Origin of the sequence: Wenyingzhuangia aestuarii (assembly GCF_011927765.1) — a bacterium.
GTDB classification, from domain to species: domain Bacteria; phylum Bacteroidota; class Bacteroidia; order Flavobacteriales; family Flavobacteriaceae; genus Wenyingzhuangia; species Wenyingzhuangia aestuarii.
This window is the reverse complement of record NZ_JAATJG010000011.1, coordinates 1-115,343: the sequence shown is the minus strand read 5'-3', so window position 1 is coordinate 115,343 and position 115,343 is coordinate 1. Positions and strand designations below refer to the sequence as shown.

Below are 115,343 nucleotides of genomic sequence, written 5' to 3'. Positions count from 1 at the left end.
GGAAGATTAAACGAAGACAGAATTGCTTCTATTAGAGAACAATGGAAAGGAAAGTTAGTAATTAAAGGAGTTGTTAGCGAAGAAGATGCACAAAAATCTATAGACTTAGGTGTTGATGGAATTATTGTTTCTAATCACGGAGGTCGTCAATTAGATGCAGGTCAGTCTTCTATTGTGCCTATGACAAACTTAGCTCAAAAATTTGGAGATCAAATAAAAATAATGGTCGATTCAGGTTTACGTGGAGGTCCAGATATTGCACGAGCTATGGCTAGTGGAGCTGAATTTACCTTTATGGGAAGAAGCTTTATGTACGGAGTTGGTGCCTTAGGTAAAGAAGGAGGAGACCATACAATCTCTTTAATGAAAAGAGAATTATTACAAGTTATGGAACAAATTTGTTGTCAAGAAACAGGTTCTTTTAAACCACATTTAATTAAGTAGTTGATACATACCCCCACCCTAGTAAAAAGGCCAAACACAATATTGTGTTTGGCCTTTTTCTTATGTTATACTAATTGAAATACTTTTTCCATTTCAATCCATTTTTCTCCATTCTTAGCCCAAGGTAATCCTTGTTGATATTTCCACATCAACTGTTCCCACTCTTGCACTTTAGGATTCTTAGCATCCATTTCTGCTTTTTTATTAGGATCAAAAGTTTCATCACATTCCATAATCATAAACATTCTGTTTCCTGATAAATAGATTTGCATGTCTACAATTCCAGCATCTTTAATACTTGCTGTAATTTCTGGCCAAGCATTTCCTGCTGCATGATATTCTTTATACTCTGCTATTAACTTGTCATCGTCTTTTAAATCACAAGTCAAACAATATCTCTTAATACTCATAATTTATTTAATTTTTAGATTTTTTATAGGTTACCATTCCATATCTAGCTACAACAACCAAACAAATTAAGGGTAAAATAAAAGAGAAATTAACCTCTGGAATGTATCCTAAAATTTTCATATCAGAAAAACCAGGTCCTCCCCAATCTAAAATACTTCCTTGTAGTACTGGCATTAAAGCACCACCTACAATAGCCATTACCAATCCAGCCGATCCAATTTTAGCTTCATCTCCCATATCTTTTAAAGCAATTCCATAAATAGTTGGAAACATAATAGACATAAATAAAGAAACCAATACTAATGAATACAACCCTAATGTTCCTGGCAATAACACTGCTCCCGCAGCAGAAATAACTCCACCAATACCAAACATCATTAATACTTTAGAAGGATTCATTGTTTTCATTAATCCAGTTCCAATCCATCTACCAGATAAAAAGATAACCATGGCTGCCACGTTAAACCAAGTAGCAGTTAACGCTTCACTTTCTGGTAAACTCTCGTTAATATTATCTACATATTGAAAAATATAAGTCCAACACATAATTTGAGCTCCCACATAAAATGCCTGAGCAATAACTCCTTGAACGTAATTATTATTTGCAAATAATATTTTAAAAGATTCCGATAAACTCATTTTATCTTCTTCTGCTGTTTTAGGAATTTTTGTAAAAATAATTAGCACCGTAATAGCTACAACCACTAATCCTAAAATAATATAAGGTACACTAATTACACTTAAATCATTTTCTCTTACTACTGCTTTAGCAGATTCAGATAAGGTATCATACACTAATTCTCCTGCTTCATTTTTATCATCAGATCTTAATGCAGAAATCACAAACTGTTGGGCAACAATCATTCCCATTAAAGATCCAATAGGATTAAAAGCTTGTGCTAAATTTAAACGTTGTGTAGCTGTTTCTTTATCTCCTAATGCTAAAATTAAAGGATTAGAAGTAGTTTCTAAAAAGGCCAAACCACAAGTAATAATCCATAAAGACACCAAGAAATAATTAAACTCTTGAAAAGCGGCTGCAGGATAAAACAAAAAAGCTCCAATTGCATACAAAGCCAATCCTAAAAGGATTCCAGACTTATAACTAAATTTTCTTATAAATAATGCTGCAGGCAAAGCCATAAAAAAATATCCAAAGTAAAAAGCAAACTGTACTAAAGATGCTTGCATGTTAGATAATTCTGGCATTACTTTTTTAAATGCAGAAACCATTGGATTGGTTAAATCATTAGCAATACCCCATAAGGCAAATAATGAAGTGATAATAATAAAAGGGAATAGCAACTCTTTGCTTACTACCGGTTTTTTAATTGTGTTACTCATACTTTGTTAGTTTTAATCAATTACGAATTAATGACAATATCTACTATCTTCTGAATTCATATGTCTTTGAAAGTATTACAAATGTCTTTAAAAGCTTTATTTCTTAACTTTTACTGTTACTACTCTTATTTAGCAGCTCCATTTTTTATTACAGCTGTAATTTCATCAAAAATTGATTCTTCTAGTTTTCCTTCGTTCCAAGCATTTAACAAATCTACCATTTGCTCTTTTTTACTTGGTCCTACCACAACTCTATCTGCTTCTTTAATAGAGAACACATATCTTAATGCCAATCTTGATAATGGAATATTGTGCTTAATAGCAATCTTATTAATTTCAAGAGCCGTATCTACATCTAAATTGGTTACCCATTCGTTATTAGGTCTTTCTTCGTTGTATTGATCTAATCGTCTTCCTAATAACCCCATGTGTAATGCAGATGCTGCATAGTACGCTATATTTTCTTTTTGAATTTGAGGAATATCTCTTTCAAAACCAGATAAATTACAAGCATCCATTTTTAAGAATCCAGAAAGCACATCAAAATTCTCTTTAATCATATGTGGATAAAATGGTTCGGTTGGATTACCTCCTATTCCTAACCTTCCAACAACTCCTTCTTTTTTAAGATTATTTAAACAATCCATAATTTCGTCCATTCTTTCTACAGGCACTAAGTGTGGCTCATGTAAAAACAATAAATCTATTTTATCTATACCAATTACCTCTAAACTTTGGTATACACTTTTTCTCATGGTTTCTGTAGAATAATCTACAATACAATCATCAGCTCTATCAGCCTGTAAACGACCAACTTTTGTACTAATAAATGGCTTTTCTCCTGTCCATGCTTTTAATGTTTTACCTAAAAACTCTTGAGATCTATTGTAAGAAGGTGCAGTATCAAATACACGAACTCCGTTTTCTAACGCATAAGTTAATGTTTCTACAGCATCTTTTTCTTCTATAGGCCTCCAAACTCCACCAAGTCCAGAACAACCACAAACAAGTCTACTTTGGTTGTTAAAAAATTCACTTTTTGTATAATCTCCTTTTATGTAAGTTGGATTTGTCTTCATTTTTTTATGTTTTATAAATTGTAAAATTTTACTGCATTTAAGCCCATAATTGCCTTTCGATCAGCGATAGGTAAATTTGCTATAAAATCGGTTGTTATTTTTCTTACTTTCTTATAGTTTCCTGCTACCAAACATACTGGCCAATCAGAACCATATAAAATTCTGTCGGCTCCAAAAGCAGACAAAATCAATTCCATATATGGTATTAATTGCTCGTAGGTCCATGTTTTGTAATCTGCTTCTGTAATCATTCCTGATAGCTTACAGTAAACATTTGGGTAAGTTGCAATTTCTTTCATTAGCAATGCCCACCCCTCATAAAACCCATATTTAATGTAAGGTTTTGCTATATGATCTATCACAAATTTGATGTTTGGGAACTTTTTTACAAATTCTAACACCGATCCTAATTGATGTGGAAACACCAAAATATCGTAGGTAAAATTGTATTGTTCTAGCTTAGCAATTCCGTTTAAAAAATCAGGTCTTAACAAAAAATTATGATCTGCTTCTCCTTGAACTACATGACGAAACCCTTTTACTTTATCAAACTGACTGTAATGTTTTAGTACTTCATCAATATTATCTGCTCTAAAATCTACCCAACCAACAATTCCTTTGATAAAATCGTTTTTAGTAGCTAAGTCTAATAAGAAATCTGTTTCTGCTAATGTTTGATCTGCTTGTACGGCTACACATCCGTCTATGTTGTTTTCTTGATAAACTTCTTTTAAATCTGACGGCATAAAATCTTTACGAATAACCGCCATTTCATCGTCTATCCAACTATGTTTTACGGGTTCGTATTTCCAAAAATGTTGATGTGAATCTATATTCATAACTCCGTTTTTATAAATTTTCAAGGCAATATTTCACTCCTTTATTTTCTATTTCTTGAATTTTTTCTGTTACAAAAGCAACCAATCCATTGTAGATAGACAAATCATCACCTACAATTGTTTTATTTGCCAAAGTATGCTGTACCAATGCTTCTAAAGTCTGACTTCCATCATCTACCTTATTCCATTCCGTTTTAAAGAATTCTAATGCTTGTGCATCGTCATTTACATCAATAGTTTCGTTGTTAAAACTTCCTTTGTAAAAACGAATCATACAAGCTAATGAGAAAGCTATACGTTTAGGAAAAGTTCCGTTTAAGGCAGTATATTCTCTAAAAGCAGGTAACAATCTTGCTTGAAATTTAGAGGTGCTATTTAAAGATATAGCTAATAAAAAGTGCTTTAATGTTGGGTTTTTAAAACGATCTATTACCGCATTAATAAACGCATCTACTTCACTTTCTGAAAAATTGGTTAACGTTGGTTTTATTTCTGATGACAATACTTGTAAAACATGGTTGCTTACCAATACATCATCCATACTTTCTTTTACAGTTCTTAATCCTGATAAATATCCTACAGGAACTAAAGAAGTATGTGCTCCGTTTAATACACGAACTTTCATTTCTCTATAATCAGACAAATCGTCTACAAACTGAACGTTTAAATCTGTTTTGGCAAATGGCAATTCATTTTGCACCAATTTAGATCCTTTAATTACCCAACTATGATAATCTTCTCCAGCGACTAATAAATCATCATTAAAACCAATTTGTGTAGCAATCTCTAGTTTTCTAGCTTCTGGAAATCCAGAAACAATTCTATCTACCAAAGTGCTACAGAAATAATTATGATCTACAATCCATGCTGCAAAATCTTGACCTAGGTTCCAAAACTTTATATATTCTAAAATGGTTCTTTGTAATTCTACACCATTATTCTCAATCAATTCACAAGGCAATAATATACAACCTTTGTCTGCAGCTCCATTAAAATGAGTAAATCTATGGTGTAACCACAACGTTAATTTTGCTGGAAATTCATGTGGAGGACAATCAGTTTGTTTGTCTGTATTAGAAAATTTAATTCCAGCTTCTGTTGTGTTAGATACTATAAAACGCATTTCTGGTGCTTCTGCCAAAGCCAAATATTCGTTCCACTCTGTATAAGGCTGAATAACTTTACTTACAGATTCTACCAAAGCAACTTCTGAAACTAATGTTCCATTTCTAACTCCGTCTAAAGCTACATGAAATAAACCTTCTTGTGTTCTTAACTCTGTATAATCACCTCTCTTGGTAGGTTTTACTACAGCAACACTTCCGTTAAAATCAGTTGTTTTGTTCAATACATCAAACATACAATCGCAAAAGGCTCTTAAAAAATTACCTCCTCCAAATTGCATGACACGCACAGGATATTGCACAGGCTTATTAGCTGTTGTTCTATTTAATGAATCCATTTTATTGATATTATTTATTCTTTAAAATTTCTCGAATCAACAATTAGTTAGTTTCAATTACAAACTTTCTTTATTGAAGCAAATTTTTTTATTGCTATAATGTTCTGCTAAAATCTACTTTAGCAGAACATATATGTTTTTTATATTAAATACTAGTTATAAAGACACTCCTCTTTTCCAAGGAATAAAATCGTTATGTCCATGCAATACTGCTTTGGATGGAGTTTCTCCACTAGCCACTCTAATGACATGATCTAATATTTTTTCTCCCATAGTTTGGATGGTATCCTCACCTGTAATAACAGTTCCAGCATTAATGTCGATGATATCATTCATACGTTCGTACAAATTGGTATTGCTAGACATTTTTAATACAGGAGCTACAGGATTTCCTGTTGGAGTTCCTAAACCTGTAGTAAACACCACTACGTTACATCCTGAACCTACTAAACCTGTTGTAGATTCAACATCGTTACCTGGTGTACACAGTAAATTTAATCCTGGTTTGGTTACTTGCTCTGTATAATCTAACACCTCTACCACAGGAGAAGTTCCTCCTTTTTTGGCTGCTCCGGCAGATTTCATAGCATCGGTAATTAAACCATCTTTAATATTTCCTGGAGAAGGGTTGTTTTCAAAACCAGAACCTACAGCTACTGCTGCTGCAGAATAAGCTCTCATAATATTGTAGAACTTTTTTGCATCGTGTTCTGTTACACATCTATTAATAATGTCTTGTTCTACACCATTTAACTCTGGAAATTCAGACAAAACCGGACAACCACCTAGTGCAACTAATAAATCAGAAGCATATCCTAAAGCAGGGTTGGCAGAAATTCCAGAGAATCCATCTGACCCTCCGCACTCTAGTCCTAGCGTTAATTTGCTTAATGGAGCTGGTTGTCTCGTAATTTTGTTAGCTTCTGTTAAACCAATAAAAGTATGCTTTACAGCTTCTTCTATTAACTTACGTTCACTTTCACTTTGTTGTTGTTCTAAGTAATGTACTGGTTTATCGCAATTAGGAGCAATGTCCTTAATTGCATTTTGCAACATTTCTATTTGGGCATTTTGACAACCTAAACTAAAAATAGTGGCTCCAGCTACATTTGGGTTTGAAATATATCCAGCTAGTAATCTACACAAGGTTTCAGAATCTTGACGAATACCTCCACAACCACCATCATGTTTTAAGAATTTAATCCCATCAACATTAGAGAATACTCTGTTTTTAGACATTTCTTCTTTGGTCGTAATAATGGGTGTGTTAAAAAGTTCATCTGCTGTAGCTCCGGCTTTGTATTGATTGATTAAAGCATCGGTATCTACGGCAAAATCTTTTTTAGTTTCGTATCCTAATTTTTCTGAAAGAGCACCTTCTAAAACATCAATATTTCTATTTTCACAAAAAGTTAATGGAATAACTAGCCAGTAGTTAGCAGTTCCTACTTTCCCATCCTTACGATGATAACCATTAAAGGTTCTATCTTTAAAATTAGAAGTATCAGGAGCTGTCCAAGAATATTTTTCTTTGTTTTCTTTATACTCTGAAGATGCGTGTTTTACGTTTTCTATAGTAATAGCACATCCTGCTGAAATTGGCAAAACGGCTTTTCCAATAAGCACACCATACATAAAGATCTCATCACCTACTGCAAAATCATTCAAAGCAAACTTATGCTTTTGTTTGATATTTTCTTTTAATAGTAAACTCTGACCCGCTACTTCTACAAAAGTATCTTTTGCTAAAGGCTGAATAGCCACAATAATATTGTCTTTTGGATCTATTTGTGCGTACTGAACTGACATATTTTTATTTTTAACCTCTTACTTTTTTAATTGTTTCTAAAGCTTTTGCAACTGTTTTTTCTAAACCTGCATAATCTTTATCTGCTAATATTTGTTTGCTAATTAACTGAGACCCCATTCCCACACAAACAACTCCTGCATCAAACCAACCTTTTAAATTGTCTTCTTCTGTAGTAACTCCACCTGTAGGCATAATAGATGTCCAAGGTTGAGGCCCTACAATTCCTTTTACAAAGTTAGGTCCGTATAAGTTTCCAGGGAATAGTTTTACAATTTCGCATCCTAATTCCTCTGCTCTAGCTATTTCTGTTAGCGTTCCACAACCTGGATTCCAAGCTACTTTACGTCTGTTACAAGCAATGGCAATATCTTCTCTAAACACAGGAGTTACAATAAAGTTTGCTCCTAAAGACATGTATAATGAAGCTGCAGCTGCATCTGTAATAGATCCAACTCCCATAATCATTCCAGGTAATTCGGCAATAGCATATTTTGTTAATGCAGCAAAAACTTCGTGAGCAAAATCTCCTCTAGCTGTAAATTCTAACAAACGTGCTCCACCATCGTAACAAGCTTTTAATACTTTTTTACCTAATTCTATATCTGGGTGATAAAATAAAGGAACCATTCCTGTTTCTTTCATCACTTGTGCTACTTCTATTCTTGAAAATTGTGCCATCTTTTTAAAATTTTAATCGTTTAATTATTTGTTTGTTTAATTGTGTTTGTGATTAACTGTTTTTTTTGCTTAAACAGCTAACCATTACCTATCTACCAATGCAGATCCGTCACTTTCCATAAAGTCAACAACTTCTTGCTTAGAAGCTCTATTTACATCTCCAAAAATAGTGTGCTTAATTACACATGCAGATGTAGCAAAAGCTACTGCTTTTTGTAAATCGTCTTTATATTCTATTAAACCATAAAGCAACCCCCCCATAAATGCATCTCCTGTTCCTACTCTATCTACCACAGGTGATATTTCGTTAATTCTTGCTCTATATAATTGATTGTCTTTATATAATAAACCTCCTATCCTTTGATGAGAGGCATTTACAGAGTTTCTAAAGGTCATACCAATAGTATGCACGTTTGGTAACAACTCTATAATTTTATCAAACAACATTTTAACCTCATCGTCTTTGCTATAATCAGGATTGATTTTAGCTTTTCCTAGCATAAACATAGCGGTATCTACATCTGCTAAAATAACATTGCTATACTTTAACAACTCAGGCATAATTTCTTTAGGTTGTTTTCCGTATTTCCACAACTTGCTTCGGTAATTTAAGTCTGTAGAAATAGTTAACCCCCTTTCAGCAGCAGCTTTAACAGCTTCTAAACAAGTATCTGCTGCAGATTGTGACAAAGCTGGTGTTATACCACTCCAATGGAACCAAGTAGCTCCTTTAAAAATAGTATCCCAATCAAATTGACCAGGTTTTACTTCAGACATTGCAGAATTTGCTCTATCGTACACAACAGCACTGTTTCTACCAGAAGCTCCGTGTTCTAGAAAATACAAGCCTAATCTATTTCCTTGTCTTAAAATATATTTAGCTCCTACGTTTCTACTCCTAATACTTTGAAGTACACAATCTCCAATAGCATTGTCTGGAACAGCTGAAATAAACTGAGCTCTAATTCCGTAGTTAGCTAAAGAAGCCGCTACATTAAACTCTCCACCTCCATAGATAACCTCTAAAGAGCTGGCTTGACTAAACCTTAGGTGATTGGGAGGAGATAATCTTCCCAGAATCTCACCAAAGGTGATCACTTTATGTTTTTTTGAAAACATGATTATTATTATTTTTGGTTTGGTTTTGGTTATTTTTTTTTAGCTAAAATCTACAGTTGCCTTAATTACTCCCGTAGCTGGTTTTGTCCAACTATCAAAATTTTCTATCATTTCTGTAAATGGCACATTGTGCGTAATAAATGAACTTGTTGGAAACTGATCTAACACACTAATTACGTGCTCAAAATCTTCGGTAGTTGCGTTTCTACTACACATAATAGTAGTTTCTTTGGCATGGATTTTTGGATGTGCAAAAGTTAAATCTCCTTTAGATAATCCAACTAATACATAACGTCCTCCGTGAGACATGTAATCTGGTCCTACTTCTAATGCTCCTTTAAATCCGGTAGCGTCAAAAACAGCAGTTGCCATATCACCATTAGTTATTTCTGCAATTTTTTCAGCAGGATTATTATTTACGTTAATAACGTAATCTGCTCCTATTTCTTCTTTTGTATATTTTAAACGATCGTCGTTTACATCTAAAACAATTACTGTTGCCCCAGCTATTTGAGCCAACTTAACCATTCCAATTCCAATAGGTCCACAACCTACAACTACAACCGTTTCTCCTTTTTGAACATTGGCTCTACGAATTGCATGTGCTCCAATTGCTAAAGGTTCTACAATTGCCATTTGATCATCAGACAAATCATTAGCAGGTAATAATAAATCTTGACGAACTGTAATATACTCTTGCATACCTCCATCAGAATGTACACCTAATACACTAATGTTTGTACAACAGTTTGTTTTTCCGTTACGACAAGCAATACATTTACCACAACTTACGTAGGGCATAACCACTACCTTGTCTCCAGCTTTTAATCCTCTTTCATTATCTCCAATTTCAACAATTTCAGAAGCTAATTCGTGTCCTAAAATTCTTGGATATGTAAAAAATGCTTGATTTCCAGAATAAGCATGTAAATCTGTTCCACAGATTCCTACTTTTTTCACTCTTAATAAGGCTTCATTTTCTTTACGAACAGGAGCTTCTTTTTCCTTTAATAAAAACTTTCCTGGCTCTTCACAAACTATATATTTCATCTTATTTTTTAGATTTAAATTCGTTGTTCAAACGTTTGAACAAACGGGCTAAAAAAATTAACAATCGAAAAAACATCAATTATTAATTTTACAATTTTAACACATTAAATACCCGATATATTGAATAAAACAATTAGAATATTTACATTTGCTCAAACGATTGAACAAATATAGTAATATTTTGAATATGAAAAAGAAAACCACCATAAAAGATATTGCTAATGTTTTGAAAATTACACCTTCAGCCGTATCTAGAGCTTTGCACAACCATCCTAGAATAAGTGACAAGACCAAAGCAGCTGTAAAAAAAGTAGCTAAAGAACTTGAATATCAACCCAACCAATTAGCCTCTGCTCTACGAAGTGGAAAGAGCAAATTAGTTGGAGTTATTGTACCTAGAACCAATAGTCATTTCTTTTCTTCTGTGGTAGAAAACATGGAAGAAGAATTAAACAAAAAAGGGTACAATGTAATCTTTACACAATCTAACGAATCGTATGATAAAGAGTGTAGAAATATTGAAACGTTATTACAAACTCAAGTAGATGGTATTATAGCATCTTTAACCAACGAAACTGTAGATTTTAGTCATTACGAAAAAATTAAAGCCAAAGAAATTCCTTTAATTCTATATGACAGAGGTGATAATGACATTGGTGTTGACTACATTGGAATTGACGATTATAAAAGCAGTCATATTGTAGTAGACCACATGGTAGAGCAAGGCTGTAAAAGAATTGCACATATTGCTGGATACAGACACACCCGAATATATAACAACCGTATTAAAGGGTATATTGATGCACTTGAAAAACACAATTTGCCTTTGGAAAAAGAATTAATACTAGAAGGTGATCTTACCGTAGAGGGAGGTAGACAAAAAATGGAAGAACTTTTAAAACTTCCTCAAAGACCCGATGGTGTTTATGCTGCTGGTGATTATGCTGCACTTGGTGCCTTACAAGTTCTATTAGAAAACAACATAAAAGTTCCCGAAGAAATTGCCTTGGTTGGTTTTAGTAACGAACCTTTTACATCTTTAGTAACTCCTGCTATTTCTACTATTTACCAACATAATGAACAAATAGGAAAGCTGGTAGCTAAACAATTTTTAAAAAGAGAAAAAGACAAAACTTGGAAACCTCAACTAAACAAAATTATTTTAGATGCCGAACTTATTGTAAGAGCATCCTCTAAAAAAAAGGAATAAAAAAAGGTTTTGTCTTGCGACAAAACCTTTTTACCAAACCAAAAAATTAACATATTACAAGTTCAATTCTAATACGTAAGCATAAGCTCCTGGTTTTTCTGAAGGTAATTCAACCTCCAAACCATCAGATTTTTGCTTCCATTGTAAAGTATTACCGGTACTTAACATTTTAATAGATTTTACTGTAATGTCTTTTGAGTATTCGTTATCCAATCCTAAAGAGTGAATACTTACACTTCCTGTTGTAGGCCATTCCATTAAAATAGCATATAATTTTGTTCCATCTTCACTTTGCGTAAAACGAATATCTTGACCTGTAAAGTCTTTATTCTTTCCTTCTGAGTGATGTCCTTTTTTAACCTCTGTTGGTCCTTCTCCAAAAGTTCTCCAATATTTAGTATTGTAAATAGCATCTCCGTTAACACTTAACCAATCTCCCATTTGCAATAATATTTTTGCTTGATCATCTGGAATAGTTCCATCTGCTTTAGGCCCTACATTTAATAATAAGTTTCCATTTTTAGAAACAATATCAATTAAGTTATCTAACAAGTCATTGGTAGTTTTAGATTTCCAGTTAGAAACATGGCTCCAAGAGTTTTTACCAATAGATGTATCTGTTTGCCATGGTAATTTTCTAATATCAGCCAATTTTCCTCTTTCTAAATCATACACAACAGTTCCTTCGGGAAAAGCTTGTTCGTAAAAGTTTTTGTCTTGCAACACTACTTCTTTACCCCACTCAATTCCTTTGTTGTAATAATATGCTGCTAATTTTGGACGATATTCTCTAAAATCAGGAGTATCCAACATAAAATCAAACCATAAAATATCTGGCTGATAGTTATCTATTAAATCTTTAGTTCTAGCCCACCATCTTTCTTTAAATGCTTCTGAAACTGGTTCGCGTAAATCTTTTCCTTTAGATGAATATAAATCTGCATATTCAGGGTCTGTAGTATCAAAGTGATCTTTTTTGTTAAAGAAAGACCAGTTGAATGCAAAGTGAGAAGATGCTCCCATAATTAACCCTTGCTTACGACCTTCTGTCATTAATTCTCCTAAAACATCTCTTTTAGGTCCCATGTCTACAGAATTCCAACGAGTTGTATTAGACTTATACATTGCAAAACCATCGTGATGATCTGCAACAGGCACTACATATTTAGCTCCCGCTTGTTTAAACAAAGTAATCCATTCTTGTGGATTAAATTTTTCCGCTTTAAACATTGGAATAAAATCTTTATATCCAAATTCTTTAGGATCTCCATACGTTTTAACGTGGTGTGTATAAGCTGGATGAGGCCCTGTTTTTTGATGTTTTAATTGAGCTGTAAAAGTAGCCGTGTCCATATACATGTTTCTTGGATACCATTCCGAAGAAAATGCAGGAACAGCATATGCTCCCCAGTGAATAAAAATCCCAAATTTCTGTTTGTTAAACCACGCTGGATCTTTGTAGTTTTTCTTAATAGATTCCCAATTCGGTTCAAAAACTGTTTTGGCTTCTTCTTTTTTCTGAACAGATCCTTTACATGCTACTAGCAAAAAAGCTCCTGCCACTAAGGCTAAAATTATTTTCTTAAACATTCTCATAATTATTTAATAATCAAAATGGACTCCTCCAACTTTCTGTTACAAAAGTGAGTATTTATACGTCTTTCTTTAGATACAGAGGATTTAATATCTAAAACATATGATTAAGCTTTTAAAAAACAAGCCCTTAATCTAGTCTATATTACGTTGTTTATTACGTACTTAAAAATTTATTAGTATTATATACTAACACCTCTATTTAAAAAAATTACAATCTATACACAATCACCTAACGGTAAAAAGTACTTTTTATTTAGAGGTAAATTCAATTGTTGCCGTTTCTAATCCTATACTTTTTGCAACAAATTTAATCCCTCCAGCTACTTCTAACGTTTTAATAATTGCCAAACATTTTCCGTTAAATGCTTTTCTTTCGGAAGCTTGAAAAGAATCGTGATTCATATTATCTCCATTTCCAACTCCTATTAAAGTTGCAGCTCCTTGCACCTCAAACTGAATTAAATTAGCTGCCTTAGGAACTACATTTCCATCTTTATCTAAAACCGTACACTCTATGTATGATAAATCTTCTCCGTCTGCTTTTAAATTAGCTCTTCTAGCAAACAATTCAATTTTAGCAGCTTTTCCTGCTGTTTTCACTTCTTTTGTAGCAAACTCTTTTCCGTTTTTGTATGATATTGCTTTTAAGGTTCCTGGCTGATAAACAACTTCCCATTGTTGGTATTCTACTCCATTAACATCATTTTTTTGTTTTCCTAAAGATTTTCCATCTTGAAACAATTCTACCTCATCACCATTAGTGTATGCATATACGGTTACTTTTTTCCCTTCTTGCCCCTCTAAATTCCAGTGAGGAAAAATATGAACCATAGGTTTGTTAGACCACTGAGATTGATAAAAATAATAGCCATCTTTAGGAAAACCGCACAAATCTATAGGAGCAAAAGAAGAAGATCTAGCTGGCCAACCATAAGGAATAACCTCTCCTAAATAATCCCAACCTGTCCAAATAAACTGTCCCATAATATCAGGTCTGTTTTTAATATCTTTCCAAGCTTGCACTCCTCTAAAACCAATTAATTCTCTTTGTTCTACCCAATTGTAGGCATCATTGTATTTATACCCTAATTTATCCCACCATTCTTTTTTATCGTCTCCATACAAATAAGTAGATCTTGGATAATACGACTGAGCCGATGCACATTCCGTAACAATTCCCATAGCATTAGGTGCTATTTTGTCTTCTCTATCTAATCCGTTTTCTTTAATATAATTGTATCCTCTAATATCGCTAGTAGATGCTGCTGCTTCGCTTGGCCAAGCATCCCAACCATAACCAATTAATCCGTTAGTTACAGGTCTATCATCTAAACTATGAACAATATCAATTAATCTATTGGCAATAGGTACACCTTCATCGGTTTTCATTTGATCAATTTCGTTTCCAATACTCCACATTACCACCGATGGATGGTTTCTATCTCTCAACACAAAATCTGTCAAATCTTTATCTGCCCATTCTTTAAAAATATCTGCATAATACTTTACAGGAATACGAACTTTTTTACCGTCTTGAACAGTGGTAGGATTTTTTACCACTTCCCATTCATCAAACATTTCGTTCATTACCAAAAACCCCATTTCATCACAGGTATCTAAAAATTCTGTTGAAAAAGGATTGTGTGAAGTTCTTACCGCATTGCACCCCATTTCTCTTAAAATTTCCAATTGTCTCTGGATGGTTCTTTTGTAAACAGCCGACCCTAAAGGCCCACCTGCATGATGTAAACAAACCCCTTTTAATTTAATTTGTTCTCCGTTTATAGAAAACCCAGTGTCTTTACTATATCCTAAACTTCTAATTCCTGTTCTTGTAGTTTCTTTACCTACCAAAACTCCATTATCAAACAATTCAACTTGTACTGTGTATAGTTCTGGAGTTTCTGGAGACCATAATTTTGGATTGTTAATAGCTAAATCTACCTTAACTTCTGTAATTTTTTCTAATGAAACTGTTTGATTTATTTCTGTAGAAGTCACGACACTTCCATTATTAATAGCACTAATTTTAGCGACTATGTTTTTTGTTTTAGCAAATTCTGTTTGAATATTAAAAACAGCGTTTACCGTTGCTTGTTCTTTAGTAATTTCGGGAGTAGTTACATACAAACTCCAATTAGGAATAAAAGTTTTATTTCTAATTTTTAAAGTAACATCTCTATAAATCCCTGTTCCAGAATACCATCTGTGTCCTGGTTGTGCAGAATTATCTAATGTTACAGTTAATACATTTTCACTATCAAAATTAATATACTCTGTTAAATCATACTGAAAACCAATATATCCTAAAGGTCTATATCCTACTTTATTTCCATTAATATATACTACAGAGTTTCTGTAAGCACCATCAAAATAAACAAATACTTTGTTCTCTTTTTCATTAGCATCTACCGTAAAAGATTTTCTGTACGTACATTTTCCTGTTGGCAACCAACCTCCTCTAGAAAAAGAAGGATTGTCTTTAGAAAAAGGACCTTTAATACTCCAATCGTGAGGAACATTTACGGTTTCCCAATCGGCATCATTATAAGCTGGGTTGATTGCTTCTGACACCTCGCCTTTGGTAAACTTCCATCCTTTATTAAAATCAATATCTTGACTGTGGTTTGTGTTTTTTTGATTGCATGCAATGGTTAACAACAGCGCTGCAACTGCTACAAAAACTTGCTTAAAAACGGTGAAACTTTTTTTCATGATTTAGTTGAATAATTTATACACAACAAAGAACATTAAAAAGAAAGATTCTTTAAGATTGGTATGTTTTTTAAACTAGCAGATATGATTTAAACTAAAAAAGAGTTCCTTTAAAAGGAACTCTTTTTTAGACTATTGAGAAATTAACTATTTATATTTTTAGCATTTTTATGTTCTTGTGAATTTCATCTGTTTTAACAGAAACCATATAAACTCCAGAAGGAATAGTAGATGTATCTATGCTTACCATACTGTTTTTTGAATTTACTACAGAAGACAATACTGCCAAACCTGCAACATTATAAACATGAACATTAGCCATTACACTTTGATCATTTCCCAAATGAATTTGAAGAAAATCCTTAAAAGGATTTGGACTTGCCACAACAGAACCGCTATACATTACCACTTCTTTAAAAACACCTTGACAACTTTTATCGGTTTCAATTTCAATTGAATTTATTCCGTTTTTTAAATCTAGTTCGATAAAATTGTCTGTTACCGTAAATTTTTCTTTGTTAAAAACAACAGTATATTGCTCTGCTCCTCCTAAATTATAGGTTAATTTTTTTGAATTTGATTTCTTAGTAACTTCTAAACTTTGTGGTTCTGTAATAGACACCAAATAAGTTTCTTTAATTCCTGATGTTGATGAAATTTCTAAAGTATACGTTCCTGATGCTAAATTTTTAAAAGTAAATTCTTTAACAAACGTTTCTTCTTTATCTACATTATTTCCTTTTAGCTCTGCTATAAAATTTCCAGAATTGATGGCCTTTATATTAATTTCTCCTTTGCTAACATCAGGACAAGCATTATTTATAGTCGCTATTTTTATTGTTTTTTCTGTAGATTGGTAAACACCCTTTGCCCAACCACTTCCTTTTAAAGCAATCCAAAAAACGTTTTCATTTTCCGGATCGGGCTTAAAATCTGTAATGGTGTCTGGCTGTCCTATGTTTTTATTTGCCTTTTCCCATGTAATTCCTCCATCAAAAGAAATATAAGCTCCTGGATTAAAAGTAGTAGCTCCTTTGTTTTCATGTGGCAAAGGAACATTAACTGTAATAATATTAGGATTTATAGGAGAGGTTTCTGTTTGCCAGATATATGGCATGTCGAATATTTTTTCCCAAGAAGTTCCTTTATTTTTACTCCTCCAAACTCCACCTTCTGCAAAAGAACCTTCTTCTCTACCACAAGAAATGTATATATATTCATTATTTCTATCTACAAACACATTGTTTACGGCTTTTATAGCTGATGGAATTGTTATTTTTGACCAACTAGTTCCTTTGTTAATGGTTTTATACAAACCACCATTACTACCATCCGTTCCTTGATTGAGAGCTGCATATAATATTTCTGGATTTTTAGGATCCATTCTAAGTCTACGTACACTTGCTTTTGCTGGTAACCCTGTGTTTTCTATAGACCAAGTAAGTCCTCCATCTTGACTTCTATATACTCCTAACCCTGTAAAATCATCAGGTAACAACTTACCTGAAACTTCTGCAATAGGGTTTGCTATTACACAGAAATAAATATGATCAGGATTCTTATAATCAACAGTTAATGAATATTGAAATAAATTATCTGATGACAAATTCCCTCCATATTGAACAGGATACGAAAGATTAGACCATGTTTTTCCACCATCGGTAGAACGTCTAAACTGACCTCTATGATCTTGTCTAAACATTAAAATGTAAATAATATCAGGATTGTTAGGATGAACAGCTACTGATGAAATAGAAGTTGCTCCTTTGTGATGCACCTGTCCTTCTATTTGTTTTACTGCCACAGCATCTTTATTAGGATAACTACCCAAATCAGCAGATTCCCACAAACCATGTTCTCCACTACAAAATAATTTTCTATTAGGAATTCCTGTTTCTAACAACATAAATCTACCTGGTAAATTACTTGCTCCTCTACCTACCCAAACATCAGAACCGGGAGCTGTTTCATTATCATCAACTTGTTGCCAAGAAACTCCACCATCAGAACTTCTCATTACTTGCTGATCTAAACAAATAAAGACATCGCCTTGACTATTGATGGTTAAAAATCTATTTCCGTAAAATTCTTCTTGTGTTGCCTTTTCGTATTTTAAATGTGCAAATTCTGTATTTATTCCTTTAGGATTATTTCTTGCAGTCCAGTAAGTGCTATTTTTATCTTCTCCCCAATACACACCAGATCTTGCTGTTGCTATCCAATGCTGTCCTCCATCACTTGTTTTCCAAACATCACCAGGACCAAAAGCATAATCGTGCTTTACGTTGTGAGAAATGTATATTTCATCTTTATTTTTAGGATTCACTACAATTCTATTAAAAACAGAAAGTACGCTAGACGGATAATCTGGATAGGTACTTTTAGCTTCTGCTTGAGAAATATCAAACCAATAAGCAATTGCTCTCCAATACTTATTTTGAGTATTGTAATTATTAATTTCTGTTAAATCTATAGCAACATCTCCAGAAATATTTATCCAATTGATACCTCCATCTAAACTTTTATAAATTCCTCCTTTGGAATTTACTGTATTTCCTTGTTTTTCATAAAACGTTTGTTCCACCACATACAAAATAAATTCTCCTGTAGTAGCATCGTAAAAAGAGGTCATATCTCTTGGTGAATTGTTTGGTAAACCTGCTCCGCTTAATTGCCAAGACTCTCCTTTATTGGTGCTTCTATACACTCCTGAATTGGTTGCTATAATAACATTGTTGTTATTTGTAGGATCTACAATAATTCTCCCTACATCTAAAGTGCTAGGCAATCCTGTTTTTTTCTTTTGCCATGTAACTCCTTTGTCTGTGCTTTTATATATATGCCCATAATCGGCATAATTATATACGTAACCTAACAAATTATTTTGTTTTCTATGATTGGCTTTTACGTTCCAAAAATCACCCGCTCCCATGTACCAAATACCATTATCTGTAGCATCTACGGTTAGTTCTGCATGTCTACCTCCCATATTTTTTACAAACGTCCAAGTTCTACCTCTATCCATTGTTTTGTACAACTCTCCACGAACATCAATAGCAAAACCAAAATCTGCATTTTGATGAGAAAACACAATGGATTGAATTCTTCTCATGTCTTTTCCTGTACCATCAACATCTTTTATGGTTTGCCAAGATACTCCATTGTCCCAAGAACCGTAACTATTATACATGTCTGGAGACATAAACAGTACGTTTTTATCGGTAGGATGACACCAAAACTCTTCACAATACCCAGCCATTCCAGGACCAAACTGTTGCCATTCTAACTTATTGCTAGAGGCTACTTTCTCTGATTGTAACTTTTGAAAATATGCTGTATTTAATTGTGAGTACACTGAGGTACTCATAATTAAAAGAATTATGATTTTTAGGTACGATTTCATTCTCTATAGAATTAAAGTGCTGTTGTAAATTGAAACACAGACGAAATAGAAATATTTCCTGTAGCATCTTTGGTGTAAACCTTCCAATAATATTGCGTATTAGATTCTAAAACAATGCTTAACTCCGTAGTTTGAACAGCTGATTGTTTGATTAATGAACTCTCTGAAGTTCCTATATACACTTCATAACTTTCAATATCGTTATCAAGGTCTGACGAATTCCATTGTAATAAAACTGTAGCAGAAGATGTTGTAGATTCATTCACTGGACTAATTAAAGATGCAGGATAAGGTACGTGTGTTTGGGTTCCTTCTGCTGCATTGTAAAATTCCCAAGTACTGCTTTTAGCTGTTTCTGATGAATTTTCTGATTTTGAAGTTACATACCATTCGTAACTTACTCCTCTTGTTAAATCCAACGTTGCAGTGGTACTTGTACTAGGCAATTGTTTAAATGAATTGTCCGTTAAATTTTTTACAATTAAAATATAACTATCTGTATGTTCCGAAGCATTCCAATTAAAAGTTACTTTACTTAAAGTAGTATTTTCTAAAACATTTCCTTGATTACAGGGTTCATCTTTTTCTGGAGAAAGTAAAACTGCAGAAACAGGAGAAAATTCTTCCTCTTTAGTTCCACCTGGTTCATCACTCTTATCGCCACCACAAGCTATTACAAATAGACCAAGCCCACATATTAGAGCTATTTTATAAAATAATTTAGTTTTCATTTTAGTTAGTTGTTTAGTATCTCAAAGTAACAACATCACTATGATATTTTTAGACACTCATGATTTTATGACAAACACAAATGATTATAAATCAATAGTTCATAAAAAAAGAGAGACCTGTTTTACAACAAGTCTCTCTTTTAGAAAAATATATTTTATTTAAAATATTATCTAGCTTCTTTTATATGAATCACTAAATCATCTTGATACATATCACAAACTCCAGCAGGTACTGGTTGGAATCTTACCAAAGCATTTGTGTCTGAAGGCACCGTAAATTCAATTTCAAAATCTGTCCAAGTATCTGTAGCTACAGCTCCCCATTGATCACTACCAATCTGAGTACCTCCAATATATATTTTAGAAAATGTAGTTGTATTGGTAGACTTTAAATATCGTTTATATTTTAAGACGTATGTTACTCCTGTTTTAAACAAGAAGGTTCCTGTAGTTCTTAAATCTGTTTTTTTTCCATCTATAGCTTGATAATAAGCTACCTGAGAACCACTAGGAGCAACAATAGGAGTTGGGTTTACAAAGGTTACAGTTGATTCTCCATTACCATTTGCATCTGTCCAGTCTGGAGCAACAGTACCTTCAAAATCACCTAAAGTTCCAATAACATTATCTTGATTCATTACAACTGTTTGAGCAGTAAATGCAGCAATAGCACCATTACCTATAGATCTAATTACTCCAGTTCCATTATGAGCTATTGTAATTACGTCATTTCTAAACACTCCTTCGGCCAAAGTAATGTCTAAAACTTTAGGATTTGTTGCATTTACAGAAATATTAGAAATAGTTCCTACTCCTCCGTTTAGTGTTACTATAAAAGCAGCTCCTGGATTGGTTACTGGTATAGTTGATGCATCCATTTCTTGATCAAAAGTAACTTGTATTTTATCGGTTGAAGATTCTACAATTGTTCCTGTTTGAATGATTGGTGATGGTACAAAAACTTCTATTGATTCATCTGTAAACGCTTGGAAACTTCTAGCATCTAAAGAAACTAAATCTGCTGCTCCTCCATCATACGATAATGTAGCTTTTGTTGCATCTGCAGGTACTAAAGGACTCTCTAATACTATATTTAATTTTGCTTTACTAGTACTACTTTGAGTTACAGAACTAATTGTTTTAGAAACACCATCTACTTTAACCGTAAAATGAGATGCTATATTGGTTGTAAATTCTTTAAAAGTAGAACTTCCTGTAATTTGAATAACATCATCTGCACCCTCTACAATAGCACCTTTAACTGTAAAATCTTCATCCAAAGGTTCTACTTTAAAAATAACTGGAAAAACGTAGGTATCAGAACTAGCTTGAATCAATTCAGTTCTATCTCTAGTTGCTTTTAATTCTCCTTTAAAACTTCCTATAGATTTGTTAAAAGTTATAGTAGCTTCGGTTGTATTTCCACTAGCTACATTTACTCTATCTTCAACTTGATCTGTGATAGTATAGAATTTCCAACTTGTTGCTGTTGGCCTTGCATTATTATCTGGAAGTGTTGCACTTATATCATTAAAAATTAATTTATCTTCAAATTTTAACCTAATTGTGTCTAAATTTTTATAATCTATAAGGTCTCCTGCTATGGTTTTAATTTCTGCAGCAGCTACTACTGTATCATACACATCTACAGGAAGTGTATATTCATATACCCATTTATCTCCTTTTTGTACGGTTTTGGTCGTATCATAAATAGGTGAGTTTAAAACTGCATCCCACCCTATAGGAATTACAAATTCTGAATACTCATTAAATTCATTATATATTTTTATTTCTGTATTGGTATTTCCTTTTTTAAATAAAACATGTACCGTTTTATCAGTTGAAACAGTATCTCCTGGATTGATAATATATTTATCGTAATTCTTTAATCCATTAGGAATAGGTCCTTTTAAGAAAAAAGCTCCTTTAGGAATTATCCATTCGTGATGAGTTGCTCCTGCAGATAAATCCATAAATGATACAAATTTATTCACTTCTGATACTCTATCCGAAGAAGAACCAAAAGTGGTTGTATACATTAAATCTGTAAATGTATTAGGAATTTCATACTCATCTTCTTTACAACTAACTACAATTAGCATAAAGAATAAACACTTAAGTATATTTTTAAAATTTTTCATCTCTTATATTTTTAGTATTACAATTAGCATTGTTCACTATTATTAGTTTGTTTCATTCCAATTTAAATTAGTATCTACCTCTGCCTGTGGAATAGGATAGTATGAATGTGCAGATTCATCAAAATTTGCTGCACCTAACACAACATCTTGCACCTCTAAAGGTTGATTTGTTAAACTAGAAGTTTTATAGGCATATGTTGTTGGAGTTTCTCCAGACACAGTAATAAAACACTTATATCTAACACCGTGTTTTCCGTTTAAATTTTTCTCATAATGCCAATAATCATATCTAATAGAAGCCAACTCTAATAAATGAGATTTAAACACACCCCATCTTCTTAAATTTGCAGCTCTATCTCCTTCTAAAGCCAACTCTAAAGGTCTTTCTGTAAAACGTAAATGGTCTCTTAAATTTTCTAAAGTAACCTCTTGCTCTCCATTTGTAGGATCAAAATCAATATCATCAACATAAGTAGTTGTTGCGTTTGCATACTCTGCTCCTGTTTCTGTAGATTTTCCTAACAGTTTTAAGTGAGAACGTTTTCTAACTCTGTTAATATATTTTAGAGCTTCTGATAAGTTACTTGTCTCTATCATACATTCTGCATATAATAAATAAACATCTGCTAAACGTATTACAGATAAATTAATATCAGATTTATTGTTAAACTCTGTAGATCTATCTTCTCCTGCTCCACCACCAATAGTATTCCAGTGAGTGAATTTTTTAAATAAATTTGGTTTTATTCTTGCTAAAGGACTTACTCCGTCTGCATTTCCATATTCGGCAGCAGGAACTCCATACATTGGAGAATCTAAATCATCTACAGAAGCTATAGAAGTCCCCATACGAATACTATACATTCTAATAGTATCTTTAGTTTCTATAATATCTCCATTTGCAGGATCGTACACATTACGTGTTACTTGATTTGCAGGATCTACAGGATCTACAGCATCTTTTCTGTATTTTAAAGCTAACCAAGAACTTGGTTGTACATTTCCGTTTGCTAAAAAGTGAGTTATTTTATGAGATAATGTTTTCTCTCCATTCACAACTAAATTTAAATCTGTAGTATAATTAACTTCAAAAATAGATTCTGAACTAAACTCATTTGTACCAGTAATACAATCTGCTAAATCTGGTGTTAAAGCATATCCGTAATTATCTATTACATTTTTTAAATAAGGAATTGCTTCAGTAAATTTATTCTCCATTACATAACTCTTCCCAATCATTGCTTCACAAAACCCTCCTGTTACTCTTCCTAAATTTCCCGAACCAATATCTTCCCATTCAGCATATGTTTTGGGTAAATTTTCTAAACCAAATTGCAAATCTGCTCTGTAAAAATCTTTTACAGCTTGTGATGTTGACATTGCTTGTTGAAAGTCTGCAAAATCTTTAGGTATAAAGTCTAACAAAGGCACGTTACCATTATTAAAGCTTGTATTTAAAACATAGTACAAGTACCCTCTAATTGTTCTTGCTTGTGCTACAATTCTTAAAGCCTGTTCTTGTGTGTCTGTAGTAGAAAAAGTAGGTTTTAATCTTTCATAAGCAACCACCACTTGGTTGGCCCTAAAAATCCCTAAATACAAAGCATTCCATTTGTTCTCTATATCCTTGGTTGTTAAATCAAAATCTTGATCGTAAAATGCATTTTCATTACCATTTTGTCTAAATGAATTGTGTACTGCAAGATCTGTTCTAAAAAACTCAAAAAGAATTCCTGAAATATCTTCATCTTTTAAAGCACTATACACAGAGTTTAATCCTTTATTTAAATCCGAAGTATTTTTCCAAAAACTTGCTGTTGTTAAAGCATTTGGATTTGTTTGTTCTAAAAAATCATCACTACAAGCCTGTACTATAAAGACAAGCAGTAACAACGGTATCAATTTATTAATGATGTTAGTTTTCATTGCTAAAATTGTTTTATGTGTTTTATAAATAATATCCATCTTCGTCAGTTTTAAGATTAAAATTGAAGCTGTAAACCAGCCTTATACTGTGAAGAAATAGGATACGTTCCTTTGTCTATACCTCTTGTACTTAAACCATTATTACCAACTTCTGGATTGAATCCAGAATATTTAGTAATAGTTATTGGGTTTTGTGTTTGTACGTAAAATCTTAACTTACTAATTCCTAATTTTGCTAAGTCTTTTTTAGGAATAGAATATCCAACAGAAACGTTTCTTAATCTTACAAAAGAACCATCTTCTAAAAAATAATCTGAACCTCCTCTGTAAGAAATATTGTCTGCTCCTCCATCGTACCAAGGTATATTTGATGTAGGATTTGTTTCTGTCCAAGAATAATACAAGTCTTTATGTACTCCTGCTTGGTAAGCATATGCTTTACTACCATTCATTACTTTTCCTCCAAAGGCACCATACCACTGCATAGAAAAATCAAAGTTTTTATAATTGGCATTAAAATTTAATCCCATTTCAAAATCTGGAACTCCACTTCCCATATACTTCTTATCATCTTGGTTTATTTGTCCATCTCCATTTTGATCAATATATTTTAATTGTCCTAATTTTGCTGTTGGTACAATTTTTTGATACTCTATTAATTCTTCATTGGTTTTAATAATTCCATCTGTTTCTCGTAAAAAGAATGCTCCAGCTTCGTAACCTTCGGTAATTACCGTTACTAATTCTCTAGTAGATTTGTCTGATATATGACTGTTATCTAGATAAATAATTGGGTTATTTGGACTTGTTTTGGTAACCATGTTGGTATTTTGAGTATAGGTTAAAGAAGTATTCCAAGAGAATCCTTTCTTACTTCTATGTCTATATTTTACAGCATACTCCACACCAACATTAGACATGTTTCCTACATTTAAAACACTATTTCTATTTCCTCCAGACACTCCTGTTGATGGTGGATTTACAACATTAAATAACAAATCTCTTTTTTCACTTCTATAATAATCTGTAGAGATCATTAATTTGTTTCGAAAGAAACTTAAGTCATATCCTAAGTTACGTTCTATTGAAGTTTCCCATTTAACATTTTCGTTAGCGTATTCTTCTTGAGTAGTTCCTAAGGCTACTTCTTCTGATGTAGAACTCAAACTAGTATCTGCACTTCCAAAAACATAATCTTGTCCTAGGTTTACTACTGCTTGATTGCTATAGGGACTAAATCTATCATTACCTGTAGAACCATAACTAGCTCTAATTTTAAATGCATTTACGACCTCTTTAATTGGTTCCCAAAAAATTTCATCAGAAACGTTCCAACCTACAGACATAGATGGAAACCATCCCCATCTATTTTGATCACTAAACTGAGAAGATCCATCTCTACGTAAACTTGCACTTAACATATACTTACCATCGTAATTGTATTGTACTCTTCCTAAATATCCTATTAATGTTTTTGTAAAGTCTCTTCCGTTAGAAACAATTAAATCGCTAGAAGTATATCCATCAAAAACTAAAATATCAACATTTGCATTGTCTTTTTTCTCTGCATAGAAATATTCGTTTGTTGATTTCTGAATAGAGTTAGCAACCATAAACTGAAAATTGTTTTTCCCTATTTTCTTTTTATAATTTGCAATGGCTTCAAAAGTTAATTTAGAAGAATTTTGAACAGTTGTTCTATTAGAGGTTACGTCCCAAGGGTTTGGTGGAATTAATTCTCCAGCTTCATCAAACAAATCAAATTTTGGTATAATTTTTACTCCTTTACTAAAAGAATAAAAAGCTCCACCTCTAGCAGAAATTGTAAAATCTTTATTTACTTGATAATCTATTTGAGTATTTGCTGCTGAATTTACTCCATTAACATCTTCAACCGTTTTTAAAGTTCTTACAACACCTCCTAAATTTTTTATTGTATTTGAAGTATCTCCTTCTTCCACTGCATTCTCTAATTGATCTGCATTTAAATCTACATCTGGTTGATATGGACGATAATCATATACTTTAGTTAATAAATTATAGTTGGGTTTGGTTTGCTGACTTTTCTGAAACGTTAATCCTGTAGTTACTTTCCATTTCCCTTTTGTAAACTTGGTATTTGCTCTAAGGTTTAAACGTTCAAATTCTGAATTAATCATAATCCCTTCTTGCTGAAACATGTTTGCATTAAAGTTATAAGTTAACCCTTGTCTACCTCCCGATAAGTTTAAAGAATGGTTTTGAACAGAAGCTAAATCATTTAAAATAATTTTACCTAAATCTGTATCGTTTGTTAACCAAGTAGAATTTCTATGAATATTTCCATTTATTGATCCTTCTGGCTTATTAGAAGTTAAAGAACCTCTCATAATATCTAAATAAGTAATCTGTTCCGATGACATTAAATCAATTCCTGAAGTAATTTTCTGAACTCCGTATTCTGAATTGATACGAATATCCATCTGTCCTTCTTTACCTTGTTTGGTTGTAATTAAAATAACTCCTCCTGCACCACGTGTACCATAAATAGATGCAGATGCAGCATCTTTTAAAATATCAATAGTTTCAATTTCACTAATACTTAATTGTGGATCGTTATCATATGGGATTCCGTCTACTACATATAATGGACTATTTTGACCATCCATTACAGAACTATATCCTCTAATTACAATATTAGATTGTGAACCTGGCTCTCCAGAACTTGCTGTAACATTAACCCCGGCAACCTGACCTTGTAAAGCCGTACCAATGTCTGATGTAGTTGTTTTTTCTAAAACCTCAGATTTTACACTTACAACTGCTCCAGTTATTTCTTTCTTTTTCTGAGTACCATAACCTACTACTACCACCTCATCTAGTTCCGTAGTATTATCTTCTAAGGTTACATTAATTTGATTGTTGTTAAAAACTTTTTTTTCCGATGTTTTATAACCTAATGATGAAAACACAATTACATCATTCTTTTTTGCCTTAATTGAATAATTCCCATCAAAATCTGAAATAGCAGCTTTGTTTGTTCCTTTTACCAGAACATTAACTCCTAACAAGGGTTCGTTATTTTTATTAAGAACTAGACCTGTAATCGTCTTTTGTTGCGCAAAACCCACTGTAGTTCCCATAAAAAACAGGAGCAGAATTGCTGCAAAAGATTTTAAAACAGATGCTCTGTTTTTCAACAAAAGCTTTTCTTGTATTTCCTTATGCATTTGTATAAAGTTTTAAGTTAGTTTAATACCTCAAAGTTGATGAGATTTAAAGTTCAGCAAAGAACCATATGTGTAAAATGAAGATATATATGTTTCATCTATTACAACAAATCCTCTAATAAACCCTTACAAACCCAATAAAAACAAGATAAAATTATATTTTACTTAAAAAAAACATCTATTCTATTAATATTTATTACCCAAAAACAAAAGTCCCTTAAAACTTACGTCTTAAGGGACTTTTACAACTAGTTATTTTATTAAAAATTATTTACTTAAATAAGCTAATCTTCTTATAACTTGTTTGTCATTAGCTACCTCAACATCTATTTTAGAGGTTTGAATAGTAAATGAATAGTTATATCCGTCTTGCATTAATACAATAGAGTTTAAAATTAATAAAGCTTCTGCACTATCTTTTGTACCATACAATGCATTGGTCATTACATTTACCGGATTTTGTACTTTTATTAAACCTAAAAATTCTGCTGCTCTAACTCTATTGATTTGTTCATTATCGTTGTTTGCTATTTTTTTAGCAACAGCAATCATGTCTTTTGCTTTGTTTTTAAAACTACTACACACTATTAATGCCCAATAACGACCCCAAGGATCTGTAGATTCTAAAGCTTTTTTAAGCTTAGGAGCTGCTTTGCTATAATCTAACAAAGATAGGTTTGCTATTTTTAAATATCTTTTAATGTCTTTTTTATGGTCTTGACCAAACTTTACAGGATTTTTAAACGCATGTTTAATTAAGTAAAACTCTGGATAAAAAGACAAATCTGGCATGCAAAGTTCTCGTTTTATTAAATTCTTACGTAAACTCTTTAACGTTTTTGCATATTCAGGATTATCTGCTAAGTTGTTAGTTTCAAAAGGATCGTTTTCTACATCGTACAAACCTTCTAATGGCTTTGTTTCAAAAAACTGAGATTGGATTTTGTTTAACTTTCCCTGCTTATACAAATCATACCATTCTTGATAAGCTAGTTGCTTGTAACGGTAATCATTCATTAATCCATCAAAATTAAAAGGCTGATAGTTTCTAATGTATTTATATTTTCCTTTTCTAACTGCTCTAACCATGTCATACTTCTCATCAAAACGATCTGCATAACTAAAAGTTTCATCTCTTTTTGCTACTTCTTTAGCTGTAACACCTTTTCCTAAAAATGGTTTTCCATCCATTCCTTTTGGAGTTTTAACACCTGCTAAATTCATAATTGTAGGTCCAAAGTCTATAAAATTCACAAATCCATTTACTTTGCTTCCTTTTTTAGCATCAGCCAAATGCTGATATTTTGAGGGTATATATACAACCAAAGGTACGTGTACTCCAACCTCATTTATATAGCCTTTACTCCCAGGCAACACTCCACCATGATCTCCGTAGTAAAAAATAAATGTATTTTCTAACAGACCATCTTCTTTAAGCTTTGCTACAACATCACCAACTTCTTTATCCATTCTTTGAATATCATCTCTATAAAAAGCATTGGTGTACTTAAACAATTCCGTTTGTGGATGATTGGGTTGTACAAAAACAGTTTCTGGATTATTTTTTGTTTTGTGAGACTCCATATACTCTTTAGAAAAATGCAAATGACCTTCATGCGTTGTTCCTATGTTATGTACGTAAAAAAAGGGTTGTCCTTTTTTTCTATTTCTCCATGTTCCTTTTTTAGAGGACACATCCCACACCCCATCTGGCTTAATAATATTGTAGTCTTCCTTAGCATTGTTAACGGTATAATATCCTGCTTGTTTTAAATAAGCTGGATACATTTGCACACCTTCTGGCAAAGGAACTTCTGCCAATCTTCTATGGTAGTGTGATGCCAGTCTTGGGCCATAAGAACCTGAAATTAGTGTAGATCTTGCTGCACTACAAACAGGAGTGTTAGAGAACGCTCTGGTATACGTAAGTCCATCTTTTGCCAACGCTTCTATGTTAGGTACTGCAACTCCGTGCTCATCAAACAAACTCATATAATGTTTAGAATTGTCTTCTGAAACAACCCATACAATATTAGGTTTGTCTGTAGTTTGTGCATTTATCTTATTCCAAGTTAGTCCTTGAAAAACAAGAATTGTAAAAAGTATTAATCTTTTGTTCATAATATTAAATATAGAAAGTCACTCAAGATATTTATTTTGAGTGACTTTATGATTATTCCATGTGATTTTAATTATTCTACGTGAGCATCTACAGCCCCACCAATTTGATTTTCTACATATCCTTCTAAGGTAATTTTGTATGCCAATGCGTAGTCAGACGGCATTGTTTTTGGTGCTTTAATTACCAAACCATCGTTATTTCTTTCCCAAGTTACTTTTTCTGAGCTTCCTAACAATTCAATTTTTTCAATTTTTGAATTTAAAACTCCTAATTGAGTGCTTAAAGATTTAATAACTGTTTCTCCATCTGGTTGATCCATTACTAAAGCATAGAATATTTTATCAGACTTTTTAGTAAAACGAATATCCTTATTTTTATAAGCAATTTTAATTTTTTCAACCTTATGTCCTCCTTCTGGTAAACGTGTTGGTCCTTCTCCAAAAATAGTCCAAGGTCTAGTTCCATAAATAGCTTCTCCATTTATTTTTAACCATCCTCCCATATCTGTTAGTAAGTTTACCATTACATCTGGAATAGTTCCATCAGGGTTTGGTGGTACGTTTAACAACATACATCCATTTTTAGAAACAATGTCAATTAAAATATCAATTAACTCATTTGGCGATTTAAACTTTACCCCAGGTCTATAAAACCAAGCTCCTGGAGAAGTATCTGTTAACCAAACATCATGTTTTGGTTGGTTAGGTCTACCTCTTTCGTAATCTTTTACTGCTGTATTTTCTGGAAACGTAGTTTCTTTGTAACAAACCACTACATCTTTACCCCATTCTTTTCCTTTATTATAATAGTAAGCCAAAAACTTTTGACGAATTTTTTCGTCCATGTTTTCTAACCACCAGTCAAACCAAACTAAATCTGGCTGATACACATCAATAAATTCTTTTAATTTAGCCCACCATTCTTTGTAAAAACGCTTGTCTGGTGTCATAGAATTTAATTCGTGTGGACTTGTATATAAATCATAATCCTTAGGATCTATTCCTCCATATTTATGAGCAGGTGCAAAATATTGCCAAGTAAATGCATGGTGAAAAGACCCCATAAATTTTAAACCTCTAGCTTCTATTTCTTTTTTTAAGGCTGCCGATGGATCTATCCCTCCATAACTCATAGAATTCCAACGTGTAGATTTTGCGTTCCACATGGCAAAGTTATCGTGATGCATAGCTACAGGTCCAGCAAATTTAGCTCCCGAAGCCGCAAATAAATCGGCCCATTTTTTGGCATCAAATCCTGATGGGTTAAAGTTTTCTATAAATTTCTTATATCCAAACTCTGCAGGGTCTCCAAATTTTTCTACTTGGTGTTTAAAGTTGCTTGTTGGCTTTCCATTTTTTGTAGGAACTTTTTTACCGTCTTCGTACATTTTCATTCCATGCCAACCTGCATAAAATTTATTAGGGTCTGTTCCTTCAAATGCCTGAGAAACGGGTCCCCAGTGTGCATAAATCCCAAACTTAGCATCTTGAAACCAATCTGGAGATTCGTTTACTTTGCTAATGGATTCCCAATTTTCTTTTACTTTTTTCTGTCCTTGCATTGTTCCAACAGCAAATGTACTTACTGCCGTTATTGCTATTAAACACTTGTTGATTTTTTTGCCTAACATATATTTCTCTTTTAAATCTTTATCTTTTATTCTTAACTATGTTTTCCTGTTGGAGTTTTGTGATCTCTAACACTATTATATTTATCAAACAACTCTTTTACTTTGTCTTGATATTTTGGATGATTAATTAAATTTCCAGCTTCTTTTTCTTGGATATTATCTTTTAAGTTGAATAAAGAAACAGGTGTTCTTCTTTTCCATGTTTTATCTTTTTTATCAAAATTGATAATCAACTTCCAATCATCTTCTATAATAATTCCTTGTTTACCAGACCCTCCTTGAACAATTAAGAAAGAATGAATATCATCACTTTTAGGATTCTTTAAAACAGGCAACAAGTTGTAAGAATCTACCGCTTGTCCTTTTTCTATTTTAGTATTGGTAATAGCTGCTAATGTTGCCATAATATCTAAACCTAAAGCAGGTTTGTTTATGGTGTTATTTTTTAAGGTATTTGGCCAAGACACAATAAACGGAACTCTATGTCCTCCTTCGTAAGGTTGATTTTTAGCCCCTCTGTAAATATCGCTTACTCTATGTCCAGATTTTGCTGTGTTTTTATCTACCAACAACCCTCCGTTGTCTGATGTAAATACAAAAACAGTGTTTTCGTAAATCCCTTCTTTTTTTAACTGCTCTATCATCATTCCCACTTGTACATCTAATTCCTTAATCATGTCCATGTGCTTAGAAGGTGTAGTTCCTGCAATTTTAACACCATTTAACTCTTTGGCCGGAGCATGTGGTTTGTGTACTGCTTGCGAACAGTAATACATAAAAAATGGTTGGTCTTTTTTTGCATTTTCTTTAATAAAAGAAACCGCATTATTTGCTAACAAAGGGCCTATTAAATGTGGATCCCAATTAGAATCTCCCAAACCTTCATCTTTATCTAAATGAATATTTAATCTTTCCATTTTTTGATTGGTAATCACATCTATTTTAGAATCTTTTCCTAAAGGTTTCCATTGACTGTTTTCATACACAGCATAAGGAACATCTTGTACTCCCGCAGGTAGGGTTAAACTGTATTCAAAACCATTGTACTTTGGTCCCCCAGCAACAATTTTGGTAATATCTACATCCAACTCCATTGCTTTTCCGTGTCTTTCTTTATATACTTTTGATGGATTTCCTTTTTCTGAAAAACTTGTTCCTAAATGCCATTTTCCAAAAAATGCAGTCTTGTAATTTGCCTGTTGCATTAATTTACCTAAAGTTAACTGGTTGGGTGTAAAAGCAGATTTTGCATAAGCACTCCAAACTCCCCAAGGCAATGGACTTTGATGACAACCATTCCCTGTCATAATTCCGTAACGAGAAGTTGCACACAACGCAGCTGGTGCATGGGCATTGGTAAAAACAACTCCTTGGTTGGCTAACTTGTCAATATTAGGTGTTTCTAAAATAATTTTATTAGAATGCATTTTTCTGTAATAAGAAATATCTCCCGTTCCAATATCATCTGCCAAAACCACAATTACATTAGGTTTGCTAGTTTTTTGAGCACTTACACTCCCTACAACTCCAACTAAACACATTAAAAGTGTTACAACTTTATTCTTCATTTTTACTTTTTGATTATTCTTTTGATATTTTTATTTCCATTGTTTTGAACAGACAACACATAAACTCCATTTTTGAATTCAGACAAATCAATAGATCCTTCTATATTGTTTTTTTGTAGCATTAATTTTCCTTGCATATTATAAACACAAACCACATCTCCTTTTTTTAGCTTATTAATTATTAACAAACCGTTTGTAGGATTTGGGTAAACAGAAAACTTATTTTGTAACACTTCTTTATCTACAAATAATGATGAGGGATTTGGATTAGGATCTATTGCTGTATACCATCCACTACCTCTAGTAGATGCATAGTATTTTCCTGGAACGGTATAATCTATAGCAATATCATTTACTCTATCCGATTGTCCGTTTCCTTTGTTAAATTTAATCCAAGTAGCTCCTCCGTCTTTAGACAAATAGGTTCCCGCATTTTTAAATGCAACTTTGCTATTTGGTAAAGTTGACACCATGATTGTTTTAGCATCGTACTTGGCCACTTCTACACGATTTGTCCAAGGATAATCGAATATTTTTGTCCAAGAAAGCATGTCATCATCACTTACCCACACCCCTCCATTGTCTTCACTTTCATTTTTAAAACCTGCCGTAATATAAATTTTACCATCTACAGCAAAATGGATATCATTAATTCCTGAATTTCCAGAAATTGAAATAGTTGAAGCAACCTCTGACCAAGTTTCTCCTTTGTCTACAGATTTAAACAAACCTCCATCATCACTAATTACGGTAGCGTATAATACGCTTGAATTGTTAGGATCCATAACCAATCTAGATACATCTAAAGAAGCCGGTAAACCTGTATTAGGTTGTGACCATGTAACTCCTCCATCTGTAGATTTGTGAATTCCATAGCCTGTAACACTATCTCCTACCCATTCTAACTTTAAAGTAGAACGTGGTACACAGAAATATATATTATCTGGATTTTCTTTGTCTATTTGTATGCTTAATTGATGAACTGCCTGATCTCCACCTCCCAATACTGGCCATGGAGTTGGAATTGGTGTTCCTATACTAGTCCATGTGGCTCCACTATCTGTAGATTTCAAAAACTGTCCGCTTTTTTCTTGTCTAAAAAAAGTAGCATACCAAATAGAAGGATCTGTAGGATGTACAGCTACAGAACTAACCGAATGCTCTCCTGATGTAATATTTATTACTTGAGCTCCTTGGGCTCCAGCTCTTACACTTTCTCCCTCGTTATTTGTGACCCACAAACTATTTTCTCCTGAAGGACAGAATACTTTATTTGGCAATAACGGACTTTGATAAAACCCGTGTCCTGGAACATTGCTATTTCCTGCTCCTATCCAACTATTGTGTGTAGCGGTAGCTTCATCATCTATATCTAGCCAAGTAGTTCCTTTGTCATAGGATACAAATCCTATTTTAGCCATTTGCGTATACAATACAGAACCATCGGCATTAAACTTTACAAAATTACATCCTTTGCGTTCGTAATCATCTCTATTTACCCAATCGTCTTTGTATTTCATAGTAATGTTAGTTCCCATAGGATTGTTCTTTTGGGTAACCCAATATGCATCATCATTACCATTGTTCCAATTTTTACCGTTTCTTAAGGTAACAAACCAACTAGTACCTCCATTGGTTGTTCTCCATATTTGACCTGGTTTAAAATTGTTTTCTGAAGCATTGGAATAATTATTAACCAAATAAATATTGTTAACATCATTAGGATCTACCGTAATCATATTAAAACGTGTAGTAATATTTGTTGGCAGTGTAGGATAAGTAGCCTGTGCTTCTTCCCAAGAAGTCAATCCAAAGTAGTGTGCTATAGATTGATAATAATCTTTTTCTATATTTTTGTTTCCAGAAAAAAAAGTTAAATCTACTCCTAAATTACCATTAACAGAAACCCAAGTTTCTCCTTTATCTGTACTTTTAAAAACTCCTCCAGACTCATTTCCTACCGTCGTTCCATTTGCTTTCCAAGTAATGTTACTTAACGCATAAATAGTTACAACACCTGTAGAAGTATCGTGATGAATATCCATAGATCGAATCATATCGTGATCTATTCCGTTAGATTTTAAGGCCCAAGTAATTCCTCCATCAGTACTTTTGTAAAAACCATAGTTTGTACCTGCATACACAATAGATGCATCTACAGGATCTACTCTAATAGTTTCTACTTCTGCATTGGCATTAATTCCTGTATTTTCTAGAGTCCAAGTTTGCCCTCTGTTAGTGCTTTTCCAAATTTTCCCTTGACTATTGGCATCAACATAGGTTCCTTTTGGAGCTGATTGAGGGTATAGTATTCGCCCATAATCTCTCATTCTACCTGCTCCTAAAAACCAAATATTATCATTATGAGGATTTACAGCTACACATGCTAAATAAGAATTCCCTATTAAATTCTGAGAAGACGTTTGTCTATCCCAAGTTTTTCCTTTGTCTGATGAAAAGAACAAATCTCCTTTTCTTTTTCCTGTAGAAAAACCATAATTGGCATCTTGTCTAGAAAAATCTAAAGAATACATTTCTATAGTTCCTCTAAACCCTGATGTATAAGAAGCTGCATCTTCGTTTAGAATGGTTTCATAAGTAAAACCTTTGTCGGTAGATCTATAAGCATTTCCCATATTAGGAGCCGAAAAAACAACGTTTGCATCGGTAGGGTGCGTATAAAAACAAGTATTATTCCCACTCATTCCAGGTCCAAACTGCACCCATTTAATCGTTTCATCAGAAGCAATGTCTTTTGTTTTAATATCTACAAAAAAACCTGTTTCTGGTACTACTTCTTTGATGGAATAATCATCAAAATAAAATTCTCCAGAACCGTCATCATTAGGTCTCATAGAAAATAACACATAACCATTTGTACTGTTTTCTTCTGCTGTAAAAGTAGTTGTATACTGCACCCAATTTGTACTAGATAATGTTGTATTTATATGACCAATTTTGGTTCCAGAACTGTTAAATATTTTAATATTAGGTTGGTTATTTGTTCCTGCAACAATGGTTTTGTAATAAAAAGAAATAATGTAAGAAACTCCATTTTTCCATTCAATATTTTTAGGAGTGAATAAATTTCCTTTTTGTCCTGTAGCATTAAATTTCATATGAAACCCAGAGGCACCTTGCCTTTTAGCCTCTGTGTTTATTTCATAAATAGGCATTCCATTTCCAGCGCTAGTTGTATCCCAATCTGTAGCTAAAGAGTTTTCAAAACCGCTTTTAAAAACATCTTGAGCTTGTATTGTAAACACAAATCCAACTAAGAAAAATGCTATAAATTTTACACTACTTTTCATACATTTTGTATTAAAATTGTTTACCTGTCATTACTTTACTATCTCTAGTTTGATTGTATGCTTTAAATAAAGATTGCACCTTTTTTTGATACTTTTTAACCTCTACAAAATTGTACTGCTCATCTTCTGATGGATTTGTTTTTAAATTAAACAAAGCAATAGGAGTTCTTTTTTGATTGGTTTTATCTTTTTTATCTATCTGAATTATTAGCTTCCAAAACCCTTCTACAATAACAACTTGTCTACCGGTTCCTCCTTGAATTAGAATATTCTTTCGCTCCGATTTTTTCTCTTTTCCTGTTAATAAAGGCAATAAGTTGTATGAATCTAAAGCTTCTGTATTTGGAATTTTATACCCTGCAGCAGCGGCTATGGTAGCCATAATATCTAAACCTAAAGTTGGAATTGCTATACTTTTTTTAGCTTGAATTTTATGAGGCCAAACGGCAAAAAACGGAACTCTATGCCCTCCTTCATAAGGATCATTTTTCTTACCTCTGTAAATATCACTTGGTTCATGTCCTACATTCCAAGTATCTCCATCTACATGTAAACCACCATTGTCTGATGTGAATATAAAAACAGTGTTTTCATAAATGCCTTGTTTCTTTAATTCCTGAATCATCATTCCTACTTGAACATCTAATTCTTTAATCATATCCATGTGTCTAGATGGTGTAGTTCCTGCTATTTTTACTCCATTAAGTTCTGCTGAAGCCATATGTGGAGTATGTACTGCTTGTGAACAGTAATACATAAAAAAAGGTTTCTTTTCTTTTGCTTTTTTAGCTATATAAGTAGTAGCTTTTTTTACCAATAAAGGGCCTATTTTACTTGGATTCCAATTAGAATCTCCCAATCCAGCTTTCTTTTCCAAAGTTGCTCCAATACGTTCCATAAACACATTATCTATAAATGCAATTTCTGAATCTTTTTTAAGAGGATACCATTGATCATTTTCATAAGCCGAATAAGGCTCATTTTGAATTCCAGACGGTAAAGTAAACGAATATTCAAAACCATTTTGTGTAGGTCCTCCATCAATAATTTTAGATAGATCTACATTTATATTTGATTTTCTTTGTAATTGATACACTGAGCTAGGATCGCTTTTTTTAGCAAAGCTTGTTCCTAAATGCCACTTTCCAATAAAAGCTGTTTGGTAATTAGCTGCTTGCATTACTCTTCCTAAAGTAGCCTGCTTTTTAGTAATTACAGATGTTGCATACCCAGACCAAACACCCCAAGGCAATGGACTACGATAATTGTTATTTCCCGTCATGATTGCGTAACGAGATGTTGCACACAAAGCTGCAGGAGCATGTGCATTTGTAAATGTTACTCCATAATCTGCAAGCTTATCTATATTGGGAGTTTCCAATACAACTTTTCCTTTATGCATTTTTCTATAATGAGAAATATCTCCCACTCCAATATCATCTGCTAACACAACAATTACATTGGGTTTGTTAGTTTGCTGTGCATTTAACACTCCAAAAAAAAGGAATATTCCTAAAAAGATTTTATAAGACAGTGTATTCATTTTCTAGTAATTACTTTACACTAACAAAAAAATGAAATAACTACATGGAGTTATTGTACGTATGATATTATTTGTAATACATATGTGTTTTAAAATAAACTCCATACAAAAGCCCCCTAATCTATAGTAAATCAGGGGGCTTTGTTCAGACTAAGTATAGTTCTGTTATAATTACTTTTTAGTCACAATACGTACGCTAGCGCTACGTAAAGATTTAGACTTAGCAGTTAATTTTATAGTTCCTGCTTTTTTAGATGATTTAATTACAGCCAAACACATTCCGCTAAAAGCTTTTCTGTGGTTTGCTTGAAAAGATTCCAAACTAATTTGGTTTCCATTATCTACCGCCAATAACTCACCTGCTCCTTTTACAGAAAAGTTAACTAAGTTATCTGCATTAGGACATAAGTTTCCGTTCTTATCTTCTATTCTTACAGTTACATAAGCTAAATCAGAACCATCTGCAGCAATTTCTTTTCTATCTACAGATACAGAAACTTTAGCCGGTTTTCCTGCTGTAAAAATTTGCTCTTCTTTAACAACTTTACCGTTTTTATACCCAACAACTTTAATATTACCTGCTTGGTAAGGAACGTCCCAAGATAATCTGTATTTAGATTTAAAAGTTTTAGGTTCATATCTTAAGAAACCAACTTTTATTTCTGTTAAATCTTTTCCTTTTACCTTTTTCCCCATAGACTTACCGTTCACAAAAAGTTCAGCTTCGTCTAAGTTTGTATAACAATAAACAGGAATTGTTTTTCCTTCCATTCCTTTCCAGTTCCAATGTGGTAACAAGTGAATCATTGGTTTTGTTGACCATTGACTTTGATACAAGTAAAAACGGTCTTTAGGGAATCCACACATATCTACAGCTCCAAAATAAGAAGCGTGAGATGGCCAATCTCCATTCCAATATCCATTGGTAGAGTTATCTTTTCCTCCATACGGAGTAGGCTCTCCTAAATAATCAAATCCTGTCCAAATAAACTCTCCCATTACTCTTGGATTTAACTCCTGAAAGTGAAATTCAATATCTGGTGGATAAGCCCATGGTGGCCCAACAATATCGTAACTAGTTACATGTAAAGATTCATGAGTTTTATATTTTTCAATAGGTAAATGATAAATCCCTCTACTACTGGTACAACTAGATGTTTCTGATCCGTACAAAGGTAATTCTGGATAATTTGATGACAATTCTTTGTACTTAGATGGCTTGTAGTTTGCTCCTGCAATATCTACTTGTTGAGCCATATTGTTATCATAAGGAGCCGAATAATGATTAAACCCTGCTGATGTAGGACGTGTAGGGTCTATTTCTTTACAATAATCATTTAACTGCTTAGCTACCTTCCAACCGTTTTTACGATCTTTTTGTTCTATAATTTCGTTACCAATACTCCACATAATTACAGAAGGATGATTACGATCTCTCTTGATCATATCTTTTAAATCTCGTTCTGCCCATTCATCAAAATAAACATTGTATCCATTTTCTACTTTTTCCATTTTCCAAACGTCAAAAGCTTCATCTAATACTACTAAACCTAATTCATCACACAATTCTAAAAACTCTCTAGAAGGTGGGTTGTGACTTGTACGGATAGCATTTACTCCCATATCTATCATAATTTGTAACTTTCTTTCATCTGCTCTTTTATAAACAGCAGAACCTAAAGCACCATTATCGTGATGTAGACAAACTCCGTTAAAACGAACTTTTTTTCCGTTTAAGAAAAAACCATCAGTAGTGTAAGCAATACTTCTTAAACCAATTTTAGTTTCGTAAACATCTACTACTTTTTTATTTTGAGTTACGGTGGTAACTGTATTGTATAAATTTGGCTGATAAATATCCCAGCGAATAGGATTTTTAACTTTAGCGTATAAGGCAGAAATAGCTGATGTATTTGCCTCAATACTTATGTCTTCTTCTACGGTAGCAACACTTTTACCTTTAGGATCAAAATATTCGTGTTTTACGTTTACTTTTACCGCTTGGTTGCTTTTGTTTACTACTGTAGTTTCGTTTTGAATTACCGCTAATTTTTCTGTAACCGTTGGTGTTGTTACATAAGAACCCCATTGCCCAACGTGCACTTGTTCGTCTATTTTTAACCAAACAGAACGATACAATCCTGCTCCAGGATACCATCTAGAAGAAAAATCTTGTGGTCTTAAGCGTACAGCGATTACATTTTCTACATCTCCGTATTTTAAATATTTAGAAATGTCAAATTCAAAACCAATATATCCATATGGTCTATTTCCTACCAATTGTCCGTTTACCCAAACATGAGCATCGTACATGGCACCTTCAAACTCCACTCTAACTACTTTATTTTTTGCTGTTGCAGGAACTTTAAATGATTTTCTATACCATCCTGTTCCGTGAAAAGGCAATCCTCCTGCACGAGCGTTGTATTTTTTATCAAAAGGACCTTCAATTGCCCAATCGTGAGGTAAATTTAATTTTCTCCATTTGGAATCATCAAAATCAACTTTTTCAGCACCTTCTGCCTCAGCGTTAAAAAAGGTCCATGATTCATTAAAATTAATGTCTTGTGCATTGCTTGTTTGGCTAACAAACAAACTTAAAGACATTAAATAGGTAAGTAAAATGAGTTTCTTCATCTTGTATGTAAATAAATTAATAACAACTAACTATTGCAAAAATGCTACATTAACTACAATGATGAATAGACATATGATTTTGTTTCTATAAGATATGTGTTTTTTAATCTTTTATGTAGGCATTACCTGTATTTCTAAAAGACATTCACTTTTATTCGTTTCCAAATCCTGATCAATAAAACAGTAAAAACAATTACAATTCCACTTGTTAAAAGCGCATTATTATAATCTCCATAAATCCAAAAACCAGTAGCAAATAAACAACTATAAATAACCACACAACCCAATAGCATTGCTAAAATTCCCGTAGGTAAATTCCAGGGCTGTGTATCTGTAACAACTTCCACAGATTGTGCGTTAGCTTTGACTATTATTTGTTTCCATCCGGGACCTCCGGGTTGAGTTTTTCTATAAAAATTAAACAAAACACTGTTAGACTCTGGCTGTGTTATATAAGTTACCAACAACCAAACAAATGTAGTAATTCCAACTATTAAAGGATATTTTGACCAAACAGGAAACACCCCATCATTGACATTAAATAAGAACTGATGAACAGAAGATTGGTTAAAAATTAAAGAAATTACTCCCGAAGAAACCATTGCAGAAATCTCACTCCATGCATTTATTCTCCACCAAAACCATCTTAAAATAAATAACAAACCTGTACCTGCTCCAAACATTAAAATAAGAGAAAATAATTGCATGGCATCTGTAAGTTGTAAAGCCAGTAAAGCACTTATAACCATTAAAACTACTGTTGTTATTCTACCTACTAATACTAATTTCTTTTCAGAAGCATTAGGTTCTATTTGTTGCTTGTATAAATCATTTACCACATAAGAAGCCCCCCAATTTAAATGGGTAGAAATGGTACTCATATAAGCCGCTACTAACGATGCTAAGACCAATCCTAACAAACCACTAGGTAATTTAGTTAACATAGCTGAGTATGCTAAATCGTGTCCTAATTTGTCATCTGCAATATTTGGAAATGCTTGTTTGATACTTTGTAAATCTGGGAAGACCACTAAAGAAGCCAAGGCTACAATAATCCATGGCCAAGGTCTAAGCGCATAATGCATAATATTAAAAAAGAAAGTTGCACCAATGGCATGATTCTCGTTTTTTGCAGCTAACATTCTTTGTGCAATATACCCCCCTCCTCCTGGCTCTGCTCCTGGGTACCAAGAACTCCACCACTGTACCGCTAATGGAATTATTAATAAGGTGATGAGTGAATTTGTATCAGAAAAATCTGGAAAAAAAGACAATTTATCTGCAACATTTTTATGCACTAACAAAGCATCTAAACCTCCAACTTCAGGTAAATTTACAATATAGTAAGCTGCCCCAATTGCTCCAGCCATGGCTACAAAAAACAATAAAAAATCGGTATAAACAACTCCTCTAAACCCTCCAAAAGCACTAAAAACTACCGTAATTAAACCTGCACTTACCACAACTTGCCAAGGATCTAAACCCAACATTACTTGACCTATTTTTATAGCGGCTAAAGTAACCCCGGCCATGGCCAAAATATTAAAAACAACTCCTAAATAAACAGATCTAAATCCTCTAAGAAAACGTGCTGGTTTTCCTCCATATCTTAATTCGTAAAATTCAATATCGGTATCTACATTGGATTTTCGCCAAAGCTTGGCATAAACAAAAACCGTTAGCAAACCTGTTAATAAAAAAGCCCACCAAACCCAGTTACCAGACACTCCGTTTTGACGAACAATATCTGTAACTAAATTAGGAGTATCTGTAGAAAAAGTAGTAGCTACCATAGACAAACCTAACAACCACCAAGGCATATTTTTTCCTGACAAGAAAAACTCTGATGAATTTTTTCCTGATTTTTTGGAAACAAAAATCCCTATTAATAATGTTGAAAGAAAAAACAGACTGATTAAAATATAATCCAACGTGCTTAATGATACCATTTAAAAAAAATAAAAGTTGTTGCGTTTTTAAATGTAAAACAAAATGCCTGTTTTTAACAATAAAAACAGGCATTTTATGCTTTTTATAAGCCTTAGTTATTCAATAACTAATAATTTCTTTTTTGCAGCAGCTTGCTGTTCTTTTTCGTACATTTTTTTATACAAATCCAATCGTTTCTTTTGATATTCTCCAGATTGCAAATACCTATTTGATGTATTTCCTTGATTCCATTCGTTCCAAAGCTTTGCCATTTGAGCTCTTTTTTTAGTGTTTTTGGCCACAATATCTTTAGCTTCAAAAGGATCTTTTTTCATGTCAAACAATTCAGGTTTAACTCCTTTTTTGTTCAGTTTTAAAAACTTTGTTTTTTCTGTTCTAACTGCCCAAGCCATTCCATCTTGCATTCTCCAATACAAAGCATTGTGTGGAGAACCTTTTTGCTTTCCTGTTAAATATGGAATTAAATTTGTTCCTTCTAAAGTTTCGCCAGAAGTATCTCCATTTCCTACAGCAACAGCCGTAGCAGCAATATCTAAAGCAGAAACCAATCCATCAAACTCTCCTACATTTAAATTTCCTTTAGGCCAATGTAAAATAAATGGTACATGACATCCACCCTCATACATACTTCCTTTTCCTTCTCTAAAATTTCCGTTGTTTGCAAAGGTTTCTCCATTTTTTCTTGGCCCTCCATTATCTGACAAGAAAAAAATCAATGTATTGTCATACTTACCAGATTTTTTAAGAGACTCTAAAACCAGCCCTATTCCTTGATCCATTTCATCAATCATAGCGGCATAAGTTCTTCTCTTTTTATCTTTAATATGATTGTATTTTTCTATAGTTTCCTTTGGAGCTTCTAAAGGTAAATGAGGAGCATTGTAAGCCAAATACAAACAAAAGGGCTTGTCTGAACTCTGTATAAATTTAGCAGCATCTTTACTTAGTGCCGTAGTTAAATATTCGTTAAACTCTCCTGCTTTATTGTTTCTAGTTAAAGGCCAATAACTCCCTTCATTAGCACTGTAATGAGGTTTGTTATTTTTTGGATTGATTAATGGCATATGCGTTTTTACATTTTCTGGAAAGTAAGAATGTCCTCCAGATAAAAATCCATAGAAATAATCAAAACCTCTGTTGTTAGGATGAAAGGTGTCCGATCCTCCTAAATGCCATTTTCCTATTGCCCCCGTAGTGTATCCTGTTTTTTGTAATCTTTTTGCAAAAGTTTGTTCTGATAAAGGCAAACCATTATACATGTCAAAAGGAGAATTGGTTAGGTTAATTTCTAATCCAAACCTTGCCTGATAGCGACCTGTTATTAATCCTGCTCTAGAAGGTCCACAGTACGGATGGGTAACGTATCCGTTCTTAAAAACAACTCCGTTATTTGCTAATTTATCTAAGTTGGGTGTAAAAATTTCTTTAGATCCTGTAAAACCTACATCTCCATACCCTAAATCATCCGCTAGAATTACCAACACGTTTGGTTTTTCGTTTTGCGCATTTACTGCTAAACTTGACATTGCTAAGAACAACATCAATCCTATTTTTTTACTAAAAATCATCGTTCATTATTTTTCATCAAAAATAACGTACTTGTAAAAAATTAAATAGCTGTATGATTTACAATGCAACACATATGATTTTTTTAGGTTGCTTAATTGACCTTTGGAAAATACCTCATAGAAGAATAACGTTTGTAGCTATCAAAAACTTCTTTATTTGGCCCCACAACTCTAGGATCTTTTGTTTTGATGAGTTCTTGCATTAATTCTTGTTTTAAAGCTATTTCTACATGCTGATATTCTTTTGTTCCTGATAAATTGGTTAAGCAAGAGCTATCTTTTTCTAGATTGTACAATTCAAACTCTGGACGTTTGTCACAAGAAATATTAAAATAGTAACTCACCTCATCAGCCTCTTTGTTTTTAAGGATATTACTTTTTGTGGGAGAACCATCAATATCTGCAAATACATTTTTAATAAGTTTTTTATCTTCTTTAGATTTGTAGCTAACAGGAGCACCCGAAGGCCATCTTTCTGGACTAATGTTCCAAATCAATAAATACTCATTTTTACGGATACTACGTTGCGGATACCCAAGGTTATTATACCTAGCAGAAGTATGTCTTTCTCTTCCAGAAAACACAGCATTATTTATGTTTAATTCCTTTTCTCCTTTTAAGACCTTTAAAAAACTACTTCCCGTAATAGATTACATTTTAGTAGGTGTTGTTTGGGTCATTTCTAAAATAGTAGGAGCTAAGTCTACAGCTCCTAAAGGAGTTTTTATGGTTTTATTTTTCTGAAATTCTTTAGGATAACTTACTACGAAAGGTACATGTACTCCATAATCGTAACAATTCGCTTTGGCTCTAGGAAAAGGCATTCCGTTGTCTGCTGTTACAATCACAATGGTATTTTCTAATTCTCCTTTACTTTTTAAATAGGTTAGCATTCTTTGTAACTGAGCATCAAACCATTCAATTTCTACAGCATAATCTAATAAATCTCCTCTTACTACTCCATTGTCTGGTAAAAAAGCGGGTACGGTTACATCTTTTAACTGTTTATTAGTTCTTTTCCAAGAATCCTTTTCATATCCTCTATGTGCTTCGTGTGCTCCATACCAAAAAAAGAAAGGTTGATGTTCTTTTTTGCCCTTCATAAAAGTTTTAAAATTCTCAAAGTAATTTTTAGAACTTATTTTAGTTGTAGTTCGTTCATCATGTTCTTTACTGTAATGAATTTTATTGTATTCAGGACCTGCAGCATTTTCTTTTCGCCAAAGAGTTTCTTCTGATTTGTTTTTTGCATAACGAAAAGGAGACACTCCTTTTCCGGTCATTCCTACTTTATATCCATTAGCTTGTAATTCATCAGCCAACGGCACGTATTTTTTCATCCAAGAAGAAACGTGTTGTCCAGATTGTTCGTTTTGCCAAGGATATCTACCCGTAACAATAGAACCTCTAGAAGGTGCACAACCTGGAGATGCCACATAAAAATTAGAAAAACAGATTCCTTCTTGCGCTATTTTATCAAAAGTTGGAGTGTTTACAAAGGGACTTCCTCCATAACCTGTGTGCAGATATGATACATCGTCACAAATAGCAAACAGAATATTGGGTTTTGTTTTTTGGGCAAATACAAATTGACTTGTATATAATCCCAAAAAAACATAGAGTATTACATTAAAATAGCTCTTGATTTTCATAATGCTTTTTTAATTTACATTTATTTTTATGACCTCATCTCTCATCTCCCCAGCACGTACAGTAAAGACAACATTTTTAGTTTCTAAATTCTCAATATGCCTTGCATACAAACCATAAGAAGGTGTAATTCCTAGTTTTGTAAACTCTGGATATTGAGTTTCATTTTCTGGAACTACTGTTTTGGCATGTTCTGTTGTTCCACCTCCAGGTAAATTAATTTTAATATTTTCTAAGCTAATCTTCCCTAATTTATGATTGGGTGTTCCTGAAAAAAACAATCCTGTTGTTGCTTCTAATCTACAATCTTTAAGATCTCTAACCGTAGCATCAATATTTCTAATCACTACATTGGTAATACTTCCTGTAGGTTTTCTATCGGCATTTCTGTACACCAATCTACGTTCGCACAAGCGAATAAAAATAGGCATCTCTACATTTTCCATTTTAATATTCTCTATCAATATATTTTCAGCATTGGCTCCATCAGCACTTAAAATTTTAATTCCACCTCCTCTTGTATCGTGTACAAAACAATCTCTAACAGTAATATTTTTAAAATCTCCCATAGACTCTGTTCCAAATTTTATGGCACCCCACTCACTCTTAATTTTACAGTTGTACACTTCTACATCTGTGGTTGGTTTTGGACTGGTAGATTTAAAGCAAATAGCATCGTCTCCAGAATCAATATCACAATTTTTGATAACTCCGTTTGTACTAGAGTCTATATCAATAGCATCATTATTTCTGTTGGCATGGCTGTAAATAGAAATTCCATCTACCACAAAATTATTACATTCTAAAAAATGTAAGGTCCAAGCTGCAGGTTGACGTAAATGAATGTCTTGTAATTTTACATTCTCTGACCGTACCATTCTCACCAAAAAAGGCCTATTAGACAAGCGAATGTTATTATTTACATAATTATTAGTTTTTGCTACTAATCCTGTTAAATCTGGTTTTACCTGTTCTATTCCTAATCTTTTTAAGGTTTCTTTTACTTTGTTCGGTGCTAACATTTTTCCGTGACCATCAATAGTCCCTTTTCCTGTAATAGATACATTTTTTACATCAATAGCACCAATAAAACATTGACCTCTAAATTGCCCTGTAGCATCTACAAAAGGCTCTACAATTGGATAATCATTAGGATTGATACTTCCTAACAAAGTGGTGTTTTCTGTGACTTTTAAATCTACATTGTCTTTTAACAATAAAGTTCCCGACACGAATACATCTCCATCAATTAATACAGTTCCTCCACCTGCTTTGGCACATTCATCAATGGTTTTTTGAATGGCTATTGTATTTACCGTTGCGTTATCATCTACCGCTCCATAATCTTTTACATTCCAAGTGCTTTGCTTGCTACAAGCAACTAAATTTAACGCTATAAGAACAATAGCTTTGCAAATAGTTTTATACATTTTATTCTTTTTTATTTATTGATATTAAAAAACCAAAACACAACACGTGTACGCACACAAAAATACTTTAAAAAGAAGAATTATAAGTCACACGTATGTTTTTAAATATACTACTAATGGTTTATTTATTTCTACGAATCTCCAATTTATTGAGCTTTTAACTTTGAATACCCAATTAACAACTCTCCCTTGTTTGTTTTTCCTAATAGTTTTCCTACAAAATTACTTTCTGTAATTCCGTTTCCTAAGCCATCAAACTCAACAATTAAATCTTTTCCTTTTTGCTTTGTTTTGATTACTTTACACCCTCTTCCAAAGTCTACTTCTTCCGTTGCTCCAAATCGTAACGTTTTTATATTGATGTCTTTTTGAGCATTGAATCCTTTTTCTGAACGGATTAGAATTTTAATATTTTTAGTCGTGCTATCAACTTGTGTTTTATTTAACATTGTAATTCTTTTTGGAACCACTAACGGGATTACAATGTTTTTAGAATTGTGATTATCTTTTGCCAAATCATCTTCTTTAGGAACATCTATAACAGCTAAAGATAAATGTGTAGCTCTACCAAACTGGTCTTGTAACACATGCGGTCTTTCTAATTTGTACCAATGTGTTCTGGTACCATCTACATAAGAGGTATTATCGGGTGTGTAAGCTGTACCTGAATTAAACTTCCAATGAATTCCATCTGGAGATCTTAAATAAATAGCTCTATAATCTAAAAAAGCATTAATCATCATATGATATTGAACCTCATCTTTCCACAAAACAGGATCTTCATAATTAGAGTTTCTGTATTTTTCTGGAATAATTTTATTTCCTCGTACCCCCACAGTTAAAGCTTTATAAGGTCCTAATGGATTTTTATCCTGACTAACCATCATTCCACCTCCTTTGGTTACAAATAAAAATCGTCCATCATTTAATTGAACTCCTGATAAATTTCTATAATATCGATAATTTAAATTTGGATTTTCTAAAGAAGTTGATAAATCAACCTCCATAACTCCTAATCTTTTCCAAGGACCACTCATAGATTTAGAAGTAAATAAATTAGCTTCCCAATTAATTAAAGAATACATCATATAAGTACCATCATTCAACAAAATAATGTCTGGATTATGCCCTTTTCCATTCGCAAAAGAATACACCAACTCTTTTTGAACTTTATAGGGTCCTGTAGGTTGATCTGCAACTACATGAGCTACTGTAGAATTTGGCCACTCCCAATGTCCTTTAATGGCATTGGCAGGCCAACGTGTAATATTCATATGATATTTTCCATCTTTATCGTACACAGGTCTTCCTCCCCAGTATGTCCAATCTACCTCTTCTATACCATTATCAGGATCTCTAGGCAACACTCCTTTGGCTCCCCATAGATTAGAACTTAAAGATTTATGAATAGGCATTGGTAATATTAAATCGCTAAAAGATGTTCCTAAAACAGTTTTTACACGACACTTAATAACTTTAGATGCTTTACTTCTATTTCCACTATAATCATAAGCGTAAACCTGATAAGTATTGTCTGTTTCTTTTAGCGGAGTAAAGTCTAGATAATGATTCTTTTTTAAGTCATGAGCAATTTCTCTCATGTGATTTCCATTAGCATCTCCTCTAAAAAGGGAATAATAAGCAAGGTCTTTATCCGTGTTTTTATTCCAAAACAAATTAATTTCAGTATCAAAAATTTCTGATTTCAAACCTAGTGGAGCATCAGGAGCAATGGTATCTTTTTTTGCTATTTTAACTTCGTTAGAACCTATTGATTCTACTCCTTTTTGAATATGTGTTACCACATAATTATAAGGCAAACCTGTAATTAAACGGGTATCTACAAAAGAATTATTTTGAGTTTCTCCAATTTGCTGATAAGCTACTTTGTTTATGGGACTTCTATAAATTTTATAAGTAGTATTTTTAAAAGTATTCCACTTTAACGCTACTCCATTTTTTATTAAATTAGCTTTTAATACTAGTACTTTGTCTTTACTATTGGTAATTCTAATATTTACATAGTGTAAATAGACCTTTACACCTTGTTCTGAATAAAATGTTGCTCTTACAAAGGGTAAACCAGCTTTAGCATCTTCTTTGGATACCACATACGTTCCTTTAAAATGTTCAATAGTTTTGTCTGATCCTATTAGTTTTACTTTTTCTGCTAAAATTCTTTCTGTATCGCCAAAAACAAGACTTAAAGAAATAGTTCCTTTGCTTACATATTCTAAATCAGCTCCAAATTCCCATTCAATAATATCTCCTCTTTTAGCTTGTTGATATTTTGGGTTTGTGTTTAAAATTTTAGATTCAGCCACTCCTAGTTCATTCATACTAAACAACGAACCAAGATGTAATCCCATTTTTTCTTTTCCTTTTAAAACTTTTGTTGTCCAAAAAGGAGATTGTTTGGCTTGTCTCCAATACCCTCGTACGGTGGTAAAGTCTCCATCGTTTACATTGGTATAAGGAGCATTGTCTCCAAGTAATACAATTTGTGCATTTACTACGGGAATAAATACTGTACAAAAAAGAACGGCTAAAAATGTTTTGAATTTAATCACAACTATAATTTAAAAAACTTCAGTTTGCTAAAAATTAACAAACTGAAGTTAAATTTGATAGTTCTAAAACTACATAGATACAATTGTTTTTATTGTTCTATATGATTTTAAATGTAGTTGATATGATTAAAAATAAAATATCTGTTTTAAAAGAGGTAATTATCTAACACCTTAACCTATTCTATATAAATATTATATTATTTTTTCTGATAATATTTTACATAATCAACCTTCATACTTTTACCATCCAAATCATCTTTTAATACTCCGTGCCATTTGATAAGAGCTAAGCTTAAAAAAATAGGAGCTTCACTATAACAAAAATCATTTTTAGATCTTCTTAATTCTTTACCATCAAAATAAAACACCAATTCATTTTCATCCCACTCCAATCCATAGGTATGATATTCCTCAGAAAAATCATTCTCTTTACTGGCATCTAAAACAGAAATATCTCTCCATTCTCCATCTTTTAAATATTGAATTTTGTAATTGCTTACTAAGCTGTGCCATGTTTTACTTTGATCTTTCCATCCGTTTGTAAACTGAATACAACCAACAGTGATAGATTGATCCCAAGTAAACTCTACCCATTTGTCTCCCTCTTGCTGTGTCGTCCAAGCAGTAAGAGGGTTTCCATCTATCAATTTATTTTCTGACGAATTTCCTTTATACGAACCGCTTGATGTAATGCTTACATTTTTAGCTCTTGCATAGTTTACCAAACCATCAATATCACTATCTGCTGTTTGTGACAATACCGTTGGATATTCTCCAGACTCGTTTACTCCATACACTCTAAATTCTCCAACATTAAACCTAGAACTATTTTTAGAGGTAAAACGTATTTTCTTAGTTTCAACAGGAATTTCTAATTGAATAGAATAATCTGGTTTAGTTCCAAAAAAGAACATTTCATTATAGCTTGCATGCTTTTTTCTACCGTTAGGCATTATGGTAAAATCTGACCAGTTATGAATGTTAGTACTCACCTCATTAGGATAATGTCCTTCGTTAATATCAATTTCAAATTTTTTCCCTTCTGTAGGTTCTCCTCCTCTTGTCATTAACCAAAAGGAATTATTGGTAGCTTCTCCTCCAGCATATTTATAACGACATTCAAAATACCCATATTTAAACTTTTTACGTGTCCAAATACTTCCAGCAGTCCAATCCTGCCCCCCTCTTTTTTCTTTTTTAATGTTTAAATGCATTACACCATCTACTACATCTACGTTTTCTCGCCATCGGCTACAGTATAAATTTTTACTAGTGTAATTGGCAGAAATCCAATGATCATCTAATTGACTGTTTTTATAATCAAAATTATCTTCCCATTTTAATTCCCACTTGGAATAATCAAACGTGCTTTTTTCTTGAGCATTTGCTTTAACTCCAAAAAGAGCAATTCCTATGCATAGTACTATATACTTGATCTTTGTTATATTTTATGTTGTTTATTTATGATCATTCAAAAATTAATTGATTTACTGTAAAAGTCTTTCTTCCCAATCTTTTACAATTTCTTCGTAATTAGCATCTACACTTAAACCTGGTTTTTGTTTTTGTACTGCTTTTTTATAATAAATTTTAGAACTTTGTTTGGCTTTGGCGATTGTTACATCATCTTCTAAAATCATATTTTTTTCATACTCTTTTAGGCTTGATGATAATTTTTGGAACAACTTGTCTTTTATCTTTTTACACGATTTATCTCCTGCTAAATTTTTAAATTCCATAGGATCTTTTTTCAAATCAAACAATTCAAACTCTGGTTTGGTCTCTGCCATAAACTGATTGTAAGGTGCTTTTAACTCTCCTTTGTTATGTAAGTAATGATACAAAGCAAAAGCAGGATATTGTAGCTTTTTATAACTTGTTAATTGCATCCAAGGTCTGTCATAAGTTCTGTTCCAAATTAGCTTATAACGACCATTGCTAATGCTTCTTAAATTTTCTGCAGCATCTCCGGCTCGTTGTCTAAACCCATAAACATATTTACGTTTGATTTTGTTTTTTCCTAAAAACACTTTTCCGTGAAGCGGGTATGGAGTTTTAATTCCACTAATAGCCAAACTAGTAGCAGCAACATCTACCAAACTCACCAAACGTTTGTCTTTTTTATTGGGCTTTAAATGTGCTGGCCAACGGATAATTAAAGGAATTTGCAATCCTCCTTCATACAAAAACTGCTTGTCTCTTAAATGCGGACGACCGTGGTCTCCAAAAAAGAAAACTATGGTATTGTCTGCCAATCCATCATCTTCTAATTTTTGTAAAATTTTTCCTACAATGTCATCACAATGCTGAACAGATTCTAAATACAAAGCCCAATCTGCTCTTAGCAACGGGTAATCTGGATAACAAGCTGGCAATCTAACCTCATCTGGATTTACAGGATTTTCTTTGTCTCTAGAAAAAGTTCTGTGCGGATATTTTATCTGTACTTGTGCAAAAAATGGCTGTCCCTCTTTACGTTGATCCCAATCTGTTCCGTCGTAATTTACTTTTGTGGTAAAATTGTAATCTCTTTTTCCTCCTCCTTTTAACATGGTTAATCCACTACCGTTACTTACAAAATAACCCGCATCTTTAAAAAATTTGGTAATAGGTTGAATTCCATCAGGCAACTCGGTCATGTTTATGGTACGATGGTCTAAACTATTTACTGCCGTAGGGTACATTCCTGTAATTTGAGAAGATCTACTAGCAGAACAAATAGGAGCATTGGCATAGGCATTGGTATACAAAACTCCTTGCTTTGCCAAAGCATCAATATGTGGTGTTTTTACAACGGGCTCTCCATAACAAGCCAATTCTCTTCCCAAATCGTCTGCGTTGATCCACACAATATTTAAAGGTTTGTCTTTTTGAGCATGTAATGTTCCTATAGTTAACAAGAACAATATTCCTATTTTTTTGAATCTATTCATTATTTTTATTTTTTATAATCGTAAAAATGAAACCAATCTATTTCAAAAGTACATTCGGTAATTTGATCTTCAGTAACAGTTGCTTTTCCTTGTGGCATATATAAATTTCCTATATACCAATACAAAGGTTTTACTGCTTTCTTAGGTACTGTTCTTAGGCTAGGCTTTACATTATTACTGGTAAAGTGAATACGATGTCCTACTTGCACCCACTTATCCTCATCCAACAACCACAATTGCAAATAATTAGGATGATATTCCATTCCTATAGTTTGCCAAGTATCAAAACCATAAGAACCAATTACTCGTTCTTTGTACTTGTCTTTTTTACCATCGGTCATCATGGCTTTTTTCCAACCAAACTTTTTACCTAATTTGTTTACTTTGGCTCGTTTCTTAATTGAATCTACCCAGATATACGCCGGAGCATCGGCATTCCAATCTGTCCCGCTAGATTTCCAAGTAGAAAATTCCATTATATCAATTTCCATCCAACTATCTCCTTCTTCACTTGTATGTGGTACTTTGCCTTTTTGAGTATCATCTAACGATCCCCAAACAGAAGGGTGCCACACATTTTTTCCTTCATCGTGAATTCCTGTAGTTTTCCATCGGAATGCATAAAATCCGTATTGAAAATAATTGTTTGATACTATACCTCCCGCTTTTTTTAAATCTTTTCGACCGTAACAAATTAATTTCCCTTCCTTTTCTTCTACAAATCTAGAACCAGTTGCCAATCCTTTTCTCCAAGGTTTAGGCTGACGATAATGCCATTTTTTAGTATCAAAAGCGTTATATTTTCTCTGAGCATTAAATTCATCAGAATAGTACATATTTGCTTTGCTTTCATATATATTTTCTAAGACCTTAGGTAAATGTTGTGCTTGGGCTACAAAAGAAAACAAGCATAAAAACATATATCTTTTTTTCATTTGTTTAATTTTTATTCCAATACTCATATACTTCTTTTAACTGATAATAGGCTTTCTTTTTAGTTCTACGTTCATCTACAATTCCCCATTCTCTAAAGCCTGATGCTGGTGTTCCTTTGTAATTACTTCTATAATCATTATAACTCCACAATGAGACTCCTGTAATCCAAGGATATTTTTTTAACGTTCTTAAATAACTCACCATCTCCTCCCCTAAAACGGCATTGGGTGCTGGTCCTATCTGTCCTTTTCCTATTTCTGAAATAAAAATGGGTTTTCCAGGAAACTTTTCGTGTGTTTTTTCTGCCAATACTGGAGCATTCCCATAACTGTTCATAGATATAAAATCTACTTTTTCATAAGGTTCTGTCCCTATTTCTCCTTTTCTGTAAGAAGTAATGGTTACGTACGTTTTTAAACGAGTAGTATCTAACTCAGTCACATAATCTAACATACTATCTACATAGCCATATTGATCAGCAGTTAAAGCTTTAGAACTCCAAGCACCGTCGGGATTTCTTAATTCGTTTCCTACACTCCAAGCCACTACAGAAGGATGATTAAAATCTCTTTCAATCATTTTTTTCATCCATTGTTTGGTTAATGGATTGTTGGGAATAGAATTAGGATCTTGATCTCCCCAAACCGGAATTTCTTCCACCAATAAAAATCCGTTTTTATCACAAAACTCTAAGATGTTTTTTGATAAAGGGGCATGCATCAATCTAGAAAAATTACATCCTAAAGATTTAATATCTAACAAATCTTGTGTTATTAAATGGTCTGGTTCTGTATTTCCGTAATCTGGGTGATCGTGTACACGATTCACTCCATTCATACGAACAGGCTGGTTGTTTAAGTAAAATTGTTCTCCTATTACTTCAAATTTTCGAACTCCAAAATGATCTGTAGCTACATCTTGTACTTTCCCCTTTACCAATAACGCACTTGTTAACTGATATAAATTGGGATGATCAAAATGCCACAATTTAATATCCGATAATTTTTTGGTAAAATGAATTACTGTTTCTTTTACCTCACCAGCTTTTATGCTTAGCTCCTTATCTTCTAATTTAACAACATCTTTAATTCTAGAAGCTATGGCTACTTTTGCCAAAGAACTTCCATTATTCTCTATTTTGTATTTGATAGAAAAAGCAACCTCATTGGTTTTAAAATTAGGTACCGAAGCAATGTGTTGGTAAACCATACGAACAGATTCATTAGCTTCTAAAAAAACCTCTCTACTAATTCCTCCCCAAGCCCACCAAGCTCCACGCTTAATAGTATTATCTGCCATTACAACTATAGAGTTCACAGCTTTCTTTTTTACTTTTTGAGTTATATTAAATTCAAAAGGTAAATACCCCCCCACATGCGTTCCTAAAAACTCTCCATTTAACCAAACTTTAGCCGTTTGATAAACAGCACCAAATTTTAATCGGACTTGTTTTCCTTGCCAATTAGTGGGTAGTTTAAAGTTTTTTTGATAATACCCTTTTCCTACATATTCTGCATATCTTTTTCTAGTATCCCAATTCCCAGGAACCTTAAGTGTATCCCATTGTTTGTAGTCTTGAGTTAACACATTGGTTTCATCTACCTCATTAGAAGCTAAAAACTGCCAACTTCCGTTTAATGATATTTTCTTTTTGTAGGAATTTTCAGTTGTTGATGTGTTTACATTTTTACAAGATGTCATCCATAAAACCGACATACAAAACAATAGAAATACATTTTTCATAATTACTTATTTTTCTTTGGTAATTTTTAAAGGAATTTGAATATTAAAAGAATGACGAACATTGTTTGCATCAATTGTATCTGCTGCACATAACAAAGCAATAGGCTCTCCATTTTCTCTATAGACTTGTGGTCTTTCTAAATGGTTAAATTTGGTAGTTGTTCCATCTTCCCAAGTCACAGTTTTGTCAGAAATCTCAAAATTCTTTGCTTTGTCCCATTTAATACCATCTTCAGAATCGTAATGTACTAAAGAAAAAATTCTCTTTTTCCCTTCAAACTTAATACGTTTTACAATAGCTCTGTACTTTCCATCTTGGTACCAGATATATGGATCTTCTGCAGGAAAACGTTCTCCTTCAAAAACAAATACTGGATCTGGAAATTTTTTAAACGGTCCTGTTGGAGTATCTCCAATAGCCACCATATGTACTACAGGCCCACCTGCTGGCAATGGAAATTTTTTACCCACAGCTTTGTATACCATTAGTATTTTTCCATCTTTCATTTCACATACAGACGGATTTGATGTCATTAAAGCATCATATGCGTTTTCATCTTCATAATTAATGTCTAATACAGGTTTGTCTAGTCTTGTCCAAGGTCCATTAGGATTGTCTGCTATCGCAACTCCAATACGCTGATTGTTTCTATGTTGCCAGTTAATTTTAGCTTTTCCAGGTACACTTACAATTTTTTTATTACCCGTATTCCCCATATGATATAAGTAATACTTCCCTTTTATTTTTAAGATTACAGGATTGTGAGTGGTAGTTCCATCCCATTTATCATGACTTCTTTCTCCTAGAGCTACATCATGAAATTTAAATGGCCCAAATGGTGATTTAGAGGTTGCATGTGCTATTTCTGAATAGTTTACCCATTCCCATCCTATGTTTTTTGGCCATCTTGAATAATACATGTGGTACAATCCGTCTTCTCCTTTTACCAAGGTTCCTCCCCAAACACTTTTCCCTTCTTCTTTAAAGACAGACGTTTTAGATACTTTACCGAATTCAATTTTATAATCTACAGGTTTTGCTGTAGCTTTTTCTGTTTTGTTTGTTTTACATGCTGTCATTAAAGACAAGGCAAGCATTGCTGTGTAAATTACTTTCATTTGTTTTGGTTTATTTGTTCTGAGGTACATTGTAGGTAGCTCTTAACTTTATGATTGCTTTTTTTAATTTTTTTATCTCTTTTTTATATGCTTTGTTATTGTATTCATTTTTCATTTCTGACGGGTCTTTTCTTAAATCAAAAAACTCCCATTGATCTATTTTATAAAAATGAATCAGTTTAAAATCTTTAGAAACCACTCCTTCATGTTTCTGAATACTGTGTCCTCTTGGATATTCGTAATAATGATAATACAAGTTTTTTCTATCTTGTTTAAATCGTTTTCCTTGCATTAAAGGTTTTAAACTAACTCCTTGTATATCTTTTGGGGTTTCTGTTTTTGCAAAATCTAAAATAGTAGGAGTATAGTCTATATTCTGAACCAAATTTTGCGACACTTGATTGGCTGGAATTTCGCTAGGACAATAGGCTATAAAAGGTGTTCTAAAGGCTTCTTCGTACATAAAACGCTTGTCGTACCAACCATGCTCTCCCAAAAACAATCCTTGATCTGATGCATAAATAATTAAAGTATCATCCTCTAAATTATTTGCTTTTACATAAGCTAACAATCTACCCACATTATCATCTACCGATTTTACACAGGCTAAATAATTTTTCATGGTACGTTGGTATTTCCACCTCACCAAATCTGCTCCAGCTAAGTTTGCTTTTTTAAAAGCTTCGTTTTCTGCATTAAAAGTAGCATCCATCATTGCTTTTTCTTCAGGGTTTAATCTACCATAGGCTCTTTTCCATAAAGAACCATATTCATCTAAATACCTGTCTTTTTTTCCTTTTTTAGGAGTCCATAACTGACAATACCATCCTAAAGGCATTTCTGCCAATGTCATGTCTGTTTCTTTAGCAGCAGCACTTCTATTTTTATAAGTATCTAACAGGTTGCTAGGCTCTGGAATTTTTACATCTTTAAACGTATTTAAATATTTTACAGGTGGTAACCAATTGGCGTGTGGTGCTTTGTTCCCCACAATCATCATAAATGGTTTTTTAGTATTTCTTTCTTTATCCAGCCACTGAATCGCTTTGTCTGTAATCACATCTGTTACATAGCCATCTGTTCTGTAGACTCCTTTTGAGTTTTTAAAATCGGAATGGTAATAATCTCCTTGCCCAATTAACACGTCCCAATAAGAAAAACCTACCGGTTCTGTTTTTAAGTGCCATTTTCCTACAATAGCAGTTTCGTATCCTGCTTTTTGTAATAGTTTTGGCAAGGTTTGTTGATGACCATTGAACTTGGTAGCCAAATCTATCACTCCATTTTTGTGACTGTGTTTTCCTGTTAAAATGGTAGCTCTTGACGGAGCACAAATGGAATTCCCGACATAACTTCTGTCAAATCGGATTCCTCCGTTGGCCAGTTTATCAATATTTGGGGTAGGTGCTATGTTTGCAAATCTATCTTTATACGCACTAATTGCCTGATAAGCGTGATCATCAGAAAGGATTAAAATCACATTCTTTTGAGCCCATGTTTTTGTAACTCCAAAAACAAAAATCAAAAAAGAAAGCACATAGAATTTAGGGTTCTTTTGAAACATATTTTTCATTTTTTATGGATTTACAGTTTGTACAGGAGACCAGCTACTGCTTTTTCCTTTTACTATTCTTTTTATTTTAAAATATAAAGGTTTGGTAATAAGATTTTTTAAATCAACAGTCATCATTCCTCTAACATTGGTGGTAAATGTTTCTGATAAATTGTTTTTATCAAACCCATAAACTACGGTATACACCTCATCTTCAAAATCACTCGAATACCCTATCACTAATTTTTTATCGTCTATAAAAGATTCCCATACCACAGGTGGTAACTTTTTATCCTTTAGTTCTATAAAAATTTCTTTGGAAAGTACACTTTCTCCTTTCGTGTTAATCGCTATTAAAGCAATTGTATAACGGTTTTTAGACAATCCTTCTACATCTATATAATTTGAAATAGTAGGCTCTGTAAATTGATACGCTCCTCCTTTAGCTTTGTAAGCCACTTTGTATTCTTTTACTCCTTCAGCCTTAGTAAAATATACTCTTGCATTATTTTGTCCAGCAATTACATTGTCTATACTAGGAGTAGTAGGTACTTTAAAAAAGATTTCTTTTTTCCCTCTTTCATACCCTAAAGGATTGATTACTTTTACTTTTAACTGATAAGCATTTAAATGCTTTTTTAAACGCAAACTTCCTTTCCAAGTAGCTCCTATTTTTATCGTTGGTAATTTTATTTTTTGCTCGTGTAACACCTCTCCTTTGGTATTGGTAAAAGTGGCTACTAATTGATAATTATTCAATTGATAACTTGGATAATCCGAAGCTTCTTTAGAAATAATTTCTACTGCAATTGATTTTTTAGAACGATCAATATCTTCTACTTTTAAGATTTTTATGGGGCTGTTTTCTTTTTGAAAACGATCAAACAAACGTCTTTTTTGTCCCCATACATTTACCACTCCCCAAACTCTATTCTCTTCGGCAGAAGTACCTGCATATCCGCTTCGGTAATCGTTAAAAGTCCACATAGAAGAACCAATTACAAACTCATTCTTTCCTCTAAAATGCTGATTCCATTCTGATACAATGGGTTTGTCTCCATCTAAAGAAGCTGTAGGGTAAGGATCAAACCCGTACTCTGAAATAAAAACAGGTTTGTTTGGCCATTTTTCTCTTAAGGTATTTAATATTTCTTGTGGTTTTCCTTGCCAACGATACATGTTGTGCATGATAATATCTACATGTGTATTAGGATCTGTAGTTCTTGTATAAGTTTTCTTTTGTCCTGAATTACTTACGCAAGTTACCAGTCTATGCTCATCTAACTCTGTACGTACATACTCCATCATTTTTTTTGCATAATCATAATGATCCGACAATTCATTCCCTACACTCCAACCAATAATACTTGGGTGATTGCTGTCTCTTTCTATCATTTCCTTTAACCAAGATTTGACCAATGGATATTTTGGAGCTGTAAATTCAGGATTTGTTAAATCACGTACGTTTACTTCTTCAAACAACAAAATTCCTTTTCTATCGCATAATTTAATCAACTCCTCATTTTGCGTTCCGTGCATGATACGCATAAAATTGGCTCCCGATTCTTTCATTAAATCTACATCGCGTTCTAAAATTTCTATGGGTTCTGAAGATCCGTAATAACGATTTTCACTTACTCTATTAAACCCTCCTGTTCTTACTGGCTCTCCGTTTAAAAGTAATTGCGAGTCTGTTACTTCTATTTTTCTAATTCCAAAATCGTTTACTTTAGTATCTAACTCCGATTTGTTTTCTGTAATAGTAGTTTCTAACGTATATAAAGTAGGATTGTCAAAATGCCATAATTGTACATCTTTTGCTTTTAATCTAGCCGTTAACACAATAGTTTTACTACTATTAGGAGCTACTTCTACTCCTTTTTTTGTTAACTTTAAACTTCTAATTTCTTTAATTTTAGACAATACATTTACTTTTCTAACACTGTTAGAATTGTTTTCTATCTTAATTTTTAAACTTACTGCTGCTGTTCCGTTTTCTAAATTTGGTTCTGCGTGTATGTATTGATTTTGTATGCGAACGTTTTTTTGTTTTTTAAGCTGAACTCCTCTAATAATTCCACCCCAATTCCAAGTAGCTCCAACAATAAAAGCATTGTTTACTTCTACAGCAATTACGTTTTTTTCTCCAAACTTTACATCATTAGAAACATCAAACTCAAAAGGAGTTAATCCCCCTTGATGTGTTCCGATGTATGTTCCGTTTAAGTACACCTTAGCTAAATGATAAACTGCCCCAAATTGAATTCTAATCTTTCCATCCTTTTTTGAGGACCAATTAGAAGGCAATTCAAACGATTTACGATACCATCCTATTCCTGTATAATTAGAATAAGAATTGATCATTCCCCAATGCCCTGGTACTTTTAAATTGTGCCAATCTGCATCGTTAAAAGAAGGTAAATAAACCTGACTAGGCATTTTTTTAGCTTTTGTATAAGATGCTTGAGAAATAGGTTTTAACATAACCGCATCTGCAGCAACTTGCCCTTCGGTTATGGCTGTAATTTCTATGTAATTGTCATCGTTTTTATCAAACTGATAAATCCCCACGCTAATCCATTCTCCGCAAAAAATACGCTGACTAACATATTTAGTTGTTATTTCTCCTGCATGTTTTATATTGCACTGAGAGGTTAAATGACTAGAAAAAGGATATCTTACAAAGGCTTCGTAATAACCAGATTTTTCTAAGTTTGGACGAAAACGCACATAATTGTCTTTACTTTCTCCTTTTACAAAGTTTCTAGCTAAATAATCATCCTTATAAAAACTAGTTTCTCTTGCTCCTTGTTTTTTAGATTTCCAGTTTCCTTTTACCTCAACTTTCTGAGTATCTGAATTGTCTATAATTATATCAGCAGAAGTAGCTTTTACATTTAGATAATTGTATCCTTGACCAGAAATAGCATTAAATTTCCAAGTTCCATTTAAAGAAACTACAGCATCATCTTTATGTTGAGCCGATACCTGTAACGCTACTAAAAACAGCAGAACTACAGTAAATACCCTTAAGACACTTGTTATTAGAGTTAATTTAAATTTCATGTTTTTTCATTAAAATTGAATGTTATTTTATCTTAAAAAGAAGTATTATTTTTTATAAGTACATAAAGATACTACTCCCTTAACAATCCTTGTTTAAATTTGAGATTTTAGCATTAAAACCCCCTTTTTTTTCAACGGAAACGTTATCGAAAACCATAGCATTAAACAAACTGTAATCTAAACTAGAACAAAAAAATACCTGCAACAAACGTTACAAGTATTTTGGAGTTTTTATAATTTGCTTATTAGTTCTTCTTCTTTTTTTGTTGTTTGGCTTTTTTTAAAGCCTTCTTCTTTGCTAATTTTGCTTTTTTAGCGGCTTTTAATTGTGCTAATTTCTTTTGATGTTTTTCTGACAAGGGTCCGTGTTGAGCCTCATCAAACATATCAAACCTAGGCAAGACTTTATTCAAAGCATCTCTTTCTGCTCTAAGTTCTGACGGCACCTTGCTCCAATCTTTAATTTCAGGAAAACTTATTAAATCTGACGGATATTCTCTTACATCGTACCATTTGTTCAATCCATCTTTCAGCACTTTCTCTCCTCTAATTATCTGTAAACTGTCTTTATAACCATACACCCAATCTCTATGTGTTTTTTTATTGGTGGTTAAAAACGGCATTAAACTTTCTCCATTAATTTCATAATCTTTAGGAAATTCAAACCCAACAATTTCGGCAAGAGTTGGCAAAATGTCTGACAAATTCATTAATATATCTTGTTCTCCTTTTTTGGTAAATCCAAGTCCTGGCCCATACATCATAAAAGGAACATGCGTTCCCTTTTGAGATTCTGGATTGTTTTTTCCGTACTTGCTAGAACCATTGTCTGCACAAAAAATAATCAATGTGTTGTTGTCTATTTTTAATTCTTTTAATTTTTTTAGATACAACCACATTTGGTAATCTAAATAATTTACATGACTGTGAATTCCGCTTGGCGATAAAGAATTATGCATATCGTAAATCCCATTTGCTCCTGTTACATTGGGTTCTTCTCTTGTATATTTCCCGTTTTTCCAAGTTATTTTTGGAGTTTCAATCCATTTTAAATCTGAACGCTTTGGATTGAAATAATTCATGGCAGCATGACCTAAATGCGTGGCATGATAGACAAAAAAAGGTTTATCTTCTTTTACTTTTCTTTCCATAAAATCAAAAATAAAATCCAATTCTACATCAGGACCATACGTATTTAATCCGTAATCTTTTTTAGATTCTGCTGTGTTTGGCCACCACTCAAATTGTTTTTTAGAGCTTGGATGATTCATTAACATTACATGAGGTTTCCAATACCAACTAGAAGATTCGTAATATGGATAACCTAATGGTTTTCCCGTGTCTTGATTGATTAGTTCTTTTTTTCCATTTACTTTCTTTTGTTCTAATGTAAAATTTGAATACGGGTTTTCCCCCAATTCTGTAATAGATGATTCTCCTGGAGTAAACACTCCTTCATCAAAACCAAACTTTTGTAAATTTCTATTTCGCATCTGACTTTTTCCAGACCACATAGTCGCATATCCTCCTTTTTTAGCTACATGACCTATAGATAAAGGAGAACTAGCAAATAGTGGATAACTTCCTAAGTTTCCGTCTTCATCAGTATACTGTCCTATGGTTTTGTTCCCCCACCACTTGTGTAAATGTGGATACCTACCTGTCATTAACATGGCTCTACTTGGCGAACAAACCACAGAAGCCCATGCTGTTTTCACATATATTCCTTCTTTGGCAATTTTATCTAATACAGGTGTTTTTGCTCTTAAATTTGGATCTTGAGAATCTTTATTTCCTTTATCAGAACTCCAAGTATCTGATTTGTATATAGGAAATTCACGTGCACTGATATCATCGGCCAATATTAAAATAATATTGGGTTTTTGTTTTTTTTGAGCTACTACCGCCATGGTAGCTATCATTATACATGCTATTATTTTTTTCATCATCTTTTAAATTTATAGATTATTTTTTCGGAAACGTTACCGACAGGTATAAACCAAAAGAACCAGTAATTTTCATTACTGGTTCTTGTTAGCGTTGCAAAACTTATTTGTTTTTATTTTTTGCTTTTTGTTTGGCTCTTTTCTTAGCTTTTAGTGCTTTTAACTTTTCCGCTTTTAAAGCCTCTTGTTTTTCTACTTGTTGTTTTTGCTTGGCTGTTAAAGGTCCGTGTCTTTGAGTTTTAAATGTATTGAATTGAGGTAGTATTTTTTCTAATGTTTCTTTTTCTGTTTTTAATTCTTTAGAAACAGTATTCCAATCCTTAACAATAGGATAACTAATTAAATCTGATGGTGTTTCGCTAACATCGTACCATTTATTGAATCCATCTTTTAACACATTTTTACTTCTAATAATTTGTTGTCCATCTTTATAACCATAAATCCAATCTCTGTGTTCTTTTTGATTGGTTGTTAAGAAAGGCCATAAACTAACTCCGTTAATTTCGTAATCTTTAGGAATTGTAACTCCTCCAATTTCTGCAATGGTAGGCAATACATCTGCCAAGTTTACCAACACATCTTGCTCTCCTTTTTTAGTCAACCCTAAACCCGGTGCATACACAATAAAAGGCACATGTGTTCCTTTTTGTGATTCTGCACTATTTTTACCATAACCACTTGTACCATTGTCTGCACAAAAAATAACGATGGTGTTTTTATCAATTTTTAATTCTTTTAATTTTTGTAAATACAAAGACATCTGATAATCTAAATAATTAATGTGACGGTGAATTCCAGATTCGGTAACAGTTCCATGTGTGTTGTACACTCCGTTATCTCCCGTTACATTTGGCTCTGTTCTTTTGTATTTTCCATTTTTCCATTCAATTTTTGGAGTTCCTGGCCATTTGTTATGACTACTCGGATTTAAGAAATCAAATCCATCATGACCTAAATGTGTGGTATGATACACAAAGAAAGGTTTATCTTCCTTTACTTTTCTATCCATAAAATCAAAAATAAAATCCAATTCTACATCTGGCCCATAGGTGTTTAAACCATATTCTTTTTTAGATTTTTCTGTGTTTGGCCACCATTCAAATTCTTTTTTAGAAGTTGGATGATTCATTAACATTACGTGAGGTTTCCAATACCAACCTGCTTGATCGTAATAATCTACTTTTTGTTTGGTATCGTTATTTAGCATTACTTTTTTTCCATCTACCTTTTGAGTTTGAACTCTAAAATCTGTAAAAGGATTATCACCTCCTAAACTAGATTCTCCTGGAGTAAATACACCTTCATCAAAACCAAACTTATCTAAATTAGGATTACGCATTTGTGTTTTTCCTGCCCAAATAGATGTGTAACCACCTTGCTTAGCAATATGTCCAATGGTTAATGGAGAACTTGCGTACAAAGGAAGTGTTCCTATTCTTCCTTCCTCGTTTGTATATTTTCCTGTGGTTTTATTTCCCCACCATTTGTGTAAATGTGCATATCTACCCGTCATCATCATAGCTCTACTAGGCGAACATACCACGGCTGCCCAAGCTGTTTTAACATACAATCCTTTATTTGCAATTTCATCTAACACAGGAGTATGGGCTCTATATTTTAGATCTTGCGTATCGCCTCCTTTTGGTGGACTCCACGTATCTGATTTGTAAATAGGCAATTCACGAGCACTAATATCATCGGCTAAAACCACAATAATATTTGGCTTTTTATTTTTTTGTGCCGCCAATAAATTGGCAAGCATTAAGAATAGTATCGTTATTTTTTTCATCTTATTTTAGTTTTTAAAATCTTTTAATTTGGGGATTATGTTAGAGGGAATGTCTAATTTTTTATCATCAGAACCTTTGGCAAAATTGCTAATCTTGTAGCTTTCTTTTTTACTCCAATCTATTTCTACACGACCATCACCCAACACAATATTGGTTAATTTTTTACGGAACCATTCCGTTAATTTTTTATAGTCTTTAGTCAACGCTACATTGTTTCTTTCATCAGGATCGTTACGCAAATCAAACAAAGCAACCTCTACAGTTTGTAAACTTTGAGTTCTTGCCCAATCTAAACCTGTACCTGGAGGAACTTGTTTTCCTGGTTTTGAGTTTTTCTCTTTAATACGCATAGAAAAAGCAAAATCTTTTCCTCTTAAATAAGCTCTTGGTCCGTAAACATGATTCATTTCTCCCAATACATATTCTTTTTCTTTTTCCAACCCTCTGGCTACTTTGCTTAAATCAATTCCATCTAAATATTGATGTTGTGGACTGTTTATGTCTTCTTTAGCTGCTGATAATACGGTTGTAAAAATATCTACATATTCTACAAAAGCTTTGCTTACTTTGTTTTTAGGATACAATTTTATGTTAGATCCTGCCACTACAATTGCTCCATTGTTAGAGGTATTGTAAGGTGCAAATTTGGCTTCTATTCCTTGTTCTCCTAACTGCCATCCGTGATCTCCCACAGTTAAAATAATTACGTATTCCTGATTGTTTTTTTTGCTAAAATCTTTAAAATCTTGAATAGCTTTTCCAATCAACGCATCACCATAGGCACAGAATGCATAATAATCTCTAACTGCTTGTTGTTTTTCAGATGCTGTTAATCCATCTATTTTCATAGTTTGATACAACTTTACTAACTGCGGAGGCAATTTGCTTAGTTCTTCTTTTTTATCAAAAGATGGAATTTTATACGTTTTGTTTTTAAACTGATCTCTAAATTCTTTTGGAGGTAATACTGGTGTGTGTGGTAAATGAAAATTTAAACTCACAAATTGTGGTTGTTTTTCTTTAGGTCCGTTTACATTTCTACCTGATAAGGTTTGATATGCTTTGTTCTGGTGCTTTAAATAATTTTGATATTCTTTTACAATAAAACCATCTAAAGTTTCTCCTGAAGGTCTTGGACTTACACCTCCAATAATCATATTTTCTTGTTTGCGAGTATAAGCTCTAAGAATTTCTAATTTTTCATCAACCTTTTTAAATTGTTCTTTGTGAGCTGCATCTTTTGCTTCTGGCACTACTTCTAGTTTACTTCCATCGCTATACAAAAAGGCTTCTATTTGTAAAGGTTTTTCTCCTTTTACTTTTAGTTTTCCTTTGTTATCAAAATCAGTATATCCTTTAAGAATTAAATCATTCTTGTAATTTACGTTTACATCATAATAACCCGGATCTGTCCAGCTTGGTCTACTTTTCTTTTCGTCCCATTCTAAAATTCTGTATCCGGATTTACCAAACAAGGCTGTTCCGTAACCTATTTCTTTTAAAACTTGTGGCATCATAGGTTTGGTAATAGACACTTTATTGTGTGCTTGTTCAAAACCTGTGACTCCGTTATGATGTGGATACAAACCTGTCATCATAGAACTACGAGAAGGTGCGCATGCAGGAGAGTTGCAATAAGCATTAGTAAACAACGTTCCTTCTTTTGCCAGTTGATTGATACTAGGAGAACTTACATATCCTAATTTACTTTCTTTTTGTCCTAAAACATCCTGATTAACAGCCTCAATAGCATCTGCTCTATGGTCGTCTGTTACAATCCATAAAATATTAGGTTTGTTTTGTTGTGCATTTAATCCCGTGAATACAAAGAGTAAAGCATAGAAAAATTTATTCATTTCTTTTTAGTTTGTTGGTTTACTTAGTTAAGACTTTTTTAAGTCTTAAAGTTTAATGGCAAGGCTTTAGAACTACAACACATATGTGTTCACTTGAAACACTTATGTTTTTAAAACAACAAACCCCTAGTGTTTACTAGGGGTTTGTATAATGAATAAAAAATTAAAATTATTTGTTTTTATCGCCAGCTATGGCTTTTCTAATAATGTCTTCTCTCTTTTTTTCTTCTCTATTACAGTTAAACAAATGAGCATCTTCCCACAATGGAGTTACATTGTCTTTAGTCCATGCAATGTATTTTTGTTTTAACTTTTCAACAATTTCAGGATGGTTTACTGCAATGTTATGATTTTCGTATTCATCCTTATCTATATCAAACAAAAAGGCTTCTTTCTTATAATAAGAGTAAATCAACTTGTAATTTTTATCTCTTACCGCATATCCTTCTCCTCCCGAATATTGCCAATACATAGGTCTTTCTTTTAAACTTTTATTCTTTTTAGTAAGAATTGGTAGCAAGTCTACCCCATCTAATTTTTTACTAGTTGGTTGCTCTATATTGGCTGCTGATAAAATGGTAGGAAAAATATCTAACGCAATAATTGGCTTTTTATACACTCTGTTCCCTTTTACTTTTTTAGGCCAAGAAATTAAGAAAGGCTCTCTAATTCCACCTTCAAACAACATTCCTTTATGTCCTCTATATGGATAACTACTTGCTCCGTGAGAATGTCCTCCGTTATCGCTATAAAAAATAATTAAAGTGTTTTCGTACTCTCCTGTGTCTTTTAGTTTCTGAATTACTTTTCCTATTCCAGCATCCATACCAACTACCATAGCAGCATAAGCCGCTCTTTCTCCATTTTCTATATGCTTTACTTTGTCTACATATTCTTTAGTGGCTTGTATAGGTGCGTGTGGAGCATTGTATGCTAAATACATAAAAAATGGTTTTTCGTTTTTAGAATACTTGTCTATATAATTAACTGCTTCGTTAGAAAAATCGTCTGTTAAATACGTTAATTCACTTTTAGGAACTATTTTACCATCTCTAACCACACCTAGTTCTTTGTTTTTTTCTGTAGTATTTCCCCAATAGTTTAAACCACCTCCGCTAAAACCAAACCAATCATCAAAACCTCTATTGTTTGGCAAAAATTTGTTTGCATTTCCTAAATGCCATTTTCCTATAGCACAGGTTTGATAATTATTTTTTTGTAACAATTCAGAAATCATTAATTCATTTAACGGCAAACCAATAACGGTATCTTCACTTTGTTTTGTGTTTTCTGGATTGTTCTCGTGTCCAAATTTTTGTTGATATCTACCCGTTAACAATCCTGCTCTACTTGGGCTGCAATATGGGTGTGATGAATACCCTTGACTAAAAACAACTCCTTCTTTTGCTAGTTTATTTAAATTAGGTGTAGGAATATCTGTAGCTCCGTTAAACCCAACATCTCCCCAACCTTGATCATCTGATAAGATGATTAATACATTAGGCTTTTTTTGTGCCGTAGCAACCCAAACGGTTGCTAAAAACAATAGCGCACTTATTTTTTTGATCATTTTAAATTTATTTTTTACCTAAGCAAGCTAGCACTATCATAATAAGTTTGTTGACACAAATGTTTTTTAAACTGCCACAAATAGACAATCCTACTCTACTTTATTTCTCTAACCCAAATATTTCTATAACTCACCGGATTTCCATGATCTTGTAATTTTATTGGTCCTTTACCATGTGGAGTGTAGCTAGGCAAACCAATATAACGTGTAGGTCCTTTTATAATAAAATGATCTTGTACCAAAACACCATTATGCAATACTGTTACGCTTGCTGGTTTTACAATTTCTTTTCCCTTAAATTCTGGTGCATGATAAATGATATCATAGGTATTCCATTCTCCAGTAGGCACCAATGCTTTTGCCAAAGGCACAGATTGTTTATAAACCGAAGCTACTTGACCGTTTACATAAGTATCATTGTTATTATTATCTAAAATTTGAATCTCATATCTCCCTTGTAAAAACACTCCACTATTCCCTCGTTGTTGTCCTTTTCCATTAATTTTTGTTGGAGATTTCCACTCTATATGCAATTGCATAGATCCAAAACTTTTTTTAGTCTGTATGGTTGCATTTTTTTGATCTTGACCTCTGTGAATGGTCATACTTTTATCATCCTTATTTAACACCCAAGAAGGTGTGCTTTTATCTTTAGAATTTATCCACTCTTCTAAATTACTTCCATCAAACAACACAACAGCATCGCTAGGAACTCCGTTTTGTCCGTATGGTTGAACTGTGGGAGGTACAGGCTCATAAACTTCAGTATCTTTTGGATTTTTTATTTCTTGTGCAATCCCTAGGTTAAAACAAAAGAGTGCAAGTGCTATTATTGATGTTTTATTCATATTTTTTATTAAAATAGTTCTTTTCTCTAAAGTAGGTAATCTACTCAAAATCAATGTTTATTATAAATCAGTGAAATATTTTAAACAAAAAAATCACTTTATTTCCTGTAATTTACACACAACTCAACCAATTCCTAATGATATTCATAATAAACACCGTTTTTTAATAAATAAACATTAAAAAACCTTACAACTAAAATCTATCAGTAAATGAAAAAAAAGCTCATTCTTTTAGCATTAATCCCACTCGTGATTTCTTGCTCTACAAGTTCTTCAAAAAAAGAATTCACAGAAAAAAAACAGATTAAAACACTACCTGCTACAGCTATTTCTTTAGATGACTTAAGTGATTTTAAAAATACAGATAGCAATTGGAGTATTGTTGGAGATGTATACGTAGACCGACAAGTAGAGAAAAAAATAGAAGGTTCTAAAGGAAAAGGTGTTTTAATGAATACACCTACTCAAGAACATAAAAAACATCTTTTTACAAAATTTGAACATGGAGACATTGAACTAGAACTAGATGTAATGATGCCCTTAAAATCTAACTCTGGTTTGTACTTTCAGGGAAGATATGAAATTCAACTTTATGATAGTTGGAAAGTTACAGAACCTGCTTACAAAGATATGGGAGGTATTTACCAAAGATGGGACAAAACAAAACCTAAAGGACAAGAAGGCTTTCAGGGTCATGCCCCAAAAACAAATGCCGCTAAAGCTCCAGGCTTATGGCAACATTTAAAAATTATTTTTCATGCTCCAAGATTTGACAACCAAGGAACTAAAATAAAAAACGCGTGGTTTGAAGAAGTTAGACTTAATAATATATTAATTCATGAAAATGTAGAAGTAACAGGCCCTACTAGAGCTGCTCCTTTTAATAATGAAAAACCATTAGCATCATTAATGATTCAAGGAGACCATGGTCCTGTAGCTTTTAAAAACATTACTTATAAACTTTACAAAAATCAAAACCTAAAAATTCATAAAAGTGATTTAAAAATTTATGACAACTCCAAAAAAGAGTCCGTTATAAAAGACATTGCTAAGTTTAGACTTCTTGAAGAACATCAAACAGATTCTATTTCCCCTTTAACAAGAATTAACAGAAGAGATCAAAAAATAGTAAGTTATACAGGAACACTAGACATTCCTACTACGGGTGATTATTTGTTTGAAGCAACTGTAAATGGTGGTGCGTATTTAATTATTAACAAAGACACAATTGTAAACCTTAACAATAATTCTTGGCCAGACAAAACAGTGTATCATAAAGTTTATCTAGAAAAAGGAACGGCTCCTTATCAATTTGTTTACAACAAACCTATTGTTTGGAGAAATGGTCTAGATTTTTTTATAGAAGGTCCTAACATACAGCGCTATTCGCTTTTAAAAACAAGCACCTCTAGTTTAAGCAAACAACAACCTATAAAACCTATTACATTAAACGTAACCAATACTCCTATTACCCAACGTAGTTTTATAACTCACAAAGGGATTAAAAAAAGCCACTGTATTTCTGTGGGATTGGTTGAAAACTTAAATTATTCTTTAGACTTAGAAACAGCAAGTCTTTTACTTGTATGGAGTGATGGTTTTTTAGATACCACGCAAATGTGGCACTCTAGAGGTACTGAACAATTAGCAATGCCCATTGGACCAACCATAAGTTCACACGGAAACATAGATTTTGCTTTATTAGCTAATTCAACAGAAGAATGGCCTACGCAACTTAACAACAAAAACTCCATTAAACAACTTGGATATGAATTTAACAACAAAGGCATTCCTTCTTTTAATTCAGAAATTAATGGAACTAAAATTACCAATAGCTTTATAGCCTTACCTAACTCTACAAGAGGATTACAAAGAACCATTACAACTAACTCTAAAAACCCTATTTGGCATAAAGTTGCAGAAGGTGAAAAAATTAAATTGCTTGACAACAACACATATATTATCAATAACGAGAGTTACTACATTCAATTTCCTAACCATAGCAAGTTCAAACCTATTGTTAGAAATTCAAATGGAAAAGATGAACTTATTATAGAAATCTCAAAAGGTAACAACAATTTGAACTACAACATTATTTGGTAAATAAAACAGCAAACACATGAAATTTATTAGTAAAATCATTTTCACATTCACTGTTTTACTTATTAGTAAAACAAGTATGTCTCAAAAACATAAAGTCGTAAATAATAAACAAGTTCAAAAAGAATCTGAGTATTATAAAATAGTAGATGTTCCTATTCCTAAAGATGTAAAACTAGAAGTTGGAGGACTTGCACTTACCGATAAAAATCAACTAGGGGTTTCTACTCGTAGAGGAGAAGTTTGGATTATAGACAAGCCTACTAGCTCAAACCCTAACTATCATTTATACGCTAGAGGATTGCATGAATCTTTAGGATTAGCTTATAAAAACAATGGATTTTATTTAGCTCAAAGAGGAGAACTTACCAGATTAGAAGATAAAAACCACGATGGAACTGCTGATGTTTTTAAAACAATTTACTCTTGGCCATTATCTGGTAATTATCATGAATATTCTTATGGACCTAAATTTGATAAAAATGGAGACATGATTCTAACCTTAAATGTTGGTTGGCAAGGAGGAGGTGTTAGCTTGGTAAAATGGAGAGGTTGGATGGTAAAAATTAGTCCCGATGGTAAATTTACTCCATATGCAGCTGGACTAAGATCACCTGCAGGATTTGGAATTAATAGTGAAGGAGCCATTTTTTACACCGAAAACCAAGGAGATTGGGTAGGCTCTGGACGAATGACTCACTTGGAATATGGAGATTTTGCAGGACACGTAGAAAGTTTAAACTGGACAAATGATCCGTTATCTCCTTTAAAACTTAAGCCTAACGACATACTTGAAGATTCTGGAATGTCTCTATACGATTATGCTAAAAGAATTAAAGGATTAAAAGCTCCTGCTGTTTGGTTTCCTCACACCATACTTGGTATTTCCACTTCAGATATATTGTACGACACTACCAATGGAAATTTTGGTCCTTTTGAGGGGCAACAATTTGTAGGCGATCAAGGGCACAGCAAAATTATGCGTGTGTATATGGAAAAGGTAAATGGAGTGTACCAAGGAGCTGCATTTCCTTTTGCAGAAGGTTTTTCTTCAGGAATTTTAAGAATGATTTGGGGAAACAACAACAATATGTTTGTAGGTATGACTAGCAGAGGTTGGGCATCTACCGGAAAAAAACAATTTGGTTTACAACAATTAGTCTGGACAGGTAAAACTCCTTTTGAAATTAAAACCATGAAAGCTCTAGATGATGGATTTCTTTTAGAATTTACCAAACCTGTAAACAAAAAAATGGCAGAAGATTTATCTTCTTATCAAATGACAACTTTTACATATAAATATCATAAAACCTACGGAAGTCCTATTGAGGATCAACAAAAGTGCATGGTTCACATGGCAAAAGTTTCAGAAGATGGAATGTCTGTAAAACTAATGATTCACGGAATGCGTTTAGGATTTATTCATCAAATAGAAATTCCTAAATTAACCTCTAAAACAGGTGAATTATTATTACACAATAAAGGATACTATACCTTAAATCAAGTTCCAGGAGGAGAATTAAAATCACCTCAAATGATGGGTTCTCACAAACCTAAAAAAACTATTCATCAGCCTAAACGTATAACAACTATGCCTTCTGATTGGGGAGAACATGGTGCCGATGAAAAATTAGTAGTAGGAACCGTTCCTGGATTAAAATACGATGTAAAAGAATTAACTATTGAAAGGTCTAGTAAAATTCAGCTAACCTTAAACAACAATGATGATATGCTACACAATCTTGTTATTACCAAACAAGGAGAACAAGTACCTATTAAGGTTGGGGAACTAGCTCAAAACCTAGGTCTTAAAGGTCCCGAATTAAATTACGTACCCAATTCTGACATGGTATTGTTTCATACGGGTATTGTAGGTCCTGAAAGTGCAGAAACCATATATTTTAACGCTCCAAAAGAACCCGGAGTATATTGGATGGTTTGTACCTTTCCTGGCCATTCTTATTCTATGAGAGCAAAACTAATTGTAAAATAATTTTCTTTATAACCCAAAAAGGCCGCTCAGTATACTGAGCGGCCTTTTTTTTTAACTTATTCTTTAAAACAATTAATTGTAGTAATCCCAAAAATCATACTCTACTCCAATTCCTTGTTTGTAATCATCTAAATCTTTTCCTGCTTTTACAAACTCTTCTTGCATTTCTTTTAATAAAGCTTTGTGCTCTGGAAAAAATGCTAAGTTTTGTGTTTCCCAAGGATCTTTTTTAATATTAAACAACTGCGTTACTCTAGAACCTTTAACGGAATATCCTCTTTTCCAATCATTATTGGGAGACTTCACATATTCTATTAACTTATAATCTCCTTTTCTATACGCTCTCTGGAATTGCTTGTAAGCATAATATCCATAATTGTAAACTTGCTTTTTAGCACCATCCATTACTGGTTTTAAACTTTTTCCTTCTACAGATTTTGGAATAGAAATCCCAACCATATCACATACCGTTGGATAAATATCGTGAATGTAAGACAAGGCATTAAATTTGGTTCCTTTTTGTTTTACAAATCCTCCTGAAAAAATTAATGGTACATGAATTCCATCTTCTTCATACACATTTTGTTTTCCCATTAATCCGTGGTTCCCAACAGCTAATCCGCTATCTCCAACCAAAACAATTAATGTATTTTCATACATTCCTTTGTCTTTTAAAGACTGAACTACTTTTCCTATTTGCTCATCTAAATGGGTGATGATTGCATAATAAGCAGACAATTCCGTTTTAGATACTTTAGGAGTTCTTGGCCAAACAGCTAACTCTTCATCTCTTAAATACATATCACCATTATCAAACGGATGTTCCGGCATGTATGACGGTGTTAATTCCATTTGATCTACAGGATACATATCTTGATATTTTTTAGGAGCTTGTCTAGGATCATGTGGTGCATGAAAAGCTAAATACATAAAAAACGGATCTCTTTTTCTGTAATTCTCTATATATTTTGATGCATTTGCAGCAAAAATTTCAGAAGTGTGTGGTGCCGTTAATTCTGTTCCTGTAGGTCCTCTTTTATCGTTTTTGGTAATGGCTCTTCTTTTTGTTTTTCCTTGCTCATCATAGGTTAACAAATAAGCATCTTTTTTAGGAAATTTACCCGTTTTATCCCAATCCCAAATAGGCATTCTGTAATGATCTGTTAAATACACTCCTATTCCCATAACGGATGCTCCATCATCAAAAGAACGCGCTAAAGAACCTCTATCTTGATGCCACTTACCAACCATGTACGTATTATATCCGCCTTGTTTAAAAGCTTCTCCAATAGTTGTATCTGTTTCTGGCAATACATGCCCTATATCTGTTAAATGAAATAGTTGTTTTCCACTATTTAACATGGCTCTACTTGGCATACAAGTAGCTCCAGAAAAGGCTCCCATTAAATGTGCTTCTGTAAATACAGCTCCTGTATTTGCCAAGGCATCAATATTTGGAGTTTTTACAGGTTGCCCTCCTAAAGCATGAATTCCAGAAAATCGATGATCATCTGTATAAATTAACAACACATTTGGCTTTTTGTGTTTTTGAGCCTTTGCTGTTGTTAGTGAGAAGACTCCTAAACACAGCAATACAGCTTTACATATACTATTCTTCATTTTTACTTTATTTTATTTTTAAGTTTTATTTTTTTACAAATTGCTTTTTACTGATGGGTTTTCTGTTTAAATAAACTTTAGAAACCTCGTAATTTTTAACATCATCAAAAGCAACAACAGGTCTTTCATCTTTATTTACGGTATGTACGTGTACATTGTTTACATACAATCCGTTTATATGACGTGCGTATATTCCTGATGCGGGCAAGGTTCCTACTTTTCCAAATTCTGGCCACCAATTCCCTAAAGTTTCTAAGGTATATTCTTTAATTACATTTTTAGCATCTTGTTTGGTTCCTCCTCCAGAAACCGTCATTTCTATATTGTTTAATTGTATATCTGTAATGTAATGATTTGGCATTCCGGTAATAAAAATAGCTGAGTTTTTATCTAACGCTTTGTTATCTGCAATAATTCCATCAAATACAAAACTATGCATTGCTTTCATAGGTATCATCTCCAAAGGAGCATCTACCCCTGCACGTTGTTGGCAAAAAGTCATAAAAATAGGTCTTGGTACGTTGCGCATTACAAGGTTAGAGAATATCATGTTTTTCATTTCTCCACCTTCATTCATCTGTATTTTTAGTCCTGAATCTAAAATATCGTGAAAGGTACAGTTGCTAACCGTAACCGAATCAAAATCTCCACGAGAAGCCAAACCTATTCGCATAGCAGCCCATTTACTAGTAAATACACAATTGGTAATGGTAATATCTTTACAAGGCTTATCTGCTCTAGATGTTTGTAAACAAATAGAATCATCGCTAGTATCAAAAGAAGAATTGGAAACGCGCACGTTTGTGCAACCATCAAAATCCAATCCATCACCGTTATGGTTAATTCTACTCACAATTTTAATTCCGTCTACTACAATTTCATCACAATACAACCAAGCTGATGTCCAAGCTGCAGGATTTTGTAAAGTAATGTTGTTCATACGAATGTCTTTACAGTTTAAAAAACGCAATAACATTGGACGACCATCACCGTTTTTTTTCTTAAAGTTTTTTGGACTTCCGTTTCCATCTATAGCTCCGTATCCTTCTATGGCAAATGATTTTGCATTGCTAGCAAAAATTAAACATCTGTCCATATGAGGTTCGTTCTTATATGTATTTTTATGAGTATCTGTAGTATAATCTGCATAATTAGGGCTCCCTAATAATACTGCTCCATTTTCTACTCTTAGCGTTACAAAATCTTTTAAATAAATGGTACCAATAACTACTGTTTTTCCTGATGGAATTACAACGGTTCCTCCGCCATTTTTAGTACAAGCATCTATAGCATTTTGTACAGCTTTGGTATCTCTAGTAATACCATCTGCTTTGGCTCCAAAGTCGATAACATTAAAGGTTTGGGCAAACAAAGTTGTTTGAAAAAATAAAATAAATCCTAAAAAGAGTGCTTTCATTAATTATGATTTTTAATTAAAATAAGCTCTAACCCTATTATAAATTAAGTTAGAACCTACTCAAATTTATCACAATTATTTTTTTATATCGTGTAAAGAAAATGAACCTATTTGTTGTTTTTATTACTTTTTGCAGCCTAAAACCTTGTGTTAACAATAGCTTAAACAAAATAAAGAGAATTGTTCTGTAATTGCATCTAATCATATGTATTGTACATTAAATCATACGTATTGTTCTTTACTTTCCAACAACCCCACAAAACCCCGATTTTAGCTTACTAGTTATTACTTGTGATATTCTTATTTAGATCTTAAAAAAATCAAAAAATTTAAATATCTAATATCTATTCTAAAATATTAATAAATAACTTATATTTCATCTACTGTTTTACAGATTCAAGACTAATAAATCCTAATCTTTATTTATGATTAATTCCTCCATTAAAAATCTATTTACAAACATATTTTTTACGTTATTATTTATAGCCTTTGGGTACGCACAACAGTCTGCTTCTTTTTCACATTTATCTGTTACAGATGGACTTTCGCAAAGTGATATTAATGCTATTTACCAGACCAAAAACGGATATATGTGGTTTGGTACTCACAATGGTTTAAATAAATATGATGGTTATAAATTTACACAATACAAACCCTCTTTTGACGACTCTACTTCTATTAGCAGTAATTTAATTTTTAGATTAATAGGTGATGGAAACAACAATTTATGGATTGGAACTACTGGAGATGGTCTTAATTATTTTGACAGCAAAACTGAAAAATTTACCGCCTATCTAAATTCTAAAAAATCAAAAAACTCTATCAGAAGCAACTACATAACCTATCTGTGTTTAGATAGTAAAAATAGATTATGGATTGGAACCACCAAAGGGCTAGACATGATAGATTACGCTCTATATAAGTCTACTGATTCTATTGTATTTAATCACATCAAGCTTCCAAACAATCATTACAAGAACAAATCAATCACAAATATATACGAAACAAATTCAGGAGATATTTATGTTGCTTGTTTTAATGGAGTTTACAAACTAAAAGAAAATAGCAATAATTTTACTTTTGAAAACATTACTAGAGAGTTTGCTAAAGGCAGTAATCAAATAAAATATATAGCAGAAGATTTAACCAATAGATTAATTGTTGCAAAAAACTCAGGAATCTATATCCAAGATAAAAAATCTAAAAAACTTGTTAAGTTTAATAACTCTAGCGGACTTAACATAAAAATTGACAAAGACAATAACATTTGGGTAGCTACCACAGATGGATTACTGTTTTTTGAAAACAACATAAACAGTGAAGTACCTGTACTTAAACATGTGTATAAAAATGATCCTAAAGACCCTAATAGTATTAGTAAAAACATTGTAACATCTTTATACAAAGATTTTGCAAATATTCTGTGGATTGGAACAAACGGAGGAGGAATTAACAAATTTGATCCACAGAAAAAAAGATTTAAACACATAAGAAAAACCTCTAACAACAATAGTATTAGTGATGATAAAGTTAGATCTATATTTGTAGACTCTAACAAAACGTTGTGGATTGGAACCGAAGGAGGTGGATTAAACTACAAAAAAGAAAATTCTACCGCATTTGTAAAAGTAGATGTTGCTGGTCAAAAACCCTTTGCCTTAAAAGAGTTTAAAACAAAAGACACAAAATATTTATTAATTGGAGCTGCAGACAGTCCTAGCTTATCTTTTATAGACATTAGCAACCCTAAAGCTAACTACACTAAAGTCACTAAAATACCAGAAGTTAGCAATGCTGTTTTTTCTATAGAAATAGATCATTTAAACAATATTTGGGTAGGTACCTATAGCAAAGGAATTTATTTATTAAAAAATGAATCTGGAAAATTTAAAGTGCATAAAAACTTTAAAAACAAAGGAGGAAAACATCAATTATCTAACAATATTATCAGATACATTTATCAAGACTCACATCACAATATGTGGTTTGGTACGGGTAAAGGTTTAAACAAACTTGCTTATGAAGAAATTGAAAAAACAGCTCCTAAGTTTGTATCCTATACACACAATTCTAAGTATAAAAATAGCTTAAGTTACGATTACATTTTATCTATACACGAAACTAGAAAAGGGGAATTATGGATTGGAACCTTTGGAGGCGGGTTAAATAAATTAATTTCTAGCCCCAAAGAGAACAATGCCAAATTTAAATCTTACAACGAAACAGACGGGCTACCTAACAATGTTATTAAAGGAATTTTAGAAGATGATAGTGGTAATTTATGGTTATCATCTAACATGGGATTGACCAAATTTAATCCCGAACAAGGAACGTTTAAAAACTATAACATTCACGATGGATTACAAAGCAACGAGTTTCAAGAACTAGCATGCTTTAAAAAAGAAGATGGCGAAATGTTATTTGGTGGAGTTAACGGTTTTAATGCCTTTTACCCTAAAGATATTAAAGACAATCCATATGCTCCAAAAACAGTAATTACTAAAATTTCTTTGTTTAATAAAGAAATAAAAATTGGAAAAAGCTACAATGGAAATGTGTTGTTACAAAAATCAATAGACCAAACCCATAGAATACAGCTAAACTACGATCAAAACAGTATTTCTTTTGAATTTGCAGGAATTCAATATTCATCTCCTCAAAAAAACTTGTACGCTTACAAATTATCGGGGTTTGAAAATAAGTGGAACTACACTAATTCATCTATGCGTTTTGCAACCTACACAAACTTATCGCCAGGCTTGTATACTTTTAGCGTAAAATCTTCTAACGGTGATGGTATTTGGAATGATACTCCAAGAAAGGTAGTTATAGAAATTACTCCTCCTTTTTGGAAAACTATTTGGGCATATATTGTTTACATTTTAATTGTGATTATTTTATTAATTGCTTTTTGGAAGTTTACACTTATTAAAACCGAAAAGAAACACGAACTTGAATTAGAACATATAGAAAAAGAAAAATATGAAGAACTACAACAAATGAAAATGGAGTTCTTTACCAATATTTCTCATGAGTTTAGAACCCCTTTAACCCTTATAAAAGGTCCATTAGAATATTTACAAGCCAAAATTGGTAAGCTAGATGAAAACGTAGTTAAACATCAGTACCAATTAATGGATAAAAACACTGACTATTTATTGCGATTGGTAACTCAGCTGTTAGATTTTCAAAAAATGGACAAAGGTCAAATGGACTTAACTATTTACCATAAAAACATTGCCCGTTTTATAAAAGAAGTAGCAGAACCGTTTAAATTTATTAGTGAAAAGAAAAAAATAAAATACATCATAAGAACGGAAGAAGAAAAGCTATACGCTTACTTTAGTCCTGATGCTTTGGAAAAAGTAATGAACAACTTACTTTCTAATGCCTTTAAATTTTGTCCAGAAAACGGAACTGTAGATGTATATGTGTACATTAAAAAAACCTATCATTCAGACAGGTTGACAAAAAAATCTGTGTACAACAGATTGGTTATAGAAGTTCGCGATTCTGGTTCTGGAATTTCTGCCTCTAAAAAAGAACGTATTTTTAACAGATTCTACAGTAACTCTGCTAAAGAATTAGCCAATCCAACAGGAACAGGTATTGGTTTAAGCTACACCAAAAGTTTAATAGATTTACACCAAGGTAGTATTTTAGTAGCCGATAATGAATGGGGTGGATCTACTTTTGCTGTAAACCTACCTTTAGACAAACAAGCTTATTTAGACAAACCACATATTGAATTTGGAAAAGAAGAGGACAACGTAAACACCACCACTGCTTATGTTTCATCGGCTCATGTAATATCAGTTCAAGATGAAGAAAGTGACGAAGAATTAATTGGTAAAAGATCTCAACTTCCAATTGTTTTGGTGGTAGATGATAACAAAGACATTCGTTCTTTTATTAAACAATCTTTAAAAGATAAATACAATATTTTAGAGGCTGAAGATGGGGCTAAAGGATATGAAATTGCCAAAAAACACGTACCTAATATTATTATTAGTGATTATGTAATGCCAGAAATGGATGGAGCAGAATTTTGTAAAAAATGTAAAGAAACATCAGAAATTAGCCATGTACCTTTTATTTTATTAACCGCTAAAACATCAGAAGAAAATCAATTTACAGGATTAGAAAGTGGTGCAGATGACTACATTACCAAACCTTTTAATTTAGAGTTATTACAGCTAAAAATTAAGAACATTATTGGTAAAAGAGATCGTTTAAGAAAGCGATTCAATCAAGAAATCATTTTAAACCCCGAAGATGTTACAGTTACTTCTGCTGATGAAATCTTTTTAGAAAAAGCAATGGAAGTGGTAGAAAAAAACATGATGAACACCGAGTTTAGTGTTGAAATGTTGGTAAAAGAAATGAGTGTAAGTAGAAGTAATTTATACTTAAAACTAAAAGAAATTACAGGTTTATCTTCTAGTGAGTTCATCAGAAGTATTCGTTTAAAACGAGCAGTACAATTGTTAGAAAAAAGTGATTTATCTGTAAAAGAAATTATGTACATGACCGGATTTAACAGTCCATCTTACTTTGCCAAATGTTTTAAAAAGCAATTTAACATGACACCTAGTGATTATATTAACAAAAACAATATTGATGTTAAAGAAGAATAAATATTAGCTGTTTTGTAGAATTGTAAGAGTTGTAAATATTTAAGTATATTAGCACAAACCAAAACATTATTATCATTTGGAAACAGATCAGAATTCTAAAAAAATTGTTGTTTCTCTAGAAAAAATAGAGAAAAAAGAGCACGCTTCTTTTCATACAGGAGTGTACAAACAGCAGTATTTTAACGGAGACTGGCATTACCATCCGGAGTTTGAATTACTTCTTATTAAAGAAGGAGAAGGTACTCGTTTGGTAGGTGATCATGGAGAAAAGTTTGAAGTTAATGATTTAGTGTTACTTGGTAGTTTTTTACCACATGCTTGGATTACAGATGCTGATTATCTTAAAGAACAACCTGATAAATTTTGCGAATCTATTTATGTACAATTCAAGAAGAATATTTTTGGATCTAGCTTTGTAAATATACCAGAACTAAAAGGTGTAAGAAAAATTTTAAGACTCTCAGAAAGAGGTTTAAAAATTAATGGAAAGCATAAAGACAAAATCATTTCTTTGTTAGAAGAAATGCCAAAAGAAAACGCTTTTAATCAACTTATAAAACTTCTTAAAATATTAAACCTTGTTAGTATAAGTGATTATACCATTCTAGCTTCGGAAAATTATTTAAAAGAAAATTTCCAATTCAAATCTCATCGAATGTTAAAAATTCACGAGTATTTAATGGAGAATTACAAACAAAATATTGATATTAAAACTTGTGCAGATATGGCAAACATGACTTTGCCTTCTTTTTGTAGATATTTTAAGAATGAAACTAATATGATTTTTTCTGATTACTTAAACCACATCAGAATTGATTTTTCAAAAAGATTGTTAACCAATACTGATATGGCTATTAAAGAAATTGGATATGAATGTGGTTATAATTCCGTTCCCTACTTTAACAAACAGTTTAAAAAAATTGCAGGAGAATCACCTTTTAAATTCAGGAAAATTAGCCGTGAAAAACACTAAGATTCTTTAAGAATTTGGTTAAAAAACAACATCGTTTCTTTTATATGGGTTTCCCAATAAATCCACTCGTGTTTTCCTGGGTTTTCTTTATAAACATGAGGAATTCCCTCTTTTTCTAATTCGCTATGTAATTTTCGATTTCCTTCTATCAATTCATCATCAAAACCACAATCAAATCTAAACTTAGGTAAATTATTTTTATGTGTTAAAGCTGTTTGTAGTACTGATGTTTGGGTTACCTCATCTTGCTGATATTCTTCTAAATCTTCTTCTACAAATAGTTTCATTTCATCTAAAACGGTAATAGAAGATAAACCAGAAACTCCAGAAAACTTATCGTGATGTTTTAGTCCAATTCTTAAAGCACCAAAACCTCCCATAGACAATCCTGAAATAAATAATTTTGATGTTTCACTTGCTTGAGGAATTAGTTCAACCGTTGCATCTATAACATCTTCTACAATCCATTTTTCAAAATCTACACCTGTATAATGAGGTACATAAGCACTTCCATCTCCCCACAAACCGTCCGAAGGCATTACTACAATCATAGGCTCTAGCTCATTATTTTCTATCCAAGATTTCATTTTTAAATGAATTCCTGTTTTTTGAGACCAAATCCAATGACTTCCGTAAACCCCATGTAGCAATACTACAATGGGTAAATCTTTATAATCTTTATCTGATGGTACAAATACACTTATATCTCCACGTCCTTTTAGATTTTTACTTTTTACAGTAATATATCTTAAGTTGTTAGATTCAAATTGCGCATCAGATAACTCTTTAGTTCTAAATTTTGACATTCTTTAATCGAATAAAATTACCCCTTTAGCATTTTTACCGGCCAACATATCTGCAAAAGCTTGTTCTAAATCTTCAAACTTATAAGTAGTTGTAACCATCTCATCAAGTAATAAATCTCCTTTTTGGTATAAATTTAAAAGAATTGGAAAATCTATTTGAGGTCTACATTTACCATATAAAGGATTGATGTAAATTTTATCCCACTCAAACAATTGCATATCTATCAAAACCTCTTCTTCTATACCACTTACTTGCACTGCTGTACCCGCATTTCTAATCATAGCCAAAGGTGCTGCTCCCAACGCAGGAATAGCAGTACACTCAAACGCATAATCGGCTCCGCCATTACCCGTAATTTTTTTTACTTGAACTGTAGCATTCTTTAACCCTTTATCATCTCTATTTGCTTGTATAATGTGTGTAGCTCCAAACTGCTTAGCCATTTCTAAACGGGTTGGATTTGTGTCTATAGCTATAATTTTTGCGGCTCCAGAAATTCTTGCTCCTTGAATTACATTTAATCCTACTCCTCCGTTACCAATAACTGCTACCGTAGATCCTGGTTTTATTTGTGCTGTGTTTACGGCAGAACCATAACCTGTCATTACTCCACAACTAATAATAGATGCAGAACTAAAAGGAATTTCTGTATTGTATTTTACCACCGCCTGCTCTTTAACAACTGTATGTGTAGACAGGGTTCCTATATTAAAAGAACGCTCTATTCCTTTTCCATTATACAATGTGCTCTCTAGCCTTGCATGCCCTTCAGAAACCTCACCATCAGGTAAGTTATCTCCAGCCACTACTGGTGAATTGTTTTCACATATATGCTGGTTTTGTTCTTGACACTGAAAACACGTACCACAAGGAATGGCCCAATTTAGAATTACTTTATCTCCAGGTTTTACAGATTTTACATTTTCTCCAACAGCTTCTACCACACCAGCACCTTCATGCCCTAAAATAATGGTACGTCCCCATGTTAAAGAATCGTGATCTGTATGACAAAGTCCTGCTGCTTGAATTTTTACTAAAACCTCATCTCCAATAGGGTTCTTTACTTCAATTTCTTCGATAGAAAATTTTCCATCACCTTTTGCTATGGCTGCCTTTGCTAACATGTTCTTTATTTTTTTTGGCAAAGTATTACTTATATATCACCAAATATTAAACCTTATTAACAAATAATTCTATTTAAACATCACAACAAGAAACTATGGAAAACAAAAAATCCTTACTAAATAAATAGTAAGGATTTAAGTGAGCCCTGAAGGATTCGAACCTTCGACCGCCTCCTTAGAAGGGAGGTGCTCTATCCAGCTGAGCTAAGAGCCCGTAGTTTTTATGTTTCTACGAAAACAATGTCGGGGTGGCAGGATTCGAACCTGCGACCTCCTCGTCCCAAACGAGGCGCGATGACCGGGCTACGCTACACCCCGATTAAGTCATCTATTTCAATAAGCGGAGAGACAGGGACTCGAACCCTGGCGACAGTTACCCGTCGACAGTTTAGCAAACTGCTCCATTACCACTCTGGCACCTCTCCCAAAATGTTTAACCATTTCGTTAAGCGAGTGCAAATATATATGTTTTGTTAAATGCTTGCAACCTTTTTTATATTTTTTTTTATTCAGGATATTCAATTCTTACATGATAGATGTTTTTAAGCTTTTTCTTAATTACTTTTTTCACACTTTCTATCTCTTTTAAAGTAATATTTGCATTTAAAAACTGTCCTTCTGATTTTTGCTTTTCTACAATACGTTCTATCAACTCATCTATCGCAGTAGCAGTAGGTTCCGGTAAACTTTTAGAAGCAGCCTCTGCAGCATCACACATCATTAAAATACAGGTTTCTTTAGAAAAGGGTATAGGTCCTGGATATCTAAAATCTTCTTGATCTACCGTTTCAGGGTTTAGATCCATTTCTTTTTTATAAAAGTAATATACCAAGCTTGTTCCGTGATGTGTTCTAATAAAATCTATAATTCTATCTGGTAATCTATATTTTTTAGCCAACTCTATCCCTTCTATAGTATGTCCAATAATAATTTTAGCACTATCCTTAGGAGATAATTCGTTGTGAGGATTTACACTTGTTGACTGGTTTTCTGTAAAATAAAATGGATTTAATATTTTACCAATATCATGGTACAAAGCTCCTGTTCTTACCAACATTACATTTGCATTAATTTCGTTTGCAGCTGCTTCTGCCAAATTAGCTACTTGCATGGAATGCTGAAACGTTCCTGGAGCTTTCTCATTTAACTCTCTTAACAATAAACTATTGGTATTAGATAGTTCTAACAATGTAATATCTGACACCAATCCAAATAGCTTTTCATACAGCCATATTAAAAAGACTGATAAGAAAGATAACACTCCATTTAGTGCAAACAACACAAAATAACGACTCTTAATTTGGCTAATTCCTCCTTCGTGAATAATGTAAAATGCTAAATAAGTTAGCATATAAACCAAGGTGATTTTAATTACAGAAATAAATAAGTTTCCTCTTTTATGAATGTCTGATACCGTTAAAATAGTCACAAAACCTGCAATAGTCTGCAAATAGATATATTCAAAACTATTAGGCACTACAAAACCAAGCATAATTACCATTAGTAAGTAAGAAAACATTGCTACACGAGCATCAAAAAAAGCTTTCATTACAATAGGTAAAATACACACAGGTACTACATATAAATATTCTGTTTGTTGTTTTATAATTAGTGTTTCTAAAAACACCATTAACAATACATTTAAAAAGATAAAAGTTACTTGGGTATTGTTTTCAAAAATTTCTTTTCTATCTAAATACAAAAACAACATTAACATTCCCATGGCCAGTGACACCAAAATAATGTACCCTGTAAGAATCCATATATAGTTCTTTTTGGTCCAAATTTGAGATTTGTATTCCTCTCTTAAAGAATTTAAAACTTCTAGTTTTTTTCCTTCTACAATATCTCCTCTAGCAATAATTAATTCTTTAGTAGATACTTTTCCTTTGGTATAAGAAATAGATGACAACAATTCTTTTAAGTCTTTATCTGTATAATCTTTATCAAAAAAGACATTGGGAACTAATACTTCTGATAAAATATTCGTAATAATGCTCTTATAAGTATAGTCTATTTGTTTTTTTAGCGTAGAATTAATCAATGGTAAAATTTCATCTGAACTAATCATTTGCCCAAATGGAACTTTACTTACTTCTTGCTGTTTTCTTATCAAAACAATTTTATCTGCAGAAAACCCATCTTTAACACTAGTATCTACAAAACCTTTGTTGTAAATAAAACTAATTAAATCTGTAGCCGTAGCTTTGTAAACTTGTGTGTTAAAATCATTTGCCAATCCTTTCTCAAGAACAGCTTCATCATAAAACTTTGTAAACTTTTGCTTTACATCTAACTCAACCTCAGCCTTATATTCATAATAAACATTTGATTCCTGCGTTAATTCCTTTTTTTCTGCTGAAATTTCTTCATCCGTTTTTTGGATTGCAAAATCAAAAGGAGCTAATAAGTTTTCATATTGCCAAGGCTTTCCTTTTTGAAATTCATACTTAAACTTCCCTCCTTTTGGAAAAAAATAGACAATAGAAAAAACCACAATTACAAACAAAAAAATCTTGTAAATGATGGACTGATTTTGATAGATACGATTAATGATATTTTTCATTAAGTGATTTTGGTGTTTATCAAAAATAAACAATTAATTTTTGTAAATTAAAGTACCGTTAACCTGATTCTACTATGTCTACAAAAATTGTAATTGTTGCCGCTAAAAGAACCCCTATTGGAAGTTTTCTTGGAAGTTTAGCATCTGTATCTGCACCAAAACTTGCTGCTACAGCTATTAAAGGAATTCTTGATGAAACTAAAATCCCATCAAACTTAATTGAAGAAGTTTACCTAGGAAATGTTTTGCAAGCTGGTCTTGGGCAAGCTCCCGCCAAACAAGCTGCTATATATGCAGGTTTAAACAATTATGTACCTTGTACAACTATAAATAAAGTGTGTGCCTCTGGAATGAAAGCCATTACCATGGGAGCACAAGCCATAAAATCTGGAGATAGAGACATTGTACTTGTTGGAGGAATGGAAAATATGTCATCCGTTCCTCATTACACAAACCAAAGAAACGGACAAAAGTTAGGAAACAGAACCTTAGAAGATGGACTTTTAAAAGATGGATTGATAAATGTTTATGATGAACAACACATGGGAGTTTGTGCCGAATTATGCGCAACCACACATCATATCTCTAGAGAAGAACAAGATCATTTTGCCATACAATCTTATAAAAAATCGATTACAGCAAACAACCAAGGAAAATTTAAAACCGAAATTACACCTGTTAGTATTAGAGACAAAAAAGGAAATGAAACCATTGTAGATAATGATGAAGAGTTTATAAATTTTAGACCCGAAAAATTTCCTTTATTAAAACCCGTTTTTGCTAAAGACGGAACTGTAACTGCTGCAAATGCATCTACCTTAAATGATGGAGCTGCAGCCTTGTTAATTATGTCTGAAGAAAAAGCAAAAATTTTAAATCTAAAACCTTTGGCAGAAATTGTTGCTTACACCGATGCTGCTACAAACCCTGAACTTTTTACTACAGCTCCTGCGCTAGCCATTCCTTCTGTTTTAAAAAAAGCCAACACGGATCTTGAAAATATTGATTTTTTTGAACTAAACGAAGCTTTTTCTGTAGTAGGAATTGCCAATGCCAATATTTTAAAAATCCCGATGCATAAAATAAATAAAAATGGGGGTGCAGTATCACTTGGACATCCTCTTGGTTGCTCAGGTGCTAGAATTGTTGTTTCTTTGATACATGTTTTAAAGCAAGAACAAAAACAATTTGGTCTTGCTGCTATTTGTAACGGTGGTGGTGGTGCCACGGCAATGATTATTAAAAATATTTGATAGCCTAGTATATTTATAAATGGATTACGGTATTTGTAACCTTAGTATTGTTCCTTTAAGATTAGAACCCACAGATGTTTCTGAAATGGTTTCTCAAGTGCTACTGGGTGAACACTTTAAAGTTTTAGAAATTAGAAATAAGTGGAGTAAAATTCGCTTATCTTTTGATAGCTATGAAGGATGGATTGACAACAAACAGTTTTTATTAATTCCAGAAGAGGATTATAAAAAACTAGATTCTTCTCCTTTATTTTTATCTAATGACCTTATCAATTTTGCCGAAGACCAAAAACATTTACTTTCTCATGTAATGATTGGTTCTCACTTGCCATTTTACAAACACAACAGTTTTAGCATTGGTCAAGATATATTTTCTATTGAAGGGGATATTTTTGATGGCAAAAAAAACAAAGAAAACATTGTTACCACAGCTTTACAATTTTTAAACACTCCTTATTTATGGGGAGGGAAATCTCCTTTAGGGATTGATTGTTCTGGATTGACACAATTAGTTTACAAATTAAACGGCTATCCTTTAAAAAGAGATGCTAAAGACCAAGCAAAACAAGGTGATGTTTTAAGTTTTATAGAGGAAAGTGAACCTGGTGATTTGGCTTTTTTTGACAACGAAGAAGGAAACATTATTCACGTAGGAATTATGATGGCCGACAACTACATTATTCATGCTCACGGAAAAGTAAGAATTGACCGTTTAGACCATTTAGGAATTTACAATGTAGATACCAAAAGACATACACACAAACTTAGAGTAATTAAGAAAATTATATAAGCATTGTTTTACAATCTGGAGACACTGCTAAATCACCTTCTGTAACACTTTTAATATATTCTATTCCAACTTCTGGAGCGGTTTCTTTTAACAAAAATTTTCCATTCTCTACAGTTAACAACCCTAAATTGGTTACAATTGTTTTTACACAATTAATTCCTGTTAACGGCAAACTACATTGTTTTAACAATTTAGACTGTCCTGCTCTGTTGGTATGCATCATGGCAACAATAATATTTTCTGCACTAGCTACCAAATCCATAGCTCCGCCCATACCTTTTACCATTTTACCAGGAATTTTCCAGTTGGCAATATCTCCATTCTGAGAAACTTCCATCGCCCCCAAAACTGTTAAATCTATATGTTGCCCTCTAATCATTCCAAAACTTAATTCCGAATCAAAAAAAGAAGCTCCAGGCAATGTTGTAATGGTTTGTTTTCCTGCATTAATCAAATCAGCATCTACTGCTTCTTTGGTAGGAAAAGGCCCCATACCCAACACTCCATTTTCACTTTGGAATTCTACATTAATTCCATTTGGAACATAATTAGCTACCAAAGTAGGAATTCCAATTCCTAAATTGACATAAAAACCATCTTGCAACTCTCTAGATATACGTTGTGCTATTTGCTCTTTGGTTAACATATTATTCTGATATGGTTAATTTTTCAATTCGTTTTTCATATTTCTCTCCTTGGAAAATTCTTTGCACAAAAACTCCAGGTACATGAATTTCGTTAGGATTTAAAGTTCCTACAGGAACCAACTCCTCTACCTCTACCACATTTACTTTGGCAGCTCCACACATGGCTTGATTAAAATTACGTGCCGTTCCTTTAAATATAATATTTCCAGCTTCATCACCTTTCCATGCTTTTATCAAAGCAAAATCGGCTTTTACAGCATATTCTAACAAATATTGTTTTCCGTTAAATTCTCGAACTTCTTTGCCTTGAGCCACTTCTGTTCCTACTCCAGCAGGTGTAAAAAACGCTGGAATTCCAACTTTAGCAGATCTACATCTTTCAGCTAAAGTTCCTTGCGGAATTAATTCTACTTCAATTTCATTGTTTAGCATTTGTCTTTCAAACTCATGATTTTCTCCTACATAAGAAGAAACCATTTTTTTTATTTGATGCTTTTTTAACAACAAGCCCAAACCAAAATCATCAACCCCTGCGTTGTTAGACACACAGGTTAATTGCTGCACATTTAAACGAACCAATTCTGCAATGGCATTTTCTGGAATACCACACAAACCAAAACCACCTACCAACAAGGTCATACCATTGGCAACACCTGTTAATGCTTCTGTTACAGAATTTACTTTTTTAGAAATCATGTTTGTTAAAATTGGATTTACTTAAATATAAGAAATATTCTGTTAGTTATAAAGCTTATACTCCCCCTATAAAACAAAAAAGACCTGATGCTTTTACACAACAGACCTTAAAACACTAAATATATATTTATTATTCTTTTACAACAATCAAATTTTCTGATTTTGCTACCAAAACAGCTTGCTCTATACTTTTTACTCTTAGTTTTCTCATAATATTTAAACGATGAGATTCAATGGTTCTAATACTCAACTTAAATAATTCCGACAAATCTTTATTACTTAAACCCTCTGCTATTTGCTCTAGAATTTGAGTTTCTCTTTTAGACAATCTAAACCCTTTTTCTACCCCTACCGTAGCCGAATTGGCATCTCCATTAGTATCTTTTCTAAAACTATTAATGATGATATTACTTGTGTCTCCCGAAAAATAAAGTTTCCCTTCCGATACTTTTCTAATCGCTTTTAAAAAATCTTTGTTAGATTCATCTTTTAAAATATAACCGTGAGCTCCCATATTCACCGCTTTTAAAATATAATCATCTCTATCATATAAAGACAAGAACAATATTTTTACATCGCTGTTCTTTCTAAATAATTCTTGAGAAGCATCTAAGCCACTATATTGTGGCATAGAAATATCCATCAACACAATGTCGGGCTGAAACTGATCGTATTTCACAATAGCTTCATAACCGTTACTAGCTTGTGCCACCACCTCCATGTCGCTTTCATTATCTATCAATTGTTTTACACCATGACGAAAAATCTCATGATCATCAACCAGCATAATTTTTTTTACTTTCATAAAGATTCTTTTTAATGCTCTTCCTCTAAATCTAAAGATTTATCAATAGGAATTTCTACTTTAATTTCAGTTCCTTTTTCCAATTCAGAATTGATAGACAATTTAGCGTTTAACAATTCTGCTCTTTCTTTAATATTACGAAGTCCGTGTGTATTGTTCTTAGCCTCAAATATATGGGTGCTATTGTAATTAAACCCTAAACCGTCGTCTTTAATTTGCAAGGTTATAAATTCTGCATCCGATTCTATAAAAACAGTCACTTTATCTGCCTTAGCATGTTTAACCGCATTATTTAACGTTTCTTGAACAATTCTATAAATAGCAATATCTCTTTCTGGAGATTTTTCTTGAACATCGTAATGATCTTCGTACACAATATTATATCCTGTATTTTTTCTGATGTTCTTTATCAAGTCAGACAGTGCAGCTTTTAAACCAAAATCTTCTAAAACATTAGGCTGTAATTCAAAACAAATCCTTCGAGTTTCGTTTACAATGGCATGAATTAACTGATACAATACGGCAATTTCTTTTACATTCTCAGGATTTTTTTCTTCCAAAAACTCTACCTGAATTCGTAAAGAAGTTAACATTTGACCAATTCCATCGTGTATTTCTGCCGCTACCCTTTTGCGTTCTTTTTCTTGACCAATAATGGTAGACATGTTTCTAACTTTCTGAATTATTTTTTGTCTTCTTAATTTTTCTTCACTTAACAAACGTAGTTCTTCTTCTGTCTTTTTTCTTAGTGTAATATCAAATCCTATGACTAAAAACTGATGTACTTCTCCTTTTTTATTAATAACAGGCATTACGGTAACATCTAACCAAAAACCAGATCCATCAGAAGCATGATCAAATATTTCTCCTTGCCAAACCTCTTTTCTTACTTCTTGTGATTTTATGTGTTTGTAAATAATACTTTCATCACCCCCCATATTGTTGTAAAAAATAGGCTTTCCTAACAACTGATTCATATTATATTTAGTCACATGACAATACTTATCATTAGCATAAATAATATTTCCCTCTGCATCTATCTTTACCAAATACGATGCCTTTTCCAAAGCAAAGTTTACCTCTCTTAATTCGTTATGAGATCTTTCTAAAATTTTATTATTCTCCTTTAAAGCTGTAGCTAATTTTTTGGCTTTCTTTTCTGATTCAATCAACCCACTAAAACTTACTTTTATTTTTTTAGCCAGAGGAATAAAAATAAAAACAGCCTCTAACATTAACATAATCATTACAATGGTTAGCAAAGCATATTCAATACTTTTTAAATCTCTAATATTGGTTCTAGATATTTTATCATAATCAAAAACAATCATCTCCATTCCTAACAGATACGAATTCTCGTTTTCTAAAATAATATTAGTATAAGGTTTTATAAGAGTAATATCTTCTATAGTTCCTTCATTCATCAACTCATGAACTTTGTAAGCTGCATTTAAAATGTTCCTATAAGGACGATCTATAATTCTATACAACTCAAACATATCCATATTCTTGTTTTTGGGCAAACTCAAAAACTCGTTTCCAGACAACAAACTTTCGTGTGTATTTTGCCACTGCAAAAGAGTGGTCTCAAAATCTTTACTAGTAGTTCTTAACTGCTCCCCTTTTTCTAGCTTTAAACTTAATTTTGCCAAGGTTTGAGAATTGGTTCGCAACCTAGAAGCATAGTTAATTAAATGAGAATCGTGAATTTGATTGTCTAAGTGTTTCTGAATTAACACTTGACTAATAATGGTGATAATAGCTATTACAGACAAAGCAGCCACATACAAAACATGGTATTGTTTTAAGGTATTGTTAGAACTTTGCTGACTTTCATCAAAAGAAGTAGATTTCATTTTATGGAGTAATCGTTACTTAGCAAATATACTTAAGTAAAAACCAATATTCAATGCGTTTTGAAGGATAGAATCTGCTAAAAAACAGGTATACACTACTTGGTATTCTTTATATTTGGACAAAATTACGTACGTATAATGAATGATTGCACCCAAATTGTACTAAAAAACATACAAGGAATTACTAGAGCGACTACCATTCGCAATCAGAAACCGATTAAAATACTAACCCCAAAATCTCACGAAACCAATTGCCATTTAACTACTACTAATTACGGTGGAGGCTTTGTACAAGGAGATCATGTAAAAATAAATATTGAAGCAAATGCAAATACTACCTGTGTATTAACATCGCAAGCAAATAATAGGGTTTACAAATCGGAAGACGGAAGAACTTGTGCCATTCATCAAGAAATAAACATAAAAGATAATGCCCGTTTTTTTATACTAAACGACCCTTTAGTTTTACAAAAAGACAGCAATTTAAAACAATATTTAACATGTAATTTAGCTAATGAAAGTAGTTTTGTGTTGTTAGATTGGGTAAGCGTAGGGAGAGTAAAAAGCAACGAAAATTTAGAGTTTGATTATTTTTATTCTGAAGCAGAAGTTGTTTATAACAGTAAAAGAATTCTTTTAGATAAATTTTCTTTAAGTCCTAAAAAAAACAACTGTAGCTCACCGGGTATATTAGCCAATCACACTACATTTATAAATTTATATATGATTGGAAATACAGAAAGAGCTTTGACTGTACTAAACCATTGCAAAAATATTGTAGAAAAATGGCTAAGCACAGAAAGTAAACCTCAACCAACTTTTGTAGTTTCGACAGATACTATAAACCCCAATTTACACATTCTTAGAGCCTCGGCTACAGAAACCTTAATTCTCTGGAAATTTGTGAAAGAAATTGGAACCATTTTTCTAGACAAAGAACAACTAAACTTTAACCCCTACGAAAGAAAATATTAAAACATGATTACTCCCGAACTACAAATACTACTAAGCACAGCTATTTCTATTGGTGTTATACACACCCTTACAGGACCCGATCATTACGTTCCTTTTGTAGTAATGGCAAAATCTAAAGGATGGACTTTAAAAAAAACATCTTCTGTTACACTTATGTGTGGATTAGGACACGTTTCTAGCTCTATTCTTATTGGAATTATTGGAATTATTTTTGGAGTTGGATTGTCTAAAATTGAATTTTTAGAAAGTCAACGAGGAGATATTGCTGGTTGGTTGTTTATTATTATTGGAGCCCTTTATCTAATTTTTGGAATTATAAAAAGGATCACATATCAGAAACCACACACACATAAATTGCCTAAGTTTTTAACCCGTAAGAACAGCGATAGAAAAATATCTCCTTGGTCTTTATTTTTAATTTTTGTTTTTGGTCCTTGCGAAGTATTAATTCCAATGCTGATGTATCCTGCTGCTCATGAAAACAGCACCGCTATTTTATTGGTTTCTGTTACCTTTAGCATTGCCACCTTACTAACTATGTTAGCAGTGGTATTGCCTTTGTCTTTTTTAACAGTAAAAATTCCTTTTAAAAACATACACAAATACAGCAATGTATTGGTAGGAATTACCTTGTTAACTTGTGGAATCTCCATCATTTTTTTAGGACTGTAACAAAACAAAAAAGGAGAACCCTTACAGTTCTCCCCTTTATCATGAAAATTCTTTATGCTAATCTTCTAAAGCATGTTTTCTTGCATGTAAAACGTGATTTATAATCACATCTACATTATATCCTTCGTAAGCTTTTGCGAACACAAAAGGTCCATCTCCACGCATTTTTTTAGAATCTCTATCCATTACATTTAAATCTGCATGTACCAATTCTGCAATATCAATTTTATTAATCACTAATAAATCTGCTTGTGTAATTCCTGGCCCTCCTTTTCTAGGAATTTTATCACCTCCAGAAACATCAATTACATAAATAGAAAAATCAACTAATTCTTTACTAAAGTGAGCCGCTAAATTATCTCCTCCACTTTCTACAAACAAAATTTCTGTATCAGGAAACTTAGTCATCAATTCTTCTAAAGCATTTAAATTTCCAGAAACATCTTCTCTAATGGCAGCATGTGGACACCCACCTGTTTCTACCCCAACAATTTTATCCGCTTCTAAAGCTTTGTTTCTTGTTAAAAACTCAGCATCCTCTTTGGTAAAAATATCATTGGTAACGGCTGCTATCTTCATTTTATCAGACAACATCTGACAAATTTTAAGCAACAACGCTGTTTTTCCTGTTCCTACAGGTCCTCCAATACCTACGGTAAAGGCTCTTTTTTTAAAATCTCTATTTTCTACCTGTAATTCTCTGTTAGAGAAAAAACCAGGGTTTTCCCAAGTTTCTTTGTGATGTAAGATCTCTTCGTAAATTTTCATAAAATTAATTTTGAAATAGTTTTGTATATAAATATTGATGTGACAACTGACACAATTCTAACATGTACGCATTCTTGCAAGCATTTTTTACTTCTGGAATAGAAGACATGTTGTATTCTGTAGCCACATAACTTAATAATTCTTTTTGTATTTGATGTGATTTTGTGGGTCCCAATGTACCTAATCTTACCACCACACTTAATTGATCTCTCACATTCATAAACACAAACAACTCACAGATTTCTTGAGCCGAAAAACCCAAACTTCCTAGAGAAGCTGCAAATACAATATGAAAGTCTGTATCTATTTTTTTGTACCAATCTAAATTAGGCACCTCAAACAAATTTACCAATATAGACAACCAGTTTTTACCTAATACCATTCCTGCTTTTTTTAGTGCAGGATTTAACAACATGACATTGTAATCATCAGATAGCAACTCTAATTCTTCAAAGGTTTTAACAGTACATGCTTGTTTTACAAAAGCCAAATCAAACGCATACATTTGATCTATATATGACTTTAAATACTGTATTAATTCCTCTACAGTATTGATGATTTGAGATTTCACGGCATATTCCATTCCGTTAGAATAAGCAAATCCCCCAATAGGGAAAGCCGAATCTGCAAAATGTAAAATTTGATACAAATGATAGTTGTTATTTTTTTCCATTAAAACAAATTATACAATTGTGCCAAAGGAACTTTAGTTGCTGGTTCACAAGTTAAATGATGACCATCTACCGTTACTTTATACGTTTCTGGATCTACTGAAATATTTGGAATACAATCATTATGTTTCATGTCTTTTTTCCCAATATTTCTACAGTTTTTAATAGCCACTACTTTTTTAGAAATGTTGTAATTCTCAACGGTTTCTACAGCACTATTGGCTACCATTACAAAAGAAGTTTGTCCAACTGCATTTCCTTTTGCACCAAACATAGGCCTAGAATACAAAGGACCTGGTGTTGGAATTGATGCATTGGCATCTCCCATTTGAGCTTGTACAATAGTTCCTCCTTTGACAATAATTTCCGTTTTAGCTCCAAAAAACTGAGGTTTCCACAATACCAAATCTGCCAATTTCCCAACCTCAACAGAACCTACTACATGTGAAATTCCGTGAGCAATAGCTGGATTGATGGTGTATTTAGAAATATATCTCTTTACTCTTAAATTATCGTTTTCAGAATCGGTTTCTAATCGTCCTCTTTGTTCTTTCATTTTAGAGGCCGTTTGCCAAGTTCTACAAATTACTTCTCCCACTCTTCCCATGGCTTGAGAATCTGAAGAAACAATAGACAAAGCTCCTAAATCGTGTAAAATATCTTCGGATGCAATGGTTTCTTCTCTAATTCTACTTTCGGCAAAAGCCACATCTTCTGGAATATTTTTATCTAAGTGATGACAAACCATTAACATATCTAAATGCTCATCAATGGTATTTACCGTAAATGGCCTTGTTGGATTGGTAGAGGATGGCAATACATTTTCTTCTCCACACAACATAATAATATCTGGAGCATGACCACCTCCTGCACCTTCGGTATGATAGGTATGAATGGTTCTTCCTTTAAAAGCATCTTTAGAAGCTTCTACAAATCCACTTTCGTTTAACGTATCTGTATGGATACACACCTGAACATCCATTTCTTCTGCAACAGACAAACAATTGTCTATAGCAGCTGGAGTAGACCCCCAATCTTCGTGTAATTTTAATCCACAAGCACCTGCTTTAATTTGTTCTACAATTGCTTCTGGGTGCGATGTATTTCCTTTTCCTAGAAAACCAAAGTTCATCGGAAACTCATCCGTAGCTTTTAACATAAATTCTATATGAAAAGCCCCAGGTGTACACGTAGTTGCATTGGTTCCTGTTGCAGGTCCTGTTCCTCCACCAATAAAAGTGGTAACTCCAGAAGCCAAAGCTTCTTCTATTTGTTGCGGACAGATGTAATGGATGTGTGCATCAATTCCTCCAGCGGTTACAATTAACCCTTCGGATGCAATCACCTCTGTACTTGGCCCTACAATCATATCAGGATGAACATTGGGCATGATATGAGGATTTCCTCCTTTACCAATGGCTACAATATATCCGTCTTTAATACCGATATCTGCTTTTATAATTCCTGAGTAATCTATAATTAGCGCATTAGTAATAATGGTATCTAAACAATCTTTACGAGTGACATTGGAAGCTTGTCCCATTCCATCTCTTAAGACTTTTCCTCCACCAAACTTACATTCATCACCATAAACCGTATAATCTTTTTCAACCTCTATTTCTAAACCTGTATCTCCTAAGGTTAACTTGTCATTTGTGGTAATCCCAAACATTGCAGCATAAGCCTGCTTGCTAATTTCTTTTGCCATAATTTCTTATTTTGCTTGTTTGTTTACTCGTTCCATAATAGTTGCTACGGGAACATTGTCTACACAACCGTTTACAAAGTTATTTCCTCCGTATACAATTTTGTTTCCGCTAATTTCTACCAATTCCACACTTTTGGTTTCTCCTGGCTCAAAACGAATGGCCGTTCCTGCAGGAATATTTAATCGGTAACCAATGCTTGCTGCCCTGTCAAATTCCAAAGCCAAATTCACATCAATAAAATTGTAGTGAGAACCTACTTGTATAGGTCTGTCTCCTGTATTTACCACATGCAACTCAATGGTTTTTCTGTTTTCGTTTAATAAGATAACACCTTCTCCAACTTTTATTGCTCCAGGATTGGCATCTATTACATTATCAATTGCTATTTTAGTTCCTGTTTTTTGTAAACCAGAACCATACAAAGCCCAATCGTTATTTAAGTTTTCATCACAAATAGGTTCGTGTACGGTAACCAACTTGGTTCCATCAGGAAAAGTTCCTTCTATTTGCACATCGTGAATCATTTTTTCTACTCCTGGCATTACATCATCACAACCTAGAATTTTTTTACCTCTATCCATTAATTCTACCACCGAAACTCCTTCTCTTATAAACTCTAATAATTGAGCTGAGATTAAGGCAATGGTTTCTGGATAATTTAACAAAATACCTCTAGCATATCTTTTTTGAGCTAAAAACCCCGCATTGTGGAGCATTAACTTATCTATTTCTTTTGGACTTAAATGCATTTGATTTTACTTTGATTGTATGTTTACGAAAGGACTATACTGATAGATAAGATCTTAACTCATCCATATTTATTTCTTTAGAAGCTCCTTCTTTAATAACTCTACCTCTATCTAAAATATAAAAATAATCGGTTAAGTATTTCGCAAAATCAAACTTTTGCTCTACTAACAAAACGGTCATCCCTTTGTCTTTTACCAACATTTTTAAGACCTCTCCAATTTCTTGAATAATAGAAGGTTGAATTCCTTCGGTTGGCTCATCTAACAACAACAAAGTAGGATCTCCGCACAATGCTCTGGCAATGGCTAATTGCTGTTGTTGTCCTCCACTTAAATTTCCACCCATACGGTTTCTAAATTCTTTTAAAATAGGGAACATGGTGTAAATTTCTTCTTCTGGAATTTGTGCTTTTTTGTTTAAACTCCCTTCTAAACCTATTTGTAAATTTTCGTAAACGGTTAGTTTTGGTAAAATTTCTCTTCCTTGTGGAACGTATCCAATTCCGTTTCTTACCCTTTTATAAGTTTGTTTTTTGTTGATGTCATTTCCTTGAAAAGAAATACTTCCTTTAGCCTCTCCCAACAATCCCATAACGGTTTTTAACGTGGTAGATTTTCCTACTCCGTTACGTCCCATAATGGTTGTAATCGTTCCTTTTTTTACCTCTAAATCTACCCCCCACAAAACTTGGCTTTCTCCATAAGATACCTCAACGTTTTGTAAAGACAATATTGTTTCTTTTGTGTTTTCCATGAATTGCATTTTTATGAATGTGCTTTTTGTTGTGCAGAATTTGCACTACCTAAATAACAATCTATCACCTCTTGATTGTTTCTTACTTCTTGAAAAGTTCCTTCTGTTAACATTTGACCACGTACCAAAACACTTACTTTTTCTATGGCAATTTGTTCCACAAACTTCATGTCGTGCTCTATTACAATTACGCTGTGTTTTTTACTTAAATCACACAATAAGTTCCCCGTTTTTTCTGCTTCTACATCAGACATTCCTGCTGCAGGTTCATCAATCAACATTAATTCAGAATCTTGTAACATGACAATGGCAATTTCTAACCATTGTTTTTTTCCGTGCGATAAACTTCCGGCAATCATAGTTAAATCATCTATCAAACCTACTTTTTCTGCCACTTCCACAATTCTATCTTTATCATAAGAAGCTAGCTTATAAAAATAAGAAGTGAATACATCTTTAGGACCATCTAATCCTAATAGCAAATTATCATAAACGGTTAATCCTGAAAAGATAGATGGTTTTTGGAATTTTCTTCCCACTCCCAACTTGGCAATTTCTACCTCTTTTCTACCTAGCAATTCTAATCCTTTAAACTTTACGCTTCCTTGTTGTGGTTTTGTTTTTCCACAAACTATATCCATAAAAGTAGATTTACCAGCACCGTTAGGACCAATAATTACTCTTAATTCGTTTTTTCTTATAGAGAAAGTATCTAGGTTTAAGGCAACCAAACCACCAAAGGATACTTTTAAATCTTTTACTTCTAACATTGCTTTTCCTTTTTATGCAGTTTTTACAAACATACTGTTCAACTTCTCTTTCATTTGATCTACCAAACCAACAATTCCTTTAGGCAAATACAATACTGTAATTACAAACAGTCCTCCTAAAATATACAACCAAGAACTTGGCAACACGGTGGTAAACACACTGTACATTAAGTTTAAAACTAAGGCTCCAACAACAGCTCCTTTTAACTTACCTCTACCTCCTAGTGCTACCCAAATAATCATTTCTATAGAAGCTTGAACATCCATTCTACCCGGAGTAATAATTCCTGTTTGTGGCATGTACAACATTCCTCCTACAGCAGCAATCATAGCACCAATCATAAAAATAGCTACACTATAATGGGTTACTTTGTATTTGGTAAAACGCATTCTAGATTCACTATCTCTAATAGCAACCAATGCTTTTCCAAATTTTGAATTGACCAAACCATGACAATACCAATAGATTAACCCTAAAGCCAATAGACTAAGAATATACAAACCAAATTTCACCGAAGTATCTCTTAAATCGAATCCTAAAAAGAATTTAAAATCTGTTAATCCATTGGTTCCTCCTAGCATGGTTTCATTTCTACTAAACAATAAAAACATAGCCAAAGCAATAGCTTGGGTAATAATGGCAAAATAAACTCCTTTGATACGTTTTCTAAAAATGAAATACCCTAAGACTCCTGCAAACACTCCTGGAACCAAAATTGATAAGACCAAAGCGTATGAAAAATTATCAAAAGGAACCCAAAAGAAAGGTAATTCTGTTACTTGATTCCAAACCATAAAACTTGGTAAAAACTGTCCTTCTGGCAAATTACTTAAGGTCATGTACATTCCCATTCCGTATGCTCCCATACAAAAAAACAAAGCTTGAGTCATACTTAAAATTCCTGTATAGCCCCATATTAAATCCACTCCTAAAGCGGCAATGGCTAAACAAAAATATCTTCCCCAAAGTGTTAGTGTATTAATTGGAACCAATCCTGTGAAATATCCTATTGGCATTAGCAAGGCAAACACCAATATAAAAATTATATATATTTTATTTTTTAACATCTTTTCTACCTTTTTAAAAATTAATCATCACTATGTCTTCCTTTGTCTGGAAACAACCCTTTAGGCTTGTACTGTAAGAAGAAGAAAATGATTAGCAATAAAATTACTTTACCATACACTGCTTCGTAAAAGAATTCAAAAACTTTAGACAGAACTCCCAATCCTAATGCAGAAATAATAGTTCCTATTAATTTACCAACCCCTCCAACAACTACTACTAAAAAGGAATCTACAATATAGGTTTGCCCCATGTTAGGTACTACGTTTCCTATTAAAGTCATAGCACAACCTGCAACACCTGCCAAACCAGAACCTAAGAAAAAGGTTAAAGAATCTATTCTTTTTACAGAAACTCCCAAACTAGCACTCATGTCTCTGTTTTGAGTTACCGCTCTAATTTTTAAACCTAATTTTGATTTGAAAAACACAAAATAAGTAAGCAATACCATTACTAATGTTAGTCCGATGATGAACAACCTGTTGTATGGCAACATTAAACCTTGAGTTACATTAATTCCTCCTGATAAAATTTCTGGACTTTTAACCGCTGTAACATCACCAAAAATGGTTCTAGCCAACTGAATTAGAATTAAACTAACTCCCCAAGTTCCTAATAAACTTTCTAGAGGTCTACTGTATAAATGACGGATGACTAATTTTTCTACCAACAATCCAAAACATCCTGAAACGACGAAGGACAAGGGTAAAGATGCCCAGAAAAATAAATCGAACCACGATTCTGGTAAAAACCCAATAAAAAATTGTTGTACACTAAAAGCTGTGTAAGCACCAATCATTACAAATTCACCGTGACTCATATTAATAACTCCTCCTAAACCATAAATAATAGAAAGCCCTAAAGCCACCAATAATAAAATACTACCTAAACTAATACCGCTAAATAAATTCTGAATAACATTGATTGTTTTTTCTCTTGATTCAATATTTTCTATTATTTTTTTAGCTCTTTCTTTTCCTTCTACATTTGTGTTTTCCTTTAATGCTACATAATCCAAAAGAGGATCTAACATATGTACATTCATGTTTTCTTCTAGCTCGCTTAGTACTTTGTTTTGTAAAGCTGCATTGTTACTATGTAACCAAATACTATAAATAGCTTCATCTGCAGCTAACAAAACCTCTTCTTCTTCTTCATTTATTTTAAGAGAAGTTAAAAAATCAACATCACTTAAAACACCTGTAGTTTTAAAACTTCTAAACGACATTTCTCGAACACTTTTATTTGGATGTACTAAGTTTACCTTTTTGGATAGTACATTAAATTTGGTTCTAATGCTTCTTGGAAAATTTACTTCTGATAGTTTTTCTTGTTGAACACTTATGGTTTCCAATTTTGGATAAACAGAATAATACAAAGTATCTCCAGGAAATTTTGTAACCGCAGTTCCTTTGTAGACAAACAACCTTTTATCTACAATAGCTGAAATTAATGGGTAGGTAGCTATATCATCATTTGTTACTAAACAAGTAGCAACTTCTTTTAATCGGGTTGCATCTTTGTGTAAAAGAACATTTACACATGTATCTAACGGTATGCTGTAAGACTCAACTTCTTGAGTCCATCCTATCACCACCATTAAAAATGCAACAAAAATGGAAATTTTATTCTTCATATTTCTTCTGTTATAATTCTCCAAAAAAGAAAAACCAATCAGCTATATATTAAAATAAACTGATTGGTTTTAACTGTTTATTTACTTAGCATACTGACTAAAAGGCTCTGGAATAACCAATCCTTTAGATTCAGAAATGATGTCAAATTGACCATCAGCTCTAATTTCACCAATCAATACTGGTTTAGATAAGTGATGATTAGATTCATGCATTTGAACTTCTCCACCTGGAACATCTAATTTTAAACCAGACAATGCTGCTATTACTTTTTCTACATCTGTACTTTGTGCTTTTTCTAAAGCAGCTTTGTATAAGTAAACTCCTGCATAAGACCAGTGAATTGGATCATCTGTAACACGATCTTTACCTCCTGGTAAACCATTCTTTTCACAGTAATTTTTAAACTTTTCTACAAACTTGTAGTTTTCTGCTGTTTTAATAGATTCATAATAATTCCACGCTGCTAAGTGTCCTACTAAAAACTCTGTATCCATCGCTCTTAATTCATCTTCTGCTACAGAAAAAGCCATAATTGGACAAGTAGTTGCAGACAATCCTTGATTTGCAAATTCTTTGTAAAAAGGAACATTACTATCTCCGTTTACTGTACTTAACACACATGCATCTCCAGAAGAAGCAAATCTTTTAATTTTAGATACAATAGTTTGGTAATCTTGATGATGAAAAGGAGTGTATTCTTCTATAATATTTTCAGCAGGAACTCCTTGAGCTAATAAGAAATTCTTTAAAATTTTGTTAGCCGTACGAGGGAATACATAATCGGTACCTATTAAATAGAATTTTTTATAGCTTCCTCCATCTTCGCTCATTAAATATTCTGCAGCAGGAATCAATTGTTGATTTGGTGTTGCTCCTGTATAAATAATGTTTGGCGACTGTTCTTGACCTTCGTACTGTACAGGGTAAAATAACAATCCTTTGTACTCTTCGTAAACAGGTAAAACAGATTTACGAGATACAGATGTCCAACATCCAAAAGTTACATCTACCTTGTCTTTAGTTAACAATTCTTTTGCTTTTTCTGCAAACAAATCCCAGTCTGATGCTGGATCTACAATTACAGGTTCTAATTTTTTTCCTAAAACTCCTCCTGCTTCGTTAATTTCATCAATAGCCATTAACACCACATCTTTTAAAGATACTTCTGAAATTGCCATGGTTCCACTTAACGAGTGTAAAATCCCAACCTTTATAGTTTCACTAGTTTCGGCAGCTTTTTCTGTGCTCTTTTCTTTTTTAGGTCCACAACTTGTAAACAGCATTGCTACAGCAAATACTGCTAGAGCTAAGAAATTTCTATTTTTAAATTTTAAATTTTTCATATGATTGTTATTTTAGTTTTCTTGTTAAAAAATAAATAATTGTACTTGTAGCCAAAGCTGACCGTATGTTTTTGTTTGATCGTTCAAACTTACATCTTGAAATGTTTTGGTTGTAGATGTATATGACAATCTTAAGTTGGTATTGTATCCATTAAACCAGTAGTTTAATCCTCCTCCTAAAACTGTTGTGGTGTTATATTTATCAAAATCACTTGTAGAAAGTGCTCCAGTTTGTTGATCTTCTGAATTCATATCTTGTTTTTCATAACGAATCCAAGGTTGTAACTTTGTGTCTTTAAAGTAATACCCTAACTCTAAATATTGAGTCCCTTGTGTAGGAATCATATCTGCAAACGTATACTTATCTGTTAAATCGTTACCTCCTGTTAAATAAGAGTACGCACCATTTAAAGTAATAGATCCTAAATCTCCAGCAGGCATATCTAAAAATACATCTCCACCAATTGCAGTATAACTACCCTGGGTATCTACACCCGCACCAATAGATAATGTTTTACCATTTCCTAAGTTGGTTCCTGAATAATAGAACGATTTGTCTTTATCAAACACGTTATATACCAATCTACCTACGGTTCTTAAAGGAGATTCATCTGTTCCTGTAAAAGAAGTTCTACCAGAAAAGAATCCTAAACGATATTCTAATTTTTCATTAGCCAAGAAACCTCTAAAATTCACCCCTAAATCACGACCTAAATTGTTTTGAAGCGGACTATCTGGATGTAAATTATACGGATATTGATAATACGTAAAATCATTAGCCATTAAACCTGCTGCACCTTGCAACCCATTTCTGTTATGAGACACTAATTGCAAACCTCCAATTACAGAAAACTGATCGCTAAAGACATGCTCGTACTGTGCGTCTAAAATCATAGGAGTTACTCTAATGCTTTTACTCCCTCCGTTATTTGCTCCATTCACAAACGTTGTCAATTCGGTTTCCATAAAGAAATTACCTTTTTTAGATAATTGAGCTCCTATTAAAACTCTACCTCTATAGACTGTAAAATCAGAACTCCATTCACTTGCATCTGGTGATGCTGGATTTCCTCCAAAAGCATATCCTTTTTGCTCAGCTCCTGCAAACATGTGGATAATTCCTCCTACATGAATAGAAGGTTTAAAGACCTCTTCTTTTTTAATGGTATCCATCAATGTTTCTTTTGGTGGATTTTGATAACTCACTGTTGAGTTCATTTTGATTGGACTTTCTGCCATAGTCACGGAAGTAGTAAAAATCCCAATTCCAATTAATAATGAGTTTAACGTTTTCATAAGTTTATAGTTAAGTGTTGATTATTTCACATACGTAAGTATAGCGCTCCGGATACGTAAATTACTTACGTATGCAAATCTATAAATTTATTGAAACCAACCGTAACTTTTTTATCAAAAAGTGATTAAAACATAAATAAAACCCATGTAAACCATATAAAAAACTGCTAAAAAACATTTACTATTACCTTTAAGTACAAATACCTAAGTAAGAGTAATATTTACTTAAAAAAAATTAAACATTAAGTACTTCTAATTTGATACAACCTCTAAAACATCCTTATAAATAAATTTTAATCAAAAAATAAAGAACAAAAAAAAAGCCCAATCATTACGATTGGGCTTTTTACATTTTATAAAAAAGCTACTTTAAAGCATCTGCTTTTTCTTTTTGCTCTGTTGCATTGTACAAGTTAATCAATGCTCCTTTAATACCATCAGAAGGTTTTAATGCATAAGCTTTTTCAAATGCAGGTATTGCGTTTAAATACATTGCATTTAACTTCTCACTAATTTCAGTATGCTTTTTTCTATTCTTAAGATTTTTATTTAATTCATCTACAATTGCTTGTTCTTCCGACATAATTAACAAACCTTTATTAATATATGCTCCTGCATAAGTTGAATCAACCTCAATAGCTTTATCATACGCTTTAATAGCCTCTTCTTTACTTCCTAACTCTTGATTTACAATTCCCAAGTTAATCCATAAATCTCTACTCTCTGGCTTTAATTCAGATAAGTCTTCTAAAGCAGCTATATAAGCTTTTTTATCTCCTGTCTTAAAAACAATAGTTGAGTAATCTTCTACAAATTTAACTTCTCCAGGAAATTCTTTTTTTGCTTGATTTAATAAAGCCAAAGATTTTTGATCCTCTCCTTTTTTATCGTAAGCGCTTACCAAAACATTATAATAATCAATTCTTGTTTTAGGATCAATTTTTACATCTTTAGGATTGTTGTGTGTGTTTTGTTTCACAGCTTTGTCTCTCTCAGACTTCTTAAAAAACTCATCCTCTCTTTTAGTATACTTATTAGTTGCATTGTAAGAGAATTTATCTTTATCTAACTTTAATAACTTTTCAGTAATCTCAGCCACCTTATCTCTGTTTTTAGCATTCTGATAACTATACAAAGTAAGTACCATTAAATCTCTACGTTCAGGATAAATTTTAGAATAGGCTTCATAGGTACTTCCTGCACTATTAAAATTATTTTTAGCCAACGCACTTGCTATAGTTGTAAAGTAATGGTCATTAATAATTTTTAAATAACTAAGAGACTTATCAGAGTATTTTGCCTTCTCTACCCCCAGTTCTACATCTAAAACCTTGTTAAAAAATTTAGCTGCGTTTGGAAAATTCTTTTTGTTTTGCTTTCCAAAAGCATTTTTTCCATAAAGGAAATACAAATAAGATTCAAACTCTGTTCCTTTTGCCTGATCTTCAACAGCTTTTAAAGCTTTGTAAGCATCATTATACTTAGCTGAGTTTATTAATTTCTCTGCCTTTTTTAATTCCTTTTTTTGTGCCAAAGCAGAAAAAGAAACCGCAAGCCCTAAGGCAATTGTTAATACTCTTTTCATCTATTATTTATTTATTCTTGGTTAGTTTCAGTAATATCTTCAGCAGCACTTTCAATAACATCTCCAGTTTCTACATCGTCTTCTACCTCTTCATCATCCTTCATCACTTTAGCTACAGCCGCAATAGAATCATTATCGTTAATATTAATTAACTTAACTCCTTGAGTTGCTCTACCCATTACACGTAGTTGCTCTACATCCATACGAATTGTGATTCCTGATTTGTTAATAATCATTAAATCATCTTCGTTTGTTACATTCTTAATAGCAACTAACTGTCCTGTTTTTTCAGAAATATTTAAAGTTTTAACCCCTTTACCACCTCTGTTTGTTATACGATAATCTTCTAAACTAGATCGTTTACCATATCCTCTTTCAGAAACAACTAAAATGTCACTTTCCATATCATCTACAGCAATCATACCAACAACTTCATCATTCTCATCTGCAAGTGTAATTCCTCTTACTCCAGATGCAGTTCTACCCATTGGTCTTGTTTTCTCTTCTTCAAAACGAATGGTTTTACCAGACTTAACTGCCAACATTACCTGACTAGTTCCGTTGGTTAATTTAGCTTCTAACAGTTCATCATCATCTTTAATGGTAATGGCTTGAACTCCGTTTGTTCTAGGTCTAGAATATTGCTCTAAAGAAGTCTTTTTAACCTGACCTTTTTTAGTAGCCATAATCACATAGTGACTATTAATGTATTCTTCGTCTTTCAAATCTTGAGTTACTAAGAAAGCTTTTACTTTATCATCATTTTCTATGTTGATTAAGTTTTGTAGTGCTCTACCTTTAGAAACCTTAGTTCCTTCTGGAATTTCGTACACACGCATCCAGAATACTTTTCCTTTTTGCGTAAAAAACATCATATATTGATGGTTGGTTCCAACAAATAAGTGCTCTAAGAAATCTTCATTTCTAGTTGCGACTCCTTTTTGACCTTTTCCACCTCTGTTTTGTGTTTTGTATTCAGACAACGGAGTACGTTTAACGTATCCTGCATGAGAAATAGTTACTACTACTTTAGAATCAGGAATCATATCCTCAATTCTCATATCTCCACCTGCATACTCAATTACAGAACGTCTTTCATCACCATATTTTTCTTTTATAGCTAATAATTCGTTCTTAATAATCTCCATTCTTCTTGGCTCATTTGCCAAAATATCCTTTAAATCTGTAATCAACAACATAATTTCGTCATACTCAGAACGCAATTTATCTTGCTCTAGTCCTGTTAACTGACGTAAACGCATTTCTACAATAGCCTTTGCTTGAATTTCTGTTAATTCAAAACGAGCCATTAATTTTTCACGAGCTTCATCACCGTTTTTAGAACCTCTAATAATAGCAATTACTTCATCAATATTATCTGATGCAATAATTAATCCTTCTAAAATATGAGCTCTAGCTTCTGCTTTCTTTAAATCAAACTCTGTTCTACGAGTTACAACTTCATGTCTATGCTCAACAAAATGATGAATTAAATCTTTTAAGTTTAACATTTCTGGTCTTCCTTTTACCAAAGCAATGTTGTTTACACTAAAAGAAGTTTGTAAAGAAGTGTATTTGTATAATTTGTTTAAAACAATATTTGGAATAGCATCTTTCTTTAAAATATACACAACTCTCATTCCCTTACGGTCAGATTCATCACGAATATTAGCAATTCCTTCTAATTTTTTCTCGTTAACTAACTCAGCAGTTTTCTTAATCATTTCTGCTTTGTTCACCAAATAAGGAATTTCGGTAACAATAATACAATCTCTACCTTTTACTTCTTCAAAAGTAGCTTTTGCACGCATTACAATTTTTCCTCTACCTGTATGAAAAGCATCTTTTACACCTTCATACCCGTAAATAGTTCCTCCTGTAGGAAAATCTGGTGCTTTGATGTATTCCATCAAACCATCAATATCAATATCTCTATTTTCTATATAAGCAGTAATACCACTAATTACCTCTGTTAAGTTATGAGGTGCCATGTTAGTAGCCATACCTACTGCAATACCAGAAGCTCCGTTTACCAATAAGTTTGGAATACGGGTTGGTAAAACAGTTGGTTCGTTTAAAGTATCATCAAAGTTTAATCTATAATCAATAGTCTCCTTTTCAATATCTGACAACATTTCTTCAGATATTTTCTGCATACGTACCTCCGTATAACGCATTGCTGCCGGACTATCACCATCTACAGAACCAAAGTTCCCCTGACCGTCAACCATCATATAACGCACACTCCAATCTTGAGCCATACGTACCATGGAATCATATACTGATGTATCTCCGTGTGGGTGATACTTTCCTAATACTTCTCCTACGACTCTTGCAGACTTTTTATAAGATCCGGTAGATTTAATACCCAACTCATGCATACCAAAAAGCACACGTCTATGTACAGGCTTTAATCCATCTCTAACATCTGGCAAGGCACGTGACACAATTACAGACATTGAGTAATCAATATAAGCAGATTTCATCTGCTCTTCTATATTAATCGGAATCAGCTTTTCTCCTTCAATCATGTATATTATTCTTAAGTTATATTTATATTATCAACATAGCAATTTACATCTTTTCATCGATTTCACAAGCGCTACAGCTTTGTAATTTAGGCATAAGTTATCAACATACAAAACTGCAGAAGCACTTTATTCGTATATGTTTTAACAACATATTTAACAACTAAAGCGCTGAAAAACAAATAATTGAAAACAAGACAAAATGACTACCCCCAACAATGGCAGGTTATTTGTAATTTATGTAAAAAAAATCTACTAAATTTACGTAGAACCTAATCTTAAAACGAGAGCATATGGATGATAATTTCTCACAAGAAGTAAAAGATGTGATTGGTTTCAGTAAGGAAGAGGCTATCAGACTAGGTCATGACTTTATTGGTACAGAGCACTTAGTGCTTGGTATTATTAGAAATCAAGCTAGCAAAGCAAACGACATGCTTATTGCATTAGATGTAAATCTTGAGTATTTAAAACACAAGGTAGAAACTTTACATCCTATTTCTAGCTTACCAGTCCCTGCAGGAGAAAGAAAAAATCTTCACCTGACCAAACAAGCAGAAAAAGCTTTAAAATCAACATTTTTAGAAGCTAGATTATACAATAGTACTACGGTAGATACTGCCTTATTATTGTTGTGTATTTTACGAAACGATAACGACCCAATTACTAAAATTTTGGATAAACTACACATTACGTACAACGATGTAAAATCGTTATACAAGCAATTAAGTCAGGGTGATGAAGGGGAAGAAGAAATAGAAGATACTTTTGAACAACCTACCAACGAAAGTTCTCAGGATTTTTCTGGAGGAAATACAGGTTCTTTTGAAAGAAGTCAACCATCATCAGGAAATCAAAATAAAAAATCTAAAACTCCTGTTTTAGATAATTTTGGTCGCGATTTAACCTTTTTAGCAGAAGCTGACAAATTAGATCCTGTTGTAGGACGTAATGAAGAAATAGAACGTGTTTCTCAAATTTTAAGTAGACGTAAAAAAAACAATCCAATGTTAATTGGAGAGCCTGGAGTTGGTAAATCTGCCATTGCAGAAGGATTAGCTTTAAGAATTGTTCAGCGTAAAGTTTCTAGAATTTTATTCAACAAAAGAGTTGTATCGTTAGATTTAGCAAGTTTAGTTGCTGGCACAAAATACCGTGGTCAGTTTGAAGAGCGCATGAAAGCTTTGATGAACGAACTAGAAAAAAACGAAGATATTATTTTGTTTATTGATGAAATTCACACCATTGTAGGTGCAGGAGGAGCTACAGGCTCTTTAGATGCATCTAACATGTTAAAACCTGCTTTGGCTAGAGGTGAAATTCAATGTATTGGTGCCACTACCTTAGATGAATATCGTCAAAATATTGAAAAAGATGGAGCCTTAGAAAGACGTTTCCAAAAAGTAATTGTGGAACCTACTTCTGAAGAAGAAACCATTCAAATATTACACAATATTAAAGGTAAGTATGAAGATCATCACAACGTTACGTTTACAGACGAAGCTATTGTAGCCTGTGTTAGATTAACGAACCGTTACATGACAGATCGTTTTTTACCAGACAAAGCAATTGATGCTTTGGATGAAGCTGGATCTAGAATTCACATTACAAACATTGTAGTTCCTAAGCAGATTATTAAGTTAGAAGCGGAACTTGAAAAAATTAAAAAAGAGAAAACAAAAGCTGTAAACGGTCAAAAATACGAAGAAGCTGCTAAATTACGTGACGACGAAAAAAACTTAGAATCAGCATTAGCTTCTGCACAACAGCAATGGGAAGAAGCCGCTAAAGCAAATAGAGAAACGGTTACCGAAGATAATGTTGCAGAAGTAGTTTCTATGATGACTGGAATTCCAGTAAACAGAGTTGCAGAAGCAGAAAGTAACAAGCTAAAAGATTTACCTGCTACTATTAAAGGAAAAGTAATTGGTCAAGATGAAGCGGTTGCTAAAGTTATTAAAGCTATTCAGCGTAACAGAGTTGGTTTAAAAGATCCTAACAAGCCTATTGGTTCATTTATCTTTTTAGGACAAACAGGGGTTGGTAAAACACAGCTAGCTAAAATATTGGCTACAGAAATGTTTGATTCTGACGATGCGTTAATTCGTATTGACATGAGTGAATACATGGAAAAGTTTGCTATTTCTAGATTGGTAGGAGCACCTCCTGGTTATGTTGGTTATGAAGAAGGTGGACAGTTAACAGAAAAAGTTAGAAGAAAACCTTATTCTATTATTTTATTAGATGAGATTGAAAAAGCACATCCTGATGTTTTTAACATGTTGTTACAAATTTTAGATGATGGATATGTGACCGATAGTTTAGGTAGAAAAATTGATTTTAGAAATACCATCATTATCATGACTTCTAACATTGGTGCTCGTCAAGTAAAAGACTTTGGTGCAGGTGTTGGTTTTGGTACAGCTTCTAAAAAAGCACAAACCAATGACCATATTAAAAGTGTGATTGAAGGTGCTTTAAAGAAATCTTTTGCTCCTGAATTCTTAAACAGAATTGATGATGTAATTTTATTCAATGCTTTAGAAAGAGAGGATATTCATAAAATTATTGATATTGAGTTGGCTAAATTAACCAATCGTATTAAAGGATTAGGATATACTTTAGCGCTAAGCGATGAAGCCAAAGATTATATAGCAGACAAAGGATTTGATAAAAAGTACGGAGCAAGACCTTTAAAAAGAGCTATTCAAAAGTATATTGAAGATGCCTTAGCCGAAGAAATTGTAAATACAAACCTAACCGATGGTGATACCATTCATATGGATTTGGATAAAGAAAAACAAGAATTGACCATTAGAATAGATCATAAAGAAAATTCTGAAATCAAAGAATAAATAAAAAAAGGATGAACTTTTAAAAGTTCATCCTTTTTTTATGCTATAATGTCTCTTAATTTCACTCCTGCTTTGTCCAAAAACGGAAGCTCAACTATTTCTGTTTTAAAATTAGTTAATTGCTCTTTTTGATCAGTTGTAAGCAAACCATTTGTCTGTTTACTCATCAACAATACCTTTTCAACAAATTTTATATTCAATACACCTTTTTCAACCTGATCTTTAGTAACTGTAATTACTTTTATTTGATTAGATTTTAACAACGAGAATAAATCTTTTTTTGTCTTTTTATCTCTTATAAATTCTAAACAAATCAACAAAGTATCCTCTACAAACAAAGCAACATCACTTGTTAATAACTCATTGGATAACTCAAAACTAAAAGGAGTAAACTCAAAATCTTCACAATATTCTTCAAACAAAGATTCATCAGTAAGTTCATTAATTCCACACAAAGCAATTTCGGATGCTAAATGACTCACTAAACTATTCTGTCCATAAAAATAAACTTCTTCCTCTGCAGCTTCCGTATAATCAATTACCTCTTTATTTTTAGCTGCTAATACAATATCAATACACTCATAAAATTGTGATATATTTTTTAAAGGAGATACAGCAATAGTTTCTACATTTTCAAAAAACAAACTAGACAAACTAAAAGGCTGTACACCTCCTAAATTAACCACTTTAAAAGTTGCTGTTTTTGTTAAAGCATTAAACTCTCTTTGCAATAATTCTTTCTGAGCATTGGGTAAATAACCCAAATTACCAAAAGACCACTCTCTAAAGTCTATTAATACCATCTTATATTTTTTTAATTACATAGGTTACAATTCCCCAAATTACCAATTCTTGATCTTCTTCTACTTTTATTTCAGAAAACTGCTTATTTTCAGGCACCAAAAAAACACCCTCTTTAGTTACCTTTAATCGTTTTACAGTAAACTCTCCATCTAACATACAAACTGCTACTTTACCATCTTGAGGCTCCAAACTTCTATCAACCACTAACAAATCTCCATTTGCCATTCCGGCATCTTGCATAGAATCTCCATCAACTTTGGCAAAAAACGTAGCCGTTTCATTCTTTATCAACTCTTTGTCTAAAGAAATTCGCTTTCCTTCAAAATCTGCAGCTGGAGATGGAAATCCGGCTTTTATTCCCTCCTCAATAAAAGGAAGTTTTACAAAAACTCCTTTTTCATATCTATAAAACGTTAAATTCATCATCTACAGTTTACGGTAATAATATCACTCAATTTTGTTGTGTAATTAGGCGATAAATGCTCTTGCCTCATTTTCCAAGTTTTTGCAATATCTTGATTTGCCAACTTTAATTTTCCTTTCCCTAATTTTTCATTCAAAGCATCCATAGTATGCATCAATAATTGATGTTTCGGATTTTCATCTGCAAACATTCTTGTTTGATGACTCGTATTATTTGTAATAGAAACCAATACAACTCCTCCTTTTTTATAAGAACAATCATTTCTATAAATCTCTCTTAATTTTTGTAAAACCATTTTAGTAATAGTAATACTAGAACTGGTTGCAAAACCAAAAGGAACCATAGCTCCCAATTTTACATACTCCTTACCAAACCTGTTAGATTGTAAAAAAAGATAAGCAGCAGCACACTCTCCTTGCTGTTTACGTAACTTTTCGGCAGCACTGTTGGCAAAGGTAGCTATACGTTCTTCTATTTCATTTAAATCAGACAACACATTTGGAAAACTACGGGTTACCGCAATCATTTTTCTATCCTCATCCAATCCTTTTTCCAAACAAATTGTTGGCTTTCCCTCCAAATCGTGTTTCAATCGCAAACCCACTACAGAAAACCTAGAACGAACCAACGTATCCGTTAATAAAGTATAACCATAAGCTTTATAAATTCCCATGGCTTGTAATTGTTTTCCCAATCTTCTACCAATTCCCCAAACATCTCCAATATTAGTCCACTTTAAAGCCTTTATCCGTTGCTCTTCCGTTCCTATACAATACACACTTTTTGTCTGTACAGGGTATATTTTTACAATATTGTTTGCAATTTTTGCCAAAGCTTTACTCTTTGCAATTCCTACACTAACTGGTAAACCCAACTGACGTAAAATTTCTTGCTGAATTTTATGTCCTATCAACTCTGCTTCTTCAAACGTTTTATTGTTCAACTTAAAAAAAGCCTCATCAATAGAATAAGGTTCCAACTCATCAACATATTTATTAACAATAGTCATCACTCTAGAACTCATATCTCCATACAAAGCGTAATTAGATGAAAACACATGAACTCCATGCTGCTTAAATTTTTGCTGATATTTAAACGCAACAGCCCCCATAGGAATATCCTTAAACTGTTTTACCTCACTACTACGCGCAATTACACAACCATCGTTGTTAGACAAAACCACAATAGGTTTTCCTTTTAATTCTGGTCTAAAAGCACGTTCGCACGATGCATAAAAACTATTACAATCTACAATTCCATACATCTTGTAAAAGTAAATCAAAACTATGTAATCATCATGCATTATATTTAACTCAAAATTAAGTTTATGAAGTTTACAAACACAAATTCACTTCCCAAAATACCAACAAGTCATCATACTGATATTCTTAAAAAAGTATTTATTCATAAAGAAAGCATCCCAAACCTTATGATGTTTGGCTCAGCAACCTTTAAACCTAGTCAAAAAGTAACTGCTCATCAGCACAACACCATGTACGAAGTCTTTTACATTCAAAAAGGTACTATAGATTTCATTATTAATAACAAAAAAGTCACCGCAACCGTAGGAGATTGCATCACCATAGAACCTAAAGAAATACACGAACAGCAAAATAACTATAAAGAAGATGTAGAAGTAATCTATTTTGGAATCGCTGTTGATTCTTAATTTTGGGGCATTCCCCTAAAGGGTCGTGCTTTCCTTACTCGCTTTTTAAATGCCAAACTCCTTTTAGCATTTAAAAGAGCTCAAACAGGCCAGTCAATCACTAATGCAAAAAAACTTATACCATGCAATTCGGAAAAGTTCCCAATCCAGAAACTATAAATTTTTATCTTCCAAAAGACCATCCAAATACACAAAATGTGTTTGATACATCCTATCTAGGTAAAACTGAATTTTCTATAGGTTGTGCCAAATGGAATAAACAAGATTTAAAAGGATTCTACCCCAAAGGAACCAAAGACGAATTAGCATATTACAGTTCACAATTCAACAGCATAGAACTTAATGCAACTTTCTACAACTTATATCCACAAGAACAATTTATAAAATGGGCTAAAAAAACACCTAAAAATTTTAAGTTCTATCCTAAACTAACACAAGACATATCACACTACAATCGCTTAGATTCAAAAGCATACCCAATTACAGAAGCTTTTCTAAATAATGCCGTTGTCTTAAAAAACAAACTAGGAGCTATTTTTCTTCAAATGCATCAAGATTTTAGCCCTACAGAATTTAATTATTTAGAAGATTTTATAAGTAGTTGGCCTACAACAATTCCTTTAGCTGTAGAACTTCGTCATACAGATTGGTTTAACAACCCTAATCATGCAAAAAAATTATACCATTTGTATACTCAAAATAACATCAGTAACATTATAACAGATACTGCAGGAAGAAGAGATTTACTACACATGAGTCTAACCAATCAAAATGTATTTATTCGCTTTGTAGGAGCTAATCATCCTTCAGATTATAAAAGATTAGATAGTTGGATAGAACGAATAGAAACATGGGCAAATAACGGAATAAAATCCATAGCCTTTTTTATTCATCAAAATATAGAAATTGAATCTGTATTACTTTCTGCTTACTTTATCAAAAAGCTCAATACAAAATTAAAACTCAACTTAAAAGTTCCTCAAACCATTCAAGATATTCAAAATCTACAGCAAACTTTATTCTAAAGTATTTTAATTAGCTCCTATTTCATAAATCATAATCTAACTTATGTAATTTCATTAGGTAATAACTTAAAACAATTCAATTACTTTTAGTAATCTTTAAGATACAACCTAAGGTCATCGAGCGAAGTCGATATATATACTCACTTATATAGTAACATATTTAACACAGAACCCAAACAATATAAATTTATAACTCTCCTAACAACCAATTATCACTCTAAGATCATCGAGCTGAGTCGAGATGTATGCTCGCT

General features: G+C 32.7%; 77 protein-coding genes and 3 tRNA genes (1 of these 80 running past the window's edge). 13 read left to right on the top strand and 67 right to left on the bottom strand.

Going from position 1 to position 115,343, the window contains the following annotated elements; all coding sequences use genetic code 11:
• A protein-coding gene (locus tag GGR97_RS11330) for an alpha-hydroxy acid oxidase (protein ID WP_167898631.1) crosses the window boundary here: on the top strand, positions 1–444 show its 3' end. It extends 705 nt beyond the left edge of the window; only the last 444 of its 1,149 coding nucleotides appear in the window; the start codon falls outside the window, past its left edge; the stop codon is at positions 442–444.
• 65 nt (positions 445–509) lie between these two features.
• Here GGR97_RS11330 and GGR97_RS11325 read toward each other — a convergent pair whose 3' ends face one another.
• The 9 genes from GGR97_RS11325 to GGR97_RS11285 form a co-directional block, all read right to left on the bottom strand.
• Positions 510–854, bottom strand: coding sequence for an L-rhamnose mutarotase (locus tag GGR97_RS11325; RefSeq protein ID WP_167898630.1), 345 nt, complete (start codon positions 852–854; stop codon positions 510–512).
• 7 nt (positions 855–861) lie between these two features.
• Entirely contained in the window at positions 862–2,199 is a 1,338-nt protein-coding gene (fucP, locus tag GGR97_RS11320) for an L-fucose:H+ symporter permease (protein WP_167898629.1), read from the bottom strand.
• A gap of 125 nt (positions 2,200–2,324) precedes the next feature.
• On the bottom strand, positions 2,325–3,278 hold the full coding sequence (locus GGR97_RS11315; RefSeq protein WP_167898628.1) for an aldo/keto reductase: 954 nt from the start codon (positions 3,276–3,278) through the stop codon (positions 2,325–2,327).
• A gap of 11 nt (positions 3,279–3,289) precedes the next feature.
• Positions 3,290–4,117, bottom strand: a complete 828-nt coding sequence (locus tag GGR97_RS11310) for an amidohydrolase family protein (RefSeq protein WP_167898627.1) — start codon at positions 4,115–4,117, stop codon at positions 3,290–3,292.
• Between the two features lie 10 nt (positions 4,118–4,127).
• Positions 4,128–5,579, bottom strand: a complete 1,452-nt coding sequence (locus GGR97_RS11305; protein ID WP_167898626.1) for a tagaturonate reductase — start codon at positions 5,577–5,579, stop codon at positions 4,128–4,130.
• A gap of 156 nt (positions 5,580–5,735) precedes the next feature.
• Positions 5,736–7,388, bottom strand: a complete 1,653-nt coding sequence (locus tag GGR97_RS11300) for a UxaA family hydrolase (RefSeq protein ID WP_167898625.1) — start codon at positions 7,386–7,388, stop codon at positions 5,736–5,738.
• A gap of 10 nt (positions 7,389–7,398) precedes the next feature.
• A complete protein-coding gene (locus GGR97_RS11295) occupies positions 7,399–8,067 on the bottom strand; it encodes a bifunctional 4-hydroxy-2-oxoglutarate aldolase/2-dehydro-3-deoxy-phosphogluconate aldolase (RefSeq protein WP_167898624.1) in 669 nt (222 codons plus the stop codon).
• Positions 8,068–8,151: 84 nt separating this feature from the next.
• Positions 8,152–9,186 (bottom strand): sugar kinase, encoded by a 1,035-nt coding sequence (locus GGR97_RS11290; protein ID WP_167898623.1) that lies wholly within the window; start codon positions 9,184–9,186, stop codon positions 8,152–8,154.
• Positions 9,187–9,225: 39 nt separating this feature from the next.
• Positions 9,226–10,236: a zinc-binding alcohol dehydrogenase family protein gene (locus GGR97_RS11285; RefSeq protein ID WP_167898622.1), complete on the bottom strand. Its 1,011-nt coding sequence runs from the start codon at positions 10,234–10,236 to the stop codon at positions 9,226–9,228.
• Positions 10,237–10,423: 187 nt separating this feature from the next.
• On the opposite strand from GGR97_RS11285, the gene GGR97_RS11280 reads away from it, so the two are divergent.
• Positions 10,424–11,446, top strand: coding sequence for a LacI family DNA-binding transcriptional regulator (locus GGR97_RS11280; RefSeq protein ID WP_167898621.1), 1,023 nt, complete (start codon positions 10,424–10,426; stop codon positions 11,444–11,446).
• A 54-nt stretch (positions 11,447–11,500) separates the two neighbouring features.
• Here GGR97_RS11280 and GGR97_RS11275 read toward each other — a convergent pair whose 3' ends face one another.
• From GGR97_RS11275 to GGR97_RS11125, 31 genes are all read right to left on the bottom strand, one after another.
• Positions 11,501–13,036: an alpha-L-fucosidase gene (locus tag GGR97_RS11275; protein ID WP_245229497.1), complete on the bottom strand. Its 1,536-nt coding sequence runs from the start codon at positions 13,034–13,036 to the stop codon at positions 11,501–11,503.
• Between the two features lie 255 nt (positions 13,037–13,291).
• Positions 13,292–15,757, bottom strand: a complete 2,466-nt coding sequence (locus tag GGR97_RS11270; RefSeq protein ID WP_167898619.1) for a glycoside hydrolase family 2 TIM barrel-domain containing protein — start codon at positions 15,755–15,757, stop codon at positions 13,292–13,294.
• 151 nt (positions 15,758–15,908) lie between these two features.
• Positions 15,909–19,160: a VPS10 domain-containing protein gene (locus GGR97_RS11265; protein ID WP_167898618.1), complete on the bottom strand. Its 3,252-nt coding sequence runs from the start codon at positions 19,158–19,160 to the stop codon at positions 15,909–15,911.
• A gap of 11 nt (positions 19,161–19,171) precedes the next feature.
• The gene (locus tag GGR97_RS11260) at positions 19,172–19,891 is read right to left on the bottom strand and encodes a fibronectin type III domain-containing protein (RefSeq protein ID WP_167898617.1); all 720 of its coding nucleotides are present in this window, start codon (positions 19,889–19,891) and stop codon (positions 19,172–19,174) included.
• A 167-nt stretch (positions 19,892–20,058) separates the two neighbouring features.
• On the bottom strand, positions 20,059–22,032 hold the full coding sequence (locus tag GGR97_RS11255; protein ID WP_167898616.1) for a hypothetical protein: 1,974 nt from the start codon (positions 22,030–22,032) through the stop codon (positions 20,059–20,061).
• Positions 22,033–22,074: 42 nt separating this feature from the next.
• Positions 22,075–23,958, bottom strand: coding sequence for a RagB/SusD family nutrient uptake outer membrane protein (locus tag GGR97_RS11250; RefSeq protein WP_167898615.1), 1,884 nt, complete (start codon positions 23,956–23,958; stop codon positions 22,075–22,077).
• 56 nt (positions 23,959–24,014) lie between these two features.
• On the bottom strand, positions 24,015–27,167 hold the full coding sequence (locus GGR97_RS11245) for a SusC/RagA family TonB-linked outer membrane protein (RefSeq protein WP_209272367.1): 3,153 nt from the start codon (positions 27,165–27,167) through the stop codon (positions 24,015–24,017).
• A gap of 267 nt (positions 27,168–27,434) precedes the next feature.
• Complete coding sequence (locus GGR97_RS11240; protein ID WP_167898614.1) at positions 27,435–29,288, bottom strand: sulfatase-like hydrolase/transferase; 1,854 nt, start codon at positions 29,286–29,288, stop codon at positions 27,435–27,437.
• 71 nt (positions 29,289–29,359) lie between these two features.
• Entirely contained in the window at positions 29,360–30,919 is a 1,560-nt protein-coding gene (locus GGR97_RS11235; RefSeq protein ID WP_167898613.1) for an alpha-L-fucosidase, read from the bottom strand.
• A 32-nt stretch (positions 30,920–30,951) separates the two neighbouring features.
• Entirely contained in the window at positions 30,952–32,487 is a 1,536-nt protein-coding gene (locus tag GGR97_RS11230; RefSeq protein ID WP_167898612.1) for a sulfatase family protein, read from the bottom strand.
• A 2-nt stretch (positions 32,488–32,489) separates the two neighbouring features.
• Positions 32,490–35,798 carry a T9SS type A sorting domain-containing protein gene (locus GGR97_RS11225; RefSeq protein ID WP_167898611.1) on the bottom strand — a complete coding sequence of 1,103 codons (3,309 nt, stop codon included), beginning with the start codon at positions 35,796–35,798 and terminating at the stop codon, positions 32,490–32,492.
• A gap of 10 nt (positions 35,799–35,808) precedes the next feature.
• The gene (locus GGR97_RS11220; RefSeq protein ID WP_167898610.1) at positions 35,809–37,341 is read right to left on the bottom strand and encodes a sulfatase family protein; all 1,533 of its coding nucleotides are present in this window, start codon (positions 37,339–37,341) and stop codon (positions 35,809–35,811) included.
• 171 nt (positions 37,342–37,512) lie between these two features.
• Entirely contained in the window at positions 37,513–39,978 is a 2,466-nt protein-coding gene (galB, locus tag GGR97_RS11215) for a beta-galactosidase GalB (protein WP_167898609.1), read from the bottom strand.
• 134 nt (positions 39,979–40,112) lie between these two features.
• A complete protein-coding gene (locus GGR97_RS11210) occupies positions 40,113–41,927 on the bottom strand; it encodes a sodium:solute symporter family protein (RefSeq protein WP_167898608.1) in 1,815 nt (604 codons plus the stop codon).
• A 96-nt stretch (positions 41,928–42,023) separates the two neighbouring features.
• Entirely contained in the window at positions 42,024–43,496 is a 1,473-nt protein-coding gene (locus GGR97_RS11205; protein ID WP_209272366.1) for a sulfatase family protein, read from the bottom strand.
• A 92-nt stretch (positions 43,497–43,588) separates the two neighbouring features.
• Entirely contained in the window at positions 43,589–44,080 is a 492-nt protein-coding gene (locus tag GGR97_RS11200) for a hypothetical protein (RefSeq protein WP_167898607.1), read from the bottom strand.
• A 66-nt stretch (positions 44,081–44,146) separates the two neighbouring features.
• Entirely contained in the window at positions 44,147–45,148 is a 1,002-nt protein-coding gene (locus tag GGR97_RS11195) for a sulfatase family protein (protein ID WP_167898606.1), read from the bottom strand.
• A gap of 9 nt (positions 45,149–45,157) precedes the next feature.
• Positions 45,158–46,576, bottom strand: coding sequence for a glycoside hydrolase family 28 protein (locus tag GGR97_RS11190; RefSeq protein WP_167898605.1), 1,419 nt, complete (start codon positions 46,574–46,576; stop codon positions 45,158–45,160).
• A 146-nt stretch (positions 46,577–46,722) separates the two neighbouring features.
• Positions 46,723–49,146: a hypothetical protein gene (locus tag GGR97_RS11185; RefSeq protein WP_209272365.1), complete on the bottom strand. Its 2,424-nt coding sequence runs from the start codon at positions 49,144–49,146 to the stop codon at positions 46,723–46,725.
• A gap of 197 nt (positions 49,147–49,343) precedes the next feature.
• Positions 49,344–50,435: a family 16 glycosylhydrolase gene (locus tag GGR97_RS11180; RefSeq protein ID WP_317165751.1), complete on the bottom strand. Its 1,092-nt coding sequence runs from the start codon at positions 50,433–50,435 to the stop codon at positions 49,344–49,346.
• Between the two features lie 198 nt (positions 50,436–50,633).
• Complete coding sequence (locus GGR97_RS11175) at positions 50,634–52,079, bottom strand: sulfatase family protein (RefSeq protein WP_167898604.1); 1,446 nt, start codon at positions 52,077–52,079, stop codon at positions 50,634–50,636.
• A gap of 5 nt (positions 52,080–52,084) precedes the next feature.
• A complete protein-coding gene (locus GGR97_RS11170) occupies positions 52,085–53,014 on the bottom strand; it encodes a LamG domain-containing protein (protein ID WP_167898603.1) in 930 nt (309 codons plus the stop codon).
• A gap of 4 nt (positions 53,015–53,018) precedes the next feature.
• On the bottom strand, positions 53,019–54,758 hold the full coding sequence (locus GGR97_RS11165) for a glycoside hydrolase family 2 protein (RefSeq protein ID WP_167898602.1): 1,740 nt from the start codon (positions 54,756–54,758) through the stop codon (positions 53,019–53,021).
• Positions 54,759–54,764: 6 nt separating this feature from the next.
• On the bottom strand, positions 54,765–55,877 hold the full coding sequence (locus tag GGR97_RS11160; RefSeq protein WP_167898601.1) for a glycoside hydrolase family protein: 1,113 nt from the start codon (positions 55,875–55,877) through the stop codon (positions 54,765–54,767).
• A gap of 10 nt (positions 55,878–55,887) precedes the next feature.
• The gene (locus tag GGR97_RS11155) at positions 55,888–57,441 is read right to left on the bottom strand and encodes a sulfatase family protein (protein WP_167898600.1); all 1,554 of its coding nucleotides are present in this window, start codon (positions 57,439–57,441) and stop codon (positions 55,888–55,890) included.
• Between the two features lie 12 nt (positions 57,442–57,453).
• The gene (locus GGR97_RS11150; RefSeq protein ID WP_167898599.1) at positions 57,454–60,495 is read right to left on the bottom strand and encodes a glycoside hydrolase family 2 TIM barrel-domain containing protein; all 3,042 of its coding nucleotides are present in this window, start codon (positions 60,493–60,495) and stop codon (positions 57,454–57,456) included.
• A 245-nt stretch (positions 60,496–60,740) separates the two neighbouring features.
• A complete protein-coding gene (locus GGR97_RS11145; protein ID WP_167898598.1) occupies positions 60,741–62,441 on the bottom strand; it encodes a sulfatase-like hydrolase/transferase in 1,701 nt (566 codons plus the stop codon).
• Positions 62,442–62,544: 103 nt separating this feature from the next.
• Positions 62,545–64,230, bottom strand: coding sequence for a sulfatase-like hydrolase/transferase (locus tag GGR97_RS11140; protein WP_167898597.1), 1,686 nt, complete (start codon positions 64,228–64,230; stop codon positions 62,545–62,547).
• A 6-nt stretch (positions 64,231–64,236) separates the two neighbouring features.
• On the bottom strand, positions 64,237–66,087 hold the full coding sequence (locus GGR97_RS11135; RefSeq protein ID WP_167898596.1) for a sulfatase-like hydrolase/transferase: 1,851 nt from the start codon (positions 66,085–66,087) through the stop codon (positions 64,237–64,239).
• Positions 66,088–66,256: 169 nt separating this feature from the next.
• Positions 66,257–67,657 carry a sulfatase family protein gene (locus GGR97_RS11130; protein WP_167898595.1) on the bottom strand — a complete coding sequence of 467 codons (1,401 nt, stop codon included), beginning with the start codon at positions 67,655–67,657 and terminating at the stop codon, positions 66,257–66,259.
• A gap of 95 nt (positions 67,658–67,752) precedes the next feature.
• The gene (locus GGR97_RS11125; protein ID WP_167898594.1) at positions 67,753–68,505 is read right to left on the bottom strand and encodes a 3-keto-disaccharide hydrolase; all 753 of its coding nucleotides are present in this window, start codon (positions 68,503–68,505) and stop codon (positions 67,753–67,755) included.
• Positions 68,506–68,715: 210 nt separating this feature from the next.
• Here GGR97_RS11125 and GGR97_RS11120 point away from each other — a divergent pair, with 210 nt between their 5' ends.
• Positions 68,716–70,608: a family 16 glycoside hydrolase gene (locus GGR97_RS11120; RefSeq protein WP_167898593.1), complete on the top strand. Its 1,893-nt coding sequence runs from the start codon at positions 68,716–68,718 to the stop codon at positions 70,606–70,608.
• 16 nt (positions 70,609–70,624) lie between these two features.
• On the top strand, positions 70,625–72,598 hold the full coding sequence (locus GGR97_RS11115; RefSeq protein WP_167898592.1) for a plastocyanin/azurin family copper-binding protein: 1,974 nt from the start codon (positions 70,625–70,627) through the stop codon (positions 72,596–72,598).
• Positions 72,599–72,670: 72 nt separating this feature from the next.
• On the opposite strand, the gene GGR97_RS11110 is transcribed toward GGR97_RS11115, so the two are convergent.
• Positions 72,671–74,218 (bottom strand): sulfatase-like hydrolase/transferase, encoded by a 1,548-nt coding sequence (locus GGR97_RS11110; RefSeq protein WP_167898591.1) that lies wholly within the window; start codon positions 74,216–74,218, stop codon positions 72,671–72,673.
• A 25-nt stretch (positions 74,219–74,243) separates the two neighbouring features.
• Positions 74,244–75,635 (bottom strand): glycoside hydrolase family 28 protein, encoded by a 1,392-nt coding sequence (locus GGR97_RS11105; RefSeq protein WP_167898590.1) that lies wholly within the window; start codon positions 75,633–75,635, stop codon positions 74,244–74,246.
• A 425-nt stretch (positions 75,636–76,060) separates the two neighbouring features.
• On the opposite strand from GGR97_RS11105, the gene GGR97_RS11100 reads away from it, so the two are divergent.
• Positions 76,061–80,272 carry a hybrid sensor histidine kinase/response regulator transcription factor gene (locus tag GGR97_RS11100; RefSeq protein ID WP_167898589.1) on the top strand — a complete coding sequence of 1,404 codons (4,212 nt, stop codon included), beginning with the start codon at positions 76,061–76,063 and terminating at the stop codon, positions 80,270–80,272.
• A 76-nt stretch (positions 80,273–80,348) separates the two neighbouring features.
• Positions 80,349–81,245 (top strand): AraC family transcriptional regulator, encoded by an 897-nt coding sequence (locus GGR97_RS11095; RefSeq protein WP_167898588.1) that lies wholly within the window; start codon positions 80,349–80,351, stop codon positions 81,243–81,245.
• On the opposite strand, the gene GGR97_RS11090 is transcribed toward GGR97_RS11095, so the two are convergent.
• The 6 genes from GGR97_RS11090 to GGR97_RS11065 form a co-directional block, all read right to left on the bottom strand.
• On the bottom strand, positions 81,242–82,051 hold the full coding sequence (locus GGR97_RS11090) for an alpha/beta hydrolase (RefSeq protein ID WP_167898587.1): 810 nt from the start codon (positions 82,049–82,051) through the stop codon (positions 81,242–81,244). The two genes, GGR97_RS11095 and GGR97_RS11090, sit on opposite strands and share 4 nt — an antisense overlap.
• A gap of 3 nt (positions 82,052–82,054) precedes the next feature.
• Positions 82,055–83,176 carry a Zn-dependent alcohol dehydrogenase gene (locus tag GGR97_RS11085; protein WP_167898586.1) on the bottom strand — a complete coding sequence of 374 codons (1,122 nt, stop codon included), beginning with the start codon at positions 83,174–83,176 and terminating at the stop codon, positions 82,055–82,057.
• Between the two features lie 140 nt (positions 83,177–83,316).
• Positions 83,317–83,390: transfer RNA gene (locus tag GGR97_RS11080), tRNA-Arg, on the bottom strand.
• A gap of 29 nt (positions 83,391–83,419) precedes the next feature.
• A tRNA-Pro gene (locus GGR97_RS11075) sits at positions 83,420–83,494 on the bottom strand.
• Positions 83,495–83,517: 23 nt separating this feature from the next.
• A tRNA-Ser gene (locus GGR97_RS11070) sits at positions 83,518–83,601 on the bottom strand.
• An 80-nt stretch (positions 83,602–83,681) separates the two neighbouring features.
• The gene (locus GGR97_RS11065; protein ID WP_167898585.1) at positions 83,682–85,742 is read right to left on the bottom strand and encodes an HD family phosphohydrolase; all 2,061 of its coding nucleotides are present in this window, start codon (positions 85,740–85,742) and stop codon (positions 83,682–83,684) included.
• Positions 85,743–85,816: 74 nt separating this feature from the next.
• On the opposite strand from GGR97_RS11065, the gene GGR97_RS11060 reads away from it, so the two are divergent.
• Positions 85,817–86,995, top strand: coding sequence for an acetyl-CoA C-acyltransferase (locus tag GGR97_RS11060; protein ID WP_167898584.1), 1,179 nt, complete (start codon positions 85,817–85,819; stop codon positions 86,993–86,995).
• A gap of 19 nt (positions 86,996–87,014) precedes the next feature.
• The gene (locus tag GGR97_RS11055; RefSeq protein ID WP_167898583.1) at positions 87,015–87,785 is read left to right on the top strand and encodes a C40 family peptidase; all 771 of its coding nucleotides are present in this window, start codon (positions 87,015–87,017) and stop codon (positions 87,783–87,785) included.
• Here GGR97_RS11055 and GGR97_RS11050 read toward each other — a convergent pair.
• The 4 genes from GGR97_RS11050 to GGR97_RS11035 all read right to left on the bottom strand — a co-directional run bounded on the left by GGR97_RS11050 (position 87,778) and on the right by GGR97_RS11035 (position 91,789).
• On the bottom strand, positions 87,778–88,431 hold the full coding sequence (locus GGR97_RS11050) for a 3-oxoacid CoA-transferase subunit B (RefSeq protein ID WP_167898582.1): 654 nt from the start codon (positions 88,429–88,431) through the stop codon (positions 87,778–87,780). The genes GGR97_RS11055 and GGR97_RS11050 overlap by 8 nt on opposite strands.
• 1 nt (position 88,432) lies before the next feature.
• Positions 88,433–89,128, bottom strand: coding sequence for a CoA transferase subunit A (locus GGR97_RS11045; protein WP_167898581.1), 696 nt, complete (start codon positions 89,126–89,128; stop codon positions 88,433–88,435).
• Between the two features lie 130 nt (positions 89,129–89,258).
• Positions 89,259–89,933, bottom strand: coding sequence for a response regulator (locus GGR97_RS11040; RefSeq protein WP_167898580.1), 675 nt, complete (start codon positions 89,931–89,933; stop codon positions 89,259–89,261).
• A gap of 11 nt (positions 89,934–89,944) precedes the next feature.
• Positions 89,945–91,789 carry a sensor histidine kinase gene (locus tag GGR97_RS11035; protein WP_167898579.1) on the bottom strand — a complete coding sequence of 615 codons (1,845 nt, stop codon included), beginning with the start codon at positions 91,787–91,789 and terminating at the stop codon, positions 89,945–89,947.
• A 138-nt stretch (positions 91,790–91,927) separates the two neighbouring features.
• Between GGR97_RS11035 and GGR97_RS11030 the strand changes: the two genes are divergently transcribed.
• Together GGR97_RS11030 and GGR97_RS11025 are read left to right on the top strand one after the other, a co-directional pair.
• The gene (locus tag GGR97_RS11030; protein WP_167898578.1) at positions 91,928–92,764 is read left to right on the top strand and encodes an urease accessory protein UreD; all 837 of its coding nucleotides are present in this window, start codon (positions 91,928–91,930) and stop codon (positions 92,762–92,764) included.
• Positions 92,765–92,767: 3 nt separating this feature from the next.
• Positions 92,768–93,436, top strand: a complete 669-nt coding sequence (locus GGR97_RS11025; protein ID WP_167898577.1) for an urease accessory protein UreH domain-containing protein — start codon at positions 92,768–92,770, stop codon at positions 93,434–93,436.
• A gap of 57 nt (positions 93,437–93,493) precedes the next feature.
• Here GGR97_RS11025 and ureG read toward each other — a convergent pair whose 3' ends face one another.
• From ureG to gyrA, 12 genes are all read right to left on the bottom strand, one after another.
• Positions 93,494–94,204 (bottom strand): urease accessory protein UreG, encoded by a 711-nt coding sequence (ureG, locus tag GGR97_RS11020; protein ID WP_167898576.1) that lies wholly within the window; start codon positions 94,202–94,204, stop codon positions 93,494–93,496.
• Positions 94,205–94,208: 4 nt separating this feature from the next.
• Positions 94,209–94,877 (bottom strand): urease accessory protein UreF, encoded by a 669-nt coding sequence (locus GGR97_RS11015; RefSeq protein ID WP_167898575.1) that lies wholly within the window; start codon positions 94,875–94,877, stop codon positions 94,209–94,211.
• On the bottom strand, positions 94,877–96,583 hold the full coding sequence (gene ureC / locus GGR97_RS11010; RefSeq protein ID WP_167898574.1) for an urease subunit alpha: 1,707 nt from the start codon (positions 96,581–96,583) through the stop codon (positions 94,877–94,879). The genes GGR97_RS11015 and ureC overlap by 1 nt, the downstream gene beginning before the upstream one ends.
• Positions 96,584–96,589: 6 nt before the next feature.
• Complete coding sequence (ureA, locus tag GGR97_RS11005; protein WP_167898573.1) at positions 96,590–97,333, bottom strand: urease subunit gamma; 744 nt, start codon at positions 97,331–97,333, stop codon at positions 96,590–96,592.
• Between the two features lie 34 nt (positions 97,334–97,367).
• Complete coding sequence (gene urtE / locus GGR97_RS11000; RefSeq protein WP_209272364.1) at positions 97,368–98,087, bottom strand: urea ABC transporter ATP-binding subunit UrtE; 720 nt, start codon at positions 98,085–98,087, stop codon at positions 97,368–97,370.
• 11 nt (positions 98,088–98,098) lie between these two features.
• On the bottom strand, positions 98,099–98,857 hold the full coding sequence (gene urtD, locus GGR97_RS10995) for an urea ABC transporter ATP-binding protein UrtD (RefSeq protein WP_167898572.1): 759 nt from the start codon (positions 98,855–98,857) through the stop codon (positions 98,099–98,101).
• 12 nt (positions 98,858–98,869) lie between these two features.
• Positions 98,870–99,925, bottom strand: a complete 1,056-nt coding sequence (urtC, locus tag GGR97_RS10990; RefSeq protein ID WP_167898571.1) for an urea ABC transporter permease subunit UrtC — start codon at positions 99,923–99,925, stop codon at positions 98,870–98,872.
• Between the two features lie 20 nt (positions 99,926–99,945).
• Positions 99,946–101,559: an urea ABC transporter permease subunit UrtB gene (urtB, locus tag GGR97_RS15260; RefSeq protein ID WP_209272363.1), complete on the bottom strand. Its 1,614-nt coding sequence runs from the start codon at positions 101,557–101,559 to the stop codon at positions 99,946–99,948.
• Between the two features lie 81 nt (positions 101,560–101,640).
• The gene (gene urtA / locus GGR97_RS10980) at positions 101,641–102,903 is read right to left on the bottom strand and encodes an urea ABC transporter substrate-binding protein (protein ID WP_209272362.1); all 1,263 of its coding nucleotides are present in this window, start codon (positions 102,901–102,903) and stop codon (positions 101,641–101,643) included.
• Between the two features lie 24 nt (positions 102,904–102,927).
• Positions 102,928–104,199, bottom strand: coding sequence for a hypothetical protein (locus GGR97_RS10975; RefSeq protein ID WP_167898570.1), 1,272 nt, complete (start codon positions 104,197–104,199; stop codon positions 102,928–102,930).
• A 364-nt stretch (positions 104,200–104,563) separates the two neighbouring features.
• Positions 104,564–105,784 carry a tetratricopeptide repeat protein gene (locus GGR97_RS10970; RefSeq protein ID WP_167898569.1) on the bottom strand — a complete coding sequence of 407 codons (1,221 nt, stop codon included), beginning with the start codon at positions 105,782–105,784 and terminating at the stop codon, positions 104,564–104,566.
• Positions 105,785–105,795: 11 nt separating this feature from the next.
• On the bottom strand, positions 105,796–108,315 hold the full coding sequence (gene gyrA / locus GGR97_RS10965; protein ID WP_167898568.1) for a DNA gyrase subunit A: 2,520 nt from the start codon (positions 108,313–108,315) through the stop codon (positions 105,796–105,798).
• Positions 108,316–108,605: 290 nt separating this feature from the next.
• Between gyrA and GGR97_RS10960 the strand changes: the two genes are divergently transcribed.
• A complete protein-coding gene (locus tag GGR97_RS10960; protein ID WP_167898567.1) occupies positions 108,606–111,167 on the top strand; it encodes an ATP-dependent Clp protease ATP-binding subunit in 2,562 nt (853 codons plus the stop codon).
• Between the two features lie 38 nt (positions 111,168–111,205).
• On the opposite strand, the gene GGR97_RS10955 is transcribed toward GGR97_RS10960, so the two are convergent.
• From GGR97_RS10955 to GGR97_RS10945, 3 genes are read right to left on the bottom strand one after another with little or no spacing between them, the layout of a single operon-like run.
• Positions 111,206–111,970, bottom strand: coding sequence for an arginine deiminase-related protein (locus GGR97_RS10955; RefSeq protein ID WP_167898566.1), 765 nt, complete (start codon positions 111,968–111,970; stop codon positions 111,206–111,208).
• 1 nt (position 111,971) lies between these two features.
• On the bottom strand, positions 111,972–112,394 hold the full coding sequence (locus GGR97_RS10950) for a LexA family protein (RefSeq protein WP_167898565.1): 423 nt from the start codon (positions 112,392–112,394) through the stop codon (positions 111,972–111,974).
• Positions 112,394–113,659, bottom strand: a complete 1,266-nt coding sequence (locus GGR97_RS10945) for a Y-family DNA polymerase (protein WP_167898564.1) — start codon at positions 113,657–113,659, stop codon at positions 112,394–112,396. Before GGR97_RS10945 ends, GGR97_RS10950 begins: the two co-directional genes overlap by 1 nt.
• A 63-nt stretch (positions 113,660–113,722) precedes the next feature.
• Between GGR97_RS10945 and GGR97_RS10940 the strand changes: the two genes are divergently transcribed.
• Together GGR97_RS10940 and GGR97_RS10935 are read left to right on the top strand one after the other, a co-directional pair.
• Positions 113,723–114,064: a cupin domain-containing protein gene (locus GGR97_RS10940; protein ID WP_167898563.1), complete on the top strand. Its 342-nt coding sequence runs from the start codon at positions 113,723–113,725 to the stop codon at positions 114,062–114,064.
• Positions 114,065–114,186: 122 nt separating this feature from the next.
• Positions 114,187–115,089: a DUF72 domain-containing protein gene (locus GGR97_RS10935; RefSeq protein WP_167898562.1), complete on the top strand. Its 903-nt coding sequence runs from the start codon at positions 114,187–114,189 to the stop codon at positions 115,087–115,089.
• The last annotated feature ends 254 nt before the right edge of the window (positions 115,090–115,343 follow it).

Excerpts from the sequence above, each read along its gene's own strand:
- GGR97_RS11100 (WP_167898589.1), top strand. The coding sequence starts at position 76,061 with ATGATTAATTCCTCCATTAAAAATCTATTTACAAACATATTTTTTACG.
- GGR97_RS11060 (WP_167898584.1), top strand. The coding sequence starts at position 85,817 with ATGTCTACAAAAATTGTAATTGTTGCCGCTAAAAGAACCCCTATTGGA.
- GGR97_RS10935 (WP_167898562.1), top strand. The coding sequence starts at position 114,187 with ATGCAATTCGGAAAAGTTCCCAATCCAGAAACTATAAATTTTTATCTT.
- GGR97_RS11325 (WP_167898630.1), bottom strand. The coding sequence starts at position 854 with ATGAGTATTAAGAGATATTGTTTGACTTGTGATTTAAAAGACGATGAC.
- GGR97_RS11260 (WP_167898617.1), bottom strand. The coding sequence starts at position 19,891 with ATGAAAACTAAATTATTTTATAAAATAGCTCTAATATGTGGGCTTGGT.
- GGR97_RS11105 (WP_167898590.1), bottom strand. The coding sequence starts at position 75,635 with ATGAAAGCACTCTTTTTAGGATTTATTTTATTTTTTCAAACAACTTTG.
- GGR97_RS11050 (WP_167898582.1), bottom strand. The coding sequence starts at position 88,431 with ATGTTAACCAAAGAGCAAATAGCACAACGTATATCTAGAGAGTTGCAA.
- GGR97_RS11135 (WP_167898596.1), bottom strand. The coding sequence starts at position 66,087 with ATGAATAAATTTTTCTATGCTTTACTCTTTGTATTCACGGGATTAAAT.
- GGR97_RS11195 (WP_167898606.1), bottom strand. The coding sequence starts at position 45,148 with ATGAAAATCAAGAGCTATTTTAATGTAATACTCTATGTTTTTTTGGGA.
- GGR97_RS11125 (WP_167898594.1), bottom strand. The coding sequence starts at position 68,505 with ATGAATAAAACATCAATAATAGCACTTGCACTCTTTTGTTTTAACCTA.
- urtB (WP_209272363.1), bottom strand. The coding sequence starts at position 101,559 with ATGAAGAATAAAATTTCCATTTTTGTTGCATTTTTAATGGTGGTGATA.
- GGR97_RS11290 (WP_167898623.1), bottom strand. The coding sequence starts at position 9,186 with ATGTTTTCAAAAAAACATAAAGTGATCACCTTTGGTGAGATTCTGGGA.
- GGR97_RS11310 (WP_167898627.1), bottom strand. The coding sequence starts at position 4,117 with ATGAATATAGATTCACATCAACATTTTTGGAAATACGAACCCGTAAAA.
- GGR97_RS11140 (WP_167898597.1), bottom strand. The coding sequence starts at position 64,230 with ATGAAAAAAATAACGATACTATTCTTAATGCTTGCCAATTTATTGGCG.
- GGR97_RS10970 (WP_167898569.1), bottom strand. The coding sequence starts at position 105,784 with ATGAAAAGAGTATTAACAATTGCCTTAGGGCTTGCGGTTTCTTTTTCT.
- GGR97_RS11165 (WP_167898602.1), bottom strand. The coding sequence starts at position 54,758 with ATGAAAAATGTATTTCTATTGTTTTGTATGTCGGTTTTATGGATGACA.
- GGR97_RS11120 (WP_167898593.1), top strand. The coding sequence starts at position 68,716 with ATGAAAAAAAAGCTCATTCTTTTAGCATTAATCCCACTCGTGATTTCT.
- GGR97_RS11065 (WP_167898585.1), bottom strand. The coding sequence starts at position 85,742 with ATGAAAAATATCATTAATCGTATCTATCAAAATCAGTCCATCATTTAC.
- GGR97_RS11230 (WP_167898612.1), bottom strand. The coding sequence starts at position 32,487 with ATGAAGAATAAAGTTGTAACACTTTTAATGTGTTTAGTTGGAGTTGTA.
- GGR97_RS11175 (WP_167898604.1), bottom strand. The coding sequence starts at position 52,079 with ATGAATAGATTCAAAAAAATAGGAATATTGTTCTTGTTAACTATAGGA.
- GGR97_RS11110 (WP_167898591.1), bottom strand. The coding sequence starts at position 74,218 with ATGAAGAATAGTATATGTAAAGCTGTATTGCTGTGTTTAGGAGTCTTC.
- GGR97_RS11145 (WP_167898598.1), bottom strand. The coding sequence starts at position 62,441 with ATGAAAAAAATAATAGCATGTATAATGATAGCTACCATGGCGGTAGTA.
- GGR97_RS11240 (WP_167898614.1), bottom strand. The coding sequence starts at position 29,288 with ATGAACAAAAGATTAATACTTTTTACAATTCTTGTTTTTCAAGGACTA.
- GGR97_RS10950 (WP_167898565.1), bottom strand. The coding sequence starts at position 112,394 with ATGAATTTAACGTTTTATAGATATGAAAAAGGAGTTTTTGTAAAACTT.
- GGR97_RS11035 (WP_167898579.1), bottom strand. The coding sequence starts at position 91,789 with ATGAAATCTACTTCTTTTGATGAAAGTCAGCAAAGTTCTAACAATACC.
- GGR97_RS11220 (WP_167898610.1), bottom strand. The coding sequence starts at position 37,341 with ATGAATACACTGTCTTATAAAATCTTTTTAGGAATATTCCTTTTTTTT.
- galB (WP_167898609.1), bottom strand. The coding sequence starts at position 39,978 with ATGAAGAAACTCATTTTACTTACCTATTTAATGTCTTTAAGTTTGTTT.
- GGR97_RS11115 (WP_167898592.1), top strand. The coding sequence starts at position 70,625 with ATGAAATTTATTAGTAAAATCATTTTCACATTCACTGTTTTACTTATT.
- GGR97_RS11275 (WP_245229497.1), bottom strand. The coding sequence starts at position 13,036 with ATGTTTAAGAAAATAATTTTAGCCTTAGTGGCAGGAGCTTTTTTGCTA.
- GGR97_RS11205 (WP_209272366.1), bottom strand. The coding sequence starts at position 43,496 with ATGATTTTTAGTAAAAAAATAGGATTGATGTTGTTCTTAGCAATGTCA.
- GGR97_RS11285 (WP_167898622.1), bottom strand. The coding sequence starts at position 10,236 with ATGAAATATATAGTTTGTGAAGAGCCAGGAAAGTTTTTATTAAAGGAA.
- gyrA (WP_167898568.1), bottom strand. The coding sequence starts at position 108,315 with ATGATTGAAGGAGAAAAGCTGATTCCGATTAATATAGAAGAGCAGATG.
- GGR97_RS11190 (WP_167898605.1), bottom strand. The coding sequence starts at position 46,576 with ATGTATAAAACTATTTGCAAAGCTATTGTTCTTATAGCGTTAAATTTA.
- GGR97_RS11295 (WP_167898624.1), bottom strand. The coding sequence starts at position 8,067 with ATGGCACAATTTTCAAGAATAGAAGTAGCACAAGTGATGAAAGAAACA.
- GGR97_RS11025 (WP_167898577.1), top strand. The coding sequence starts at position 92,768 with ATGATTACTCCCGAACTACAAATACTACTAAGCACAGCTATTTCTATT.
- GGR97_RS11265 (WP_167898618.1), bottom strand. The coding sequence starts at position 19,160 with ATGAAATCGTACCTAAAAATCATAATTCTTTTAATTATGAGTACCTCA.
- ureC (WP_167898574.1), bottom strand. The coding sequence starts at position 96,583 with ATGGCAAAAGAAATTAGCAAGCAGGCTTATGCTGCAATGTTTGGGATT.
- ureG (WP_167898576.1), bottom strand. The coding sequence starts at position 94,204 with ATGAAAATTTACGAAGAGATCTTACATCACAAAGAAACTTGGGAAAAC.
- GGR97_RS11085 (WP_167898586.1), bottom strand. The coding sequence starts at position 83,176 with ATGTTAGCAAAGGCAGCCATAGCAAAAGGTGATGGAAAATTTTCTATC.
- GGR97_RS11090 (WP_167898587.1), bottom strand. The coding sequence starts at position 82,051 with ATGTCAAAATTTAGAACTAAAGAGTTATCTGATGCGCAATTTGAATCT.
- GGR97_RS11315 (WP_167898628.1), bottom strand. The coding sequence starts at position 3,278 with ATGAAGACAAATCCAACTTACATAAAAGGAGATTATACAAAAAGTGAA.
- GGR97_RS11210 (WP_167898608.1), bottom strand. The coding sequence starts at position 41,927 with ATGGTATCATTAAGCACGTTGGATTATATTTTAATCAGTCTGTTTTTT.
- GGR97_RS11040 (WP_167898580.1), bottom strand. The coding sequence starts at position 89,933 with ATGAAAGTAAAAAAAATTATGCTGGTTGATGATCATGAGATTTTTCGT.
- GGR97_RS11030 (WP_167898578.1), top strand. The coding sequence starts at position 91,928 with ATGAATGATTGCACCCAAATTGTACTAAAAAACATACAAGGAATTACT.
- GGR97_RS11245 (WP_209272367.1), bottom strand. The coding sequence starts at position 27,167 with ATGCATAAGGAAATACAAGAAAAGCTTTTGTTGAAAAACAGAGCATCT.
- urtA (WP_209272362.1), bottom strand. The coding sequence starts at position 102,903 with ATGAAAAATTTAAAATTTAAAAATAGAAATTTCTTAGCTCTAGCAGTA.
- GGR97_RS11270 (WP_167898619.1), bottom strand. The coding sequence starts at position 15,757 with ATGAAAAAAAGTTTCACCGTTTTTAAGCAAGTTTTTGTAGCAGTTGCA.
- GGR97_RS11150 (WP_167898599.1), bottom strand. The coding sequence starts at position 60,495 with ATGAAATTTAAATTAACTCTAATAACAAGTGTCTTAAGGGTATTTACT.
- GGR97_RS11015 (WP_167898575.1), bottom strand. The coding sequence starts at position 94,877 with ATGGAAAAAAATAACAACTATCATTTGTATCAAATTTTACATTTTGCA.
- GGR97_RS11300 (WP_167898625.1), bottom strand. The coding sequence starts at position 7,388 with ATGTCAGTTCAGTACGCACAAATAGATCCAAAAGACAATATTATTGTG.
- GGR97_RS10945 (WP_167898564.1), bottom strand. The coding sequence starts at position 113,659 with ATGTATGGAATTGTAGATTGTAATAGTTTTTATGCATCGTGCGAACGT.
- GGR97_RS11130 (WP_167898595.1), bottom strand. The coding sequence starts at position 67,657 with ATGATCAAAAAAATAAGTGCGCTATTGTTTTTAGCAACCGTTTGGGTT.
- GGR97_RS11055 (WP_167898583.1), top strand. The coding sequence starts at position 87,015 with ATGGATTACGGTATTTGTAACCTTAGTATTGTTCCTTTAAGATTAGAA.
- GGR97_RS11045 (WP_167898581.1), bottom strand. The coding sequence starts at position 89,128 with ATGATTTCTAAAAAAGTAAATTCTGTAACAGAAGCATTAACAGGTGTT.
- GGR97_RS11155 (WP_167898600.1), bottom strand. The coding sequence starts at position 57,441 with ATGTTTCAAAAGAACCCTAAATTCTATGTGCTTTCTTTTTTGATTTTT.
- GGR97_RS11280 (WP_167898621.1), top strand. The coding sequence starts at position 10,424 with ATGAAAAAGAAAACCACCATAAAAGATATTGCTAATGTTTTGAAAATT.
- urtC (WP_167898571.1), bottom strand. The coding sequence starts at position 99,925 with ATGTTAAAAAATAAAATATATATAATTTTTATATTGGTGTTTGCCTTG.
- GGR97_RS11225 (WP_167898611.1), bottom strand. The coding sequence starts at position 35,798 with ATGAAAAGTAGTGTAAAATTTATAGCATTTTTCTTAGTTGGATTTGTG.
- urtE (WP_209272364.1), bottom strand. The coding sequence starts at position 98,087 with ATGGAAAACACAAAAGAAACAATATTGTCTTTACAAAACGTTGAGGTA.
- GGR97_RS11305 (WP_167898626.1), bottom strand. The coding sequence starts at position 5,579 with ATGGATTCATTAAATAGAACAACAGCTAATAAGCCTGTGCAATATCCT.
- GGR97_RS10975 (WP_167898570.1), bottom strand. The coding sequence starts at position 104,199 with ATGAAAACGTTAAACTCATTATTAATTGGAATTGGGATTTTTACTACT.
- GGR97_RS10940 (WP_167898563.1), top strand. The coding sequence starts at position 113,723 with ATGAAGTTTACAAACACAAATTCACTTCCCAAAATACCAACAAGTCAT.
- ureA (WP_167898573.1), bottom strand. The coding sequence starts at position 97,333 with ATGCATTTAAGTCCAAAAGAAATAGATAAGTTAATGCTCCACAATGCG.
- GGR97_RS11255 (WP_167898616.1), bottom strand. The coding sequence starts at position 22,032 with ATGAAAAATTTTAAAAATATACTTAAGTGTTTATTCTTTATGCTAATT.
- fucP (WP_167898629.1), bottom strand. The coding sequence starts at position 2,199 with ATGAGTAACACAATTAAAAAACCGGTAGTAAGCAAAGAGTTGCTATTC.
- GGR97_RS10955 (WP_167898566.1), bottom strand. The coding sequence starts at position 111,970 with ATGGTATTAATAGACTTTAGAGAGTGGTCTTTTGGTAATTTGGGTTAT.
- GGR97_RS11160 (WP_167898601.1), bottom strand. The coding sequence starts at position 55,877 with ATGAAAGTAATTTACACAGCAATGCTTGCCTTGTCTTTAATGACAGCA.
- GGR97_RS11235 (WP_167898613.1), bottom strand. The coding sequence starts at position 30,919 with ATGTTAGGCAAAAAAATCAACAAGTGTTTAATAGCAATAACGGCAGTA.
- GGR97_RS10960 (WP_167898567.1), top strand. The coding sequence starts at position 108,606 with ATGGATGATAATTTCTCACAAGAAGTAAAAGATGTGATTGGTTTCAGT.
- urtD (WP_167898572.1), bottom strand. The coding sequence starts at position 98,857 with ATGTTAGAAGTAAAAGATTTAAAAGTATCCTTTGGTGGTTTGGTTGCC.
- GGR97_RS11250 (WP_167898615.1), bottom strand. The coding sequence starts at position 23,958 with ATGAAAACTAACATCATTAATAAATTGATACCGTTGTTACTGCTTGTC.
- GGR97_RS11170 (WP_167898603.1), bottom strand. The coding sequence starts at position 53,014 with ATGAAAAAAAGATATATGTTTTTATGCTTGTTTTCTTTTGTAGCCCAA.